This window comes from Streptomyces asoensis (assembly GCF_013085465.1).
GTDB classification, from domain to species: domain Bacteria; phylum Actinomycetota; class Actinomycetes; order Streptomycetales; family Streptomycetaceae; genus Streptomyces; species Streptomyces cacaoi_A.
Window position 1 is genome coordinate 2,279,044 of the sequence record NZ_CP049838.1, and the last position, 113,916, is coordinate 2,392,959.

Sequence of the window (113,916 nt, forward strand, 5' to 3'; positions counted from 1 at the left end):
CGCACCGCGCGGTCAGCGGCAGCTCCCCGAGCCGCTCCCCGTCCGCGTAGCCCGAGACGCCCGCCGCGGCGATCTCGACCTTCGCCGCCCGGAGCACGGTGACCTTCGGATGGTCGATGTGCGTCCCCCGGTACACCTTCGGGAACACCCGCAGCAGCGTCGTCCGGCGGCAGTCCCCGACGACCGTGACGTCGAACAGTCCGTCGGCGAGGTCGGCGCCGGGGCAGATCCGCATGCCGCCGCCGTAGGAGGATCCGTTGCCGACGGCGACGAGGGTGGCCTCGACCTCCCGGACGGCTCCGTCGTCGAGCGTGATCCGGTACGGGAACGGGCGGAACGCGGCCAGTTCGGCCAGCATCGCGAGGTCGTACCTGGCGCGTCCGGTGGGCCATCGCATGCGGTTGCCCCGGTCGTTGACGCGGGAGTCGAAGCCGGAGGCGAGGACGGTGCCGAACCAGCGGTCGCCCACCCGGCCGAGGTCGATGTCGCGGATCCGGGCGCCCTTGAGGGCCTCGGCGACCAGCCTGGCCGCGGCCGCGGGATCACGGACTGGCAGGCCGAGGGCCCGGGCGAAGTCGTTGCCGGTGCCGGCGGCGACCAGGCCGAGCGGGGTGCGGGTGCCGGCGACGGCCTGGAGCGCGAGGTGGGCCAGGCCGTCGCCGCCGACGGCGATCAGGGCACCGGTGCCGCCTGCGACGGCGGCACGCGCGCGTGCGAGGGCGTCCTCGGCGTTCACACCGAGGACCGTATGCACCGTGTAGCCGGCCGCCCGCAACGCGGAAGCGGCCGGCGGCGCTGCGTGAGCGCCCCGGCCGCGGCCCGCCGCGGGGTTGACGAAGAGGGTGATCTCGCTGGTCACGGGGATGACCTTAGGAGCTCTCCGACGCGTCTCAGGTCACGTCGTCATAACCGTTGACGCGCTCCGTGCTCGCCTGCTCGGGCAGCGCGCGGCTCGCGGTCACCGACTCGACCTCACCGATGGCCTCGGGGCTGAGGTCCAGCTCGGAGGCCTCGTCGTCGGCGGGGCCCAGGGCGTCGCGGCGGCGCCTGCGTCGGTCGTTCAACAGGGAGAAGGCGGTCGCGCCGAAGTACAGGATCCAGATCGGTCCGGCGAGCGCCAGCATCGAGATGGGATCGGTGCTGGGCGTGGCCACGGCGGCGAACACCGTGATGCCGATGATCATGGCCCGCCACCAGCCGAGCATGCGCTTGCCGGTGACCATGCCGGTGAGGTTGAGGAAGACCAGCAGCAGCGGCAGCTCGAAGGAGAGGCCGAAGACGACGACCATGCGCGTGACGAGCTGGAGCAGGTCGTCCAGCGGCAGCAGGTTGCTGACGCCGCCCGGGGTGAAGTCGATCAGCACCTTCGCGGTGGTCGGCAGCACCCGGTAGGCGAAGTAGCCGCCGCCCATGAACAGCGGGGCGCCCATGCCGACGAACGCGTACGCGTACTTGCGCTCGTGATTGTGCAGACCGGGGGCGATGAAGGCCCACAGCTGGTAGAGCCAGACCGGCGAGGCGAAGACGACCCCGGCCATCAGGGAGACCTGGAGGGCCAGCGTGAAGGGCGCGAGCAGACCGTTGATCGTGATGCTCGCGCACTTGTTCGTGGAGTCGCCGGACTTGAGCTGCCCCGCGATCTCCTCGAAGGTCTTCCCGCAGCCGACCGAGTCGAGGATCGGCTTGGTGAGGAAGTTGATGATGTCGTTGTAGAAGAAGGCGGCCACGACCGTCACGAGGACGATGGCCAGCATCGCCTTCGCGAGCCGGTTGCGGAGCTCACGAAGATGATCCGCGAGGGGCATCCGCCCCTCGGGGTCCTTCTCCTGTTTGCGGGCAGGCTTCAGCAACCCACGTTCCCATCTCGTGCGGCGGGCCGGAGGTCACCGGCCCTGCGTCAGCGCTTGGTCGTGTCCGTCGGCTCGCTGACCGGACGGGAGCTGGTCACATCGCCGGGGGAGGCCTGGATGGTGCGCTGAGCCGGGGGCTGCTCGCCGTCGTTCGGCGGGCCGGCCGGGGTGGTCGTGCTGCCGCCGTCTTCCTTCATCGCCTTCGCCTCGCTCTTGAGAATACGAGCGGACTTGCCGAGCGAGCGCGCCATGTCGGGAAGCTTCTTGGCGCCGAACAGCAGGATGACGACGACGAGGATGAGAATGATCTCGGGGGCGCCGAGCCTTCCGAACATAAGTCTTTACCTTCTCACCGAGGCTGCGGGGGTGGGTTGCCGTCCGACCGGTCGGACACCTGTCCGAACGATCGTGTTGACAGCGATCGTAACGCTCAGGGGTAAACGTGAGGCAATCCCCGTGCGTACTCCCGGTCCGCGGTCCGGGCCTCGTTCTCCGAGCCGCAGCCAGCAGCGTACCTGTCCTCTCTACCGGGGCGGGAGGGCGAAGTGGCCCAAAACGCATTCGCCGCAGGACTCACAGGACGCCCACAGCGCTACCCGAAGGTCGCCACAGCGGCCGTCACAGGGTGTCCACAGCACGGGCCGCACTCGCGGCGGCCCGTTCCAGATCCTGGGCCGCCCGGTCGATCCGGCGCGCGGACTCCGTGACCTGCCGCCCCAGAAGCCGCGCCTCCAGGAAGACCCGTACGGCGAACACCGCGAGGACGGCGAGACCTGCGAAACCCATGGCAACCGCGAACATCGGCCAGAACATGGGGCGAGCCTAGACCGTCCTAAGGCGTGTGCAGCCGCAGGGTCCTGACCCCACCGCCGGTGAGCAGTTCGACGATCCGCTCGCCGGCCGGCTTGCGCACGGCGGCCCCGCAGTCGGGGCAGGTGAAGGAGTAGAAGGTGGTCCGGCTGGAGGCGCCGATCGCCAGCCGCAGGGCACTCGCGGCCAGCTCGAACGCGCCCCGGCAGTCGGGGCACCCGGCCCGGAAGCGCACCGGACCCGCACTCCGCATGCCCGCGAACGCGGAGGCCACGGAGATGCCCCGCACACCGGACGCCGTCGACTCGCTCAAAGCCCCTGCTCCCGCCCGTCGAACTGACTTTCGCCCCGCGGTCCCGGCTGCTCGCCGTGCACCGCGGGCGGCCCGTCGGCCGCGCCCCGCGCCTCGATCCCGTCGTATGCCGCCAGCGCCTCACGGGCGGCCCGGCGGGCACTGTCGGCGAGCTCCGGCGGCGACACGATCCGGCCGTCACGGCCGAGCCGCAGCGCCAGCCGCCTGAGCGAGGCGGGTTCGGGCGTGCGCAGAGTAATACGCAATCCGCCGTCGGGAAGCTCATCGGCACTGTCGTGCGGGTAGTACTCGGCGACCCAGCGACCGCCGGGACCGACCTCGACGACGACCTCCGGGTCCTCGGCGGCCGGCTGCACGAGCCCTTCCGACAGGTCCCGGAGCTCGATCTCGGGCGGCGCGGACGGCTCGTCGAGGATCTTGATCTCGGCGACCCGGTCCAGCCGGAAGGTGCGGCGCGCCTCCGAGCGGCGGCACCAGGCCTCCACGTACGTGTGCCCGACGCTGACCAGCCGGATGGGGTCGATCTCGCGCTCCGTGACCTGGTCACGCGCGGGCGAGTAGTAACGGATCCACAGCCGGCGCCGCTCGGAGATCGCCCGGTCGACGTCCGCGAAGACCCCGCCCTCCGACTCGAACGTCACCGACAGCCGCGCGCTCGCGCCCGCCGCCTCACCGGCCGAGGCCTCCACCTTGGCCGTCGCCCGCAGCAGCGCCTGCCGGTCGCCCTCCCGCAGGCCGGGCAGCGTGGACACCGCCCGGGCCGCCACCAGCAGCGCGGTCGCCTCGTCGGCGGCCAGCCGCAGTGGCTCGGCGGCCTCCGCGCCGAGCGCGGCCGGGTTGTGCCACCAGATGCGCTCACCGTCGGTGTCGATGTCGAGGAGATCGCCGCCGCGGAAGCTGGTGCCGCACATGGGCAGCACGTCGAGGTCCGAGACCAGCTCGTCCTCGGTGATCCCGAACGCGCGCGCCACGTCCTCGATCCGCGCGCCGGGGCGCTCCCTGAGATACGTCACCAGGGAGAGCATCCGCCGCGTCTGGTCGATGGCGTTCGTCGGCCTGACCGGTTTGCCTGCCACTGTGTTGCTCGCTCCCCCTCAGCCCTTGGCCACGGCGCGTAGCCGGTCCACGACGTCCGCGCGCAGCTCGGCGGGGTCGAGGACCACCACGTCCGGCCCGAACTCCACCAGCCAGGCGTCCAGCCCGTGCCCGTACGGAATCTCCAACTCGTCCCAGCCGTCGCCGAGTTCCCGCACCGCGGTGGCCTTCGCCCGCAAGGGGTACCCGGCGTCCGTCCGCAGCCTGATCAGCGCGCTGCGGTCGGCGGTCTCCCCCGCCCAGCTCGCGACCGTCTCACGGACGGTGACGACATCGGGGACCGGCGCGGTGAAGCTCGCCCCGCGCGAGCGCACCCTGCCGGTGATCCGCGACAGCCGGAAGACCCGCTCGGCGCCCCGGTCGCGGTCGAAGCCGGCCAGGTACCAGTGGCCGCGCCAGCACTCCAGCGCCCACGGCTCGACGTCCCGGGGCTCCGGGTGCGCGGCGGTGGCCTTGCGGTAGTCGAAGATGACGGGCCGACGGTCGCGGCAGGCCAGCATCAGCGGCTCGAACGCGGCCTCGTGCACGGGGATCCGGGGCTCCAGGGCGCCGTGTGCCTCGTACGGGTCGACGTCCTCGGGGAGCCCCGCGGCGCGCAGCTTCTGGAGGGCGCCGCTCGCGGCACCCGCCAGCCGGGCCTGCTGCCACACCTTGGCGGCCAGGCCCAGCGCCGCGGCCTCCTCGGCGTCCAGGGTGATGGGCGGCAGCCGGTTGCTGTCACGGCGGGCGAGGTAGCCGATCTCGCCGTCCAGGCTCTCCACGGTCTCGATGACCAGGCCGAGCTCGCGAAGATCGTCCTTGTCCCGCTCGAACATCCGGTTGAAGGAGTCGTCCGACCCCGCCCCGCCGTTGCCCGGCCGGAAGGTCTCGACATACGCCTCGATGGAGTCGCGCAGCTCACGCTTGCTGAGCGGCCGTCGCGTCCCGAGCAGACACAGCGCCAGGTTCATCAGCCGCTCGGCCTTGGCAATGGCCATCGACGCCCTTCGCCTCCCCTATGGTGCTTACGATCGACGACCGTACCGCCCCGCGGCGCCCGGACAAAAGCCGAGGGTCCATGCCCGGGCGGGCATGGACCCCAGGTGATCAACACTGGTCGTACGACGGTCAGACCCCGAGCAGGTCCACGACGAAGATCAGCGTCTCGCCGGGCTTGATCGCCGGGGTGGGGCTCTGGTTGCCGTAGGCGAGGTGGGCCGGGATGGTCAGCTGGCGACGGCCGCCGACCTTCATGCCCTGCACACCCTGGTCCCAGCCCTTGATGACGCGTCCGCCGCCGAGCGGGAAGCGGAACGGCGTCCCACGGTTCCAGCTGGCGTCGAACTCCTCACCGGTGCTGAAGGCGACACCGACGTAGTGGACGCTGACGTTGTGGCCGGCCTGCGCGACCTCGCCGTCACCCTCCCAGATGTCCTTGATCTCGAGGTCCGCCGGGGGCTCGCCGCCGGGGAAGTCGATCTCGGGCTTGTCAATGCTCACGTCACTGGCTCCTGCATGTCTCACGGAAAGGCAACACGGACAGTCTTACACCTTCGTCGGCCTCACACCTTGGCGATGATGTCCACCGAGAAGACCATCGTGGAGTCCTTCTCGAGGCCGCTGCCACTCGGCGGGCTGTCCCCGTAACCCAGCGACGGCGGAACGACGATGACGACCCGGCTGCCCACCTTCTTGCCGGTCAGGCCCTGCGCCCAGCCCTTGACCACCTGCTGGAGCGAGAACGAGGTCAGCGAACTGCGGCTGTACGAGGAGTCGAACTCCTTGCCCGTGTCCCAGACGACGCCCTTGTACTGCACCAGCACGGTGTCGTCCGCCGCGAGCTTCGGGCCGTCTCCCTCGATCACGTAGTTCGACACCAGCTTGGTCGGCGGGTCCGACTTGGGGATCTCGATCGAGGGTGCCTTGCCGTCGGTGTTCGTACCCACCTTCGGCACCGCGGCGTCGTCCTGCGGCACGTCCTTGCCCTTGGCCGAGCTCTTCGCGTTGAACGTGTCCTGGATGTCGAAGACGAACACCAGCGTGTCGGTGCCCTTGATGCCCGTGTCCGCGTCGCCGTCCTTGCCGAAAGCCCAGGTCGGCGGCACCGAGAAGAGCACCCGGCTGCCGGTCTTCTTGCCCGTCAGCGCATAGCGCCAGCCGTCGATCGTGCCACCCTGCGCGAGCTGGGTGAACAGCGGCTTCTTGGTGTCGTAGGTGTTGAGGAGGACCTTCGCGCTGTCCCAGATCTGGCCGAGACAGTTGGCCTGGATGTAGTCGTTCTCCGCGACGGTCTTGCCGCTGCCCGCGATCACCGTCTTCACCGCCAGCTGGTCCGAGGGCTCACCGGTGCCCTTGGCGACCGTCGGCTTCTCATCGAACTTCACGCCCGCCGTGATGGCCGGCAGCGGGCCGTCGACGATCTTCGGTGGAGGCGTGGCCCCGGCGGAGGACGACGCGCTGTCGCTCGCCTTGCTCGAGTCGGACTTTTCATCGCCGCACGCGGCGAGAGTGACCAGTCCCGCGGGTACGGCGGCAAGGATGAGTGAGCGTCGGCGCACGATGAAAGCCTCGTAATCGGTCGATCTTCTGATGGCGTGCGCGCTACCTTAGCGACGTTTGTGGACATGCGAAGGGCGCCGTACGGGAACGTACGGCGCCCGTGTCGCGTTCCGCAGCGCGTGCGGAACACGTCACTCACATTCCGGCGATCAGCTTCTCCACCCGGTCGTCCACCGACCGGAACGGGTCCTTGCACAACACGGTGCGCTGTGCCTGGTCGTTGAGCTTCAGGTGCACCCAGTCCACGGTGAAGTCCCGGCGCTGTTCCTGTGCGCGACGGATGAAGTCGCCGCGCAACCGGGCCCTGGTGGTCTGCGGCGGTACCGACTTGCCCTCGAAGATCTTCAAGTCGTTGCAGATCCGGGCGGCTTGGCCCTTTCGCTCCAACAGGTAGTACAGACCACGACGACGGTGAATGTCGTGATAAGCGAGGTCTATCTGCGCCACCCGCGGATTCGACATGGTCATGTTGTGCTTGGCCCGGTACCGCTCGATGAGCTTGTACTTCATCACCCAGTCGATCTCGGTGCCGATCCGGTCGAGGTCCTCCGCCTCGATCGCGTCCAGCGTGCGGCCCCAGAGCTCCAGGACCTGGTCGACGGTGCCGGTACGCACACCCCGGCGCTCGACGAAGTCCACGGCCTTCTCGTAGTACTCCCGCTGCACCTCCAGCGCGGAGGCCTCCCGGCCGCTGGCCAGCCGCACCTTGCGCCGGCCAGTGATGTCGTGACTGACCTCACGGATCGCCCGGATCGGGTTCTCCAGCGTCAGATCCCGCATCACCGTGCCCGCCTCGATCATGCGCAGCACCAGGTCGGTCGCGCCGACCTTCAGCAGCATGGTCGTCTCGGACATGTTGGAGTCGCCGACGATGACATGCAGACGGCGGTAACGCTCGGCGTCCGCGTGCGGCTCGTCGCGCGTGTTGATGATGGGCCGCGAGCGGGTCGTCGCGGAGGAGACGCCCTCCCAGATGTGCTCGGCCCGCTGACTGACGCAGTAGACCGCCCCACGGGGCGTCTGAAGCACCTTGCCCGCGCCGCACAGCAGCTGGCGGGTCACCAGGAACGGGATCAGGATGTCCGCGAGCCGGGAGAACTCCCCGTGCCGGGCCACCAGGTAGTTCTCGTGGCAACCATAAGAGTTGCCCGCCGAGTCCGTGTTGTTCTTGAAGAGGTAGACGTCGCCCGCGATTCCTTCCTCGTGCAGGCGTCGTTCCGCGTCCACCAGGAGTCCCTCGAGAATGCGCTCGCCGGCCTTGTCGTGGGTGACCAACTCGGTCACGTTGTCACATTCCGGTGTCGCGTATTCCGGATGCGATCCCACGTCGAGATAGAGGCGGGCGCCGTTTCGCAGAAAGACATTGCTGCTTCGGCCCCATGACACGACACGGCGGAAGAGGTACCGCGCCACCTCGTCGGGAGACAGCCGGCGCTGTCCCCTGAACGTACATGTGACGCCGTACTCGTTCTCCAGCCCGAAAATGCGGCGGTCCATGAGTGAACATTACGCCCGATCCCCTGAACTGAAACGGGGTTCGGCAGCACGGTTTGGATCATTTTCCGATGAAGCCGCAACCACCCCACTTCCGGCGGGAACTGCAAGTACCCGCCCTGTGGCCAGCAAAACCACCAGCGATACGGCACCCGCGACGGCCGGCACCGTGAAGCCCCACAGCGCGCCGCCGGCCTCTACGACCGGACCCGCCAGGCCCGTTCCCACCGACGCGCCGACCGTGAACGTCGTCACCAGCCAGGAGAACGCCTCCGTCACCGTCCCGCGCGGCGCGTGCCGGTCCACGATGACGAACGCGCACGCGATGGCAGGCGCCAGGAACACGCCCGCGAGCGCCGTCAGAGCCACCATGGCCACCGCACCCGGCATCAGCGTCAAGGGCAGGTAACACACCGCCAGAAGCGCCACCAGCCCCCGCAGTCGCCGCTCCGGCGTCCCCGCCCACTGCCGCGCCCCGTACACCACGCCACCGAGCAGCGCGCCGAGCCCCAGCGCCGCCATCAGCCAGCCGTACACCGCGTCACCGCCGTGGTCGTCCGCGTACGGCACGGACGCCACCGTGATGGAACCGAGCGCGACACCGATGAACAGGAACGCGCCGAGGAGCGCCAGCAGACCGGGCGACCGCAGCGCGCCCAGCCAGTGCGCCTCACGCGGGGCCGAGCGCCACGCGCGCGAGGGCGGCGACACGACCACCGACAGCGCGCCCAGCACCCCGACCGCGTTCAGCACCAACAGGGCCCCCTGCGCCGACCACACCGACACGCACAGGGTCACCAGCAGCGGCCCGACGGTGAACATCACCTCCTGCGCCACGGCGTCCATCGCGTACGCCGTGTGCACCTGGTCCTCGCGGCGCAGCACCGCCGGCCACAGCGCCCGCAGACCGCCCTCCAGGGGCGGCGTGAAGAGTCCGGCGGCCGCCACCGCCAGGTACGCGAGCGGCAGCGGGTCCGTGCCCACGAAGGCGAAGACCGACATCGCGAGGGCCGAGACGAGCGCCGCGGGCAACTGGACCCGCGGCTGCCCGTGCACGTCGACCAGCCGTCCCAGCAACGGCTGCCCGACGGCGTTGGCGACGCCGTACACGGCGGCCAGCGCGCCCGCGAGGCTGTACGTGCCGCCCTCCGCCCGCACGAACAGCACGATCGCGATGGCGGCCGTGGCGTTGGGCAGCCGTCCGACGAGCGTGCCGGTCAGCAGCCGGGCGGCGTGCTTCGCCCGGAGGATCTCGAGGTATCCCGCGGCCAATGTCCCGCCTCCGTCAGCCGGCCCGAGGCGGGGAGCCACCTCGAGGTTTTACGTATAACGTCTCTCGTCATACGTACCATGTGCGCTGTTCGCCAGTCCAGACGAAGGAGCAGGCCCACGGTGGCACGAGGTAGCACGCGCCCGACGAGCCGTGACGTCGCCCAGGCCGCGGGGGTCTCCCAGGCCGCCGTCTCCCTCGTACTCGGCGACAAGTGGCGCGGCCGCGTCTCCGAGACCACCGCGGAACGCGTACGCGAGGCGGCCCGCGAACTCGGCTACCGGCCCAACCTCGCCGCCCGCAACCTGCGCCTCGGCCGCACCCGCACGGTCCTGCTCGTCGTCCCGGCGCTCACGACGGAGTTCTTCGCCGGCGTCTACACCGGGGCGGCGCGCGTGGCGGCCGAGCACGGCTTCGGAGTCGTCCTCTACCCCTCCCCCGAGGGCGTCGGCCCCGCCCGCGACCCCTTCGCCTCCGCCCAGGCCGCCCTCGACGGCGTCCTGGCCTCCTCCATGGCCGCCGACGCGCTGACCGCCATCCGCGGCGACCAGCTCCCCCTGGTGATGCTGGACAGCGACCCCTCCGGAAGCCTCGGCGCCGCCACCGTCAACCTCGACATCGCCGACGGCGTCCGCCAGGTCGCCGACCATCTGCTGGGCCTCGGCCACCGCCACTTCCTGCACCTCGCGGCCGACATCCCGTCCTGGACCTTCGAGGTACGCGCGCGTGAGCTCGCCGCTCGGGTCGGCGCGGCTGCGGGGACCTCGCTGCGCACCGCCCCCGCCCCGATTTCCATCGACGGCGCCCTGGCCGCCGCGGAGGCGGCGCTGAGCGCTCCGGGACCCCGCCCCACCGCCGTCGTCTGCGACGACGACAAACTCGCGGCCGGCGTCTACAAGGCCCTACGGCGCCTCGGCCTGCGCGTCCCCGACGACGTGTCCGTCACCGGCCTGGACGATCTCGCCCTGGCCACCGCCCTCGACCCCGAGCTGACGACCGTACGACTGGACGCCGAGCTGTTCGGCGAACGAGGCATGCGGGCCCTCCTTGCCGTCCTGGAGGGCCGCACGCCGGACGGCGGGGACATCCCCGTCGAACTGGTCGTACGGGCCTCCACGGCGCCGCCGAACGCCTCCTGAGACGCCCTGCGCCCCGGCCGAATCATCGACCGGGGCGCACAAGGGGTGAAACGCGGGCGGCGTTACTCCTCCTCGGAGCTCTCCGCCTCCGTGGCCGCGCCGTCCGTCTCCAGCAACCGGCCCAGCTGACGGCCCACGATCCGCTTGAACTTGCGCGACTGCGGCCGCGTGCGGTCCAGCACGGCCACCTCCAGGCGCTCGGCGGGAATCTCCCGCTCCGTACCGTTGGTGTCGCGCGACAGGGCCTGTACGGCCAGCTTCAGCGCCTCGGCCAGACTCATGCCCTCCTGGTGACGCTGGTCCAGGTAAGTGCTGATCTGCTCGGCGTTGCCACCGACCGCCACCGAACCGTGCTCGTCCACGATCGAACCGTCGTGCGGCAAGCGGTAGATCTGGTCGCCGTCCGGCGTGGCGCCGACCTCGGCCACCACCAGCTCCACCTCGTAGGGCTTCTCGCCCGCCGAGGAGAAGATCGTGCCCAGCGTCTGGGCGTACACGTTGGCCAGACCGCGGGCGGTGACGTCGTCACGGTCATAGGTGTAGCCACGGAGATCGGCGTACCGGACGCCACCGATCCGCAGGTTCTCGTACTCGTTGTACTTGCCGGCGGCCGCGAAGCCGATCCGGTCGTAGATCTCGCTGAACTTGTGCAGCGCGCGGGACGGGTTCTCACCGACGAACACGATGCCGTCGGCGTACTGGATCACAACGAGGCTGCGGCCGCGCGCGATGCCCTTGCGGGCGTACTCGGCGCGGTCGGCCATCGCCTGCTGGGGTGAGACATAGAACGGAGTCGACACCGGTTATCCGTCCCTTTCTGTCGAAGTCACTGGATCACCTGGGATGAGAACGGGCAACCGCTACAGCAGAGCGGCGCGCGGGCCGTCCGGCTGCTCCAGGCGACGCGCCAGGATCGAACGGGCGATCTCCGACGACTCCTCGTCGGTCAGCCGGCGGAAGCCGTCCTCGGTGATCACGGTGACGATGGGGTAGATCCGGCGCGCGACATCGGGACCACCGGTCGCCGAGTCGTCGTCCGCCGCGTCGTAGAGGGCCTGGACCACGAGAGTCGTGGCCTCTTCCTCGGACAGGTCGTTGCGGAAGAGCTTCTTCATCGCCCCGCGCGCGAAGATCGAGCCGGAGCCGGTGGCGGCGAAGTTGTGCTCCTCGGAGCGGCCGCCCGTGACGTCGTAGGAGAAGATCCGACCCCGGTCCCGGTCCACGTCGAACCCGGCGAAGAGGGGCACGACCGCCAGACCCTGCATGGCCATGCCCAGGTTGGAACGGATCATGGTCGACAGCCGGTTGGCCTTGCCCTCGAGCGAGAGCTGCGCCCCCTCGACCTTCTCGAAGTGCTCCAGCTCGAGCTGGAACAGCTTCACCATCTCGACGGCCAGACCGGCGGTACCGGCGATTCCGACAGCCGAGTACTCGTCAGCCGGGAAGACCTTCTCGATGTCCCGCTGCGCGATGACGTTGCCCATCGTGGCGCGACGGTCACCGGCGAGCACGACACCACCGGGGAACGTCACGGCGACGATCGTCGTGCCGTGCGGGGCCTCGATCACACCCTGCGTCGGGGGCAGCTGCCGCTTGCCGGGCAGCAGCTCCGGCTGGTGATCGGAGAGAAAGTCCATGAAGGACGAGGACCCGGGCGTCAGGAAGGCAGCCGGTAGACGCCCGGTGCTACGAGTGTTGGCTTCCATGGAGTTCCTTCCAGGTAAGCGGCTGCCCGACGAACAGCGTCGGGATCGTCTCCCAACTTGCCGATGGCCGAATTGCAGTTGAAGCACAGTACGCCACGGACCCTACCCGTCTCGTGGCAGTGATCCACATGCGCGGCAGGAGCTTTCAGGCAGATCACGCAGAGGCCCCTCTGGGCGGCCACCATGGCGTCACGTTCGGCTTCCGTCATGCCGTACTGGCGCTTCAGGTGTCCACGGCGCCCCTTGACTGCTTTGCATGCCTTGCAGCAGGTCGCAAGGCCGTCGGACGCTGTCGCGTTGCGGTGCCACTCGCTGTGCGGCTTGATCTCCTCACAGCTGCGGCAGAACTTGTGCCCCTCGGGCGTCTCCACCCGCGGCCGCACGTTCCGGCCCTTCGCGAGTTGGTGAGCCTGGTGATATGCCGCCCAACACTCCCGGCAGTAGGCCTGCAACCCGTCCTTCGCCGCCCTGTTACTGGCGAAGGCCGCCCGTGGCTTCGACTCCCTGCACCGCGAGCAGCTCTTCACCATCTCTTCGCTTGCCAAGTTCAGATCCCCCGTAGCCTTCAATTCAAAGGCTATTCGCCACCCTTCTGAACGAAACTTCGAACGAAGTCCTCGGCGTTCTCCTCGAGGACATCGTCAATCTCGTCAAGAACCGAGTCCACGTCGTCGCTCAGCTTCTCCTGGCGCTCCTTGAGGTCCTCCGAAGCCTGCGCCTCGGGCGCCTGCTCCTCGACCTCCTCCGTGGAGCGCGTCGCCTTCTGCTGGCCGCCGCCGGTGTCCTTGGTCGCCATAACCCTCACCCCGCTCTTTCGCCCGACATGGTCGACAGGTCGGCATTCCTGCCGATCGGTGATGATCAGACCCTACAAGCCGGGTCCGACATCGGCCCCGCAGTTGCCACAACGTACGGGGGCCACCTCGATGATTCCCTGACGGGAGGGTTTCCACCCCGTCGGAGAGGTTGCGTCCGGGTGGTCGTTCAGCCGCCCGAGAGCACCTTGACCAGGTCTTCTGCCGTGCGACAGCGGTCCAGGAGCGCCTTGACGTGATTTCGCGTTCCGCGAAGGGGTTCGAGGGTTGGGACGCGCTGGAGCGAATCCCGACCCGGCAGATCGAAGATCACCGAGTCCCAGGAGGCGGCGGCGACGTCGTCGGCGTACTGCTCCAGGCAGCGGCCGCGGAAGTACGCGCGGGTGTCCTCCGGGGGCTTCGTGATCGCCCGCTCGACCTCGGTCTCGTCCAGCAGGCGCTTCATGCGGCCACGGGCCGCGAGACGGTTGTAGAGGCCCTTGTCGGCCCGTACGTCGGCGTACTGGAGGTCGACGAGGTGGAGGCGGGCGGCGTCCCAGTCGAGGCTGTCACGGCGCCGGTAGCCCTCCATGAGCTCCCGCTTGGCGACCCAGTCCAGTTCGCCGGCGAGGCTCATCGGGTCGTTCTCCAGGCGGTTCAGGGTGTCCTCCCAGCGTGCGAGGACGTCCTTCGTCTGGTCGTCGGCGTCCGAGCCGTAGCGCTCCTCCACGTACTTGCGCGACAGCTCGAAGTACTCCATCTGCAACTGGACCGCGGTGAGCGTGCGGCCACTGCGCAGGGTGACCAGTCGCTTCAGGGTGGGGTCGTGGGAGACCTGGTGGAGGGTCCGGACCGGCTGGTCGACCGCCAGGTCCACCGCGATGAAGCCGTCCTCGATCATCGACAGGACCAGGGCCGTCGTGCCCAGTTTCAGATAGGTCGAGATCTCGGAGAGGTTCGCGTCGCCGATGATCACATGGAGGCGGCGGTACTTCTCCGCGTCGGCGTGCGGCTCGTCGCGCGTGTTGATGATCGGGCGCTTCAGCGTCGTCTCCAGGCCGACCTCGACCTCGAAGTAGTCGGCGCGCTGGCTGAGCTGGAAGCCGTGCTCGTGGCCGTCCTGGCCGATTCCGACGCGGCCGGCGCCGGTGACCACCTGGCGCGAGACGAAGAAGGGCGTCAGGTGGCGCACGATGTCCGAGAAGGCGGTCTCCCGCTTCATCAGGTAGTTCTCGTGCGTGCCGTAGGAGGCGCCCTTGTTGTCGGTGTTGTTCTTGTAGAGGTGGATGGGCTGCGCGCCGGGCAGTGCGGCGGCACGCTCGGCGGCCTCGGCCATGATCCGCTCGCCGGCCTTGTCCCAGAGGACGGCGTCGCGGGGATTGGTGACCTCGGGCGCGCTGTACTCGGGGTGCGCGTGGTCGACGTAGAGGCGTGCGCCGTTGGTGAGGATGACGTTGGCGAGGCCGATGTCCTCGTCGGTGAGCTGGCTGGAGTCGGCGACCTCGCGCGCGAGGTCGAAACCACGCGCGTCCCGCAGCGGGTTCTCCTCCTCGAAGTCCCAGCGGGCCCGGCGGGCCCTGTGCATCGCCGCCGCGTAGGCGTTGACGATCTGGGACGAGGTGAGCATGGCATTGGCGTTGGGGTGGCCGGGGACGGAGATGCCGTACTCCGTCTCGATGCCCATTACTCGCCGTACGGTCATGCGGCCCTCCTTGCCCGGCGGCACCCTCGGTCGTGGGCGCCGCTCAGATACCGGTGGTGCTCCGGCGCGTGTGCGGTGCCCGTCCCCGCACTGCGCGACCCGGCGGTACGGAAGAGCCTAGAACGCCTCCGCGCTGGTGGGGAGATCATTTGCGTCATTGCCTTGCTCCAGCCGTGGCCCGAAAAGCAGTCGGCTGCGGGTACCCGTGGTGGGCACCCGCAGCCGCCCTGTTCTTACAGGTACTGTCCGGTGTTCGCCACCGTGTCGATGGAGCGTCCGGTGTCCGCGCCCTGCTTTCCGGTGATGAGGGTACGGATGTAAACGATCCGTTCGCCCTTCTTTCCGGAGATCCGAGCCCAGTCGTCGGGGTTGGTGGTGTTCGGCAGGTCCTCGTTCTCCTTGAACTCGTCCACGCAGGCCTGGAGGAGGTGGGAGACCCGAAGGCCCTTCTGGTTGTGGTCGAGGAAGTCCTTGATGGCCATTTTCTTGGCACGGCCGACGATGTTCTCGATCATCGCGCCGGAGTTGAAGTCCTTGAAGTAGAGGACTTCCTTGTCGCCGTTGGCGTAGGTGACTTCCAGGAAGCGGTTTTCCTCGGATTCGGCGTACATGTGTTCCACGGCCGTCTGGATCATGCTCTGGACGGTGGTGGTCCTGTCGCCGCCGTGTTCGCCCACGTCCTCGGCATGCAGGGGAAGGCGTTCGGTGAGGTACTTCTGGAAGATGTCCTTGGCCGCTTCGGCGTCCGGACGCTCGATCTTGATCTTCACGTCGAGGCGGCCGGGGCGCAGGATCGCGGGGTCGATCATGTCCTCACGGTTGGAGGCGCCGATGACGACCACGTTCTGAAGGCCCTCGACGCCGTCGATCTCGGCGAGGAGCTGCGGGACGATGGTGTTCTCCACGTCCGAGCTCACGCCGGAGCCGCGGGTGCGGAAGAGGGACTCCATCTCGTCGAAGAAGACGATGACGGGGGTGCCCTCGGAGGCCTTCTCCCTCGCACGCTGGAAGACGAGGCGGATCTGCCGCTCGGTCTCGCCGACGTACTTGTTGAGGAGCTCGGGACCCTTGATGTTGAGGAAGAAGCTCTTGCCGGTGGCCTGACCGGTGACCTCGGCGACCTTCTTGGCCAGCGAGTTGGCGACGGCCTTGGCGATGAGCGTCTTGCCGCATCCGGGAGGTCCGTAGAGCAGGACGCCCTTGGGCGGGCGCAGCTCGTGCTCCTTGAAGAGGTCGGGGTAGAGGTACGGGAGCTCGACGGCGTCGCGGATCATCTCGATCTGTCCGCCGAGGCCACCGATCTGCTCGTAGCCGATGTCGGGGACCTCTTCGAGGACGAGTTCCTCGACCTCGCTCTTGGGAACGACCTCGTAGACATACCCGGAGCGGGGCTCGAGCAGGAGGGCGTCGCCGGGACGGATGACGACGTCGAGGAGCGGCTCGGCGAGCCGGACCACTCGTTCCTCGTCGGTGTGCCCCTGCACGAGGGCGCGCACGCCGTCCTCGAGGATCTCCTTGAGGGTGACGATGTCGCCGACGCTCTCGTACTCCATGGCCTCGACCACGTTGAGCGCTTCGTTGAGCATCACTTCCTGGCCGCGTCGGAGCTCTTCGAGCTCGACGCTCGGGCTGACGTTCACCCGGAGTTTGCGGCCTCCGGTGAAGATGTCGGCCGTGCCGTCCTCGTTCGCCGTGAGGAAGACACCGAAGCCGGCCGGCGGCTGGGCGAGCCGGTCGACTTCTTCCTTGAGGGCCACGATCTGGTCGCGGGCCTCACGGAGTGTGTTCGCGAGTCGCTCGTTCTGGGCGGACACGCCGGCCAGGTTTGTCTGTAGCTCGACGATCCGCTCTTCGAGAATCCTCGTGTGCCGCGGAGAGTCGGCGAGCTTGCGTCGCAGGACGGCGATCTCCTGCTCAAGATAGGCAATCTGCCCGGACGGGTCGTCGGACCCTCGTCCCGGGCGGATGCCGCGGTTCATGTCGTCGTCGTGGGCTGCCACGGTCCTCACCTCCTCCAAGGGGAGCTGGACGCTTCCAGACCCTACCTGGGCGGGTGTCGATTGAAACCCCTAGATCACAAAGACTGTCGGGGTGTGTCCGATCTTCACCCTTGCGCTCTCCCTCACGCCAGGGGAATACCCACCGAACACGGTCCGGAAGCCGCCGAGGGTAGGGTCGAAGTGTTCAACACCCGTCAGAGCCTGCATCGTTCCCTTGCGGCTCGACAGTAAACGGCAGGAGATATGGGCGTGCAGCAGGAGACCGGTGTCGGCAGCGAGGAGCTGGAGGTCTGGATCGACCAGGATCTCTGTACCGGCGACGGGATCTGCGCCCAGTACGCGCCCGAGGTGTTCGAGCTGGACATCGACGGCCTGGCCTATGTCAAGAGCGCCGACGACGAACTGCTCCAGGCCAAGGGCGCCACGACCCCGGTGCCGTTGCCGCTGTTGACGGACGTGGTGGACTCGGCACGGGAGTGTCCGGGCGACTGCATTCATGTGCGACGCGTTTCGGACAGCGTCGAGATCTACGGTCCGGACGCGGAGTGAGCTTTCGCACGCGGACTGTGACGCCTGTCTGATTTCTCACAGGACCGATGGCCCGGATCAGACGCTGTGGGCGCCCGCGGGAGTCGAGCGGATGAACCTGTCGTCCTTCCACTGCCACTTGGCGCTGTCCTTCACGTCGGGGCAGCAACTGGGTACGTCGGCCGTGGAGTAGCCGAGGAGCGTGGCGAGGACGGCGCCGTCGGTGACGGAGAGGCTCGTGACGGTGTTGCGGGCCTTGGGGTCGACGAGGGTCGCGACCACGCGCGCGTGCGTGCCGTCCGCGCCCTGGGTGAGGACGTAGACGCCGTCGGGCGGGGTTCCCATGGGGGCGTCGCAGTGGACCACGGCGACGGTTTCCGGGGCTCCGTCGCCGTCGAGGTCGCCGCTGGCCTTCTTGACCACGAGGGCCTGCACGGGGCCGCATTCGAGGGGGAAGTCGACACCGGTGGTGGCGGGGGCCGCGGTGGTGACGGGGGCCGGCTTGGCCTCCGGGCCGGCCGCCTGGGCGGCTGTCGCGGGTTTGGGCTGGAGAAGTGAGGAGAGGGCGACGACGCCGGCGAGAGCGGCGGCGGTCGCCACCCAGTGGATCGGCCGGGTGTGGGTGTGTGCCAGTTCCGGGAGGGCGGATTGCTGCACTGGCAGTGTCTCCTGTGGTGGCTGTGCCGGTGGGGGTGGGGGATTGGCCAGCATCGTGCCACACGTCACAGGGTGGGGGAACGGCGGGGTACGGGATATCGGACGTGGATATCGCACGTGCCACCCTTCGATGCCCAGCCGTGCCGACCACTGTCCGAGCGGTGCCGGACCGGTGCCGGGCAGGTGTCCGGTCGACGCCAACGACAAGGCGCCGCGGCCGAGTTCCGGGTCGGTCCGGGAACTCGGTCACGGCGCCTTGTCGTTGAACGCTGTGCTGGGGCGGCGTCAGCGGCCGCTGCCTCCGTCGGCGTTGGGGCCGGTGTAGTCCTCGCCGTAGGCACCCTTGGCGGGGCGGCGGCGGCGCATCGGCGGCTCGACGCCGTCGGCGAGGCGACGGGCGGTGAGCAGGAAGCCGGTGTGGCCGATCATCCGGTGGTCCGGGCGGACCGCCAGGCCCTCCACGTGCCAGTTGCGGATCATCGACTCCCAGGAGGTCGGCTCGTTGAAGGAACCGATCTCGCGGATGGACTCGACGGTGCGGGCGAGCTGGGTGGTGGTGGCCACGTAGCAGCACAGGATGCCGCCGGGCACGAGCGCCTTGGAGACGGCCTCCAGGCACTCCCAGGGGGCGAGCATGTCGAGGATGACGCGGTCGACGTCCGTGTCGGACAGGTTGTCCTGGAGGTCGCCGACGGTGAGCTGCCAGGCGGGGTGCGGGCCGCCGAAGTAGCGCTCCACGTTCTGCTGGGCGATCTCGGCGAAGTCCTCGCGGCGCTCGTAGCTGTGCAGCATGCCCTGGTCGCCGATGGCGCGCAGCAGGAAGCTGCTGAGCGAGCCGGAGCCGACGCCGGCTTCGACGACGCGGGCGCCGGGGAAGATGTCGGCGAAGGCGAGGATCTGCCCCGCGTCCTTCGGGTAGACGACGGCAGCCCCGCGGGGCATGGACAGGACGTAGTCGGGGAGCAGGGGGCGCAGCGCGAGGTAGGCGACGTTCCCGGTGGTGCGGACAACGCTGCCCTCGGGAGCACCGATCAGTTCGTCGTGGGGGAAGGAACCCTTGTGGGTGTGGAAGTTCTTCCCGGCCTCGAGCGTGAACGTGTAGTGGCGGCCCTTGGGGTCGGTCAGCTGAACCTGGTCCCCGACCTTGAAGGGCCCGCGCCTGCGGGCGGCACCGGTCGGTTCGGACATGTGAACAGCCTACCGGGGTTTGCCGGGGCCGCCGACCACGGGGACGGCCCGGCTAGGACGGCCTGGCCATGGCCTTGACGAAGGCGCGCTCGACGTCGGCCGCGGACAGGACACCGAAGATCTCGCCGGTCTCCTCGACCACGAGGTACTCGGTGGCGGGCGTGGCGCGCAGGACGTCGAGGAGGTCCTCGCCGGCCAGCTCGGCGGAGACGCGCATGCCGTCGGTGAGGTCCTGGGCGAGGCCGCTGACGGCGACCCAGGGGCGGCGGTGTTCGGGCACCCCGACGATGGCGGCCTCGCGGACGAGGGAGAGGGGTTCGCCGTGGGCGTCGACGACGACGAGTGCGCGGGCGCCGGCGTCGTTGGCGCGGCGCAGGGCCTCGGAGAGGGGGGTGTGGGTCTCGACGGGGACGGCACGCCGGGTGAGGGTGCGGGCGCGCAGTTCGGGGAGGTGTTCGCGCAGGCGGGCCATGCGCAGGCTGTTGCCGGCGCCGGTCCAGATGATCGCGGCGAGGATGGCCGCGAGGAGGGCGTCGGTGACGGTGTCCATGCCGACGCTGTCCTCGGCGCTGGAGCCGAGGGCGCCGGACTGGGTGAGCAGGGGCAGGCCGATGAGGACGGAGACCGCGAGGGCGCGGCCGACCCAGGCGGCGGCGATGGTGCCGTTCATGGGCTTGCCGGTGAGCTTCCAGACGACGGCGCGGAGCATGCGGCCGCCGTCGAGCGGGAGGCCGGGCAGGAGGTTGAAGATCGCCACGATGAGGTTGGAGATCATCAGGCCGGCCAGCAGGACGCCCGGGACGGTGCCGGGCTCCACGGGCTGCATGGCGAGGTAGAAGACGCCGGCGAGGACGAGGGAGAGCAGCGGGCCGACGAAGGCGAGCCAGAACTCCCGGCCGGGGGTCTCGGCCTCCTTCTCGATCTCGGAGACGCCGCCGAAGAACTGGAGCTGGATGCGGCGGACCGGGAGCTTGAAGCGGAGGGCGGCGATGGTGTGGGCGAGTTCGTGGATGAGTACGGAGGCGTAGAAGGCGACCGCGAAGAAGAGGGAGACGAGGTAGCGGATGGCGCCGAGTTCGGGCAGCACGCGGTCGAGCTGGTTGCCGAAGACCCAGGTGATGAGGGCGGCGACGAGGAACCAGCTGGGCGCGACGTAGACGGGGACGCCGAAGGGGCGGCCCATGAGGAGGCCGCCGCGCGGCTGCTCCGGGGGGCGCTGGGGCGGGGGGCCCTTGGGGAGGGTCGGGGCGGGGGCGGGAGGTGCCGGTTGCCCGGCCCCGGTGCCCGCCCCGGTGCCGGCACCGGCCTCGGACCGGGTCCCGGTTTCGCTCTTGCCGTCCCCGTTCGCACCGGCCGCGCTGTGGTCGTCGTCGCCGGGTGCCGAGGGACCCTGTGGAGCGTCACCGCCCTCGGCGGGAGCGGCTTCGCTCGGCGTCGGGGCCTCGGACGTGGTCGGCGCGGGTTCCGTGTCGGGCGTGGCCGGGCCGGGGGTGCCGGGGTCCGGGGTCTGCGCGAGGTCGGTGGCCGGAGACGCAGGTGTCGCGGGGTGCTCGGCCGACTGTTCGTTGTCCGGCCGCGGTCGCCCGGTCCCGCCGCTTTCCACCACGGTGTCCCCTCGTCGATGCGTCTCCCGCTCGTGCAGGGCGGAAGGGTCTCGGACCGATGGTATGCGGCGGTCGTGACGTGTTCCGCCCCGGCACCCCCCGTGTTTCCCCGGTCGTCGCCGGTGTTCGGGACGAGCCGGGGTGCGCGGGCTGGGTGACTGTCAGTGGTGGGCCGTAAGGTCTGGGGTCATGGAGAGCAGCAGCGAGGACGTCGCCCGGGTGGACGACGGCGGTGTCGTGGAGGATCCGGCGCACACGGAGGCGAGCGCCCCGGAGGCGGTCGCCCCGGAGCCGGTCGTCCCAGGGGCGGTCGTGCCCGAGGCGGTGGCGACGGCCGTCGCCGCCAAGGCGCCCGCCTCGCTCTCGCCCTCGCGGGCCGGTGACTTCATGCAGTGCCCGCTGCTGTACCGGTTCCGGGTGATCGACCGGCTGCCTGAGAAGCCCAGCCCGGCGGCCACGAAGGGCACGCTGGTGCACGCGGTCCTCGAGCGGCTCTTCGACGCGCCGGCTGCCGAGCGGACCGCGCCGCGGGCCAAGTCGCTGATCCCGGGCCAGTGGGACCGGCTGCGGGAGACCCGGCCGGAGGTCGTGGAGCTGTTCGCCGACGATCCGGAGGGCGAGCGGCTGGCCGGCTGGCTGGTGGAGGCGGAGCGGCTGGTCGAGCGCTGGTTCACGCTGGAGGATCCGACACGGCTGGAGCCCGCCGAGCGGGAGCTGTTCGTCGAGGCGGAGCTGGAGTCGGGGCTGCGGCTGCGCGGGATCATCGACCGGGTCGATGTCGCGCCCACCGGCGAGGTGCGGATCGTCGACTACAAGACCGGCAAGGCGCCCCGGCCGGAGTACGCCGAGGGCGCGCTGTTCCAGATGAAGTTCTACGCCCTGGTCGTGTGGCGGCTGAAGAACGTCGTCCCCCGGCGGCTTCAGCTCGTGTACCTGGGCAGTGGTGACGTGCTGACGTACGACCCGGTCCTGGCCGATCTGGAGCGGGTCGAGCGCAAGTTGCTCGCACTGTGGGAAGCCATCCGGCTGGCGACGGAGACGGGTGAGTGGCGGCCCCGGCCCACCAAGCTGTGCGGCTGGTGCGACCACCAGGCGCACTGCCCGGAGTTCGGCGGCACTCCCCCGCCGTATCCGCTTCCCGTGACGCTGCCGGTGAGGGCGGCGGAATCCGAGGGCGGGGCTCAGGGCAGAATGGGGCCGGGCTAAAGAAGGAGACATACGTGGCCATCCGCGTCCTACTGGTCGATGACCAGCCGCTGCTGCGTACCGGCTTCCGGATGATCCTGGAGGCCGAGCAGGATCTCGCGGTCGTCGGCGAGGCCGGAGACGGCCTCCAGGCTCTCGACCAGGTGCGGGCGTTGCAGCCCGATGTGGTGCTGATGGACATCCGCATGCCGCGGATGGACGGGGTGGAGGCGACCCGGCAGATCACCGGGCCGGGGCGGGACGGGCCGGCGAAGGTGCTGGTGCTGACCACCTTCGACCTCGACGAGTACGTGGTGGAGGCGCTGCGGGCCGGGGCGAGCGGGTTCCTGCTGAAGGACGCGCCCGCCAATGAACTGGTCCAGGCGATCCGGGTGGTGGCCTCGGGTGAGGCCATGCTGGCGCCGAGCATCACGCGTCGGCTGCTCGACAAGTACGCCACGCATCTGCCCTCCGGCGACGAGCCGGTGCCGGACACGCTGCACACGCTCACCGACCGTGAGGTGGAAGTGCTGAAGCTGGTGGCGCGCGGGCTGTCGAACGCCGAGATCGCCGCCGACCTCTTCGTCAGCGAGACCACCGTGAAGACGCACGTGGGTCACGTGCTGAACAAACTGGGGTTGCGCGACCGGGTGCAGGCCGCGGTGTACGCGTACGAGAGCGGTCTGGTGCGTCCCGGCGCGCAGTAGCGCCGAACGAGTTGGAAGAACCGGAAGAACTGGCAGCAGAAGAAGGCGCCCCCTGGTCAGGGGGCGCCTTCCTGCGTGTGGCTGTCGGGTCGTCAGCTCTTGCTGAGCTCCCAGAAGCGGAACACCGTGGAGGCGTCCAGGCAGTTCTCCAGGCCGTAGACGTTCTCGCCGACGACCGCGTACTGCTTGGCCTGCCAGAGGGGCAGGACGGGCACCTGCTCGGCGACGATGTTCTGAAGTTCGGCGTAGTCCGCGTCGGTGGCCGTGCGGTCGCTCTGCGCGGCGGTGCGCGGGATGAGCGTGCCGGTGATGGCGGTGTCGGCGTAGTTGTTGCTCAGCACATTGCCCTTGCCGAAGAAGGGCGAGGTGAAGTTGTCGGCGTCCGGGTAGTCGGGCACCCAGCCCTTGACGTAGACGCCGTACTTGCCGGCGGCGACGTCCTTCTCGTACTGGCCGTAGGCGACGGAGCGGACGTCGGCGTCGAACAGGCCGCTGGCGTTCAGCTGGGCCGCGATCGCCTTCAGTTCCTGGTCGGTGGCCGGGCCGTAGCGGGTCGGGGTGGACCAGAGGGTGAGCTTCACCTTGTCGGTGATGCCCTCGTCGGCGAGCGCGGCGGCCGCCGCGGCCCGGGAGGGACGGGCGCCGTAGCGGTCGAAGAAGGCGGTGTTGTGGCCCGCGATGCCGGCCGGGATGATCGAGTAGAGGGGGTCGGCGGTGCCCTCGTAGACGTCCTTGATCAGGGCTTCGCGGTCGACCAGGTGGGCGATGGCCTGGCGGACACCGAGCTTTCCGGCGACCGGGTCGTCCATGTTGAAGACGAGGTGCTGGACCTCGGCGCTGCTGCCCTCGACGACCTCGGCGCCCCCGTCGGCGGTGCTCTGCTGGATGTCGGAGACGTCGGCGGCGGTGAGGCCCCGGTAGGCGATGTCGATCTCGTTCGCGAGGAGGGCCTGCTTGAGGGCCTTCTGGTCGCCGCCGAAGAACTTCAGGGTGACGCCGGTGTTGTTGGCCTCGCCGGCGCTGCCCCGGTAGCTGTCGTTGACGGAGAAGACGGCCTCGTCGTCGCCGAAGGAGTCCAGCTTGTAGGGGCCGGAGCCGACGGCGGCGCCGTCCTCGCGCAGGCCGTCGGCGTCGTACTCCTTGTGGTCGACGATGGAGCCGGCGCCCGAGGCGATCTTGCTCGGGAAGGTGGCGTCGGGGACCTTGAGGCGGAAGACGACCGTCTTGGCGTCGGGTGTCTCGACCTTGTCGAGCATGGGGAACATGATGGCCGGGCCGGCCTCGTCGTCGATCTTCAGCATGCGGTCGAAGGAGAACTTGACGTCCTCGGAGGTGAGCGCGTCGCCGTTGCTGAACTCCAGTCCGTCCTTCAGCGTGCACGTGTAGACCTGGGTCCGCGTGTCCGTGAAGGAGCATTCCCGGGCCGCGTCCGGCTCGGGTTCCGTGCCGCCCTTGGGGAAGCTCAGCAGCGACTGGAAGACGTTGTTGAACAACAGCCAGGAGCCCGGGTCGTAGCCGGAGGCGGGGTCCGTGGCCAGAACGTCGTCGGACATCCCCAGGACCACGGAGGAGGCGTCACCCCCGGAGCCGCCGCTCTGGGTGCCGCAGCCGGTCAACAGGCCGGAGGCCAGTCCCGCCACGATCGGCAGGACTGGCCACTGGTTACGCATGTTCACAAAATGCCTTGTCGTCGGTTCTCTGCACACCGGGGCCGCCGTCCCGGGCCCCGGAAGGGGGGGTGCGTCAGTTGCTCACACCGCGACCGAGCTCCCACAGCTGAAGGGTCGCGGAGGAGTTCAGCACGTAGGCCGTGCCGGTGACGTCGTTGTTCGCGGCCACGTACTGCTTGCCCTGCCACAGCGGCAGGACCGGAACGTCCCTGGCGACGATGTCCTGGATCTCCGTCAGGCTCTTCGCGGCGCTGAGGCGGTCGGCCTCGCGGCGGGAGGCCGGGATCAGGTTGTCGATGATGTCCGTGTTGGAGTACGGGGACTTGAGGAAGTTGTCCTTGTCCAGGAACGGGGCGACGAAGTTGTCGGCGTCGGGGAAGTCGGGGAACCAGCCCATGCCGTAGACGGCGTACTCGCCCTTGCGCTCGGCCGGGACGAACGTGTCCCAGGGGGAGCCCTTGATGGTGACGTCGAACAGGCCGCTGTCGTTGAGCTGCTTCTGAAGCACCTCGAACTCCTGCTTGGTGGCCGGGCCGTAGTGGTCGGTCGTGTAGTTCAGCGTCAGCTTCACCGGGGCGGTGACGTCCGCGTCGGCCAGGAGGGACTTGGCCTTCGCGACGCTCGGGTCGCCGTAGGTGTTGAAGAACGAGTTGGAGTGGCCCGTGAGGGTGGCCGGGACCAGCGAGTAGAGGGGCTCGGCCTGGGAGCCGTACACCTCGGAGACGAGCGCGCTGCGGTTGACGACCTGGGCCATCGCCTGACGCACGGCCTTGGCCTTGACCGCCGGGTCGGTGGTGTCGAAGGCCAGGTAGCGGATCTCGAGGCCGTTCAGCTCGACGAGGTCGATGTCCCCGGTCGCGGCGGCGTCGGAGAGCTTCTGGATCTGCTCCGGCGACATGGTGCGGGTCATCAGGTCGATGTCGCCCTTTTCGAGGGCGGTGCCCATGGCGTCGGCGTCCTCGTAGGAGACCATGTCGACCTGGTCGTTGTTCACGTCCAGCGTCCCCTTGTAATTGGGGTTCTTGGTGAACACGGCCTTGGTCATCTCGTCGCCGTCGGTCTCGGCCTTGAGGGTGTAGGGGCCGGAGCCGTCGACCGAGAAGCCGTCGCGCAGCTTGTCCTTCTCGTAGTCGTCGGGGTTGACGATGCCGGCGACCGGAGTCGACAACTTGAAGGGGAAAGTGGCGTCGGCGGTCTTGAGATGGAAGATGACTTCGTTGTCACCCTGCGTCTCGATGGTGTCGATCGTGGACAGCAGGGCGAACACGCCGGAGTCGGCCTTGATGGTGCGGGCGCGCTCGATGGAGAACTTGACGTCCTCGGCGGTGACCGCGTCGCCGTCCGCGAACTTGAGGCCGCTGCGCAGCTTGCACGCGTAGCGCTCGTTGCCGGTGTCGGTGAAGCCGCAGCTCTGGGCCGCCTCCGGGACGGGTTCGCCCTCGCCCTTGGGCTGGATCATCAGGGTCTGCACGGTCTGGCGCAGGATGTTCCAGGTGCCGACGTCATAGGAGTACGCCGGGTCGAACGGCGCCGGGGCGTCCTTGGTGACGGTGAACCGGTCGGTGGTGCCCATGACGATGGCGTCCCCACTGCCGCTACCGCCGTCGGACCCGCCGCAGGCGGCGAGTACGGGCGCGAGCAGACTGACCACGGCCGGCAGCACCAAAGTCTTGCGGTTCATGCTCGAGTTTCTCCAGAGCTGTCGAGTCCGTGTACCCGGCATGCAGGGGTGTCGCGGCGGATCACGGGGTTAGGGCGAGGTTCTCGCGATGAGATTAGTCCGCACCAGCACGACGGTTCGCGGTCACCGGAGTTGAAACTCCATCACGCTGTGAAACCGGCTGCGAACGCACTGAACAACCGTCAGCGGAAGGATTCGTACAGCCGCCCATCAATCGGGACACAAGGACGCGCCGAAGCCCTCTCCATCAGGCCGTAATGCACACGGAGAGTCAGCTGTCGACCCCCGGACGGGTGGGGAACGTCACACGCCGTACGGGGTTCCGATGCGGTGGAATTCGGCCGCCGCCGGAGCCTTGCCGAAGATCGGAATTCCACCGCGCGCACACCCGCCGAATTCCTTGTTATCGGCGGTGCACGCTGGGTGAACGCCTATCGCATTTCCGTCATCGGCCGATCACCAATGATCGCGGTGCCGATCATCGGAGCGGCATCAGGTCGCGCAGAAATGCCAGGTCGACCTGTTCCAGCGAGGGGACGACGGTGCGTCCGCGGGACGGCGCGATCGGCGCCACGGAGGGCACCGCGACCACGTGACAGCCCGCCGCCTCGGCCGAGGCGACCCCCGTCGCGGTGTCCTCGATGACGGCGCATCTCGTCGGGTCCACGCCGAGTCCGGCGGCCGCGAACAGATAGGGGTCGGGGTACGGCTTGGTCCGCGGGACCTCGTCGCCGGCCACGCTCAGACGGAAGTGCTCGGCGCCGAGCGAGGTGAGGACGCGGTCGATGATGCGCCGGTGGGAGGCGGAGACGAGGGCCGTGGGCACCTCGTGCTCGGCCAGCTCGGCAAGGAGCCGGGCGGCGCCCGGCATCAGGGGCAGGGCGCGGGTGATGCGGTCCTCGAACCCCTCGTTGAGCAGGACGGTGAGTGCGGCGAGGTCGATGCCGGCCCCGGTCGCCTCGATCAGGAACCCGGCGCTGCGGCTCATCGGGCCACCGACCACGACATGGCGCCAGGAGTCGTCGAGGGTGTGACCCAGGCCGGCGAAGATCTCGACCTCGACGTCCCACCAGAAGCCCTCGGTGTCCACCAGGGTGCCGTCCATGTCGAGCAGCACGGCCTCCAGGGCGGAGCCCTCGGCCGTACGGGTTACTGGCGCGGGAACCGTACTGGTCATCCACATACCTCCTTGAGGGACGAGCAGGCCGGTTCCCGCTGGGGGAACCGGCCTTCGGTGGACCGACCAGTGTACGGCTTATCCGATCAGTGTGCTCAGTGGCACGTCCGCGTCACCGTGCGTTGAAGTACTTCGCCTCGGGGTGGTGGATGACGATGGCGTCCGTGGACTGCTCGGGGTGGAGCTGGAACTCCTCCGACAGGTGGACGCCGATCCGCTCGGGCTGGAGCAGCTCGGCGATCTTGGCGCGGTCCTCCAGGTCGGGGCAGGCGCCGTAGCCGAGGGAGAAGCGGGCGCCGCGGTACTTCAGGGCGAACATGTCCTCGACGTCGGCCGGGTCCTCACCGGCGAAGCCGAGTTCGGAACGCACGCGCGCGTGCCAGTACTCGGCGAGGGCCTCGGCCAGCTGCACGGACAGGCCGTGCAGTTCGAGGTAGTCACGGTAGGAGTTGGACTCGAAGAGCTTGGCGGTCTCCTCGCCGATGCGGTTGCCGACGGTGACGATCTGGAGGCCCACGACGTCCGTCTCCCCCGTCTCCTCCGGGCGGAAGAAGTCGGCCAGGCACAGACGGCGGCCGCGGCGCTGGCGCGGGAAGGTGAAGCGGGTGCGCTCGTTGCCCTGCTCGTCCAGGATGATCAGGTCGTCGTCCTTGGACACACAGGGGAAGTAGCCGTAGACGACGGCCGCCTCGAGGAGGTTGTCGGTCTGGAGCTTGTCCAGCAGGCCGCGCAGCCGGGGCCGGCCCTCGGTCTCGACGAGTTCCTCGTAGCTCGGTCCGTCCCCGGTGCGGGCCTGCTTCAGGCCCCACTGGCCCTTGAAGAGGGCGCCTTCGTCGAGCCAGGAGGCGTACTCCTTGAGCTGGATGCCCTTGATGACGCGGGAGCCCTCGAACGGCGGCTTCGGGACGGGGTTGTCGGTGGCTACGTCGGAACGGACGTGGCCCTCCTCCGGGCGTTCCTCGGCCTCGACGGCGGCGGCGCTCGGGCGGACCCGGCGCTGCTTCAGCTCCGGCAGCTGGGCCCCGGGCACCCCGCGCTTGACGCCGATCAGGGCGTCCATCAGGCGCAGGCCCTCGAAGGCGTCACGGGCGTAGCGGACCTCGCCCTGGTAGATCTCGTGCAGGTCCTGCTCGACGTAGGCCCTGGTCAGGGCGGCGCCACCGAGGATGACCGGGTAGTCCGCGGCCATCTTGCGCTGGTTCAGCTCCTCCAGGTTCTCCTTCATGATCACCGTGGACTTGACCAGCAGGCCCGACATGCCGATGACGTCGGCCCGGTGCTCCTGGGCGGCGTCCAGGATCGCGGAGACGGGCTGCTTGATGCCGAGGTTGACGACGTTGTAGCCGTTGTTGGACAGGATGATGTCGACGAGGTTCTTGCCGATGTCGTGGACGTCGCCGCGCACGGTGGCCAGCACGATGGTGCCCTTGCCCTCGGCGTCCGACTTCTCCATGTGCGGTTCGAGGTAGGCCACCGCGGTCTTCATGACCTCGGCGGACTGGAGCACGAACGGCAGCTGCATCTGGCCGGAACCGAACAGTTCGCCGACCACCTTCATGCCGTCCAGGAGCGTCTCGTTGACGATGTCGAGGGCGGGGCGGGTCTGGAGGGCCTCGGCGAGGTCGGTGTCCAGGCCGTTCTTCTCGCCGTCGATGATCCGGCGCTTGAGGCGCTCGTCCAGCGGCAGCGCGGCCAGTTCCTCGGCCTTGCCGGCCTTGAGGGACTTGGTGGTGGCGCCCTCGAACAGCGCCATCAGCTTCTGGAGCGGGTCGTAGCCCTCCGCGCGGCGGTCGTGGATCAGGTCGAGGGCGGTGTTGACCTCTTCCTCGCTGAAGCGGGCGATGGGCAGGATCTTCGACGCGTGGACGATCGCCGAGTCCAGGCCCGCCTTCACACACTCGTCGAGGAAGACCGAGTTGAGCAGGATGCGCGCGGCCGGGTTCAGGCCGAAGGAGATGTTCGACAGGCCCAGCGTGGTCTGTACGTCGGGGCGGCGGCGCTTGAGTTCGCGGATCGCCCCGATGGTGGCGATGCCGTCCTTGCGGGACTCCTCCTGGCCGGTGCAGATGGTGAAGGTCAGGGTGTCGATGAGGATGTCCGACTCCTGGATGCCCCAGTTCGTCGTCAGGTCGTCGATGAGCCGCTCGGCGATGGCGACCTTCGTCTCGACGGTACGGGCCTGGCCCTCCTCGTCGATGGTCAGCGCGATCAGCGCGGCGCCGTGCTCCCGGGCCAGCTCGGTGACCTTGGCGAAGCGGGACTCCGGACCGTCGCCGTCCTCGTAGTTCACGGAGTTGATGACCGCGCGGCCGCCGAGCCGCTCCAGGCCCGCCCGGATGACCGGGACCTCGGTGGAGTCCAGGACGATCGGCAGCGTGGAGGCGGTGGCGAAGCGGCCGGCCAGCTCGTCCATGTCGGCGACGCCGTCGCGGCCCACGTAGTCGACGCACAGGTCGAGCATGTGCGCGCCCTCCCGGATCTGGTCCCGGGCCATCTCCACGCAGTCGTCCCAGCGGCCCTCCAGCATGGCCTCGCGGAACTTCTTCGAGCCGTTGGCGTTGGTGCGCTCACCGATCGCCATGTAGGCGGTGTCCTGGCGGAACGGGACGGTCTGGTAGAGCGAGGCGGCGCCGGGCTCGGGCCGCGGCTGCCGCTCGGCGGGCGAGGCCCCCCGGACCCGCTCCACGAGCTGCCGCAGATGCTCGGGTGTCGTACCGCAGCAGCCGCCGACCAGGTTCAGCCCGTAGTCGCGTACGAAGGTGTCCTGGGCGTCGGCCAGGCCCTCGGCGTCGAGCGGGAAGTGCGCGCCGTCCTTGGTGAGGATCGGCAGACCGGCGTTGGGCATGCACAGCAGCGGGGTGCGGGAGTGGCGGGCCAGATAGCGCAGGTGCTCGCTCATCTCGGCCGGGCCCGTCGAGCAGTTCAGGCCGATCATGTCGATGCCGAGGGGCTCGAGGGCGGTCAGGGCCGCGCCGATCTCCGAGCCGAGCAGCATGGTGCCGGTCGTCTCGAACGCCATCGAGACCAGCAGGGGCACCTCGACGCCGGTCGCCTCCATGGCGCGCCGGGCGCCGAGGATGGAGGACTTGGTCTGGAGCAGGTCCTGCGTGGTCTCCACGATCAGGGCGTCCGCGCCACCGGCCAGCAGGCCCTCCGCGTTGGCCTGGAAGCCGTCGCGCAGGGTGCCGTAGGCGATGTGGCCGAGGGTGGGCAGCTTGGTGCCGGGGCCGATCGAGCCCAGCACCCAGCGGGTGCGTCCGTCGCGTCCGGCGAAGGCGTCGGCGGTCTCACGGGCGATGCGTGCGCCCGCCTCGGACAGCTCGAACACCCGCTCGGAGATGTCGTACTCGGCCATGGCCGAGTGGTTTGCGCCGAACGTGTTGGTCTCGACGCAGTCCACGCCCGCGTCGAAGTACTCCTCGTGCACGGAGCGGACGATGTCCGGCCGGGTGACGTTGAGGATCTCGTTGCAGCCCTCGAGGTTCTCGAAGTCCTCGAGGGTGGGCTCCTGGGCCTGGAGCATGGTGCCCATGGCTCCGTCGGCCACCACCACACGGGTGGCCAGGGCCTCTCGGAGCGCGGACACACGGGTCCGGCTGTCGGCGGAAGGGGTCGGCGGCACAGAGGCCATGAAAGGGCTCCCTCAGATGCGACGGCTGTCGGCTTTGCGTCACCTCAAGGATGCGGGCAGAAAGGCTTCCCGAGACGAGCGCACGCCGTCAGGGTAGCCGGGACGGAGGCCTTATGGTCAGGGGCGTCCACGGGACGGACGGGCGTCGCGGCCTTTCACAGGGCGGCCACGAGCCGGGCACGACCGGAGCACGACCGGACCACGACCGGAGCACGACCGGAGCACGAGCGGGCGACGGCCGTGTCACTCCGTGGAGACGCGCGGTGTAACACGTATCGACCGAACATTAGCGAGAGGTCGGCATGGACCGGTAGTGTTCGACATTGCCGAACGACGGCAGTAGATGCCGTGCGTGGACGGTCCAGGGGACGGAGGCAGGACGGCGATGGCACGGAACATCCAGTCGGTCGAACGTGCGGCCGCGATGCTGCGGCTGCTCGCCGGCGGCGAGCGGCGGCTGGGCCTGTCGGACATCGCCTCGTCCACGGGCCTGGCCAAGGGCACCGCCCACGGCATCCTGCGCACCCTCCAGCAGGAGGGCTTCGTCGAGCAGGACGACGCCTCCGGGCGGTATCAGCTGGGTGCGGAGCTGCTGCGCCTGGGCACCACCTACCTGGACGTGCACGAGCTACGCGCGCGTGCCCTGGTATGGACGGACGACCTGGCCCGGTCCAGCGGCGAGAGCGTGCACCTGGGGGTGCTGCACCAGCAGGGCGTGCTGATCGTGCACCACGTCTTCCGGCCCGACGACAGCCGGCAGGTGCTGGAGATCGGGGCGATGCAGCCGCTGCACTCCACGGCCCTGGGCAAGGTGCTGTCGGCCTACGACCCGGTCGCGCACAGCGAGGTCCTGGAGGCCGAGCGCAAGCCGTTCACGGACCGTACGGTCTGCGAGCCGGAGGCCTTCGAGCGGATGCTCGACCTCACCCGCGCGCGGGGATACGCGGCCGACGTCGAGGAGACCTGGGAGGGCGTCGCCTCCATCGCCGCGCCCATCCACGACCGGCGGCGCATGCCCGTGGGCGCGGTCGGCATCACCGGCGCGGTGGAGCGGCTGGGCCGGGACGGCGAGGTGCGCCCCGAGCTGATCGCCGCGGTACGGGACTGCGCCCGCGCGGTCTCGCGCGACCTGGGCGCCGGGCGCTTCTGAGAAGTACACAAGAGCAGGCCGGGACGTCCTACGACGTTCCGGCCTTTGTCATACGCCGAAATATCAGCTCGAACTGGGCAAAAAGGGCGAGAGTATGCGCACCGGCGCGAAGATCGATAACTCGCAGCGATCAATAACGATCGCACTTTCGATAACAACACTCTTGACGCACACGTAACGCCGCGGCAAGACTCCCGTCCACCGGTCGACATTGTCGAACACCTAACGGCAATACGCGCTAGAGTGTGACAACGCCAAAGGCCGGCATCGCTCTCACCCCCGAGGGCGCTCGAACCCCCGGTGGGACCCGGGGTTCGGCTTCCCTGGACGAAGGACAAAGGAGTCGCGGGTGTCCAGCTCCGACATCTTCATCGGCGAGACCATCGGTACCGCCATACTCATCCTGCTCGGCGGTGGCGTCTGCGCCGCCGTCACGCTGAAGGCCTCCAAGGCCCGTAACGCCGGCTGGCTCGCCATCACCTTCGGGTGGGGTTTCGCCGTTCTGACGGCTGTCTACACCTCGGCGCCCCTGTCGGGCGCCCATCTCAACCCGGCGGTCACGCTCGCACTCGCGATCAAGGACGACGACTGGAGCAACGTTCCGGTCTACTGGGCCGGGCAGCTGCTCGGTGCCGCCATCGGCGCCACCCTGGTCTGGGTCGCCTACTACGGCCAGTTCCACGCGCACCTCACCGACAAGGAGATCGTCGGCGAGCCGGAGGCGGAGACCGCGAAGGCCAAGTCGGTCGAGGCGCGGGAACAGGGCGCCGGCCCGGTCCTGGGCGTCTTCTCCACCGGCCCGGAGATCCGGGTCGTCTGGCAGAACCTCGCCACGGAGATCATCGGCACCATCGTGCTCGTCCTCGCCGTGCTCACGCAGGGCCTGAACGACAAGGGCAACGGCCTCGGCAACCTGGGCGCGCTGATCACCGCGCTGGTGGTCGTCTCGATCGGTCTGTCCCTCGGTGGCCCGACCGGTTACGCGATCAACCCGGCCCGTGACCTCGGTCCGCGCATCGTGCACGCTCTCCTGCCCCTGCCCAACAAGGGCGGCTCCGACTGGAGCTACGCCTGGATCCCGGTGGTCGGTCCGCTGATCGGCGGCGCGATCGCTGCGGGTATCTACAACGTCGCTTTTGCTTAAGAGCACCAGCCACACCGCGTAGTGATCAGCGCCGTACAGACAGCCCCCTCACCACGGAACCCCAGGAGCACACCGTGACCGACGCGCACACCGCCGGCCCCTTCATCGCCGCCATCGACCAGGGCACCACCTCCTCGCGCTGCATCGTCTTCGACCGGGACGGCCGTATCGTCTCCGTCGACCAGAAGGAGCACGAGCAGATCTTCCCGAAGCCGGGCTGGGTCGAGCACGACGCCAACGAGATCTGGACCAACGTCGAGGAGGTCGTCGCCTCCGCCATCGAGAAGGCCGGCATCACCCGCGACGACATCAAGGCGATCGGCATCACCAACCAGCGTGAGACCACGCTGCTGTGGGACAAGAACACCGGTCAGCCCGTCCACAACGCCATCGTCTGGCAGGACACCCGCACCGACGCGCTCTGCAAGGAGCTCGGCCGCAACGTCGGCCAGGACCGCTTCCGCCGCGAGACGGGCCTCCCGCTGGCCTCGTACTTCGCCGGTCCGAAGGCGCGCTGGCTGCTCGACAACGTCGAGGGCCTGCGCGAGCGTGCCGAGGCGGGCGACATCCTCTTCGGCACCATGGACAGCTGGGTCATCTGGAACCTGACGGGCGGTGTGAACGGCGGCAGGCACGTCACCGACGTCACCAACGCCTCCCGCACCATGCTGATGAACCTGCACACCATGGAGTGGGACGAGAAGATCGCCGAGTCCATCGGCGTCCCGCTGGCGATGCTGCCGGAGATCCGCTCCTCCGCCGAGGTGTACGGCGAGATCACCGGCGGCAAGCTGGGCGACCTGCTCGGCGGCATCCCGGTCGCCTCCGCGCTCGGCGACCAGCAGGCGGCCCTGTTCGGCCAGACCTGTTTCGCGGAGGGCGAGGCCAAGTCCACGTACGGCACCGGCACCTTCCTGCTGATGAACACCGGCGAGAAGCCGGTCAATTCCTACAACGGCCTGCTGACCACGGTCGGTTACCGCATCGGCGACCAGAAGGCGGTCTACGCCCTCGAAGGATCGATCGCCGTCACCGGTTCGCTGGTGCAGTGGATGCGCGACCAGATGGGCCTGATCTCCACCGCCGCCGAGATCGAGACCCTCGCGCTCTCGGTCGAGGACAACGGCGGCGCCTACTTCGTGCCGGCCTTCTCCGGTCTGTTCGCCCCGTACTGGCGCTCCGACGCCCGCGGTGTGATCGCCGGCCTCACCCGGTACGTCACCAAGGCGCACCTCGCGCGCGCCGTCCTGGAGGCCACGGCCTGGCAGACCCGTGAGATCACCGACGCCATGACGAAGGACTCCGGCGTCGAGCTCGCGGCGATCAAGGTCGACGGCGGCATGACCTCCAACAACCTGCTGATGCAGACGCTCTCGGACTTCGTGGACGCCCCCGTGGTGCGCCCGATGGTCGCCGAGACCACCTGCCTCGGCGCCGCCTACGCCGCCGGCCTCGCCGTCGGCTTCTGGACCAGCACCGACGATCTGCGCGCCAACTGGCGCCGGGCCGCCGAGTGGACCCCCCGCATGGACGCGGAGACCCGCGACCGTGAGTACAAGAGCTGGCTCAAGGCCGTCGAGCGGACCATGGGCTGGCTCGAGGACGAGGAGTAAGAACCCCACATGACCAGTCAGACCACCCTGAAGTCCGTGCCTGCCCTGGGGACGCACCCGGCGTCCGGCTCGAACCCGAGCCGTGCCGAGACCCGGGAGCAGCTCTCCAAGGCGTCGTTCGACCTTCTCGTCATCGGCGGCGGCATCCTGGGCATCTCCACCGCCTGGCACGCCGCGCAGTCCGGGCTCAGGGTGGCTCTGGTCGACGCCGGCGACTTCGCCGGCGCCACCTCCTCCGCCTCCTCCAAGCTCCTCCACGGCGGTCTGCGCTACCTCCAGACCGGCGCGGTGAAGCTGGTGGCGGAGAACCACTTCGAGCGCCGTGCGGTCTCCCGCCAGGTGGCCCCCCACCTGGCGAATCCGCTCACGTTCTACCTCCCCGTGTACAAGGGCGGGCCGCACGGCGCGGCGAAGCTCGGGGCGGGCGTCTTCGCCTACTCCGCGCTGTCGGCGTTCGGCGACGGCGTCGGTCACCTCCTGTCCCCGGCCAAGGCCGCGCAGGACGTGCCCGAGCTGCGCACCGACAACCTCAAGGCCGTGGCCGTGTACGGCGACGACCAGATGAACGACGCGCGCATGGCGCTGATGACGGTCCGCGCGGCCGTCGAGGCGGGTGCCGTCGTCCTCAACCACGCCGAGGTCTCCGGGCTGCGCTTCACCAAGGGCCGGGTCACGGGCGCCGAGCTGCGCGACCGGCTCTCCGGTGACGAGTTCGGCGTGAGTGCCCGGCTGGTGCTGAACGCGACCGGTCCGTGGGTCGACCACCTGCGCCGGATGGAGGACCCGAACGCGGCTCCGTCCATCCGCCTGTCCAAGGGCGCCCACCTGGTCCTGAAGCGCACCGCCCCCTGGAAGGCCGCGCTCGCGACCCCCATCGACAAGTACCGCATCACCTTCGCCCTCCCCTGGGAGGACATGCTGCTGCTCGGCACCACCGACGAGGAGTTCGAGGGCGACCCGGCGGACGTCTCGGTCACCGAGAAGGACACCGCCCAGATACTCGACGAGGCCGCGTTCTCCATCCGCGACCAGCAGCTGGACCGGGACCTGATCACGTACGCCTTCGCGGGTCTGCGGGTGCTGCCGGGCGGTCCCGGCAGCACGGCGAAGGCCAAGCGCGAGACCGTGGTGACCGAGGGCAGGGGCGGCATGCTGTCCGTCGCCGGCGGCAAGTGGACGACCTTCCGGCACATCGGCCGTACGGTCATGCAGAAGCTGGAGGCGCTGCCCGGCCACCCGCTGGGCGACGACTTCGAGCCGATCTCCTCGCTGCCGAAGAAGCTGCCGCTGCCCGGCGTCGCCAACCCGCGCGCGGTCGCCCACCGGCTGCTGGTCGACAACCCGGCGCCCGGCCCGCGCATGGCGGCCGACACCGCCAGGCACCTGGCCACCCACTACGGCTCGCTGGCCTTCGACATCGCGCGGCTGGCCAACGAGAACCCCGAGCTGGGCGCGCGCGTCCACCCGGACGCCCCCGAGATCTGGGCGCAGGTCGTCTACGCCCGCGACAACGAGTGGGCACAGACGGCGGACGACGTGCTGCGCCGCCGTACGACGCTGACGATCCGCGGTCTCGCCACGGACGACGTCCGCGGCAAGGTGCAGGACCTGCTCGACAAGAAGTAGGTCCAGCGGAAGACCTTTCGCCGGCCCACTCCCCTGACCAGGGCCGGCGTCAGGGAACGGCCCCTCCGTACCGGGGCCGGAACCACGAGACGGGGCGGCTCCACCGAGGTGGAGCCGCCCCGTTTCGTGATGCGACGCCGACGGCCGGGCGCCGGTGACGGTCGGTTCAGCCGAGCGACTCCACGACCGCCCGTACCGCCTCGATGTCCGTCAACTCCTCGCGGCGGACGATCAGTTCGCGGCCCAGCAGCAGTGCGCGCCGGGAGGCGGGCACCGGGTCCGGCAGGGTCGTCAGGTCGGTCAGATGGGCGAAGCCGATGATGCGGCGGACGATCTCCGTGCCGGCGTAGCCGACGGAGTCGGTCCAGACGCGGCGCAGGAAGCGGTCGAGATAGGCGTCGTCGAAGAAGGTGTCGACGCGGGTCGGCCACAGACGGCGGAACTCGGCCTCGAACGCCTCCCAGGAGAGGCGGAGCTGCTCGGCGTGGTCGGACGGCGCGCCCAGTGCCCGCGCCCGTTCCTCGGAGACCAGCACATTGGCCCAGTAGAGGCCGAGGTCGTAGCCGATGGGGCCGACGAAGGAGAACTCGGGGTCGAAGACCCGTACCACGGGCGCGTCTTCGCGTCTGCCGACCATCACGCTGCCGGTGTGCAGGTCGCCGTGGAGGAGGGCCTGGGCGCTGGTCATGAAGGTGTGGCGGAGGTCGGCGACCTCGGTGCGCAGCCGGGTGTCGGCGCGGAAGGCGGCGGCCAGGTCGTCGAGGCCGGGGTGCCAGTGGTTGTGTTCGTGCTCGACGTACGGCTCGGACAGCACGACGTCTTCGGTGATCTTGCACAGCTCCGGGCTGACGGAGGCGGCGATCAGCGCCTTGCGTTCGGCGGACGGCATGCCGAAGTCACTGGTGGCGAAGGAGAACTGGGCGACGAACTCGCCGATCCTCGCCGAGGTGTGCGGGCCGTAGGCCGCTCCCTCGTTGAGCAGCGTGCGCAGCACCTCGAGGTCGGACATGTCCTCCATGACGAGGGCGTAGTTCTCGGGGTCGTAGCCGTGGACCGCCGGGATCTTGTCGGGGGCGACCTTGGCGACCTGCTCGTAGGCCCGGGCCTCGGCGTCGGCGCGGTCGGGGTTCATCGGCCAGGAGGGGCCGGCGACGCGGACCCAGGGCAGAGCCTGCTTGACGGCGAGGCTGCGGGTGCCGTCGGCGGAGGAGGCCAGGAACACCCGGTTCATGTTGCCGTCCGACACCTCCCGGACCCGGATGTCCGCGAGGTCCTCCCAGTGGCCCCGCTCGCCCAGGTAGGCGGGGATGTCGTCGGTCTCCAGGATGCGGTAGCCCATGGTCGTGAACTCCCTTATGCGGTGCGGCGCTTGGACAGGGTGAAGCTGAAGACCAGGGCGAGGATCAGCACGGTGCCCTCGACGACGTCCTGCGTGTAGTACGGCAGGCCCTTGATGGTCAGGCCGGTGGTGATGATGCCGATGAGCACCGCGCCGAGGGCGGTGCCCCAGACGTTCGGCCGGCCACGGCCCAGGACGGAGGTGCCGACGAGTGCCACCGCCACCGCCTCCAGCAACTGGGAGGTACCGGCCGACACATCGCCCTGGCCGATCCTGGACGCCAGGATGAGGCCGCCCACCGAGGCGAGGACGCCGGAGATGACGTAGGCCAGGGCGCGGTAGGCGCCGACCCGGATGCCGGCCAGCCGGGAGGCCTCGGGGTTGGCGCCGATGGCGTACAGGACGCGGCCCCAGCGGGTGCGGGCGAGGAAGACCCAGGCGGCGATCGTCAGACCGCCGAAGATCAGCACGGAGATCGGGATGCCGAGGACCGTGCCGCGGTCGATCTTCAGGAAGCCGTCGGTGAACCTGCCGGGTGCGGTCGATCCGTCGGACATCGTCATGCCCGGAGTGATCGACTGGCCGTCGACGAGGATCAGCTTGCTGCCCTGGATGACGAACATCGTGCCGAGCGTGGCCAGCATGTCGGGGATCTTCAGTACGACGATCAGCAGGGCGTTGAGCAGGCCCGCGAGCGCGCCCGCCACCAGCACCGCGAGGATCGCGACCGTGCCGACCTGGTTGAAGACGACCATCGTCTGCGCGGCGACGGAGACGCCCAGTCCGGCGACGGCCCCGACGGACATGTCCATTCCGCCGACGGCCATGGTGAGCGTGACACCGAGACCGAGGATCGCGGCGACGGAGACGTACCGCAGGGTGTCGAGCAGGGTGGCCGACTCGCGGAAGGAGCCCTCGCTCAGCGCGAAGTACAGGAACAGCGCGACCGTCACGAAGATGAAGCCGTACTTGATCACGGCGTTCTGGACGCGCGCCGCGGTGCCGGTCGCCGGCCGGATCGCCGCCTTGGTGGGGACCTCGGTGCTCTGGGTGGTGGTCATGGGGTGATTCCTGGGCCTTCGTGGGGGCGGCCCGGCGTCAGACGGACGCCGAGATGGTCTGGATCACGCGGTCACGTTCCGCGTCTTCGCCGTACGCGTCGAGGTGGACCTCACCGGCCGCGAGGACGACGACCCGGTCGGCCACCTCCAGGACCTCGTCGACGTCGGCGGACAGGACGAGGACGGCCGTGCCCTCGGCGGCGAGGGCACGGGCCCGGCGGCCGATGTCGCGCCGGGCGCCGATGTCCACGCCTCGGAACGGTTCGTCCAGGATGAGGACACGCGGGGTGTGGGCGAGCCAGCGGCCGACGACGACCTTCTGCTGGTTGCCGCCGGACAGTTCCTCGACGGTGCTGTGCTCGTCGCGGGCGACGACACCGAGGGCGTCGATCGTCTCGCGGCCGAGGGCGTCCTCCTTCGGCCGGTTCATGAGACCCGCCCGGGAGAAGGACTTCAGGAACGGCAGCGAGATGTTCCGGGCGACCGACCAGCCGGGCACCAGGGCGTCGGCGTGCCGGTCCTCGGGGACGAGGTGGACGCCGGCACGGATGGCGTCGGAGGGGCGACGGGGCGCGTAGGCCGTGCCGTCCAGTTCGACGGTGCCGGTGGCGAAGGGTTCCGCGCCGAACAGGCCGCGGGCCAGCTCGGTCTTGCCCGCGCCCAGCAGGCCCACGACGCCGGTGACCTCCCCGGCGCGCAGGTCGAGGTCGAGGGGGGTACGGCCGTCGAAGAGGCGGACGCCGCGCAGCGAGAGGGCGACCTCCCCCTCGGCCCCTTCCCTGACGGGCCGGGCGGTCGTCACCTCCTGGGACTGGGCCAGCATCGCGCGCAGGGCCGCGTCCCAGTCGAAGGGCCTGGCCTGGTCCTCGGTGAGAAGACCGTCGCGCAGGACGACCAGCCGGTCGGCGAGCGCGTCGATCTCGCCGAGCCGGTGGGACACGTAGAGCACGGCGATGCCGTCCGCGCGCATCCTCTCGACGAGCGCGAACAGCCGCTGCGCCTCGGCGGCGGAGAGCGCGGAGGTCGGCTCGTCGAGGATGAGCAGGCGGGGGCGGGTCGCCAGCGCGCGGGCCAGGATCAGCAACTGCCGGTCGGAGATGCCGAGTTCGCCGACATCCTGCTTGAGCACCGGGTCGCTCCAGTCCAGGTCGAGGCCGGCCTGGATCTCGCGGGCGCGGGCGAGCGTGCCGCGGCCGCTCAGGAACGGGTTGCCGCGTTTCTGCGCGAGCTCCTCGAAGACCAGGTTCTCGGCGACCGTGAGGCCGGGCACGATGCCCTCGCCGATCCGCTGGTGCACCGTCTGGATGCCCAGCTGACGGGCGGCCAGCGGCGAGGCGAGGGCGACGGGCGTGCCGTCGACACGCACCTCTCCCCCGTGGTCCGTGTGGACGCCCGAAAGGATCTTGATCAGCGTGGACTTGCCGGCGCCGTTCGCGCCGAGCAGCGCGACGACGCTGCCCGGTGCGATGTCCAGCGTCACGGAGGCGAGCACCGTCTTGCCGCCGAAGGCCATGCTGACGTCGGTGAGACCGACCGCCGGGACGGCCCGCGAAGGGCTGGGCTCAGTGGGCGACATTCGAGATCCAGTCCGCGGTGGAGACCTGCGACAGGTTCAGCGCGGGCAGCGCCTCCCGCAGCTGGTCCATGTTCGCGATCTTCTTCTCGCGCAGGAAGTCCTGCGTGATGGCGACGGCCGGGAACTCGACGGAGGTCTTGTTCAGCTGACCGGCCAGCTCCAGCGCGGTGGTGCGTACGACGGCCGCGCCGACGGCGGAAGGGTCGGTGCCCGCCGTGGCGACCCAGGGGCTGTCGGCGGCGGTCATCTGCTGGATGTCGGCGTTGGAGACGTCGGCGCCGAAGACCTTCACCTTGTCCTGGAGCTTCTTGTTCTGCACGGCGAGCACGGTGCCCTTGGCGAGCTCGTCGTAGGGCGCGAAGACGCCGGCCACGTCGGAGTGCTGGGTGAGCGCGGCGGAGACGAGGGGAACGTTGTCGGTGGCCGTGGAGTCGGTGACCTTGCCGACCTTGAACTGCTGCTTCCAGGCCTGCGAGGTCACCGTCGACTTCCAGACGCTGTCGCGCTTGTCGAGGGCCGCGTAGCCGGCGACGTTGACGTAGCCGACCTTGGCGTTCTTGCCGACCTCCTTGGCCATCACGTCGAGGACGGCCTGGGCCATGCTCGCGTCGTCCTGCTTGGTGGAGACGACACCCGCGGTGGCGGTCTCGACGTCGTAGACGACGACCTTGATGCCCTTCTTCACGGCCTTGTCGATCTCCGGCTGGATGGTCGCCGGGAAGCCGTGGTCGATGATGATCGCCTTCGCCCCGGAGTTGATCGCCGAGGACAGGTCGGTGGCCTGCTTGGCGTTGTCGGCCTGGGCGTCGTACACGGTCAGGTCGATACCGAGCGCCTTGGCCTGGGCCTTCGCGCCGTTGCCCCACTGCTCGAAGTAGTCGCCGGCGCCGCTCTGCCGGACCAGGGCCACCTTGACCGCGCCCGCGCTGAAGGGGGCGGGCTTCTTGCCGGTGGCGGCGGAGGCCGAGGCGGCGGAGTTGCCGGTGTCCTTCGAGGCGTCCGTGGACTGCGCGCAGCCGGAGAGGACCAGGGCGGAGACGGAGGCCAGCGAGAGCGCGGCGAGAGGCAGACGGACACGGGACATGAGGGGCTCCAGGTGCGGGGTGACGCAGAGGGGTGGGGCGGAGGGGAGGCGAAGCAGGGGTGCGTGAGCCCGGAGCGAAGGACGGGAACAAGCCACCGCGCACGGCGGGGAGCGCCCCGGGAACGGGGGCGCGTCGGAGCTCCGGGAGGGGTCAGCGACAGCTGGCAGTGGTCGACCGGAGCAAGTCCACGTACAGCCGCCGCACGAGCAGCAGCGTCTTCATATGCAGATCATGAGAACGATTCCAGCCACCCGTCAAAGAAATGGACGCAGCATCTCAATATTCAAGACAACGATTACGTCACAGGCGGTGGACGTGCCGCCGGGAGTTACCATCACGGAACCGGCATCCGACCCGGCACAGCGAGGCCCCGATGACGACTCCCCCACTCTCGGCTCCGCTCGAGCGGGGGGACCCCCGCCGCGCGAACGCGCTGCGCATGCCCTGCATGCGGCGCTGTCCCGGCGCGCCGTGTCGCGGCTGAGTGACCGTCCCCGCCGCCCGCCTCTCCCTTCTCCGCCCCGTCCGATCCGTCTCGGTATCCGGACATCCCTTACAGAATCCTGGAGTTGCTTCCATGACGCTGCTGACGACCTGGTCCGAGTCCGGCCCGGAGACCCTGGTCCGCCGCACCTCCGACCCCGTCGAGATCGCCGCGGCCCTCAAGCCGCTGGGCGTGCGCTACGAACAGTGGCCGGTCCGCGCGGACGTGCCGTTCGACGCCGACAGCGAGACGGTGTTCGCGGCGTACGGCCCGGAGATCGAGAAGCTGAACGCGGAGGAGGGCTTCACCACCGTCGACGTCCTCGGTCTGCACCCGAGCGACGACCCGGAGTTCCCGGCGAAGGCGAAGGCGGCCCGCGAGAAGTTCCTCCAGGAGCACACCCACGACGACGATGACGAGGTCCGCTTCTTCGTCTCCGGCTCCGGCATCTTCTACCTGCACGTGAACGGCGAAGTGCACGCGGTCTTCTGCGAGAAGGGCGATCTGCTGGGCGTGCCGCGCGGCACCACCCACTGGTTCGACATGGGCACCGAGCCCTCGTTCACGGCGATCCGTTTCTTCCACGAGGAGGACGGCTGGATCGGCAGCTTCACCGGCTCCACCATCGCCGGCCGCTTCCCGGACTACGACACGATCGCAGCCGGCTACGAGGCCGACCGGGCCGCCGCGTGAGCGTGCGGGGCCTGACGTACGACGTGGACGCCGTGGTGCTCGACATCGAGGGCACCACGAGCGCCACGGGCTTCGTGGTGGACGTGCTGTACCCGTACTCGCGCGCCCGCTTCGCCGAGCTGCTCACCGAGCGGGCCGAGGAGCCCGTGGTGGCACGGGCGATCGAGCAGGTGCGGGAGCTGACGGGCGAGCCGGACGCCGACGCGGCCACGATCGAGAAGACGCTGAACGCCTGGCTCGACGAGGACCGCAAGGCGACCCCGCTGAAGAGCCTCCAGGGCGTCATCTGGTCCGAGGGCTTCGCGCGCGGCGACCTCGTCTCGCACTTCTACGACGACGTCGTGCCGCGGCTGCGCGCCTGGCACGCGGCGGGGCTGCGACTGTACGTGTACTCGTCGGGTTCGGTGTCCGCCCAGCGGGCGTGGTTCACCAACAGCCCGGCGGGCGACCTCACCGCGCTCCTCTCCGGGCTGTACGACACCGAGAACGCCGGCCCCAAACAGGAGCCGGAGTCGTACCGCCGTATCGCCGGGTCGACCGGCGTGCCGGCGATACGGCTGCTCTTCCTCTCCGACCGGCCGGGGGAGCTGGACGCGGCCCGCGAGGCCGGCTGGCACGCGGTCGGGATCCGGCGGCCGGGAGAACCGTATTTCCAGCAGGGCGTCGGCGACCACGCGCAGGCGGGGGCGTTCGACGAGATCACCGTCAGCAATTCCAGGAGCACCTCATGACCGCCGACCTCACCACACTCGACCTGGAGGAGGCGGGGGCGGTCCTCGCCGCCGAGTCCGCCCGGTTCGCCTCCTTCGGCTGGATGCGCGGCACCTCCGGCAACCTCTCGGTGGTCCTCGCCCGCGACCCGCTGCGGCTCGCGGTCACGGCGAGCGGCCACGACAAGGGTGAACTGACCCCCGCGGACGTGGTGCTGGTCGACGGGAACGGCGCCGCCGTGCACGAGGGCAAGCCGTCCGCCGAGGCCGAACTGCACGCGCGCGTGGCCGCGCTGACCGGTGCGGGCGCGGTCGTGCACGTGCACACGGTGGCCTCCGTGGCGCTCGGCCACCGGCACCCGGGCGGGATCGTCTTCAAGGACATCGAGATGCTCAAGGGCGTCGGCCAGCCGGCGCACGACGTCGAGGTGACCCTGCCGGTCATCGCCAACAGCCAGGACATGAAGGTCCTCGGCGACCGGCTGGAGGCGGCCCGCGAACCCCGGATGCCCGCGGTGGTCGTGGCCGGGCACGGCCTGTACGTGTGGGGCGACACCCCGCGCCAGGCCCGTCACCACACCGAGGTCGTCGAATGGCTCCTGGAGCTGGAGCTGACGCGGCGCTGACCACGCGAGACACGCGAGACACACCGAAGGCCACGGTCCCTCGACCATGGCCTTCGGTGTGTCCGGCGCAGCCGGTGTGCTCGGCGCAGCTCAGCGCAGCCGGTCCCCGGGCAACTCCCCCGCGGACACCTCCAGTACGCCCCGCTCGGTCACCAGGCCCGTCACCAGCCGGCCCGGCGTGACGTCGAACGCCGGGTTGTGGCCGCGCGACTCGGCGGGCGCCGTCCGCACCCCGCCCCACTCCAGCACCTCGTCCTCGCCGCGGAGTTCGATGTGGATGGCGGCGCCGTCCGGCGTCGAGAGATCGACCGTGGTGGTGGGCGCCGCCACCAGGAACGGGATGCCCGCGTCGGCGCAGGCGAGGGCGACCCCCACCGTGCCGACCTTGTTGGCGGTGTCGCCGTTGGCCGCGATGCGGTCGGCGCCCACGATCGCCGCGTCGACCTCGCCGCGCAGGATGGTGCCGGCGGCGGCCCCGTCCGCCTGGACGAAGTGCGGGATGCCCTCCTGGACCAGCTCCCAGGCGGTCAGGCGCGACCCCTGGAGCAGCGGACGGGTCTCGTCGGCGTAGACGACCTCGAGGCGTCCGCGCGCGTGCAGTTCGCGGATGACACCGAGAGCGGTGCCCCAGCCGGCGGTGGCCAGCGCGCCGGTGTTGCAGTGCGTCAGGATCCGCAGCGGGCGGTCCGCGTCGATCCGCTTCAACAGCCAGTCCGCGCCGAACGCGCCCATCGCGCGGTTCGCCTCGACGTCCTCGCGCTGCACCGCGGCAGCCTCCGCCAGGACCGCGTCGAGCCCGTCGTCGAAGCGGGTCATGACCCGGTCCACGCACACCATGAGGTTCACGGCGGTCGGGCGGGCCTCGCGGACGCGGGCGACGGCCTCGCGCGTCTCGCTCTCCGTCCAGCCCTCACGCGCGCCCTGGAGCAGCGCGATCGCGACACCGTACGCGCCCGCCGCGCCGATCGCGGGGGCGCCGCGTACGACCAGCCGCTGGATCGCGTCGACCAGGGTGTCCACATCGTGGACATCGACGGTCGTGGTGCGGTGCGGGAGAGCTGTCTGGTCGATCAGCGCGAGGCCGGTTCCGGTCCACTCGACGGCGCGCAGTTCCTGGGACATAGCGGGACGCTCCTGATGTTCCAATAGTGTTCGACACCGTACATGACCTCGAAGAACCCTCGAGGAACGGTGGGCGAACCACAGTTCGAGACACCCCGGCGGATGTCCGGAAACGAGTGTTAGAGTCCAGCACCTGCATCCGCAGGGCGATACCAGCATCCCGCAGAACGAGACGAAGGGGGAAGACATGCCGCTGCTCACCAGGCGCCGCTTCCTCGACTTCGGCCGCTGCGCCGGCGACGGCTGTCGCGGCTGAGTCCGTCCCCTCGGCCCTCCCCCGCGGTCTCTGCCGCACCGAGCACCGTCGCTCACCTCACCCCGCCGTGCGCGCACCTCAGCATCGTGATGCGCCTCTCGGCATACCCGGAAGGTTCCCCGATGCCCCGCAGACACCGCCGCTCCGTGCAGCTCGCCGCCCTCGCGACCGGCACCGTGCTCCTCGCCACCGCCTGCAACGCCGCCGCGAAGAAGGACGACTCCGCCACGAGCGCGAGCGGCGGCAGCGGCAAGTCCTTCACGCTCGTCACCCCCGACGCCGTCGGCCAGAACGAGTTCCTCAAGCTCGCGGTCACCGGCATCAAGAGCGCGGCCGAGCAGCACGACGGGACCCAGAAGGTCTACGAGTCCACCGACACCGCCTCCCAGCAGCAGAACGTGCAGGCCGCGGTGGACGCCAAGCCGGACGTCATCGTCCTCGTCGGCTTCGAGTTCGCCGACATCGTCGCCCAGCAGGCCGAGAAGAACCCGAGCCAGCAGTTCCTGATCATCGACGCGTGCACCACCAAGACCTTCAAGAACGTCAGCTGCGCGGTCTTCCGTGAGCACGAGGGCGTCTACCTCGCCGGCGCCGAGGCGGGCCTGCTGAGCAAGTCCGGCAAGGTCGGCGCGGTCGACGTGCTCGACACGCCCCAGTTCCGCCGCTACAGCGACCCGTTCGCGGCCGGCGCCAAGAAGGTCGCCGCCAAGACGGAGACGTCGACCCGCTTCGTCGGCGGCCAGTCCCCCTTCGACGACTCGGCCCGCGCCAAGGAGCAGGCGAACACCCTGCTCGCCAAGGGCTACGACCAGATCATGGCGGCCGCGGCGGCCGGCAACTACGGCGTCTTCGAGGCGGCGAAGGCCAAGGGCGCGTTCGCGTACGGCGTCGACGTCAACCAGTGCGCCTCGGCGCCCGGCACGGTCGTCGACAACGTGATCAAGCGCACGGACATCGCCGTCGAGAAGGGCATCGAGTCGGTCCTCGGCGGCACGACCGGCACGTCCGTCTCGTACGGCCTCAAGGAGGGCGGCATCAGCCTGACCGGCCTGGAGGACGGCGTGGACACGTCCAAGTGCGTGATCGCCGACCACAAGGACGTCCTGACGAAGGTCGAGGCGCTGCGCGACCAGATCGTGTCCGGAGAGCTGAAGGTCGATGACCCGGCCGCCAGCTGAACCCGAGAGCGGCGCGGGCGGGACCGGCGTCGCCGTCGAGCTCCGGGGAATTACCAAGCGGTTTCCCGGCACGCTCGCCAACGACGCCGTCGACCTGACCGTCCGTCACGGTGAGATCCACGCCCTGATGGGCGAGAACGGCGCGGGCAAGTCCACGCTGATGTCGGTCCTGTACGGCATGGAGCGCGCCGACGCCGGGTCGATCCGGATCGACGGGCGGGAGGTGCGTTTCACGAGCCCCGCCGACGCCATGGCCGCGGGGCTCGGCATGGTCCACCAGAGCTTCAAGCTGTTCGACTCGCTGACGGTCGCCGAGAACGTCGTCTACGCCGCCGAGCCGCGCCGCTTCGGCCTGGTGGACCGGGCGGCGGCCCGCCGCCGGGTGCGTGAACTCGCCGAGGAGCACGGGCTGGCCGTCGACCCGGACGCCCGGGTGGGCGACCTGCCGGTCGGGCTGCGTCAGCGCGTGGAGATCCTCAAGCTGCTGCACCGGGGCGCCCGTACGCTGATCCTCGACGAGCCGACGGCCGTGCTCACCCCGGCCGAGGCGGACACCCTGTTCGGCGTGCTCAAGTCGCTGACCGCGCAGGGCCGTACGGTCGTCCTCGTCACCCACAAACTGCGCGAGGTGCTGGAGGGCAGCGACCGGGTGACGGTCCTGCGGGACGGCCGGGTCGCCGCCCGGCTGGTCACCTCCGACACGACGGCCGACGAGATCGCCGCCGCGATGACCGGCCGCGCGGTGGAACTGGACCGTGTCCACGCACCGGGCACGCCCGGTGAGGCAGTGCTGCGGGTAACCGGTTTCAGCACCGATTCCGTCCACGATGTGGACCTCACCGTGTACGCCGGTGAGATCGTCGGTATCGCGGGCGTCGCCGGGAACGGCCAGAGCGAGCTGGTCGAGGCGCTGGCCGGACTGCGTCCGGTCGCCGCCGGACAGGTCACCCTCCAGGGCGACGACATCACGCACGCCTCGGCCACCGAGCGGCGCGTGAAGGGACTCGCCTACGTCCCCGAGGACCGGCACGCGGTCGGTACGGCCCCCGCCGCCTCGGTCGCGGACAACCTGGCGATGGGCCACCACCGCACCACCCTCTCGGCCCGCGGCCTGCTGCCGCCCGCGGCCGTCCGCGCGCACGCCCGGCGGCTCGTCGAGCGCTTCGGCATCAAGGCGGCGACCACCGAGGTCCCCGCCTCCGCGCTGTCCGGCGGCAACCTCCAGAAGCTGCTCATCGGCCGCGAACTCGCCCATGACGCACCGCTGTTGCTGGTCGAACAGCCGACCCGGGGCGTCGACATCGGCGCCATCCAGAACATCCACGACCAGCTGATCGCCTACCGCGACGCCGGTCACGCCGTCCTCCTCGTCTCGGCCGAGCTCAGCGAGATCCGCGGCCTCGCGGACCGTGTGCTCGTCATGTACGAGGGCCGGGTCGCGGCCTCGTACACCAAGGAAGAGGCGGACGAGCGGACGCTGGGCCTCGCGATGGCGGGCGCCCCCGTGGAGGCCACCGACATGAACCCACTGACATGACACGCATATCCGGAGCCCTGCGCTCCCCCCTCACCTTCTCGGTCCTCGCGGGCCTCGTCATCGGCGCGCTGTTCCTGCTCGGCACCGGCGCGGATCCGGTCACGGCGTACGAGGCCGTGGTGACCGGCGCGCTCGGCGCCGACGGCATCGGCTCGACCCTGACCACCGGCACCAGCGTGCTCGGTCTGGCGCTCGCGCTGGCGATCCCGCTGCGGGCCGGGCTGATCAACCTCGGCGGCGACGGGCAGATGGTGCTCGGCGGGATCACGGCCGCCGTGACCGGTCTCTACTCGCCGCTCCCCGCCCCCCTCACCGTGGCCCTGGCCCTGCTGGCCGGCCTGGCCGCGGGCGCCGGGTACGCCGTCCTGGCCGCCCTGTGCGAGAACCATCTCGGGGTCCCGCTGCTGGTCAGCAGCTTGCTGCTCAGCTATCCGGCGGTGTCGCTCGCCTCCTACCTGGCGCGCTACCCGCTCAAGGAGCCGGGCTCCAGCCTGCCCCAGACCCGTGCGCTGCCGGACGGGGTGGCACTGCCCGCCTTCGGCGACTCCACGGTCACCCTCGGGCTCGTCCTCGTCGCGCTCGCCGCTGCCGCGTACTGGTTCACCGACAAGCGCACCGCCGTCGGCTACGAGATCCGCATGACGGGCCTCAACCCCCGCTTCTCCGCCTACGCGGGCGTCGAACGCCGGGGCCTGACCCTGAAGTTGATGGCGCTCTCCGGCGGCCTCGCCGGACTCGTGGGCGCCATCGGCGTACTGAGCTTCCCCTACCGCTTCGTGGACGGCTCGCTCACCGCCCCCGGCTACACCTGGACGGGCCTCACGGCGGCCCTGCTCGCCGCCGCGGCTCCGCTGGGCACGGTGGTCGCCGCGTTGTTCTTCGCCGTCCTCCAGGTCGGCGGGCTGGCGATGGAGCGCACCACCGAGGTGCCGCGCGAACTGACCCAGGTGCTCCAGGCCATCGTGATCGTGTTCCTCGCGGCCCGGCTGCGCTTCCCCAGCCGCTGGTTCGGCCGTCGCACCCGGGAAAGCGAGGCGGTGTGATGTTCCTCGACTCCGATCTCCTCATGTCGGCGCTGCGCGCCCTCACCCCGATCCTGCTGGCGGCCCTCGGCGGCGCCCTGTGCGAGCGCGCCGGGGTCTTCAACATCGGCCTCGAGGGCATGATGCTGATGGGCTGCTTCACCTCCGTGGCGACCAGCTGGTTCACCGGCAGCCCCTGGCTCGGCGTCCTGGCGGCGGCCCTCGCGGCGGCCGCGTACTCGCTGATCCTGGCCGTGGGGGCGGTCACCCTGCGCGGGGACGCGGTGGTCCTCGGCATCGCCATGAACCTGCTGGCGGTCGGCCTGACCAGCTTCCTGCTGCGCACGGTCTTCGGCGTGCAGGGCACCTTCGACGATCCGTCCCTCGCCGGGCTGCCGCTGATCGGTGGCTTCACCCCGCTCGCGTACCTGTCGTGGGCGGCGGTCGCGGTCGCCGCCCTGCTGCTGTCGCGGCATGTGTGGGGGCTCCGGCTGCGCGGGGTCGGCGAGGCGCCCGACGCGGCGGCCACCCTCGGGGTGAGCCCGGCGAAGTACCAGTACGGCGCGATCCTGCTGTCGGGAGTGCTGTGCGGACTCGCGGGCGCCCAGCTCGCCCTCGGCAACGTCACGTTGTTCACGGAGAACATGACGGCGGGGCGTGGTTGGATCGCTGTCGTGGCCGTCATGCTGGGCCGCGCCGCGCCCCTGGGCGTCCTGCTCGCCGCGCTGCTGTTCGGGCTCGCCGAAGCGGCCGGGTTCCGCCTCCAGGGTCTCGGCCTGCCGCAGCAGGCGACCGACGCCGCGCCCTACGTCGTCACGCTCGGCGCCCTGTTCCTCACGACGGCCCGCCGCCGTCGCCGCCCCCGTACCACCGGAGCCGTCCAATGACGCAGGACCTGCTGCCCGTCACCCGCATCCCGCGCACCGGTCTCCCGGCGCACGCCGTGGTCGTCGGCGACCCGGCCCGCGCCGCGGCCGTCGCCGCGCTCCTCGACGGCGCCGAGGAGGTCTCGTACCACCGCGAGTACCGGGTGTTCAGCGGAAGCTGGAAGGGCGTGCCGGTCGTCGTCGCCTCGCACGGGGTGGGTGCGCCGGGCGCGATCCTGCTCTTCCAGGAGCTGGCGGACGCGGGCGTGCGCACCTTCCTGCGGTTCGGCACCGCGGGCGCGATGAAGCCGGGTATCGGGGACGGCGACCTGGTCATCGCGGAGGCGGCCGTCCGCGACGACGGCGTCACCCATCAGCTGCTGCCCCCGGAGTACCCGGCGGTGTCCGCGCCCGAGGCGGTCCTCGCCCTCCAGCGCGCGGCCCGCCAGGCCGGCGCCCCGCACCACCGGGGCGTCGTGTGGACCCGGGCGGCCTTCCAGCCGGGTCTGCTCCCGCTCTTCTCCTACGCCGGCGCCGGGCTCGCCGCCATCGAGATGGAACTGTCCGCGCTGCTGGTCACGGCCTCGCTGCGCGGCCTGGTCGCGGGCGGTGTGCTGGTGATCGACGGGGCGAACGCCGACGAGCTGGTCGACGAGCAGACGACCGGTGGCTACGACCCGCACCGGGAGGTCGTCGCGGCCGGCGTCGAGCGGGGCGCGGTGGTGTCCCTGGACGCGCTGCGGCTGCTGGCGGAAGGTGAGCAGGCGTGAGCATCGACCTGCTGGTGCACGGCGGCGAGGTCCTGACGATGGACGACGCCGGAACCGTCGTACGGGACGGGGCGGTCGCGGTCCATGAGGGCGGCATCCTCGCCATAGGGCCGGCCCGCGAGCTGCGCGAGCGCTACACCGCCGCCGAGGAGATCGACGCCGCCGGCTGTCTCGTCCTCCCCGGGCTGATCAACACGCACACCCACCTCGCGATGACCCTGCTGCGCGGCCGCGCCGACGACGTCACCCTCCAGGGATTCCTGGAGCGGGTCCTGAAGTGGGAGGCGGAACTGCTGGCGCCGGAGAACGTGGCGGCGGCGGTGCGGCTGGCGGTCGCGGAGAGCCTGCGGGCCGGGGTGACCTCGGCGCTGGACATGTACTGGTTCCACGAGGCGGCCGAGCGGGCGGCCCACGAGACGGGCTGGCGGCTGCACACCGGGCCCACCTTCATGGACGTGCCCGGGCCACCGGACGGCATCACGTACGAGGAGCGGCTCGGGTGGGCGCGACGCGACCTCGAGGCACGCGGGCCCGCCCGGCCCGGACACCGGCCGGTCGTCTTCGCGCACTCGACGTACACCCTCTCCCCCGGGCAGCTCACCGAAGTCTTCGCGCTGGCCCGGGAGTTCGGGGCGCTGGTGCACATCCACGCGGCCGAGAACGCCACCGAGGTCGCCACCGTCGAGGTGCAGCACGGGAAGCGGCCGGTGGAGCTGCTGGACTCCCTCGGGCTGCTCGGCCCCGATGTGCTGCTCGCGCACGCCGTCGACCTCACCGGGCCCGAGATCGCGGCGCTGGCCCGCACCCGCACCGCCGTCGCCCACTGTCCGGTGTCGAACCTGAAGCTGGGCTGCGGCATCGCACCCGTGCCGCGGCTGCTGAGCGCGGGCGTGACGGTGGGGCTGGGCACGGACGGCGCCGTCAGCTCCAACTCGCTGGACGTGCTGGGGGCCGTACGGCAGGCGGCGCTGGTGCACAAGGCGGCGGGCGATCCGACGGCGGTCGGCGCCGAGCAGGCCGTACGGATGGCGACGATCGAGGGCGCGCGGGCGCTCGGGCTCGGCGAGCAGCTCGGTTCGCTGGAGGCGGGCAAGCGGGCCGACCTGATCGTCCTCGACCTGGACGCACCGCATCTGCGGCCGCGCCACGACCCGTGGTCGACGCTGGCGTACGCGGCGCACCCGTCGGACGTGCGGGACACCGTCGTCGACGGACGGGTGCTGATGCGCGATCGTGGGCTCACCACGGTCGACGAGCGGGCGGTGATCGCAGATCTGGAGGCACTGCTCTGATCTGCCCTCATAATGGCGCTGAGACATCCGATGTCTGGATCCGATGTCTGGATCCGATGTCTGGGCGATGAACGACAGGGAGGCCGGTCATGGCAGTCACCGACGAGGCGATCGAGAAGATCAAGGGCATGATCGTCTCGGGTGCGCTGCGCCCCGGGGACCGGCTCCCCAAGGAGAGCGAGCTGGCCGCCGATCTGGGTCTGTCCCGCAACTCCCTGCGGGAGGCGGTGCGCGCCCTGTCGCTGATCCGGATCCTGGACGTGCGGCAGGGCGACGGCACCTATGTCACCAGCCTCGATCCGCAACTGCTCCTCGAGGCGCTGAGTTTCGTCGTCGACTTCCACCGCGACGACACGGTCCTGGAGTTCCTCGCCGTGCGCCGCATCCTGGAGCCGGCCGCCACCGCGATGGCCGCCCTGCGGATCAGCGAGCAGCAACTGGACGCGCTCGACGCCCAGTTGGACAAGCTCGGGGCGGAGCCCTCGGTGGAGGAACTGGTCGCCGGCGACCTGGAGTTCCACCGGGGCATCGTGCAGAGCGCCGGCAACTCGGTGCTGTGCTCGCTGCTCGACGGACTGTCCGGGCCCACCACCCGGGCCCGCATCTGGCGCGGCCTGACGCAGGAGGACGCGGTCACCGGCACGCTGCGCGAGCACCGGGCGATCCTGGCGGCCCTGCGCGACCGGGACGCGGAGGCGGCGCGGTCGTGGGCGACGGTGCACATCGCGAGCGTGGAGCAGTGGCTGCGCTCGACGCTGTGAGTCCGCGGCGCGCACCCACCCTGTGCGCCGCCTGTGAGTCGATGCCGTGAGTCGGGTCCGGCAGGGGGTGTTCGGGGGTGGCGAACGGGGCAGTGATCCGTTCACTCCCCCGTGCAAGGGGGCTGCGAGCGCCCCCGCGGAACGCCGTAAGGTTGGGTGGTCAAGCGAGGGCACGTCGGAAGGAGGCGCTGGGTGATCGAGCTCGAGGGGGTTCCCGAGCTGATCGACCCGGTCATGGTGGCCGCGTTCGAGGGCTGGAACGATGCCGGCGACGCCGCCTCCACCGCGGTCGGGCACCTGGAGCGGGAGTGGAAGGGCGAGGTGTTCGCGGCGCTGGACGCCGAGGACTACTACGACTTCCAGGTGAACCGCCCCACGGTGTGGATGGACGCCGGCGTGCGCAAGATCACGTGGCCGACGACAAGGTTGTCGGTCGTCCGGGTCGGCGGCGAGAAGCCACGCGACCTGGTGCTCGTCCGCGGCATCGAACCGTCCATGCGCTGGCGCTCGTTCTGCAACGAGCTGCTGGGCTTCGCGCACGAGTTGGGCGTGGAGCTGGTGGTCATCCTGGGCGCCCTGCTCGGTGACACCCCGCACACGCGTCCGGTTCCGATCAGCGGGACCACGTCCGACGCGGACCTGGCGCAGCGGATGGACCTGGAGGAGACCAAGTACGAGGGCCCCACGGGCATCGTCGGCGTCCTCCAGGAGGCGTGCACGCACGCGGGGGTGCCCGCGGTGAGCCTCTGGGCGGCCGTGCCGCACTACGTCTCGCAGCCGCCGAACCCGAAGGCGACGCTGGCCCTCCTCAACCGCCTGGAAGACCTGATCGACGTACGCATCCCCCTGGGCGAGCTGCCCGAGGACGCGCGTGCCTGGCAGGTGGGCGTGGACCAGCTGGCCGCCGAGGACACCGAGGTCGCCGAGTACGTGCAGACGCTGGAGGAGGCGCGGGACACCGCGGAGCTGCCGGAGGCGTCGGGCGAGGCGATCGCCCGCGAGTTCGAGCGCTATCTGCGGCGCCGGGACGGCGGCGGCCCGCCGGACCCCGGGGAGCGGACCCGGCCCCCGAAGCCGCCGAAGCCGAGCGGCGACGCCTCCGACGACAGCGATTCCTCGGAGGACTAGGACACCGGGCGGGACGGAGGACCGAGAGGGGCGGTGCGCATCTGCGCACCGCCCCTCGTCCTACCCGGTGTACGGGCGCCTTCGGCTACAGCGCCACGCCCAGCAGTGCGTCCACGGCGCGCGAGACGACACCGGGGGCGCCGATGTCCGTACCGCCGTGCTCCTGCTGGAGCGCGGCCCAGCGGTCGACGGCGGCGAGTGCGGCCGGGGCGTCGAGGTCGTTGCCGAGCGCCTCGCGGATCTCCTCGACGAGCGCCTCGGCGGGCGGCCCGTCGGGCCGGGAGACGGCGGCACGCCAGCGCCCGAGCCGGGCCTCGGCGTCCACCAGGACCTGGTCGGTCCACTCCCAGTCGGCCCGGTAGTGGTGGGCGAGGAGGGTGAGCCGGATGGCGGCGGGGTCGACGCCGTCCTGGCGCAGCTTCGAGACGAAGACCAGGTTGCCCCGGGACTTGGACATCTTCTCGCCGTCCAGGGCGACCATGCCGGCGTGGACGTACGCCTGGGCCATGGGGAACTCGCCGGTCAGCACCTGGGCGTGGGAGGCGCCCATCTCGTGGTGCGGGAAGGCGAGGTCGGAGCCGCCGCCCTGCACGTCGAAGCCCATCCCGAGGTGGTCCAGGGCGATGGCCACGCACTCGATGTGCCAGCCCGGTCGGCCGCGGCCGAGCGAGCCGCCGTCCCAGCTGGGCTCGCCCTCGCGGGCCGCCATCCAGAGCATCGGGTCGAGCGGGTTCTTCTTGCCGGGACGGTCCGGGTCGCCGCCGCGCTCGGCGGAGAGCAGCCGCATGGCGGCCGCGTCCAGGCCCGAGACCCGGCCGAAGTCCGGGTCGGACTCGACGGAGAAGTAGACGTCCCCCTCGAGCTCGTAGGCGGCGCCCGCGTCCCGCAGCCGCTCGACGAGCGGGACGATCCCGGGTATCGCCTCGACGGCGCCTATGTAGTGCCGCGGCGGCAGCATCCGCAGGGCGGTCATGTCCTCGCGGAAGAGGGCCGTCTCCTTCTCGGCGAGGGCGACCCAGTCGACGCCGTCGCGCACGGCCCGCTCCAGCAGCGGGTCGTCGACGTCGGTGACGTTCTGGACGTAGTGAACCTGCCGCTTGGTGTCGAGCCACACGCGCTGAACGAGGTCGAACGCGTTGTAGGTCGCCGCGTGACCCATGTGGGTCGCGTCGTACGGCGTGATGCCGCAGACGTAGATACGGGCGACGGGACCGGGGTCGAGGGAGACCAAGCCGCCGGTCGCGGTGTCGTGGATCCTCAGGTCGCGGCCCTGACCAGGCAGGGCGGGGACCTCGGAAGCGGGCCAGGCATGCATGTCATGAGCCTAACCGGACGGAAGTTGCGTATACGAACCGGAGCAGGCCAGATGGCCGGGAAGGCCCTCTTGTGTGATTCCGTCCGGCATGCGTGTCGGCGTGCGCGGGGCGATCAGACCGGGGGCCAGGGGATGGCCGGCCAGTCGCCGCTCGGCTCCGGGTGCTTCCCGGCCTCCAGCAGCGCGTCGGCACGCGCGCGCGTGGCGTCGACTTCGGCGGGGGTGACGAGCGCGGCCAGTGTGACCGCCAGCCGCCCGCCGGGCTCCAGGGCCCCTCTGAGGCCCTTGAGCACGTCGACGGCCTCGCCGGTCAGGGGCTCCCCCGCCCAGCCCCACAGGAGCGTACGCAGCTTGTTCTCGGCGTTGAAGGTGACCCCGTGGTCGATGCCGTACAGCCGGCCGTCGGCGGTGGGCAGCAGGTGGCCGCCCTTGCGGTCGGCGTTGTTGATCACCGCGTCGAGGACGGCGAGCCGGCGCAGCCGTTCGTCGTCGGCGTGCACGAGCAGCGCGGTCCGGCCCTCGCCGACCTCGGCGAAGCCGATCGCCCTCCAGCCCGGCTCGGGCTCCTCCGCGTCCACCAGGGCGAGCAGTTCGGCCTCCGGGGCCGTCTCGATCCACAGCTGGCACATGCCCTCGCCGTACGGCCCCTCCCGCAGCACGGTGGGCGGCACGAGGCCCCAGCCGGTCGCCTCGGAGACCTCGTAGGCGGCGACCTCGCGCTGGGCGAGGGTGCCGTCGGGGAAGTCCCACAGCGGCCGCTCCCCGGCGACGGGCTTGTAGACGCAGGCGGCCTCGCGGCCCTCGTGCGCGACGGTGCAGTACAGGGCCGCGTTCGAGGCGTCGCGGATGCGCCCGCGGACGGTGAGCTCGCCGCGCGCGAGGAGTTCGGCGGCGGCCGGGTCGGTGGTCGTCACGCCCCCCGGCGGTATCCGTTCTGGCGCGGACATACGTGTCCTTCCGGATCGAGCGGCAGGCTGCACAGCGGGCACGGCGGCCGGCCCGCGTTGACGACGTCGAGGGCGCGCTTGGCGAAGGCCCTGGCCTGCGCGCCGGTGAGCCGGACCCGCAGCATCGGGGGCCCGTTCTCCTCGTCCTGGAGGAGCTTCTCCTCGGCCTCGGCGAGGTCCTCCTCGGAGTCCGCGTCGAGCTCCACGAGGGCCTGCGCCTCGACGATCATGAGCTGTTCCTCGCCGTCCCAGGCGAGGGCCATGGTGCCGACCCGGAACTCCTCCTCGATCGGTGTGTCGAGGGGGGCCGTGTCGGTGTTCTCGGCGGGCGACATCGCGGGCACGGGGGCGCTGCCGCCGCTCCGGCGTACGACCTCGTCCAGCAGTTCGTCCATGCGCTCGGCGAGCGCGGCGACCTGGGTCTTCTCCAGGGCCACGCTGGTCACTCGGGAGCCGGCGGTGGCCTGGAGGAAGAAGGTACGGCGCCCGGGCAGTCCGACCGTACCGGCCACGAAGCGGTCCGGGGGGTCGTAGAGGAACACCTGACGGGACACGTCCTGTCTCCATGGGAATCGTGGGTCATCGTGGGCCGGGGAACGAGTGGGGGAACGTCCCTGCGGGTACGCGCGCGTTTGCGGACCGCTTCACCCTACTGCGGCCGACGATCACGGTGCGCCCGCACCACCCCCGACCGTCGCGTCCCCGGCCGGCGGCTCCTCGCGCGGGGCGAGCGACGCGAAGTCGCCGGTGTCGCCGAGGCGCACGAGAAAGGGGCGCAGCCGGGTGTAACGGATCGCGGTGACGGAACACGGTTCCACAGAGATCCGCTGGAAGAGGTCGAGATGAAGCCCGAGGGCGTCCGCCACGAGCGACTTGATGATGTCGCCGTGCGAGCACATCAGATAGACGGCGTCGGCGCCGTGGTCGCGCTCCACGCGCGCGTTCCACTCCCGCACCGCCTCGGCGGCGCGGGTCTGCATGGCCCGCATGGACTCGCCGCCGGGGAACGCGGCGGCGGAGGGGTGCGCCTGCACGACCTCCATCAGGGGCTCGTCCATCAGTTCGGCGAGCTTGCGTCCCGACCAGTCGCCGTAGTGGCACTCCCCGATCCGCTCGTCGGTGTGGGCGCGCAGCCCGGGGCGGGCGTCGAGGAGCGGCCGGATCGTCTCCTGGCAACGCTGGAGGGGGCTTGCGACGACCTCGGCGATCGGCAGCGCTTCGAGCCGCCCGGGCAGGGCGGCGGCCTGCGCGGCTCCGCGCTCGTCGAGGGCGACGCCGGGCGTCCAGCCGGCGAGCAGTCCGGAGGTGTTGGCGGTGGACCGGCCGTGCCGGACAAGGATCAACGTGGGCATGCGGCCCAGGGTAGGCGCACGCGGGCGTGCGCCGGTGAGCGCCGGAAAGGAGAATGCGCCGAGTGATCGTCGACTGCGCTGTCTATCGCGACGGGCACCGTACGGAGGGCCCGGAGGACTTCTCGGACGCCCTGGCCGAGGCACGGGCCGCGGGCGGTTTCGTGTGGATCGGGCTGCACGAGCCGACGGAGAAGGAGTTCGACCACGTCACGCACGAGTTCGGCCTGCACCCGCTCGCCGTCGAGGACGCCCTGAAAGCCCACCAGCGGCCCAAGCTGGAGATCTACGACGACTCGCTCTTCCTGGTGTTCAAACCGGTCGTCTACGAGACCGAGAGCGACGCGGTCTCCTCCGGTGAGGTGATGGTCTTCCTCGGTGACGGCTTCGTGGTGACCGTCCGGCACGGCGAGGGCTCTCCGCTGGCCGCCGTACGGCACCGTCTGGAGCACGAGCCGCAGCTGCTCGCCAAGGGCCCCACGGCGGTGGTGTACGCGATCGCCGACGCCACCGTGGACCACTACCTGGACGTGGCGACGGAACTCCAGACGGACCTGGAGGAGCTGGAGGCGGAGGTGTTCTCGCCGGACGGCGGCGGCTCACGGCACACCGCGTCGCGGATCTACCGGTTCAAGCGGCAGATCCTGGAGTTCCGCCGGGCCACCGGCCCGCTGGGGCCACCGCTGACCCGGCTGGCAGGCACCGGCATGTCCGGCGCGGGGGTGCCCTTCGTGGACGACCGGGCGCGGCCCTTCTTCCGCGACGTCAGCGACCATCTCATGCGGGTGAACGAGTCCGTGGAGGGGCTGGACCGGCTGGTCACGGACATCCTCTCGGCACATCTGGCGCAGATGAGCGTCCGGCAGAACGACGACATGCGGAAGATCTCGGCGTGGGCGGCGATGGCTGCGATCCCCACGATGATCGCGGGGATCTACGGCATGAACTTCGAGCACATGCCGGAGCTGCGGTGGGTGTGGTCGTATCCGGCGGTGATCGCGCTGATGGCCGGGCTCGAGGTGCTGCTGTACCGGTTGTTCAAGCATCGCGGATGGCTCTAGGGACGGTTCCGGGGCCGGCCCGCGCGGTCGGGGCTCAGGCGTACTCGGGAGCCGCGACCGCCGGACCGCCGAGCGCGTCGCGACGCTCGGGCATCTCCAGGGAGACCATCCGCCGCCAGCCCGCGAACCGCTCCCACGCGTACACGGCGTGGATGCCGGCCGCGAGGAACGCCGACCTGGCCCTCGGCCAGCCGAGGAGGTCTCCCATGTGGGCCATGACGGCCAGGCTCACGTCGCGGTAGATCCGGATCTCGGCGAGCGCGCACCCGCGGAGCGTCTGCTGGATGGCGCGGCCGTGCCCCGCGCGGGCGAGGCGCAGCAACTCCTCGTGGCAGTAGGCGAGGTGGTTGTCCTCGTCGTTCGAGATCATCTTCACCGCGCGGCCGAGGTCGGGGTGGTCGGCGAAGTGCCTGCGCAGCAGCTCCATCTGCTCGGAGGCGCGCTGTTCGGTGACCCGGCTGTGGGCGAGGTAGATGACGAGGTCGTGCACGGTCAGCGGGTGGTCGGCCCGGAGCCGGTCGTGCGCGAGGCCGATGCCGGCGCGCTCCAGGAGCATCGTGTAGTCGGTGTCGCGCGGGACGGGCACGGGGGCGAGCCCGCGCTTGCGCATCAGGGCGTTGAAGATCCGGCCGTGCTTGTCCTCGTCGGCGCCGTGCCGGGCGATCTTGGGAGCGAGGTGGCGTTCGCTCTGCGGGACGAGCGCGGCGATCCTGGCGTTCTCCCAGCCGCCCTGCGACTCCCCGCCGGCGGCGATGGAACAGAAGAGCGCGAAGGACTCGTCGTTGTCGATGATCTCCTGGAACAGACTCTTGGCCGAAAGCATCGTGGGGCACCTCTCCGCATCGCGCAGGATTCCGCAGCATTCCGCAAGGAACGAGTCAAATGCGGCACGGGAGGCGCTGCAACAGCTGTGTCGGACAACTCCGCCGAAAGGGGGACCCCGGGAGTCGGCCCGGGAGCGTAACCGCGCGCCGTGTGGCGCGTTGTTCCGCGTGACGGCCGTGGCGGGGAAGACCCCCGAGCCCCCACCACGGCCGCTGGAATTCCCGGAATCCCCCGTCCCGGCTAGCCCAGACCGGCGAGCTCGATGGCCTGCGCGCCGGCCCGCAGCGAGGCGAGGCGCTCGTCCAGGGTGAAGCCCGAGGGGGCGAGGGTGAGCGTGGTGACACCGGCCGCCGCGTAGGCCTTCATCCGGTCGGCGATCCGCTCCACCGAGCCCAACAGCGTGGTCCGGTCGATCAGCTCGTGCGGTACGGCGGCCGCGGCGCCCTGCTTGTCACCGGACAGGTACTTGTCCTGGATCTCGTCGGCCGCGGCCTCGTAGCCCATGCGGCGCGCGAGCTGGTTGTAGAAGTTCTGCTTGCGGCTGCCCATGCCGCCGACGTACAGGGCGGTGTAGGGGCGGAAGGTGTCGGCGAGCCGCTCGACGTCCTTGTCGTCACCGAGGGCCAGCGGCAGCGTCGGACAGACGTCGAAGCCCTCGAGGGTCTTGCCCGCCTTCTCGCGCCCGGCCCGCAGGTGCTTGATCGCGGTGTCCTCGAGGTGCTCGGCGGACGGGAAGATGAGCAGGGCGCCGTCGGCGATCTCGCCGGTCTGCTCCAGGTTCTTCGGGCCGATCGCGGCGATGTACAGCGGGATGTGCTCGCGCTCCGGGTGCACGGTCAGCTTGATCGGCTTGCCCGGGCCGCCCGGCAGCGGCAGCGTCCAGTGCTCGCCGTCGTACGACAGCCGCTCCCGCGTCATCGCCTTGCGGACGATCTCCACGTACTCGCGGGTGCGGGACAGCGGCTTGTCGAACTTGACGCCGTACCAGCCCTCGGAGACCTGCGGTCCCGAGACACCGAGGCCGAGGCGGAAACGGCCGCCGGAGAGCGAGTCGAGGGTGGCGGCGGTCATCGCGGTCATCGCCGGCTGGCGGGCCGGGATCTGGAAGATCGCCGAGCCGACGTCGATGCGCTCGGTCTGCGCGGCCACCCAGGTGAGGACGGTGGCCGCGTCGGAGCCGTAGGCCTCGGCGGCCCAGCAGACGGCGTATCCGAGGCGGTCGGCCTCCTGGGCGACGGCGAGGTTGTCGCCGTCCATTCCGGCACCCCAGTAGCCGAGGTTGATCCCGAGCTGCATGGCCGATTCCCCTTACTGATCAGTAACGACGCTGTTGCGGAGACCTTAGCGCGGGGGCCGGGGGCCGGGGAGGGCGGTGTGGCGAGGGTCGCGCCGATCGGCGCCGGGGTCCCGGCCTGCGGAACTCGGCTCCCCCTCCCGGAAATTCGGTTATCCACAGGCAACCCACTGCCCAGTTCTGGCCAGTAATCTCGGCGTTCATGGAGCAGAGGCATCTCGGCCGCACCGGCCTGCGTGTGTCCCGCATCGGGCTCGGCACCCTGACCTGGGGCCGCGACACCGACGAGCACGACGCCGCGGACGTCATGAAGACGTTCTGGGAGGCGGGCGGGACCCTCGTCGACACGGCCGACGTCTACGGCGACGGGGACGCCGAATACCTGCTCGGACGGCTGATGGAGGGCCTGGTGCCGCGCCGGGACCTGATCATCTCGACCAAGGCGGGCAGCGTCCCCGACCCGGACCGCCGCTACGACGGCTCACGGGGGCACCTCCTCGCCGCCCTCGACGCCTCACTGGCCCGGCTGGGCACGGACCACGTCGACCTGTGGCAGGTGCACGCCTTCGACCCCGACACCCCGCTGGAGGAGACCCTCCAGGCCCTCGACATCGCTGTCGCCAGCGGCCGCGCCCGCTACGCCGGGGTCTCCAACTTCTGCGGCTGGCAGCTCGCCAAGGCGGCCACCTGGCAGCTCTCCGCGCCGGGCACCCGAACCCGCCTCGCGGCGACCCAGATGGAGTACTCGCTGCTCCAGCGCGGCGTCGAGCGCGAGGTGCTGCCGGCCGCCCTGGATCTGGGCGTAGGCCTGCTGCCTTCCTCTCCGCTGGGCCGCGGCGTCCTCACCGGCAAGTACCGGGGCGACGCACTGCCGCCCGACTCGCGCGGCGCCTCGGACCACTTCGGGCTCTTCGTCGAGCCGTATCTCGACGACACCGCGAGCCGCATCGTGGACGCCGTCTCCACCGCCGCGGACGGGCTGGCGGTGACCCCGCTCCAGGTCGCCCTGGCCTGGGTCCGCGACCGGCCCGGCGTGGCCGCCCCGATCGTCGGCGCGCGCAACGCGCAGCAGCTCACGGCCGCATTGTCAGTGGAGGCCCTTAGTCTTCCTGACGAGATCTGCCGGGCCCTCGACGACGTGTCGGCGCCCGTGCACCGCTATCCCGATCACGACTGGAGCACGCTGTGAGCACGGAGTCGGTTCCCCCGGAGAGCACCGAGAACGCCGGACCGGCGACGCCGGACGCCGCCGGGGAGCCCGGGACCCCGGACGACACCGCGACGGCACAGCCCGAACCGGCGCCGGCCGACAGCGCCTCGACCGCGCGCGACACAGAGGGCGTGAGCGAGGGCGAGGAGACAGTCGCCGTAGAGACGGACGCAGCCGCAGCCGCAAACCCAGAAGCAGAAGCGGAAGCAGAGACAGAAGCGGGCAAGGCCGCCGAAGCCGCCGCGCAGCTCTCCGAGGCGCAGGCCGAGCTCGCCGCGCAGAAGCTCGAGCGGGAGCGGATCGAGCGGCGCCGGGCCGAGAAGGCGGAGCCCATCGCCAGCGGGACCAAGCTGAGCGGAAAGGCCGCCGACCTGCTGGCGGCGGTGCGTGCGGTGGAGGGCGGGGCGAAGCCCCCGGCCACCGTGTTCGCCGAGCCGGCGCCCGCCCCGCGCCGCCCCGCCCCGGAGCCGGTACGCCGTCCCCAGCCGGTGGCCGCCGTACCGGCCGCGGACGCCGCACCGGCACCCGCGGCGGAGGCCGTCGAGGGCGTGCGGCGCGTGCTCGCCGACGGCGGCGCACCCGAGACACTCGCGCCCCAGACCGCCGCCGCGCTCGGTGAGGGCGCCGAGGAACTGCTGCGTGAGGACCCGTGGCAGCTGCTGCGCGTCCCCGGTGTGCGTCCCGAGCAGGCCGACGGGTTCGCGCGGGCGCTGCTCGGCCCGGAGTGCGCCCCCGACGACGAACGGCGCGGCCGCGCGGTGACGGTCTGGCTGCTGGAACAGGCCGCCCTGGCCGGGCACACCGCCCTGGAGTTGCCGACGCTCACCGCCGCCCTCGGCCGACAGGCCGTGCCGGACGCCGAGGCGGCCGTACAGAGCGCGCTGGCCGAGGGCGAGGCCCTCGTCTTCCAGGACGCCCTGGACCCCGTGGACGCCGCCCGGTCCGGTCAGCCCGACGGGACCGCCGAGAACGGCGCGAAGGGCGTGAACGGCGAGGACGAGAGCGGGGAGGACGGCGAGGAGTCCCGGCCGGTCCGTGTCCTGGTGGGTCTGGAGCGGTACGCGCTGGCGGAGGAGAGCCTCGCCGACGCGCTGGCCCGGGTGGTCAACTCCCTGGCCAAGGAGGCCTCCGCGCGCTGGGAGTCGGTGACGGCCGGCGCGTCCGGCAGCACGGCCGAACTGCTGCGCGCCGTCGCCGGACACGGTCTGGTGCTGCACACCGGCGGCGACGCCTCCCGCGCCGAACCGGCGGCGCTGCTCACCGCGGCCCGGACCCTGGGCCTGCGCGCGGTCGCGGCCTGCCACACGCCGGACGGACGGCAGCGGTTCACGGCTCTCCTCGGCGAACAGGCAGCGGACGGCGCCGTCGTCACCGTCCCCGGGCTGCTCGCCGGCACCGAGGGTCCCGGGCGGGACACCGACGGGGCCTTCGCCCTCGACCTGCTGGTCCTGCTCGACGCGCCGCAACTGGACGTGGAGAGCGCCGCGATGCTGGCGGAGTCGCTGCCGGACGGGGCTCGGCTGGTGCTCAGCGGTGATCCGGCGGTGCTGTGGTCGGCCGGCCCGGGCCGGGTCTTCGCCGATCTGCTCGCGGCGCGCGCCTGCCCGCAGGTCGCTTCGCGCACGCCCGACCCGGGGCCGATCGGCGAACTCGTCTCCGGCGTCGGCATCGGCGAGCTGAACCAGGTCGACGCGCCCGGCAAGGAGATCGTGATCGTGCCGGTGCGGGATGCGGGCGAGGCCGTGCACCGGACCGTGCAGCTCGTCGCCGACTCGGTGCCGCGGGCCTTCGGGATCACCCCCGAGGAGACGGTGGCGATCACTCCGGGGCACGGCGGTGCGGCCGGCACGCGCGCGCTGAACGCCGCCCTCAAGGAACGGCTCAATCCCGGCCCCGGCCGCTTCGGCGGCTTCGACCCCGGCGACCGGATCGCCTACTCGCCCGCGCCGGGCCGTACGGTCCCCGGCCGGGTGGTGACGGCCGACGCGGAGGGGCTGCACCTGTCCTGCGCCGACGGCCCGGTGGTCGTACCGAGGGAACGGGTGGAGCAGGCCGTACGCCACGGGTGGGCGCTGACCGCGCACCAGGCCGTGGGCAGCCGGTGGCCCGCGGCGGTCGTGGTCCTGCCCGGGGATGCCGCGCAGGCCCTCTCGCGCCCCTGGGTGTACACGGCGTTCGGCCGGGCGGAGCGCCATCTGTCCGTGGTGCACGGCGTCGAGCAGGTCCTGCCGAAGGCCGTCGCCGAGGTTCCGGCGAAGCCCCGCACGACCCGGCTTCCGGTGCTGCTGCGCACCCAGGTCCCGGCGGCCGAGTAGCGCGAACGGCGGCGGTCCCGAGGGTCTCCCCCTCGCGACCGCCGCCGTCATGAAGACTCGGAGGCTTCCGCTTCCCGCTTGCCGTTTGCCGCTGTCGGCTGCCGGTTAGCGGTCCGCGTCCAGTCGCTCCAGTTCCTCGTCCTCGATGTCGTCCACGAGATCCTCGTCGTCGCCGTCGTCACCGTCGTCGAGCTCGTCGAAGACCGAGCTCACGTCGAAGCGGCAGATGACCCGCCCGGGGTCGGCCTGCTCGAACGGTGTCTCCAGCCACTCGCCCGGCTCGGCCGGTTCGTCTGCCGCCAGCACCCACAGCGTGGAGTCGCTCTCCTCCAGGCCGAACTCCTTGTGCCGGGAGGCGATCTCGTCCGGCTCGAACTCGCCGAACAGAATGCCCAGCGCCCCGTGCACCGTGTCCGAGACCGCCCCGCCCACTCCCTCGTCGTCCGCCGCCTCGATCCGCTGGGCCTGCGCCAGCAGCCGCTGTGGCTCCGCGACGGCGTAGTCGCGGCGGATCAGCACACTCAGCGCGTTCGGCTCCTCGGGACCCGCGTACGGCGGCAGGGAGTCCTCCGCGCCGGGGATCTCGAAGGGCGTGACCTCGTCATGGCGGTCGTAGAGCAGTTCGTCGTAGACCTCGGCGGCCGCGGCCAGCTCGTTGAACGCCTCGTAGACAGCCGGGTCGTCCTCCCCCGTCCTGCGTTCGACCGCCGCCAGGTGGCGGTCGAGCGCGGTCTTGACCGCCTCGGCGGCGGCGCGTACCTCGGCAGCGGTGGGCTGCGCAGCATCAGACATAGTGCAGACGCTATCCGTACCGGACCCCAGACCGCACAATAGATGCGATGCCGGAATACGAATTTGTCGACGTCTACGTACCGCGCGGGGTCTCCCGCAAGGACGCGACCCGACTGCTGACCGACCATGCCGAGTACGGACACTGGGAGTTGGACCGCCTGAGCCTGCTGCGTGACGGCAGCCGCAGGGTGCGGCTGCGCCGGCGGATCATCCGCCAGGTGCGGGCCACGTGGTGAGGTGAGCCGACGGATACGGAGCGGGCCCCGCCGAGGCGGGGCCCGCTCCGTCGTGGGCTCCCCGGAGGCCTACGCGGAGGGGCGCGCCTTGCGGTAGAGCACCGCTCCCGCGAGCAGCGCGCCCGCGCCGGCCGGCAGGGCGAGGCCCATCGGCAGCTCGCTGCCGGTGTGCGCGAGCTGCGCGGCGTGGGCGGCGGGCCGGTGGACGGCGGAGGCGCCGGCCGGGGTCACGTGATCCGAGGTGGACGGCACGCCCCCGGGTCGGGACGGGTTGGACTGTCCGTGCCCGCCCGGCTTGCCGGGGCCGTGCTCTCCGGGCTTGCCCGGCGTCTCGTGGCCGCGGGACGGGGGTGTGTGGGCGCCGGTACCGCTGTCGTTGGCGCAGTCGTTGCCGAAGGACGGGTTGAGGATCCCGACGACGTCGATGCTGTTGCCGCACACGTTGACCGGCACGTCGATCGGCGCCTGGACGTGGTTGCCGGAGCCGACACCGGGTGATCCGCCGGTGTGCCCGCCCGCGTGCGCGCCACCGGAGCCGCCGTGCGCGCCGGAGCCGCCATGGCTGCCGCCGTGGTTCCCGCCGCCGTGGTTTCCGCCGTGGTTTCCACCCCGGCCACCGCCGCCCTGGTGGTCGCCGTAGCCACCGCCCTGGTGGTCGCCGTGACCACCGCCGTGACCACCGCCCCGTTGGTCGCCGTAGCCGCCCGACCGCGCACCGCCGCCCTTGTTGGCGCAGGAGTTGCCGAAGGTCGGGTTGAGCGCCCCGACGACGTCGATGGTGTTGCCGCAGACGTTCACCGGAACGTTGACCGGCGCCTGCACCGAGTTGCCCGACAGGACGCCGGGCGAGTCGGTGGCGATGCCGTTCGCGCCGGAGTCGGCGTGGGCGTAGCCGCCCGCGGCGGCGATCACTCCCGTCGCCGCCGCCACGGTCATGAGGCTTTTACGGGTGACCTGTCGCATTGCTGAATCCCTGCTTTCAATCTCGTCACTCGTCCCGAATTTGCTCGCATCATGGCAGCTGTTCGATTTACTTCGGGCTCTTCGACTTCTTCGGCTTTTCCTTCGGAAAAAGACCGGTCGGCCCCGGAGCGCATGGCGCGCGCTCCGGGGCCGACGGTGTGGACGGACGACCCCTCAGCGGGTCGACGTCACTTGTTGATGCAGGTGTTGCCGAAGGCGGGGTTCAGCAGCCCGATCACCGAGATCGTGTTACCGCAGACGTTCACCGGGACGTGCACGGGCACCTGGATCACGTTGCCCGAGGCGACACCCGGGGAGTGCACGGCAGCACCCTGGGCACCGGCATCGGCAACAGCCAGACCCGCGCCCGCGAGAACCAGCCCACCAGTGGCAGCCGCAGCAGCGACGACCTTCTTGATCATTATTCCTCCTTGTTGGCAATGCGATCCCAAGCAGCGGATCGCATCACCAGTAACGAGGGGGAATTAATGAGGCTACGCGCTTATCGGCGCATTCACTCTTCCCAGTCGCGCCCGCACAGGCGGCCGATTATTCTCGCCCGGTGGAATCTCGTTTCACCGGGACAATTCAGGACGCGTCGATGAACCGGTCGAGCACGCGCACCCCGAACTGGAGCCCGTCCACCGGGACCCGCTCGTCCACGCCGTGGAACATCCCGGCGAAGTCCAGCTCCGGCGGCAGCTTCAGCGGGGCGAAGCCGAAGCCTCGGATACCGAGGTCGTCGAAGGACTTGGCATCCGTGCCGCCGGAGAGCATGTAGGGGATGGCCTTGGCGGTCGGGTCCTCGGCGAGCAGGGAGGACTGCATCGCCTCGACCAGCGGCCCGTCGAAGGAGGTCTCCAGCGCCTTGTCGGAGTGCACGTCCTCGCGGCGCACCTTCGGGCCGAGGATCCGGTCGAGGTCGGTGAGGAACTCGTCCTCGTGCCCCGGCAGGAACCGCCCGTCGACGTGCGCGGTGGCCTCCCCCGGGATGACGTTGACCTTGTAGCCGGCGCCCAGCTGGGTCGGGTTGGCGGTGTTGCTCAGGGTCGCGCCGATCAGCTTGGCGATCCCGCCCAGCCTGGCGAGGGTCGACTGCATGTCCTCGGGGTCCAGCTCGGTGCCGAGCGCGTCGCCGAGCTCGTCGAGGAAGGCGCGGGTCGTCTTGGTGACCCGCACCGGGAAGGTGTGCCGGCCGAGCCGCGCGACCGCCTCGGAGAGCTCGGTGATCGCGTTGTCCCGGTGGATCATCGAGCCGTGTCCGGCGGTGCCGGCCACGGTCAGCTTCATCCAGTGCATGCCCTTCTCGGCCGTCTGGATGAGGTAGAGCCGCCGCTCCTCGCTCACGGTGAACGAGAACCCGCCCACCTCGCTGATCGCCTCGGTGACGCCCTCGAACAGGTCCGGGTGGTTGTCGACGAGGTGACGGGCGCCGTAGGTGCCGCCCGCCTCCTCGTCGGCGAGGAACGCGAGCACGATGTCGCGGGGCGGCCTGCGCCCGGAGCGCATCCGGTCGCGGACGACCGCCAGCGTCATCGCGTCCATGTCCTTCATGTCGACCGCACCCCGCCCCCACACGCATCCGTCGGCGACCTCGCCGGAGAAGGGGTGGTGGGTCCAGTCGACCGCGTTGGCCGGTACGACGTCGAGGTGACCGTGGATGAGCAGCGCGGGCCTGGACGGGTCCTCGCCCTCGATGCGGGCCACCGTGGAGGCGCGGCCCGGGTGCGACTCGAAGATCTTCGGTTCGAGTCCCACTTCGGCGAGCTTCTCGGCGACCCATTCGGCCGCCTTGCGTTCACCCGGACCCGAGTGGTCGCCGTAGTTGCTGGTGTCGATCCGGATCAGCTCGCGGCAGAGGTCCACGACCTCGTCCTCGCCGGTGACGCTCCTGGCCGTGCCGTCGGTCGCGCTCACGCTGGTTCCTCCCGCTGTCACTGCTGGTGGGTCCCTCTCATCCTCCCTCTCCCCCGCCCCCGGCCCAAGGCCGGTCCCGGCCCGTCACACGCCGTTCACGCGGGACGCGGCATCCGCCGGGGCGACCGCCCGTGATCGGGCACCCCGGAAAGCCTGGTAATGTTTACGACGTCGCCGCGGGGGAAACCCCGCACGACAGACACCTTGTCCGGGTGGCGGAATGGCAGACGCGCTAGCTTGAGGTGCTAGTGCCCTTTATCGGGCGTGGGGGTTCAAGTCCCCCCTCGGACACAGAAGCAGAACCAGTCGGAACGTTCGTAAGATCGTCCTCGACAAGTTCACGAATTGCTGGTGAGTCACATGACTCACCAGCAATTTTTCGTTCCTGGAGCCTGCGGGCTCCCGCTCGCTGCGGCATCGACCCGGCCGTGCCGGCCCGGGCCCGTCCTGGGCCGCGCCCGCCGATCCGGTCACTGATACTGGGAAAATGGGCAAACTTGGGCAATATGTCCTAGCGAGCCGACGGGCCGACCGCGTGCCACCGAAAGGCGGGCCGCCGGAGGCCGGCCCGAAGGCCCGTCACCATTCGGCCGGCCGACGTCTGCTGTCGTTGCGGAAACCGCGCAGCGTCGCCGGTCAGGTCTTCCTGCTCCAGCTGGTGGTCGTCCTCCTGCTCATCGCCACGGCCGTGGTGGTGCTCGTGATCCAGGACCGCAACCGCGCGATCCAGGAAGCCGGCGACCGGTCACTGGTGGCGGCCGAGTCGTTCGCGAACGCCCCGGGCACCGCGGAGGCGATGAAGAGCGATGACCCGACGGCGGCACTCCAGCCACACGCCGAGGCGGTGCGCAAGAGGACCGGCGTCGACTACGTCGTGGCGCTGAGCCCCTACGGCTTCCGGTGGACCCACCCGGACCCGGACCAGATCGGGAAGCACGTCTCCACCTCCTACGGCCAGGCGCTCGAAGGCGAGCCCCACCAGACCACGTTCGACAGCAGTCTGGGGAAGGCGGTCGACTCGACGGTGGCCGTCTTCGACGAGAAGGGGACCGCGGTCGGCCTCGTCACCGTGGGAGTCACGGTGGACAAGGTGACCAGTGTGGTGCAGCACCAACTGCCGGTGATCTTCGCCGCCGGCGGTGTCGCACTGCTGCTGGCCGCGGGTGGGTCGGCACTGGTCAGCGGGCGTTTGCGGCGGCAGACCCGGGGCCTCGGGCCGGTGGAGATGACCCGCATGTACGAGCACCACGACGCGGTGCTGCACGCGGTCCGCGAAGGCGTGCTCATTCTGGACGGTGACGCAAGGCTGTTGCTGGTCAACGACGAGGCGCGCCGGCTGCTCGCACTGCCCCCGGAGGCCGAGGGCAGGCCGGTCACCGGACTCGGGCTGAGCCCGGCCCTGGCCGGACTGCTGGCATCGGGCCGGGCGGCCACGGACAAGGTCTTCCTGGCCGGGGACATCCTGCTCGCGGTCAGCGTGCGGCAGGTGGGCTCGCAGGGGGGCAGCGTGGCCACCCTGCGGGACACCACGGAGCTGCGCGCCCTCGCGGGCCGGGCGGACGTGGCGGGCGGGCGCCTCCAGCTGCTCTACGAGGCCAGCACGCGGATCGGTACCACCCTCGACATGAAGCGCACCGCCGAGGAACTGACCGAGGTGGCGGTCCCGCGCTTCGCCGACTTCGCCACCGTCGAGTTGCTGGAGCCCGTGCTGCAAGGGGGTGAACCGACGGGGGCGAGCAGGGAAATGCGCCGTATCGCAGCCGAGGGCATCCGGGACGACGTGCCCCTCTACCCCGTCGGGAGGCGTATGCGCTACGCGCCCGACAACCCCGTGGCCATCGGTATGACCACCGGCCGACCGGTCCTGGTGGCGGACCTCGCCTTGGCCGACGGATGGCGGGTCCAGAACCCGGAGCGGGCCCGGAAGGTCATCGAATTCGGTATCCACTCCATGATCTCGGTGCCGCTCCAGGCCCGAGGCCAATTGCTGGGTGTCGTGGAGTTCTGGCGTTCGGAGCAGGACCCCTTCGAGCCGGACGACCTGTCCCCCGCCGAGGAACTCGCCGCCCGGGCGGCCGTGTGCATCGACAACGCGCGGCGGTACACCCGCGAGCACACCACGGCCGTCACCCTCCAACGCAGCCTGCTGCCCGGCGCACTCCCCGAGCTGTCCGCCCTGGAGGTCGGGCACCGGTACCTGCCCGCCAAGGCGGGGGTGGGCGGCGACTGGTACGACGTCATCCCGCTGCCGGGGGCCCGGGTGGCCCTGGTGGTCGGCGACGTCGTCGGACACGGTCTGCACGCCGCCGCGACGATGGGTCGCCTGAGGACCGCGGTGCACAACTTCGCCGCCCTGGACCTGCCTCCGGACGAGCTTCTCGCGCACCTCGACGACCTGATCACCCGGATCGACCAGGACGCGGCGGCCGAGGGCAACACCGAGGCCGTCACCGGTGCCACCTGCCTGTACGCGGTCTACGATCCGGTCTCCGGGCGGTGTGTTCTCGCCCGGGCCGGTCATCCCGGTCCGGCGCTGGTCTCGCCCGACGGCTCCGTGACCTTCCCCGACATCCCCGTCGCCCCGCCACTCGGCGTGGGAGGAGGTCTGCCGGTCGAGACAGCCGTACTCCGACTGGCGGCCGACAGCCGGCTGGTCCTCTACACCGACGGCCTGGTCGAGGCCCGCGGCCGTGACATCGACACCGGGCTCGGCATGCTGAGGCAGGCGCTCGCCCATACGGACGGCACCACCCCGGACGACACCTGCCGGGCGGTGCTCGACGCGATGCTGCGCACCAGGTCGAGTGACGATGTCGCCCTGCTCGTCGCACGCACCCGGCTGCTCGACCCGGAGCAGGTCCAGGAGTGGGAGGTGCCCGACGACCCCGCGGCCGTCTCCCGGATCCGCGCCGAGGCCACCCGCAGGCTGGAATCCTGGGGGCTCGGCGAGGCCGCCTTCACGACCGAGCTGATCCTCAGCGAACTCGTCACGAACGCCATCCGGTACGGAGCGAGCCCCATCAGCCTGCGGCTGCTGCGCGACCGCGACAGTCTGATCTGCGAGGTCGCCGACGGCACCAGCACCTCCCCGCACCTGCGCCGCGCGGCCTTCACCGACGAAGGGGGTCGTGGGCTGTTCCTCGTCGCGCAGATGTCCCGCCGCTGGGGGACCCGGTACACCGACCGAGGCAAGATCATCTGGGCTGAGCAGGCACTCGACGCCGGAGCCGCCGGGGACCTGAGCGGTCTCCTGATGGCGGACCTGTGAAGTGGGACGGAAACCGGACCGCCGCTCCGGGGTGGGCGCCCGGAGCGTTCAGGAGCCGTCGCCGACCGTGAAGTACGGGATCTTGGCCGGGTCCTGGCCGAAAGCGGCCCCGAGATAGACGGCCGACAGTTTGGTGAGCGTTCCGTCGTCGATCAGCTGCCTGATGATCCGGTCCAGCTCGTCCTTGTCGGGTGACCCCTTCGGGTAAAGGGCGCCGTAACCCTGGTCGGTCCTGTACTGGCCCACGAGACGCACCTTGCCCTCCCGCTTCTGGGGATACGCCAGCAGAATCGTCGTGTCGTGGACGACCGCGTCGATTCGTCCCTCCTCCAGCGCCGTGACCATCTCCGGGTCGTTGGGGAAGGCGGTGACGGGCTTGGCGGGCTTGAGGCGCTTCTTGACGAACTCCTCGCCCGTGGTGCCCTCGGCCACTCCGATGCGGACGTCACGGATGTCGGCTTCGTCGATCTTCTCCTCGTCCCTGATCAGCACTCCCAGGGTCGAGGAGAGGTAGGGCGGGGAGAACTCGGCCACCTTGCTGCGTTCCGGGGTGATCGTGATCTGCGCCAGGGCCAGGTCGAAGTCCTTGGTCCGGCCGGACACGACCTCCGGAAAGGGGGCGTTCTCGACCTTCACCCGGTCAAGTCCGGATCGATAGGCGATGTTGGCGGCCATGCAGTACTCGTAGCCGCTCTTGATGGAGTCCGGTGTGTCGCCGTTCCACCAGCCGGGCGCGGGCAGGGTCGTTCTGACCGTGAGGGCGCCCGCCGTCTCGGGTGACAGGTGGAACTCCCCGTAATGTCCCGAGACCGGGCAGTCGCCGTAGTGGGCATTCGGCGACTGCGACCCGCCCTGGTCACAAGCCGATGTCGCGACGATGAGCGCGACGCCGACAGCCAGAGAGCCGATCGCTGCCGCGGCGCGCATCATTGCACCTCCGGTAGGGGCATACTCCTCGGTTCACCATAAATCACCACAGCCCATACGCCTGTCGGAGCCACGTCGGATCCGGTCCCGGTCCCGGTCCCGGACCAGGGGGATCGCCCGCCGAGGTGCCGGGCGGTTTGGGGTTTCGGGAGTTCCGGCCGATCGGCCGGGCCACTCTCGCTGTGTCCATCCCGTTCCCGCCCTCGGCGCCCGCACCTCAAACCGGGACATCAGGTCGACAGAGGCGCCCTTCCCGTCGATGTGGGGCAAGTCTCGCCGCAGCGCGAAGCTTGCAGGTCAGAGCGTTGTCGTTGATCTTCCACGGCACCCGGACGGCCTCCCCGGGTGGCCGGGCCCCTGCGGCGAGCCTAGCGTCGTACTAAAATTTCCGGCTTGTTACGGAGCTGGACCGGACAACCCCAGGCAGACCTGCGGGCCCGCCGGCTCCCCGGAGGCTTCCGGATCGAGACGCGAGGACCGATGGCAGCCATCGACGAGAGCAGTGCTCTCGGCCTGCTCGACGAAGAAATCCGCGCACAACTCGGCGACACCGCCCGCTTCTCCGGCGGCCCCGCCGCCTCCCCCCGCACCCTCGTCGACATCTTCGACGCGTCCGTGCGGTCGTTCCCGGACGAGCTCGCCCTGGACGACGGCAGCACGACCCTCACCTACCGCGCCCTCGCCGTCGAGGTGGAGAACCTCCGGCGCCGGCTCTCCGCCGCCGGGGTCGGACTCGGCGACCGGGTGGGCATCCGTGTCCCCTCCGGCACCAACGACCTCTACGTGGCGATCCTCGCCGTCCTCGCCGCCGGCGCGGCCTACGTCCCGGTGGACGCCGAGGACCCCGACGAGCGGGCCGAGCTGGTCTTCGGGGAGGCGGACGTCCGGGCCGTCGTCGGCACCGGGCACGAGATCACCGTCCACGGCACGCCGACGTCGGCCGCCGCCCGGCCCGGCATCGAGCACGACGCCTGGATCATCTTCACCTCCGGCTCCACCGGTAAGCCCAAGGGCGTCGCCGTCAGTCACCGCAGCGCCGCCGCCTTCGTGGACGCCGAGGCCGCGCTGTTCCTCACCGAAGAGCCGATCGGACCCGTCGACCGGGTCATGGCCGGGCTCTCCGTGGCCTTCGACGCCTCCTGCGAGGAGATGTGGCTGGCCTGGCGCTACGGGGCCTGTCTGGTGCCCGTGCCCCGCTCCCAGGTCCGCAGCGGCGCCGATCTGGGGCCCTGGCTGGTCGAGCAGGAGATCACGGTCGTCTCCACGGTGCCTACGCTGGCCGCGCTGTGGGAGCCCGAGACCCTCAACGACGTACGGCTGCTGATCTTCGGCGGTGAGGCCTGCCCGCCCGAGCTGGTGCAGCGGCTGGTGACGGAGGGGCGGGAGGTCTGGAACACGTACGGGCCGACCGAGGCCACCGTCGTCGCCTGTGCCTCGCTGATGTCCGGCGCGGAGCCGATCAGGATCGGGCTGCCGCTCAGGGGCTGGGAGCTGGCCGTCGTGGACGAGGCCGGGGAGCCCGTGCCGCTGGGCGGCAGCGGGCAGCTGGTGATCGGCGGGGTCGGGCTCGCGCGGTATCTCGACGCCGAGAAGGACGCGGAGAAGTACGCGCCGCTGAAGTCGCTGGGCTGGGAGCGGGCGTACCGCAGCGGTGACCTGGTGCGCGCCGACGCCGAGGGGCTCGTCTTCCTCGGGCGGGCCGACGAGCAGATCAAGCTCGGCGGGCGGCGGATCGAGCTGGGCGAGGTGGACGCGGCACTCCAGGCGCTGCCGGGTGTCGCGGGGGCCGCCGCCGCCGTGCGGACCGCCCGCAGCGGCAACCAGCTCCTGGTCGGGTACGTCGTGACGCAGGACGGCTGGGACCAGGCGGCGGCCGTGCAGCGGCTGCGCGCCGAGCTGCCCGCCGCCCTGGTGCCGCTGCTCGCGCCGGTGGCCGACCTGCCGACCCGCACCTCGGGCAAGGTCGACCGCAACGCCCTGCCCTGGCCCCTGGAGGGCGTGGAGACGGGCGGCCCGGCCGAGCAGCTCTACGGCACCGAGGCCTGGCTGGCGGAGCAGTGGACCGAGGTCCTCGGCATCCCCGTGGGCAGTGCCCGTGACGACTTCTTCGCGATCGGCGGCAGCAGCCTCGCCGCCGCCCAGCTGACGACACGGCTGCGCACCCGCTACCCCAGCGCGGCCGTCCTCGACATCTACCAGCAGCCCACCCTGCGCAAGCTGGCCCGGCATCTGGAGAAGTCGGCGCAGGACGACGGGGCGACGCGCGTCGTCGCCCCGGTGCCCGCGCGCGCCAAGGTGATCCAGACGCTGCTGCTCGTACCGCTGTTCACGCTGCTGGGGCTGCGCTGGACGGTGCCGCTGGCCGCTCTCGGCAACCTGCTGCCGGGGTACTCCTGGCTGCCGACCGCCCCGTGGTGGCTGGTCGTCTCCGGCGCCCTGCTGCTGTTCAGCCCGCCCGGACGGCTCGCGATCGCCGCGGGCGGGGCGCGGCTGCTGCTGCGCGGTGTGCAGCCGGGGCGCTACGCGCGCGGTGGCGGCGTCCATCTGCGCCTGTGGACGGCGGAGCGGCTGGCCGAGTTCAGCGGGGCGACCTCGCTGACCGGATCCTGGCTGGAGCGCTACGCGCGGGCCCTGGGGGCCAAGGTCGGGCCGGACGTGGACCTGCACTCGCTGCCGCCGGTGACCGGCATGCTGAAGCTGGGCCGGGGCGCGGCCGTGGAGTCCGAGGTGGATCTGTCCGGCTGGTGGCTGGACGGCGACCGGCTGGAGCTCGGGACGGTCAAGGTGGGCGCGCACGCCGTCGTCGGCACGCGCAGCATGCTCTTCCCCGGCGCCCGGGTCGGCAAGCGGGCCGAGGTGGCGCCGGGTTCGGCGGTCACCGGTCAGGTCCCCACCGGTCAGCGGTGGGCGGGCGCGCCCGCGGCCAAGCTCGGCAAGGCCAAGCGCAACTGGCCCAAGGAGCGGCCGGCGCGGGGCACGGCCTGGCGTGTGCTGTACGGCCTGTCCGGTTTCGCGCTGACCTCGTTGCCGGTGCTGGCGGCCGGGGCGGCCCTGCTGGTGGCGAGCCGCTTCGTGACCCCGGGCGGCGGGCTCGGTGAGGCCCTCCGGGGCGCCGCGCTCGCCCTGGTCCCGGCCACGCTCGCCTTCGGTCTGGCCTACGCCGTGCTGCTGCTGATCGCCGTACGGCTGCTGAGCATCGGTCTGCGCGAGGGCACGCATCCGACGCACAGCAGGATCGGCTGGCAGGCCTGGACCGTCACGCAGCTCATGGACCACTCGCGCGAGACCCTCTTCCCGCTGTACGCGGGGCTGGTCACGCCGGTGTGGCTGCGGTTGCTCGGGATGCGGATCGGCAAGGGCGCCGAGGTGTCGACCGTCCTCGCGCTGCCCAGCCTGACCACGGTCGGTGAGGGCGCGTTCCTGGCCGACGACACGCTGACCGCGCCGTACGAGCTCGGCGGCGGCTGGATGCGGATCGGGCGGGCGGAGATCGGTCGGCGGGCGTTCCTCGGCAACTCGGGGATGACCGCGCCGGGGCGGAGCGTGCCGGACGGCGGCCTGGTGGGTGTGCTGTCGGCTACGCCGAAGAAGGCGAAGAAGGGCAGCTCGTACCTGGGGCTGCCGCCGGTGAAGCTGCCGCGGAACACGACCGGCGGTGACCAGAGCCGGACGTACGAGCCGCCCGCGCGGCTGCTGTGGGCGCGTGCCCTGGTGGAGTTGTGCCGGATCGTGCCGGTGTTCTGCTCGGCGGGGCTGGCCGTGCTGACGGTGGCGGTGCTGTGCGCGCTGGGCGTCTGGGCGCCGCTGCTGTCCGGGCTCGTCCTGCTCGGGGCGGGGGGCGCGGCGGCCGTCGTCTCGATCGTCGCCAAGTGGCTGCTCGTCGGACGGCATCGCAGCGGCGAGCACCCGCTGTGGAGCGGCTTCGTGTGGCGCAACGAGCTCGCGGACACGTTCGTGGAGGTCGTGGCGGTGCCGTGGCTGGCGGGCGCCGTGCCGGGCACGCCGGTGATGACGGCGTGGCTGCGCGGGCTCGGCGCACGGATCGGCAAGGGCGTGTGGGTGGAGAGCTACTGGCTGCCCGAGTCGGACCTGGTGACGCTCGAGGACGGGGCGACGGTCAACCGTGGGTGCGTCCTCCAGACTCACCTCTTCCACGACCGGATCTTGCGGACGGATACTGTGGTCCTCCGTGAGGGTGCCACGCTGGGCCCTGGCGGGATCGTGCTGCCCGGCAGCACGATCGGGGCCCGGACGACCCTGGGTCCCGCGTCGCTCGTCATGGCCGCGGAGTCCGTCCCGGACGACACCCGCTGGCTCGGCAACCCGATCGAGGCATGGCGTCCCTGAGAAGGGGCTACTCGGAGTCGGTGGGCGGTGCACCGGCGGCGGGTGGTTCGAGCACAGGTCAGGGAGCGGACGGGGAAGTGGCAGTTCAGCAGTCGGTCGGGCCGGATCCGTATTTCCCGGCGAACGGTGACCCCCGTTACCGGGTGCACCGCTACGAGCTCACGCTGGACTACCGCCCCGGCCCCAACCGGCTGTCGGGCGCGGCACGGATCAACGCCATCGTGGGACGCTCGGCGCTGCCGGAGTTCCAGTTGAACCTGGCCGACTTCAAGATCGGCCGGGTCCGGGTGGACGGCCGGCCGACGCACTACACCCACCGCGGCGGCCGACTGCGCGTGCGGCCGGCCAAGCCGCTGCGCGCCGGGGCCGCGTTCACCGTCGAGGTGCAGTGGTCGGGCAACCCCAAGCCGGTGAACAGCCCCTGGGGCGGGATCGGCTGGGAGGAGCTGAGCGACGGGGCGCTGGTGGCGAGCCAGCCCGTCGGGGCGCCCTCCTGGTACCCGTGCAACGACCGGCCCGCGGACAAGGCGTCGTACCTGATATCGGTCACGACACCGTCGGCGTACTCGGTGGTGGCGGGCGGCCGGCTGCTGACGCGGACCACGAAGGCCTCGACGACCACGTGGGTGTACGAGCAGTCGGCGCCGACGTCGAGCTATCTGGTCGGCCTGTCGATCGGGAAGTACCAGACCGTCCTGCTGGGCGATCCGGGGCTCGGGGGCATCCCCCAGCACGGGCACCTCCCGGCGGAGCTGCTGGCGGAGTTCTCGCGGGACTTCGCACGGCAGCCCGGGATGATGCACCTCTTCCAACAGCTCTTCGGGCCCTACCCGTTCGACGAGTACGCGGTCGTGGTGACGGAGGAGGAGCTCGATGTCCCCGTCGAGGCCCAGGGGTTGTCGCTGTTCGGCGCCAACCATGTGGACGGCTCGCGGGGTTCGGAGCGGCTGGTGGCGCACGAGCTGGCGCACCAGTGGTTCGGCAACAGTGTGTCCATCGCCGACTGGCGGCACATCTGGCTGAACGAGGGGTTCGCGAAGTACGCGGAGTGGCTGTGGTCGGAGCGGTCGGGCGGGCGCAGTGCGCAGCGGCTCGCCGCGGTCGCGCACCGGTCACTGTCCTCGCTGCCACAGGATCTGCGCCTGGCCGACCCCGGCCGCAAGTCGATGTTCGACGACCGGCTCTACGAGCGCGGCGGGCTCACCGTGCACGCGTTGCGCTGCGCCCTCGGCGACGACGCGTTCTTCCGGATGCTGCGCGCCTGGCTCGGGCTGCACCGGGGCGGGTCGGTGACGACGTCGACGCTCACCGCGCACGTGGCACGGTTCGCACCGGAGCCACTGGACGAGCTGTTCGAGGCATGGGTGTACGGCACGGCGCTGCCGCCGCTGCCGGTCCCGTCGGTGGAGCGGGGCGCCGAGTCGGCGTAAGCGCTCCGCTGTGCTTGGGGTGATGAACCGGCCGGTGGTGAGTCGGCACGGTGTTCGGCCTGCGGGCGGGTGGGGGCTGATCGCGCAGTTCCCCGCGCCCTTTACGGGGCACGACGCCCCCCGACGGGCGCGATCGGTGGGGCGGGCACAATGGGGTCATGGCCCGACGTACCGCCCGCCCGCGAGAGCGTGCCTCCGCCGCCGTCCCGTCCCACTGCCCGTGCGGGCTGCCCGCGGTCTACGAGGCCTGCTGCGGTCGCTACCACTCGGGTGCCGAGGCCGCGCCCGGTGCCGAGGCGCTCATGCGGTCGCGGTACAGCGCCTTTGTGCGGGGTGACGTGGGGTATCTGCTGCGGACGTGGCATCCGCGGACGCGGCCGGAGCGGCTCGAGCTCGATCCGGGGATGCGGTGGACGGGTCTGGAGATCCTCGGGACGGCGGACGGAAGCGCCTTCCACACGACCGGGACCGTGGAGTTCCGGGCCTCCTACCGGGGCGGCGCGCTGCATGAGCGCAGCCGGTTCGAGCGGGTGGCCGGGGCCTGGGTGTACGTGGACGGGGAGTTCCCGGAGAACCCCGAGTAGCGCGCTAGGGCGCCAGGATGTCCAGTTCCTGGAGGGCGCCGACCGTGATCTCCCGGGTCAGTTGTTCCGCGCGGGCCGCGTCGCCCTCGCGGACCGCCTCCGCGACCTGGACGTGGAGGGTGACGGCGGCCGGGTCGGGGTCCTCGAACATGACCTCGTGATGGGTGCGGCCCGCCAGGACCTCCGCGACGACGTCGCCGAGGCGGGCGAACATCTCGTTGCCCGAGGCGGCGAGGATCACCCGGTGGAAGGCGACGTCGTGGACGAGGTATCCCTCCAGCCGGTGGCCGCGTGAGTTGGCCACCATGCCGAGCGCGCACTCGGTGAGCTCGGCGCACTGCTCCGCCGTGGCGTGTTTCGCCGCCAGGCCCGCCGCGACCGGCTCGATCGCCGAGCGCAGGACGGTGAGCGAGCGCAGCTGGTGCGGGCGGTCGGCGCCGGCCAGCCGCCAGCGGATGACCTGCGGATCGTAGACGTTCCACGCGGCCCGGGGGCGGACCGTCACGCCCACGCGGCGGCGGGACTCGACCAGGTGCATGGACTCCAGGACGCGGACCGCCTCGCGCATCACCGAGCGGGAGACGTCGAAGCGCTGGGCCAGTTCGTCGGTGCGCAGAACACTGCCCGGCGGGTACTCACCCGCGGTGATGGCGGGGCCCAGGGCGTCCAGTACTTGGCCGTGCAGACCCCGGCCCGGAGTGGTCATGCACTCAGAGTACGGGGTAGATCACGGAGCCAAAAAGTCAGACTTATTTGTCACACACTCTTGAATTCGTCGTACCTAATCGGTTTCAGTGTCGTCGGCGTCCGTTGGCGTCAGACGTCGAGGCAGACAGCGAGGCAGAGATGCGTACCCCCCATGTCGTCGTGGTGATGGGCGTCGCCGGCACGGGCAAGACCACCATCGGTCCCCTGCTCGCCGCCCGGTTGGGCGTTCCGTACGCCGAGGGCGACGACTTCCACCCGCAGGCCAACATCGACAAGATGTCGGCCGGCACCCCGCTCGACGACGACGACCGGTGGCCGTGGCTCGACGCCATCGGCGGCTGGGCGGACGCGCGGGCCGGACTCGGCGGGGTCGTCAGCTGCTCGGCGCTGAAGCGGTCGTACCGCGACCGGCTGCGGGCCGCGGCCCCCGGGGTCGTCTTCGTGCACCTCGCGGGCGACCGCGCGCTGATCGAGGACCGCATGGCGCACCGTCAGGGCCACTTCATGCCGACGGCGCTGCTCGACTCCCAGTTCGCCACGCTCCAGCCCCTCCAGGCGGACGAGGCCGGCGTCGTCGTCGACGTCTCCGGCAGCCCGGAGGCCATCACCGGGCGGGCCGTGACCGCGCTCGACGCGCTTCCTCAGCCTGCCTGACCAGCCAGTACCACCCCGTACCACCCCGTACCACTCCGTACGGCCCTCCCCCGTCCCCGTTACCTGCAAGGGAATCACCCGTGACCAGACTCAGTGTCGAGATGCTGGCAGCGGACACCGTCGAGCCGATCACCTCGGCCGGCCACGCGCAGCTGGGCATCGCCGTTCTGGCGGGCATCGCCGTGATCGTCCTGCTCATCACCCAGTTCAAGCTCCACGCCTTCCTGGCGCTGACCATCGGCTCGCTCGCGCTGGGCGCGTTCGCCGGGGCGCCGCTCGACAAGGCCATCGCCTCGTTCACCACCGGGCTCGGCGCCACCGTCGCCGGCGTGGGCGTGCTGATCGCGCTGGGCGCGATCCTCGGCAAGATGCTCGCGGACTCCGGCGGCGCCGACCAGATCGTGGACACGATCCTGGCCAAGGCGGGCGGCCGCTCGATGCCGTGGGCGATGGTGCTGATCGCCTCCGTCATCGGTCTGCCGCTGTTCTTCGAGGTCGGCGTGGTGCTGCTGATCCCCGTCGTGCTGATGGTCGCCAAGCGGGGCAACTACTCGCTCATGCGGATCGGCATCCCGGCGCTGGCCGGTCTGTCGGTGATGCACGGTCTCGTCCCGCCGCACCCCGGTCCACTGGTCGCGATCGACGCGGTCGGCGCCAACCTGGGCGTCACCCTGGCGCTGGGCGTGCTCGTCGCCATCCCGACGGTCGTCGTCGCGGGTCCGCTGTTCTCGCGGGTCGCCGCCCGCTGGGTCGACGTCCCCGCCCCCGACCGCATGATTCCGCAGCGGCCCTCCGAGGACCTGGAGAAGCGGCCCGGCTTCGGCGCCACGCTCGCGACCATCCTGCTGCCCGTCGTCCTCATGCTGTCCAAGGCGCTGGTCGACATCGTGGTGGACGACCCCGAGCACACCGTGCAGCGCGTCTTCGACGTCGTCGGCTCGCCGCTGATCGCCCTGCTCACCGCCGTCCTCGTCGGCATCTTCACGCTGCTGAGGCCCGCCGGGTTCGCCAAGGACCGGATCTCGGGGCTGGTCGAGAAGGGGCTCGCCCCCATCGCGGGCATCCTGCTGATCGTCGGCGCGGGCGGCGGCTTCAAGCAGACGCTGATCGACTGCGGCGTGGGTCAGATGGTCCTGGACATCTCCAAGGACTGGTCGATCCCGGCGCTGCTGCTGGCCTGGCTGATCGCGGTGACCATCCGGCTGGCGACCGGTTCGGCGACCGTGGCGACGATCTCGGCGGCCGGCCTGGTCGCGCCGCTCGCGGCCGACATGTCGACCACGCACACCGCCCTGCTGGTCCTGGCCATCGGCGCCGGTTCGCTGTTCTTCAGCCATGTCAACGACGCGGGGTTCTGGCTGGTGAAGGAGTACTTCGGGCTCACCGTCGGCCAGAACATCAAGACCTGGTCGGTCATGGAGACCATCATCTCCGTGGTCGCCGGCGGCCTGGTCCTGCTCCTCTCGCTGGTCATATAGCGGTACGGCGGGAGCGGGAAGGAGAAGGAGTACGAGCATGAGTCACCCCCTGTTCGACATCAGCGGCCGGACCGCCCTGGTCACCGGCTCCAGCCGGGGCATCGGGCTGGCCCTGGCCCGGGGCCTCGCGGAGGCCGGCTGCACGGTGGTCCTCAACGGGCGGGACGCGGACCGTCTCGAGCGGGCGGCCGCCGGACTGCCCGGCGAGGTGCACACGAGCGTGTTCGACGTCACCGACGGCTCGTCGGTGGGCGCCGGGATGGCCGAGATCGAGGACCGGGTCGGTCCGCTCGACATCCTGGTCAACAACGCGGGTGTGCAACTGCGGGCCCCGCTCCTGGAGTTCGCCGAATCCGACTGGCACCGGCTGCTGGACACCAACCTCACCAGCGCGTTCCTGGTGGGCCGGGCGGCCGCCCGCGGGATGACGGAACGCGGCCACGGAAAGATCATCAACATCTGCTCGCTCCAGAGCGAGGTGGTCCGCCCGGGCATCGCGCCCTACGCGGCCACCAAGGGCGCGCTGAAGATGCTCACCAAGGGCATGTGCGCGGACTGGGGGCCGTACGGCGTCCAGGTCAACGGGCTCGGTCCGGGCTACATCGAGACCGAGCTGACCGGGCCCCTGGTCCGGGACGAGGAGTTCAGCGCGTGGGTGCGGCGCCGTACCCCGGCCGGGCGGTGGGGTACGACCCAGGACCTGGTGGGCGGGGTGCTGTTCCTCGCCTCTCCCGCGGCGGACTTCGTCAGCGGGCAGGTGCTGTACGTCGACGGCGGTATGACGAGTGTGCTCTGAAGGGGCGTGACGAGGGATGCTCGGTTGTGTGATCCACGGTCGGGGCGACCTGCGCGTCGAGGAGCTGGCGTCGCCGGTGCCCGGACCGGGCGAGGTGCTCGTCGCCGTCCGCTACGGCGGGGTCTGCGGCTCCGACCTGCACTACTGGCGGCACGGCGGGGTCGGTGACTTCCGTCTGAAGGAGCCGATGGTGCTGGGGCACGAGGTGGTCGGGACGGTCGTCGCGTACGGCTCCCCCTCCCCCTCGGGTCCCCCTGCGGGTACGCCGGTCGCCGTGCACCCGGCCACTCCGTGCGGGGTGTGCCCGGAGTGCGCGGACGGGCGGCGCCATGTCTGCCGGGACACCCGCTACCTCGGCAGCGCGGCCCGGACGCCGCACGTGCAGGGTGGGTTCGTGGGCGAGATCGTCGTCCCCGTCGCGCAGGTGCGGTCGCTCCCGGAAGGGCTTCCGCCGCGTCGGGCCGCGCTCGCCGAGCCGCTGTCGGTGGCGTTGCACGCGGTGCGGCGGGCCGGCCCGGTGACCGGGCGGCATGTCCTGGTCACCGGCGCCGGACCGATCGGCGCTCTGGTGGTCGCGGCGGCGAAGGCGGCCGGCGCGGCCCGGGTGACCGTGACCGACCTGCTGCCCACCGCGCTCGGCCATGCCCGCGCCGTGGGCGCCGACACCGTCGTACGCGCCGACGATCCGGCGGATCCCGGGTGGCCGTCGGAGGTGGACGTGGCCGTCGAGGCGTCCGGAGTGGCCGCCGGTCTCGACAGCTGCCTGCGGCTGGTACGGCGTGGCGGGGTCGTCGTGCAGCTGGGCATGCTGCCGCCGGGGCAGAGCCCGTTCGCCGGGAACCTGGTGGTCAGCCGGGAGATCGAGCTGCGCGGGGCGTTCCGCTTCGACACGGAGTTCGACGCGGCGCTGCGCCTGCTCGCGGCCGAGCCCGCCTTCGACGCGCTGATCAGCGCGGTGGTCCCGGTGCGGGAAGCGGAGTCGGCGTTCGCGCTCGCCGCGGACCGGGACCGCTCCTGCAAGGTGCTGCTGGACTTCGGGAGTTGAGGGCCGACCGAGGAGAGCGGGTGAGGGTCCGCCTAGGGGCGCCACAGGCGGTGTTCCCGGTGGGCCCATTCCCGGCTCACCGAGCCCGTGCGCATCCCGCGGCGGGCCTCCGGATCGCCCAGGGCCATGCCGATGTGGCCGGCCAGGACGACGCCGATCGTGAGGGCGAGCCAGTCGTGGACGAAGGTCGCGCTGGTGCGCCACATGATCGGGGTGAGGTGGGTGAACCACATGAGCAGGCCGGTGCCGAGCATCACGAGGGTCGCCCCGGCGATCCAGGCCGCGTAGATCTTCTGTCCGGCGTTGAACTTGGCCGCCGGACGCGACTGCCGGCGCTTGTCCCGGCGCAGGGCGGCACCCAGCCAGCGGCGGTCGTGCGGGCCGAAGCGGTTGAGGTGGCGCAGGTCGGCGCGGAACGCGCGGGAGGCGAGGCCCGCCAGGACCGGGACGGGCAGGGCCAGGCCGGCCCACTCGTGGACGCGGACCACCAGCTCGCGGCGGCCGACGAGCTGGGCGAACTCGGGGATGTACAGGACGGCCGCGGTCACCACGCACACGCCCATCAGCAGGGCCGTGGTGCGGTGCACCCACCGTTCGGCCCGGGTGAAGCGGGGGATCTCCGTGGTCGCCGGCGGCGCCTCAGCTCGTAGGCTCATCGTCCCGTCCGTTCGAGCGGCCGACCCAGGCGTCGACGTCGTAGCCACGCTCCTCCCAGTAGCCGGGCTTCACCTTCTCGGTGACGGTGATGCCGGAGAGCCACTTGGCGGACTTGTAGAAGTACATGGGCGCCACATAGAGGCGGACGGGGCCGCCGTGGTCGTGGCCGAGGTCCTTGTCCTGCATGCGCAGCGCGACCAGGACGTCGGCGCGGCGGGCCTGGGCGAGGGTGAGGCTCTCGGTGTAGGCGCCGTCGAAGCAGGTGAAGCGGATCGCGCCGGCCTCGGCGTGGACTCCGGCCGCGTCGAGCAGGGCGGACAGCCGGACGCCCTCGAAGGGCGTGCCCGGCACCCGCCAGCCGGTGACGCACTGGACGTCCTTGACCATCCGGGTCTGGGGCAGGGCCCTGAGGTCGGCCAGCGTGTAGGTGGCGGGCCGGTCGACCAGGCCGTCCACGGTGAGGCGGTAGTTCGTGGCGTTCTTGTGCGGGACCGAGGACGTCACCGAGTAGTAGCGGAAGCCGCCGCCGTTGGGGAGCAGACCGGTGAGGCCGGTGGGGTCCTTGTCGGCGGCGCTGCCGAGGAAGGCCTCCATACCGCGCTGGAGCGGGGGCGCCGCGACGACCCCCAGGGCGCCGAGGGCGAGCGTGCCGAGGAAGACCCGCCGGCCGACGGGTGTGCCACGTTCCGCGGGCGCTGCGTCCGGACCGGCTGCCTCGGGTGTCTCGGCCGGCTCCGATGGTTCGGGGTTCACCCTTCCATTCGAGCACTCGGGGGCCCGCCGGTGCCAGGGATCCCGGGCGGCCGTCAGACTTCCGTCATCAGTTCTTACCCGGCTCTCAGACCGAGCGCGGTGGCACGGGCCGTGTGGAAGGCCTGGTGGGGGTCGCGGTCCGGGTAGGACCAGGGCTCGGGGGTGGCGTGCCGGCCGATGCGGTGGAAGAGGGCGGCGGCCTCGGCGCCCCGGCCCTCCAGGACCTTGGCGTGGGCGAGGAAGTTCAGGTCGATCAGATGGCGGGGGTGGTCGTCGTGCTCCCACTCCAGCCACCAGTCGAAGGCGGCCTTCATCACGCCCCGGGCCCGGCCGTCCCGCCAGTGCCCGGAGGCGGCGGGGTCGGTGGGCGCGAAGCCGTGGGCGGCCAGGACACGATAGCGCTCGGCGTGCGCGACGACCGGGAGGATCGCCAGCGGGGAGTCGGCGGGCGCCTGTTCGGCGGCCCAGGCGGCGAAGTCGTAGACCTCGTGCAGCGGGTCCGGGCCACCGTCCGCGCGGCGGTCGGCGAGCCGGGCGACCATGAGGTGGTGCGCGTGATGGTGGTCGCGGTGCCGGGTCCGGACCTCCTCGAAGATCCGTACGGCCTCCGCCCCGCCGCCCCGTTCCAGCTGGAGCAGGCCGAGCCAGGGGGTGGGGTCGGCGGGCGCGAGCGCGGCGGCCGAACGGCATGCGGCTCGGGCGACCGCCGCGTCCTCCTTGTCGCGCAGGGTCCGGCGGACCTGGGCCAGGGCGAGCAGGACGGCTGCGTCGGCGCTGCCGGGTTCGGCGATCAGCCACTCGTGGGCCCAGGCGACCGCGTAGGGCTCGAGGGCGAGGACCGCGGTCCGGTGTGCGCGGCGGTCCCAGTCGGCGCCCGTACGGGCCAGCAGGGCGCGGACGGGCTGCCGGCGGCCCTGGGTCAGCGCGGCGCGGGCGAGGCCGAGCTCGGTGTCGTCCAGGGCCGGGTCGGGGATCCGGGGAACGTGCTCGTGAGCACGGCCGGGAGGGGGCGGGGGTAAGGGCACCGCGGGACTTCCTCATCCTCCTCGGCGGCGGCTCTGACATCGGCCCGCGATCGGCCGATCACGCACAGCCAATCCCTAGGGAACACTCATCGTCAAGGGTCGGGGAGAGATGACGGGCGCCGACCGCTCACCGGTGGCGAAAATCCGGTGGCGGAGCGCCGCTGGTGGGACCCCCTGCCGCCGGGTGTCGCGGCGCCCGGTGTGGTGTACGCCATGGCGCGGCCCGGCCGGAGCCCACACCATGGCCGTAGGGCCGCCCCGCACCCCCGGCCCTGTTCTCGGGTGCCGCGGCCGAGTCGACCGCCCGGTTCCGGGTACTCAAGGCGCTGAGGGCGCTGGGACGCTACAGTCGGCCACTACGCACTCCCGTCCGTGGTCCGACCGGATGATCGAGGTAGGCAGCGTGTCGGTTCTGGTTCTGGTTCTCGCCGTGAGTGCCGCCTGCTGCCTGGGCTTCGGGTTCGTACTCCAGCAGAACGCGGCCCAGCGGGCGCCGCTCGGCGACTTCCTCTCACCGCGGCTGCTGCTCGACCTGATGAGGGTGCCGCGCTGGCTGGGCGGCATCGGCCTCATGGTGGCGGGCATGGCGCTGGGTGCGATCGCGCTCGGACAGGGCGAGATCTCCCTGGTGGAACCGCTGCTCGCGACCAATCTGCTGTTCGCCCTCGCGCTCTCCCGGCACCAGACGAAACAGCCCCTGGGCCGCCAGGGCTGGGCGGGCCTGGTCCTGCTCGCGGGCGGGGTGACCACCTTCATCGTGGCGGGCGAGCCGCGCGGCGGCACCGCGGTCTCGGATCCGCTGCGGCACTGGCTGATCATCGGAGTGATGATCGGACTGGCGCTGCTGCTCACCACGTACGCCAAACGCTCCCGGCTGAGTTCAGGACCGGTGCTGCTGTCCCTCGCGGCCGGCCTGCTGTACGGCGTCCAGGACGCGCTGACCAGGGTCAGCGGGCAGCGCTTCGCCGCGGGCGGCCTCGGCGAGCTGCTGACCGGCTGGCAGCCGTACGCGGTGCTCGCCCTCGGTGTGACCGGCCTCGTGCTGGTCCAGAGCGCGTTCGAGACGGCGCCCCTGCGGATGTCGCTGCCCGCGCTGACCGCGGCGCAGCCCCTTGCCGGGATCATCTGCGGGGTCGGCTTCCTCGGCGACCGGTTGCGCACCGACACCGGCGCGCTGGCCTGGGAGGCGGCGGGGCTCGCGGCGATCGTCGCGGGCATCGTGCTCCTCGGACTGCACCCGGCGATGCCGCGCGGCACGGCGCCGCGGGAACGGGTCCCGGACCTCCAGCCCCAGTAGCCGCCGGCACCGGTGGCGGGCCTGCTTGGATGGGCCCATGAGCGCTGCTGACGAGATCCTCGACATCGTCGACGAGAACGACCGGGTGGTCGGACAGTTCCCTCGCGGACAGGCATACGCCGAGGGCCTGCGGCACCGCTGCGTCTTCGTCCGGGCCAGGGACGCCGAGGGCCGGATCTTCGTCCACCGCCGCACCCCGACCAAGCTGGTCTTCCCCTCGTTGTACGACATGTTCGTCGGCGGGGTGGTCGGCGCGGGCGAGGCGTACGACGACGCCGCGCTGCGCGAGGCCGAGGAGGAACTGGGTGTGAGCGGCCTGCCCCGCCCGGAGTTCCTCTTCAAGTTCCTGTACGACGCGGGCGCCGCCGGAAGCTGGTGGTCGGCCGTCTACGAGGTCCGCTGCGATCTGCCCGTGCACCCCCAGGTGGAGGAGGTGGCCTGGCACGAGTTCCTCCCCGAGGAGGAGGTCGAGCGACGGCTGTCCGTCTGGGAGTGGGTGCCGGACGGGCTGGCGGCGTACGAGCGGCTGAAGGCGTACCGGACGACCGGCTGAGCAGGGCGGGAACCGCTCCCGCGGGCACCGGGAGCCGGGCGGACGACGGTCGGCGGGTAGGGTCCTGCGGGTGATCGCTTTCGTGCAGAACGTCCGGTTGTGGTTCGCTCCCGAGCAGGTCCGGGAGGAGGGCCGCACACCCGACTACCGGTTCTCGCTGGCGAACGAGCGCACGTTCCTGGCCTGGCTGCGCACCGCGCTCGCGCTGATCGGCGGGGGTTTCGCGGTGGACCAGTTCCTGCCGGATCTGCGCTGGGGCTGGCGGGTCGGGCTGGCGCTCGCGCTGCTGGCCGCGGGCGTGCTGTGCTCCCTGCGCGCGGTCAACCACTGGATGCGCTGCGAGCGGGCGATGCGCCGGGGCGAGGACCTGCCCGCGTCCCGCTTTCCGGCGCTGCTGGGCGTGCTGGTCGCGGTGGTGGCCCTGGCGATGGCCGTCGTGGTGCTGGTGGGGTGGGAGGGGTGAGCGAAGAGGCCCGGCCGGTGCGTGACCCCGGCCTTCAGCCCGAGCGGACCCGGCTCGCCTGGCGGCGTACGACGCTGGCGAGCACCGTGGCCGCCGTGCTCGCCGTGAAGGCGGCGCTGCACGGCGGGGTGTCGGTGTCCGGGATCGTCGCCTGCGCGCTGTGCTGCGGCCTGTGGCTGGCCTTCCTGTGGCTCGCGCACCGCCGGATCCACGCCCTCTCCGCCACGGCGAGCCCGGCGGCCCTGACCCCGCGGCACGCCACCGCGGCGGTCCTGTGCGCGGTGGCGACGGCGGTGTGCGCCGCGGCGCTGGTGGTCGTCTAGGGCCCCGCCGGCCTCACTGCTCGCCGCTCCCCCCGTTCCCGCCGTTCTCGGCGGCCTCGTCCGCCCAGTCCACCGTGACCACGATCTTGCCCCGGGTGCGGCCCTGTTCGTTCAGCCGGTAGGCGTCCGCGGCGCGCTCCAGCGGGAACGTCTCGGAGACGTGCACGGACACCACGCCCTGTTCGGCCAGTTCCGACAACCGGGTGAGGTCGTCGGCGTCGGGCCGGACCCAGAAGTACCGGCCGCCGTACCCGACGACGTCCCCGTCGGCGATCGACGCCAGGCGTCCTTCCGGGGCCAGCAGGTTGGCGGAGACCCTCAGCGTGTCGCCGCCGACCGTGTCGAAGGCCGCGTCCACCCCCTCGGGGGCCAGCCCGCGCACCCGCTCGGCCAGCCCCTCGCCGTAGGTCACGGGCTCGCCGCCCAGCGAGCGTACGAAGTCGTGGTTGGCCTCGCTCGCCGTGCCGATCACCCGGGCGCCCAGATGGCGGGCGAGCTGCACGGCGATGGAGCCGACGCCGCCCGCGGCCGCGTGGACGAGAACGGTCTCGCCCCGCTTCACCTGGAGGGCCTGGGTCAGCACCTGGTAGGCGGTGAGCCCGGTCAGCGGCAGGCCCGCGGCCTCCTCCCAGGTGAGGTTGCGCGGCTTGCGGGCGAGGGTGCGCACCGGAGCGCCGACGTACTCGGCGAAGGTGCCGCGGGAGAGGAAGTCCTCGCGGACGTAGCCGATCACCTCGTCGCCGACCGCGTACTCCGCGACGGACACCCCGAGCTGCACGACGACCCCCGCGACGTCCCACCCGGGGATCACCGGGAAGACGGCGTCGAGCATCGGGTCCAGGTAGCCCTCGCGGGCCTTCCAGTCGACGGGGTTCACGGCCGCCGCCCGGACCTTCACCAGCACCGAGTCTGGGCCGATCTTGGGCTCGCGGACGTCCCCGTACGCGAGCGTCTCGGGGCCGCCGTAGCGGGAGTAGCTGATGGCCTTCATGGGTCCGACCCTCCGGGGTACCCGGACGCCACGCAAGCCGAATGACCCGATATGCGGAGTTCGCGTGGCAGCCTGTCCGACGTCATCACCCCGCAGCTTCGAAGGTGAGCAGCATGACCACCCTCCATCTCGAGCACTCCGCCCACACCCACACGCACGGCCCGGACTGCGGGCACACCGAGGTGCGGCACGGCGACCACGTCGACTACGTCCACGACGGGCATCTGCACCGTGAGCACGGCGGCCACTGGGACGAGTGCGAGCCGCGCGGGCATGTGGCCCACGACGGGCACGAGCACCGGCACGGCGAGGACTGCGGGCACGCGCGCGTGCGGCACGGCGACCACATGGACTACCTGCACGACGGACACCGGCACGCCGAGCACGACGGGCACTGGGACGACCACTGACGCGTACGGAGGACGACGGCCCAGGCGGCCGAGAACCGCCCTTCGACAGCTCCCCGGGTACTGCCCGGGGAGCCGTCGCCCTATCGTGGCCCCGATCACGTTGGGCGTGACCACTGGACGGCATACCGACCGGTCGGCATCATGGTGCGCATGCTGATTCCCCGCCCCGTCCGTAGGAGCTGCGCATGAGCCCCGACCACCCGCCCGGACTCGACCTCGACCGGCTGCGCGCCCTGCTGGAGCGCGAGCGTCCCGGTCTGGTCGACGGCCCCCTCACCGGCCGGCTGATCGAGGGCGGACGGTCGAACCTCACCTACGCGGTCTCCGACGGCACCGCGAAGTGGGTCGTGCGGCGCCCTCCGCTCGGGCACGTCCTGGCCACCGCGCACGACATGCGGCGCGAGCACCGGGTGATCAGCGCCCTGCACCCGACGAGCGTGCCGGTGCCGCGCCCGGTGCTGCTGTGCGAGGAAGAGGAGGTGCTCGGAGCGCCCTTCTACGTCATGGAGTTCGTCGAGGGCACCCCGTACCGCACCGCCGACGAGCTCGCCCCGCTCGGTGAGCGGCGCACCCGGGACGCGGTCCTCTCGCTGGCGGACACGCTGGTGGAGCTGCACGCGGTGGACCCCGCCGCGGTGGGCCTGGCCGACTTCGGCCGGCCCGAGGGCTTCCTCGACCGGCAGCTGCGCCGTTGGGGCAAGCAGCTGGACGCCTCCCGCAGCCGCGACCTGCCGGGGATCGACGAGCTGCACGCGGCGCTCGGCCGCGGGCTGCCGCACTCCCCCGCCCCGGCGGTCGTGCACGGCGACTACCGGCTCGACAACGTCCTGATCGGGCCCGACGACACGATCCGGGCGATCCTCGACTGGGAGATGTCGACGCTCGGCGATCCGCTGACCGACCTTGGGCTGCTGGTGATGTACAGCGTGCCGCTGGAACTCCCCGGCTCGCCCATCTCCACGACCGCCTCGGCTCCCGGACACCCGTCGCCGGCCGAACTGATCGAGCGGTACGCGACCCGCTCGGGGCGTGATGTCTCGGCGGTCTCCTGGTACACGGCGTTCGCCTGGTTCAAGCTCGCCGTGATCCTGGAGGGCATCCACTACCGGTACACGCTGGGCCAGACGGTCGGGCGCGGCTTCGACCGCATCGGGGAGCTCGTCCCCGTCTTCATCGAGCACGGACTGACCACTCTCCAGGAAGGCTGACCGGCATGGACTTCGCGTTCGACGCACGCACCGAGGAGCTCCGCGCCAAGCTGCTCGCCTTCATGGACGAGTACGTGTACCCGGCCGAGCCCGTCGCCGAGGAGCAGCGCGCGCTGCTCGCCTCGCCGTGGGACACCCCGGCCGTGGTCGAGGAGCTGAAGGAGCAGGCCCGCAGCCAGGGCCTGTGGAACCTGTTCCTCCCCGACGCCGAGCACGGCGCCGGTCTGACGAACCTCCAGTACGCGCCGCTGGCCGAGATCACCGGCCGTTCCCCGCAGTTGGCGCCGACGGCCCTGAACTGCGCCGCCCCGGACACCGGGAACATGGAGGTGCTCGCCCAGTTCGGTGACGAGCGGCAGCAGAAGCAGTGGCTGGAGCCGCTGCTGGCCGGGGAGATCCGCTCGGCGTTCGCGATGACCGAGCCGGAGGTGGCCTCCTCCGACGCCACCAACATCACCACGCTCATCGAGCGGGACGGCGACGAGTACGTCATCACCGGGCGCAAGTGGTACATCTCCGGGGCGATGAACCCGGAGTGCAAGATCTTCATCGTGATGGGCAAGACGGACCCGGACGGCGCCGACATCCGCCGTCAGCAGTCCATGGTGCTGGTGCCGCGCGACACACCCGGCGTCACCGTCAAGCGCGCCATGAAGGTGTTCGGCTACGAGGACCACTCCCACGGCGGCCACGCCGAGGTGATCTTCGACCAGGCGCGGGTGCCGGTGACGAACCTGATCGGCGAGGAGGGCGGCGGCTTCGCCATCGCCCAGGCCCGGCTCGGCCCCGGCCGCATCCACCACTGCATGCGGCTGATCGGCATGGCGGAGCGGGCGATCGAGCTGATGTGCCGCCGGGCGGTCTCCCGCGACGCCTTCGGCAAGGCGCTGGCCCAGCAGGGCGTGGTCCACAACTGGATCGCGGACGCGCGCGTGACGGTCGAGCAACTGCGGCTGCTGGTCCTCAAGACCGCGTGGATGATGGACACCGTCGGCAACCGGGGCGCTCACTCGGAGATCCAGGCCATCAAGATCGCGACGCCGCGTGCGGTCGTCGACATCCTCGACCGCGCGATCCAGCTGCACGGCGCGGGCGGCGTCAGCCAGGACTTCCCCCTGGCCGAGCTGTACGCCGGCGCCCGCACCCTGATGATCGCCGACGGCCCGGACGAGGTCCACCAGCGGTCGCTGGCGCGGCGGGAGTTGAAGAAGTACCTCTAGGACACGCGGTAAGGGGCGGTCGCCATGGCGACCGCCCCTTACCTGTCGTCCCGCCCGCTCAGGGGCGCAGCGCCCGCAGCAACAGGTCCGCCAGATGGTCGGCGACCTCCTTCGGCCCCATCGAACCGTCCGGGCGGTACCAGGTCGACAGGTGGTGGACCGAGCCGAAGTGGTAGTCCACGACCAGGTCGGCCGGGGTCGCCGTGGAGAAGACGCCGGCCTCCTGGCCCTCCTCGACGAGGGCGCGGAAGCGTTCGTGGTAGCGCCGGCGCTCGGCCCGCACCTGCTTGTTCTTCTCGGGGCTCAGGTGGTGCATGGAGCGGAAGAAGATCGACGCGTCGTCGAGGTTCTCGATCGTCGTGACGACGACGTCCGCCGCCGCGCCCCGCAGCCGCTTCTCGATCGGCTCGTCGGCGTTCGCGAAAGCGTCCAGACGCTCCTGCTGAACGCGCAGCACGCGCGCGTACACCTCGTGCAGGAGGTCGTCCTTGGAGCCGAAGTAGTGGTACAGCGCACCCTTGGTGACGCCTGCCGCCTCGACGATCTCCTGCACCGAGGTGCGGTCGTAGCCCTGCTCGGCGAAGAGCCGGGTGGCGGCGGCAAGGAGCCGTTGCGGAACAGGAGCCTCTCCACCGTCCGTCGTCCTGGGCACTGCCGCCACCTGCCTTCCTCTATGCCGTATCGGCGAGCCGCACCGGCTGTCGTACTGCTGACTCGCTGCCGGCGTCCTGCTGATTGTTTCCTGCTGATTGTTACCGACTGTCCTGCGGACGGGAACGCAGCTCCCGACGGAGGATCTTGCCACTCGCCGTCTTGGGCAGGTCGGGCAGGATCTCCACCTGGCGCGGATACTTGTACGCCGCCAGCCTGTCCTTGCAGTAGGCCGCGAGCGTATCCGCATCCGCGTCGGCGCCGGGACGCAGGCTGATGTAGGCCTTGACGGTCTCCCCGCGGTAGCCGTCCGGCACCCCGACCACGGCGGCCTCGCGCACCGCCGGGTGGGTGTACAGCACGTCCTCGACCTCGCGCGGCCACACCTTGAAGCCGGACGCGTTGATCATGTCCTTCTTGCGGTCGACGACGTACAGCCAGCCCTGTTCGTCCATGAACCCGATGTCGCCGGTGCGCAGCTCGCCGTCGGGGAAGGTCTCGGCGGTGGCCTCGGGCCGGCGCCAGTACCCGGGGACCACCTGAGGACCGCGCACGACGATCTCGCCCTGCTCGCCGAAGGGCACCTCCGCGCCCTGGTCGTCGACGATGCGGACGACCGTGTCGGGCCCGGGCACGCCCACGGCGAGGGTCCCGGAGGCCGGGTCGACCGGCGCCTCGAGCTGGGGCGGCACGGAGGCGCAGGGCGCGGTGCACTCGGTGAGTCCGTAGCCGTTGCGGATGTACGGCCCGAAGCCCGCCCGGAACTTCTCCACCAGGGCGGGCGGCACCGGCGCGCCGCCGGAGGAGATGTTCACGAAGGACGCGAAGTGCTCGCGGGTGACGCCGGGGTGGGCGGCCAGCGCCATGAAGGCGGTGGACGGGCCCACCGTGTAGTGCGGCTTGTGCTCGGCGAACGCCTCCAGCACCACGCCCGGCTCGAAGCGGTAGGTCAGGACGAGCGTCCCCGCGCTGTTCAGACAGGCGCCGAGCTGGCAGACCATGCCGGTGATGTGGAAGAGCGGCGCGAGGGCGTAGTAGACGGGCGCCTCGGGCAGGCGCAGCCCGGTGCGCTGCCGCTCGGCGTTGACCATGATGTTGCGATGGGTGTTGGTGGCGCCCTTGGGGGCGCCGCTCGTGCCCGAGGTGTAGCTGATCAGGGCGATGTCGGCGGGGGCGGCCTCGCGACCCTCGGGGGCCTTGTGGCCGGCGCGGGCGACGGCGGTGAGGTCGTCGGCGTCCGGCGTCTGCGGGAGCCGTTCGAAGGTCAGCACGCGCGCGTCGCCCCGGGTCTGGAAGTCCAGCTCGCAGCCGGTGAGCACGATCCGCACCGGCGAGTCGGCGGCCGTCTCCCGCAGATACGACTCCCAGGCGCGGTCGGAGCAGATCAGCGCGGCCACCTCGCCGTCCCGCAGGACGTGGGCGACCTCGCCCGACTTGTACATCGGGTTGACGGGGACGACCGTCGCGCCCGCCTTCCAGGCGCCGAGCAGGGCGAGGACGAAGAGCGGGGAGTTCTGCAACAGCACGGCGACCCGGTCACCGGGCTCCAGGCCGCGGGCGGCGAGGTGACCGGCCACGGAGTCGCTGAGCTCGTCCACCTCCCGGTAGCTGAGCCGCCCGTCGAAGTAGGCGAGGCAGGTGCGGTCGGGGGCCTCGGCGACGGACCTGCGGAAGGCGTGCACGAGGGAGTCGGCGGGGTCGATCGGGGCGCGCTGGGCCTCGTCGAGGAGGGCCACCCAGGGCTTGGCCGCGTAACGGGAGGCGGGCGCGGTCATTCGGCGGTCTCCCACTTCTGCTGGAGGTGGTTCATGTTGGTCAGCCAGCCGTCGGGGTCCCCGGCCCGCACCTGGTAGTACCCGGCGACCTCGGGGTGCGGCAGGATCAGGAAACGGTCCTCCGCGATGCCCTTGAACAGGGCGTCCGCCACGTCCTGCGGCTCGATCGCGGTCGGCTTGAGCACCAGGTCGCCCGCGCTGCCGGTGGCGTCCAGCATGTCGGTGCGGACGCCCTGGGGACAGATCGCGTGGACCTTGATCCCCCGGTGGCGGTAGGTCAGCGACAGCCACTCGGCGAAGGCGTACGCGCCGTGCTTGGTGACGCTGTACGGGGCGGCGCCGATCATCGTGAGCAGCCCGGCGGCGGACACGGTCGAGACGAACCGGCCCCGGCCGCGCTCCAGCCAGTCCGGGAGCAGCGCGTGGGCCGCGCGGACATGGGCCATGACGTTGACGTCCCAGGCGAGCGCCCAGACGGCCTCCTCGGCCGACTCCGAGCCGCCCGAGGCGACGCCGGCGTTGGCGCAGTACACGTCGACGGTGCCGCCGAGCGCCTCCCGGGCCCGGTCGACGATCTCGGAAGCGTCGCCGGGGACCGCGATCCCGCCGATCTCGTCGGCGACGGCATGCGCCCGGTCCGCGTCCAGGTCGTTGACGACGACCCGGGCTCCCTCGGCGGCGAAGCGGCGGGCCAGCGCGGCCCCGATACCGCCTCCCGCTCCGGTCACGACCACTCCGGCATCCTGCACGGCTTCCACCATCGGTCTCCTTCGACGCGACTGCGGCACGAATCGGCTCTACCGCCAGACTAACCAGTCGGTATGTTGCGACGGAAGGGGTGCCCCGATCCCGGCCCGGGATCGGGCCGGGATCGGCTCGGACCTGTTCCGGCGGACGGGACGGGATTGCCTCTTGTACGGATGAGCCGTGACGTATGGCCAATTGCCCCTGTTCGCAGGACGATGCGCGCACCTGGCGCACCGCTTCGGGGGACGAGGGAGCCTGTCATGGCGGATCCGGCGATGAGCGTGACTCCCTACTGGGAGCTGACCTTCGACGCCGACGGGGACATCGACGGCGCACAGCGGGACCGGCTGCTGACCGGGGTGAGGCGGAGCGGTGTCCGTGACCTGATCGTCTTCTCGCACGGCTGGAACAGCGACCGCTCCGGCGCGACCCGGCTCTACAGCCGCTTCTTCGCCCCGATCCCCGCGCTCGCCCCGGCGGCGCGCATCGGCTACGTGGGCGTGGTGTGGCCGTCGATGCGGTTCTCGGACGAGCCGATCCCCGACCTCCCGCGCTCCGCGGCGGCCGCTGAGACCCGGCGCCCGGCCCTGGACGGGGAGACCCGGCACGCGCTGCTCGAGACGTTCCCCGGCCGGGCCACGGTGGTCGACCGGATCGCACGGCTGCTGGAGCAGCGGCCGCCCGAGGATGCCGAACTGGAGGAGTTCGGCCGGCTGGTGCGGCTGCTGGTGGACGTGGTGCCGCCGGGACCACAGGCTCTGTTCGGGGCGGACACGCTGGCGGAGGGTGTGCCACAGGACGAGCCGGAGATGTTCGCCTGCCCGACAGCGTTGGCCTGCGAGCAGTTCGCGCGGGCCCTGTCCGGCCTCGATTCCGCACCGGGGGCCGGGGAGTTCGCGCTGCCCGACCCGTGGGACGGGGCGCACGAGCTGCTGCGGCAGGCGACGTACTACGCGATGAAGCGGCGCGCCGGGACGGTCGGCGAGCGTGGACTCGGGCCGCTCGTCGGGCGGTTGGCGGCGGCGGTGCCGGCCGTTCGGGTGCATCTGGTGGGGCACAGCTTCGGCGGGCGGCTGGTGTCGTTCGCGCTGCGGGGGCTGCCGGACGGGGTACGCACGGTGAAGTCGGTGACGCTGCTCCAAGGGGCCTTCTCGCACTACGCGTTCGCCCCGCGAGGAGTGCTCCAGGGCCAGCAGAACCGGATCGACGGCCCCCTGGTGTGCTGCTACTCGCGGTTCGACCAGGCGCTGAGCACGATGTACCCGCTGGCCTCGCGGATGGCGGGCGACGCCCAGGGGCTCGTCGGGGAGGTGCTGGGCGCCAAGTGGGGTGCCATGGGGCACGACGGGGTGCAGGCCGTGCCGGGCACGCACGCGCGCGTGCTCGCCGACGCGCTGTCCGGGCCGCTGCCGAAGTCGGGGTGCGTGAACGTCGACGCGGCGGCGGTGGTCCGGCGGGGCGGGGCGCCGGCCGGGGCGCACAGTGACATCGTGCACCCCGAGCTGGCGCGGCTGGTGCTGGCGGCGGGCCGGATCCGCTAGGACGCGACCCGCCGTCGTGGGGACTGACGGTGTGACGTGACTACCGGTGCGAGGTGAACTCCACCACCTGCTGGAAGGTGGGCCGGTTCTGCCAGCTGATGTTGCCGTGCTTGATGCCGCCCAGGGTGCGCTGGACGATCGAGTCGGCGCACCACTGGTTGCCCGCCGCGCACAGGGCGTCGCCCGGGTAGACCTGGGCCGCGGTCTTGCCGGCCGCCGTCTTCAGGGTGCTGATGAGGATGTCCCGGCAGCTGCTGACGGTGCCGCTGCCGCAGTACTTCTGGGGCAGCGCGCCCTGCACCGACTCACCGAGCACGGCCCGGATGTCCTTGTCGACATAGCTCCACCAGCCGTACTGGAAGGAGCTTCCGGCGTGTGCCCCGGTCGGGCCGTGGGCGGCCGACGGAGCCTCGTCGATCGGCAGGTTCGCGGTGAACGCCGTGTACAGGCCGGTGCCGAGGCCGGGTTCGAACTCGGCCTTCACCAGCAGCGGCCACCAGGCGTCCAGAATGCGGATCGCGTCGGCGTCGGCGTACGTCTTGGAACCGGCCGTCGTCTCCGTCCGCTTGCCGCCCGCCGTCAGCCAGGTCTGGAGCTTGGTCACCGCGGCCGCGGCCGTGGAGTCGGTGACCGTGGAGCTGTTGATCACCTTCAGCAGGTCGGGCAGGACGTCCTCGGCGCGCAGGTCGGCGAGCGCCGCGTCCGCCATCGCCTTCGTCAGGGACGCGCGCGTGACGCCGCCGGCCGCGACCAGCTTCTTCACCCGGTCCTCCAGCAGGTTGCCGCGGTGCACGGACCCGTCGCCCCAGGAGGCCGTCGAGTAGTCCTTGGCCTGCTTGTTGTTCCAGGAGATGTAGTAGTCCTGGTCGATGGAGTTGGGATGCGCCGAAGCCGGGGTGTACTCGGCCGTGTTGGTGGCCGGCACCCAGCTCTTCCACTCGTACGCCGACTGCGCCCACACCGGGAACTCGGCGTCGACACCGCTCGCCCTTACCGGGTTGTCGCCGCTGTTGTAGTACGCGGTGTGCGTGGAGTCGGCGTAGAACCAGTTGAAGGTGTAGTTGATGTGCTGCACCGCGCTCTGGAAGGTCTGCGGGCTCTTCACGTAGTCGGGGTCGTTCAGCATCTGGAAGCCGATGATCGAGTCGGCCTCGTGCATGAAGGACGAGCGCAGGGTCGTGTAGGCGACCTTCTTGCCGCCCACGGTCGCCCGGTACTCCACGGGACCGTACTTGGTGCGGTACACGCGCATCGTGTACGAACCGGCGGCCGTCCCGTCGGCGGTGGTGGGCTTCCAGGCGTTCTTCTGCTCCACCACGTCCATGGCCGTGCAGGTGCCGTGGAAGAGGTAGTGGTAGTCGTCCTGGCAGAGTTCGACCGCGTAGGTGTCGATGATGTCCTGGCCGGAGGTCGTGGCGCTCCACGCGTAGTCCTGGCCGCGGCCCAGCTCGACGTACATGCTCAGACCCGCGAAGGAGGCACCGCGGGCGCTGATGCCCGGGCCCTGGATCTCCTGGAGCATGAGCAGCTGCGGGGCGAAGTAGCCGGTCTGCGGGCCGAAGACGGCGATCGGGTGGCCGCTCGCGGTGGCCTGACCGCTGACGACGAGGGCGTTGGACATGCCGCGCCTGGCCGAGCTGAGGGCGGTCGCGGTCGCCGTGGCGGAGGTGGCGGTCGCCGTGGCGTCGCCCCCGGTGCCCGTGGCGTCGTAGATCAGCGGCTGCGAGGTCACCGAGCCGGTGTCGGGCAGTGCCGCGCCCTGCGGGCTCGCGGGCTTCGTGGCGTAGGGGAAGCTCTGGCCGTTGTGGACGGTGAGCACGGCCTCGGGGTCGTTGCGCTCGCGGAACGCCTCCCAGACCTGGGTGCCCTGCTCCACCCCGTACTTCTCCTGCGCGGCGAGCAGCGACACCGCGTTGTTGACCTCGCCGCCGCCGCCCGAGCCGAAGAGCGCGCCGATGACCGAGGCCAGCGCCACCAGGTCGGTGATCTTGAAGTGGTCGATGGTGCCCGCGTTGGTGATTGAGTCCTTGTGCCCGGTCAGAACGTATTCACCGGGGAAGTAGCGGCCGCTGTCGGAGGCGTCGATGTAGGCGTTGACGCCGGCCAGGTAGGCGTTGGCGTCGGCGAGTGCCTGCTGGCCGCGGGTGCCGTTGTTCGCCACGGCGTTGTCGATCTGGGCCTGGAGGTCTGCCTCGGTGTACGGAGCGTTGCGCCAGAACTGCTGTTCAAGACCCTGGTTGGAGGGGTCGCCGCCCGCGAAGGCGGTGAGCTGGCCACGGCCGACGTGCCGGAAGACGTCCATGAGCCACAGCCGGTCCTGGGCTGCCGCATACCCGGCGCCGAACTCGGTGCCGTATCTGGTGGTACCGGTGATGTGCGGCACACCCGTCTTCTTGTCGCGGACGATCGTCACGTCGCTGCGGCCCGCGGGACTCAGGGTGGAGGCGACTTGATCGGAAGCGACACCGAACGACGCGTCGTTGAAGAACGTGTTGATCGTGGCGTTGGTGAGCGTGGGGTAGCCCTTGGCCAGGTTGGCGTAGGGGCCGAGCTGGTCCTCGGCGTGGTCGGGCTGGGTGCCGAAAGCCTGGTTGAGGAGGATCTGCGCCAGGGTGGCGTTGCCGTTCTCGCCGGGCGGCAGGATGTCGGAACACTGGCCGCCGCAGTAGTCGTTCGCCGCCGTGACCTCGGCGGCTGCCGCCACTTGGGAAAGCGGCGACAAAAGACCGGCAATCAGGGCGCATACGGAGGCTGTCTTCAGGAACCCGGGGAATCTGCCGGGAGTTCTCAGTCTGTCGAGAGTGAAGCGGGGGGTTCGCCGTGGCATCGGCTGCTCCTAGCGACGGGGGGGTCGGCGGAAGGTTACCGCCGGTATCCCCGGGATTGAAGATGAACATGCGTCAAGTTTTCGACAGGTGGAGGTCCTCGGAAATCGGATGGAGCCGAATCGCATGTCGATACGTCTATTCGACGACGTCCGTACGACGACGCCGAAGTGACCGAAGTGCAGATGCAGATGTGACGGAGGTGCAAGGCGATGGCCGGTTTCCGGAGTCTGGCGAGACAGGTGCGAGACCCCCGGTGCGATCTGGCACTGCGGCGGTACTCACTGCGCAAGTGCCTTGAACGGTTCGCCCCCTACGGACACCGCGCGACCTGGGACCACCTGTGCTCCCGGGCCGGGTTCGGTCCTGAGGACCGCTCCCCCGATCCGGCGCGGCTCGTGGCCGCGTTGGACGAGCTGGAGGAGGCGCGGGCGGTGTGGCTGGCCTACGAGGGCGAGTTCGCCGAGCGCCGCAGGAAGGAGAAGCACGACGGGCTGCGCAGGCCCGGCAGTGTGGACGACTGGCACCGGCTGACCTGGGGCGGTTTCGGTGTCGCCTGGTGCGACGACCCGCGGCTCCACCCCCGTGAGCCGCTGGCCGACGTGCTGCGCAAGCTGATCGCCGCGCTGGAGCGCGCACCGGGTTCCGGCTGCCCGGTGTGCGGCGGCGAGCGGCTGCCGTGGAAGTACGACCTGGATCACGAACCGTCGGCCGGCCCGGTCTGCGCGGACTGCGGAATTCTCGTACCGCGCCCCGTGCTCACGCCCGAGGCCCTGGCGTACGCCAGGAGCGGACGACTGCTGCTGTCGGCCTGACACGGCCCGAGTTCTGCCAAGGTCGGCCCGCGGCCGGCCTGAGAGCACGGCGGGGGTGCGCCGGGGATGCCGCACCCCCAGTTATGCCGGTACAGCCGACCGACGGCGTTGTCAGTGGCGGGTGTCACCATCGAGGCATGGTGCAGGTCTGTCTCAACGGAGCGCGCGGCGCCGCGGACGGTGCGATCGTGCCGCTGACGCCCGAGGCGATGGCGGACGCCGCGGCCGAGGCCGTCGCGGCGGGGGCCACGGATGTCCATGTCCATCCCAAGACACCGTGCGGCCTGGACACGATGTCGCCGCGGGTCGTCGCGGCGACCCTCGACGCGATACGGGCGCGGGTCTCGGTGCCGGTCGGTGTGACGACGGGTGCCTGGGCGCACCCGGACCCGGCCGCCCGGCTCACCCGGGTGCGCGACTGGACGGTGCTGCCCGACCACGCCTCCGTCAACTGGCACGAACCGGGCGCGGAGGAACTGGCCGCCGTCCTCCTCCGGAGAGGCGTGGGCGTGGAGGCCGGCATCTGGTCCGGTACGGACGGGGCGGCGCGGTTCGCCCGCTCACCCCTCGGCCCCAAGGTGCTGCGGGTGCTCGCGGAGGTGACGGACACCACCCCGGACACCGCCGAGTCGTCCGCGCACGCTCTCCTGACCGAGCTCGGCACCGCGTTCGGCCGTCCGATTCTGCTGCACGGGGAGGACGGCGGCGCGTGGCCGGTACTGCGGCTGGCGGCGCGGCTGGGCCTGTCGACCCGAGTGGGCCTGGAGGACACGCTGAGCCTGCCGGACGGCGAACGGGCCCTGTCCAACGCTCAGTTGGTGACCGAGGCGCTGACCCGGCACGGGTGAACCCACCGCTCGGGGGAGTGACGCTACCAGCCGCTAATCGGGTCGCTCCATTCCTTTCCGGCGGGGAGAGTTGGGGGCGATGAAACCCAACCGAGCCACGCCTCGAAGGCCTTGAAGGAGCCCCTCATGTCGACGCTGCGCGTCACCGCCGAAGTGCTGACCGTCCACGAACACCCCAACGCCGACGCCCTCGAACTGGCCCAGGTCGGCCTGTACCGGGCCGTCGTCGCCAAGGGCGCGTACCGCACCGGCGAGGCCGCCCTGTACATCCCCGAGCAGTCGGTGCTCCCCACCGGGCTGGTCGAGGAGCTGGGGCTGACCGGGCGGCTGGCGGGCAGCAGGTCGGACCGGGTGAAGGCGGTGCGGCTGCGGGGCGAGCTGTCGCAGGGGATCGTGTGCCGGCCCGAGGCGCTGGCGGACGTCGATCTGGCGCTGGCCGCCGCGCAGGGCACCGACTTCGCGGAGCGGCTGGGCATCGTCAAGTGGGTGCCGCCGATCCCGCCGACGATGAGCGGCGACGTCGAAGCGGCGCCGGATCTGCTGCCCTGGGTCGACATCGAGAACATCCAGCGCTACCCCGGCATCTTCGAACCCGGCGAGCCGGTGATCCTGACCGAGAAACTGCACGGCTCGGCGTGCCTGCTCACGTATGTCGCGGACGAGGAGCGGGTGTACGTCTCCTCGAAGGGCTTCGGCTCGAAGTCCCTCGCCCTGACGGAGGATCCGAGGAACCTGTACTGGCGGGCCGTACGCGGCCATGGCGTCCCCGAGGCGGCCGCCCGTCTCGCCGAGCGGCTGGGCGCGCGCCGGATCGGTGTCTTCGGGGAGGTGTACGGAGCGGGCGTGCAGGACCTGACGTACGGCGCGGACGGCCGACGCGACACCCTCGGCTACGCGGTGTTCGACGTGTCCGCGGAGATCGACGGCGTGGTGCGCTGGCTGGACGCGGCGGAGCTGCTGGACGGCGAACTGCCGCTCGTTCCCCGCCTGTTCGAGGGCCAGTACGACAGCGAGCGGGTCCTGGAGATCGCCACCGGCCGCGAGACGGTGTCCGGACGCGGGCTGCACCTGCGCGAGGGGGTGGTGATCCGGCCGGCCGTCGAGCGGTACAGCCCGGTGACGGGGGGTCGGGCGATCGCCAAGGCGGTGAGCGGCGCGTATCTGACCCGCAAGGGCGGAACCGAGTACGAGTGAGGAACCGGGTGGGAGAGGAGACGGCGGGGCGCGGCCGGGCCGGGAGCGAGGGGGGTGTTCCGGACGACGCCGGAGCACGGGACGCGCCGGATGCACGGGATGCGCCGGGTCATCCGCCCGGCCCTGCTCAGCAGCAGCCGGCCGCCTTCTCCTCCTCCCGCTGCTCGCCCGCCCGCTGTTCGTCCGCCCGTTTCTCGCCTGCCCTCTTCTCCACCAGCAGCCGTGAGCCGGAACCCCGTTCACCGAAGGCGTCGTCCGGGTTGGACAGGACGCAGGTGGCGAGGGACAGGCAGCCGCAGCCGATGCAGTCGGTGAGGTGGTCGCGGAGTCGGTTGAGCTGCTTGATGCGTTCGTCCAGCTCCGCGCGCCACGCCGCCGAGAGACGGGCCCAGTCCTCACGGGTCGGGGTGCGTTCCTCGGGGAGCTCGGCGAGGGCCTCGCGGATCGTGGCCAGCGGGATGCCGACGCGTTGCGCCGCGCGGACGAAGGCGACGCGACGCAGCGTGTCGCGGTGGTAGCGGCGCTGGTTGCCCGCCGTACGACGGCTGCTGATCAGCCCCTTCGTCTCGTAGAAGTGCAGGGCGGAGACGGCGGCACCGCTGCGCGCGGCGAGCTGGCCGACCGTGAGCTCGTGGATCTTCTCGGGAATCTGGGGCACCCCTCGAAGCCTACCCATCGCCTCGTCCACGGGTCCGTTGACATCGGCCCGGCACCCGACCATGCTAAGCAGTCGCTTAGACCTATGGCACGGTGACATGGGCAGCTGGTGACGCGAGAGGACCGCAGACATGGCAGAGCCGAAGATCTTCACGTCCGCCGACGACCTGAAGGCGGCGGTGGGTGAGCAGTTGGGGTACACCGACTGGCTGGAGGTCGACCAGAAGCGGATCGACCTCTTCGCGGAGGCCACCGGAGACCACCAGTGGATCCATGTCGACCCCGAGAAGGCCGCCGCCGGCCCCTTCGGCACCACCATCGCGCACGGCTATCTCACGCTCTCCCTGCTGCCGCTCTTCGGCCCGCAGCTGATCAAGGTCGAGAACGTGAAGATGGGCGTCAACTACGGGACGAACAAGGTCCGTTTCCCCGCCCCGGTACCCGTCGGCTCGCGCGTGCGCGCCACCGCGACGATCACCGGCGTCGAGGACGTCACCGGCGGCGTCCAGGTGGCCGTCGCCTTCACCGTGGAGCGCGAGGGCGGGGACAAGCCCGTGTGCGTGGCGGAGTCGGTGTCCCGCTACTACCTGTAGCCCCTACCAGCCGTACGCGCTACTCCCGGCAGGCGCTACTTCGCCGCGCCCACCATCCGCAGCACGAGGTCGGCGTACAGCGCGCCGACCTCGTCGGGGGTGCGGGGGCCGTCCACGTTGAACCAGCGGGCCACGTCGATGCAGAGGGACAGCACGGCGAGGGTCGTACCCTGCACGTCCAGCACGGTGAACTCGCCGCTCGCCACGCCGTCCTCGATGATCCCGCGCACCTCGGCGTCGACCTGCCGGCGCAGGTCGAGGATCTCGGCGCGGGCGTCGGGGCCGAGCGCGTCCAGTTCGTACTGGACGACCCGTGCCGTGGTGCGCCGCCCGGCGTGCCAGCGGACGAAGGAGCTCACGGCGTCCGCGAGCCGCCCGGTGGCGTCGCCCCCACCAGCGGCCGCCGTGCGCAGAATGTCCAGCGCGCGGTCGTGGCCGATCCGGCTGATGCGGTGGAGCAGCTCTTCCTTGGTCTTGTAGTGGATGTACAGGGCGGCCGGGCTCATACCCGCGCGGCCCGCGATGTCGCGGGTCGTCGTCGCGTGGTAGCCGCGCTCGGCGAAGGCCTCCACGGCGGCGACCAGCAGTCGCCGGGCCGCGTCAGGGGTGACCTCTTCCCACGGCTCGATCTCGCCGCCGGCCGTCTCCTCCGCCGTACTCATCGCTCGTTCGCCCCTCTCGGTACAGGAGCTACACCATACCGCCGAAGGTGAGCGGCCGCTTAGAGTGCCTGCTCAGATCTTCTCGAAGGGATCATGGTCGGCGAGGAGCTTCTCCAGGCGGGCCTGGTCCACCCGGCTCACGATCTGCCCGGCCTCCTGACGGTCGCGGATCACCTTCGCCAGCGTGAAGGCCGAGGTCACCAGATACAGGACGGCGATCGCCAGAAAGCCGCGCACCCAGGCGTCGGTGTGGAGGTTGTAGATGCCGATGGCGGTGGCCCCGATGGCGATACCGAAGGAGGCGACGGCCTGTCCGTAGAACGCCGCCGTGCTCTGCTGCTTGACCGGTGTGTCACTCATGGGGACAAGCTTCGGCGGATGCGGCCGCCGGCACATCCGTCCACCTACTCAGACCCGTACTCAGGTGCTCCGGCTCAGAACGCCGAAACCCCCGTCAGCGCCCGCCCGATGAGCAGCTTCTGGATCTGGCTGGTGCCCTCGTAGAGGGTCATCACACGGGCGTCGCGCAGGAGCTTGCCCGCCGGGTACTCGTCGATGTAGCCGTAGCCGCCGAAGACCTGGAGGGCGTTGTTGGCGGCGCGGACGGCGGCCTCCGAGGCGAAGAGCTTGGCCTTGGAGGACTCGGTGGCGAAGGGCAGGCCCCGGTCGATCAGGTCGGCGACCCGCCAGGTCAGCAGCCGGGCCGCGTCCACGTCGACCGCGATGTCGCTGATCAGTTCCTGGACCAGCTGGTGGTGGGCGATGGTCTTCCCGAACTGCTCACGCTCGCCCGCGTACCGCACCGCCGCGTCCAGGGCGGCCTGCGCTATGCCGACACAGCCGGCCGCGACCGACATCCGGCCCTTGGCCAGCGCCGACATCGCGACGGAGAAGCCCTTGCCCTCGGGCGCCAGCATCGCGGAGGCGGGGACCCGGACGTCGTCCAGGACCAGTTCGGCGGTCGCCTGGCCGCGCAGGCCGAGCTTGCCGTGGATCGCGCGGCGGCTCAGGCCCGGGGTGTCGGTGGGGACGAGGAACGCGGAGACGCCCTTGTGGCCCGGCGCGTCCGTCGAGCGGGCGAAGAGCAGCACCACGTCGGCCCAGGTGCCGTTGGTGATGAACATCTTGGTGCCGTTGATGACGTACGAGTCGCCGTCGCGGACCGCGCGGGTGCCGAGGTTGCCGGCGTCCGAGCCGGTGCCGGGCTCGGTGAGGCCGAAGCAGCCGACGTACTCGCCTGACGTCAGTCCCGGCAGCCAGCGCCGCTTCTGCTCCTCGCTCCCCCAGGCCGCGACGGTCTTCGCGACCAGCCCGAGCGAGACGGACACGATCCCGCGCACGGACGAGTCCCCGCGGCCCAACTCCTCCGTGACCAGGCAGTACGCGAGGTGGTCGCCGCCCGAGCCGCCGTACTCCTCGTCGATGGTCAGACCGAGGAAGCCGACCTCGCCGAGCTTCTTGACCAGGGACCGGTCGATGTCCTCGGCACGGTCCCAGGCCACGACATGCGGGGCGACCTCGCGGTCCACGAAGTCCTTGGCGAGCCGCCGGACGGCCTCCTGCTCCTCGCTGAGCGCCAGATTCACCACGAGATCACCTCACAGAGGAAAGGCCTTCAGAACTGCTTCACGATTGCCCATTAAATTAGCACTGCTAGTTTTTGCTGTGCAGCCCTACTATGTGCGCCATGGCCCGACCGCGCAAGCCCCTTCTCAGCACCGACCGGATCGTCGAGACCGCACGGACGCTCGTGGACGCGGAGGGCCTGCCGGCCGTCTCCACGCGGCGGCTCGCCGCCGAGCTGGGGGTGAGCGGCCCCTCGCTGTACAACCACTTCCGCACGAAGGACGAGATCCTGGAGGCCGTCGCCGACTCGGTGAGCGCGCAGGTCGACCTGTCGATGTTCGAGGACGGCCGGGAGTGGCGGACCGCGCTGCACGACTGGGCCGTCTCCTACCGCGCCGCCCTGCGCGACCACCCGAACATCGTCCCGGTGCTCGCCCAGGGCCCCGGCCGCCGGCCCGCCGGGCTGCGGCTCGCCGACGCGGTGTACGGCGCGATGGTCCGCGCCGGGTGGCCGCCCGCGCAGGCCACCTCCATCGGCGCGCTGATGCGGTACTTCGTCATGGGCTCCGCGCTCGGCTCGTTCGCCGGCGGTTTCGTCGACGACGTGAGCGCCTACGACCCCGCCGACTACCCGCACCTCGGACAGGCCCACCTCCTCGCCGAGCAGCAGGAGAAGATCGACGAGCGGGCGTTCGAGACCGGGCTGACCGCGCTGCTGGACGGGCTCTCCCAGCAGTTCGAGCAGCTTCCCTAGCACGGTTCGGCGGCCACCGAAGTGTCCGTCGCGCATGCTGGACCACGTGAGCATCACGGACACCGGGAACGACAGGGACGTACGGGCGCCGGGGCTGGCCGCCCTCGCCGGACTCGTCGCCGACGAGACACGGGCCGTCTGTCTGCTGGCGCTGCTCGACGGGCGGGCGTGGACCGCCGGTGAGCTGGCCCGGCACGCGGGCGTGGCCCCGTCGACGCTGAGCGAGCACCTGGGCAAGCTGGTCGCGGGCGGGCTGCTGGCCGAGGAACGTCAGGGGCGGCACCGGTACGTACGGCTCGCCGACACCCGGGTCGCCCAGCTCGTGGAGGACCTGGCCGGCCAGGTCGCCCCGCACCCCGCCCACCGGCCGCGCACCTTGCGCGCCGCGAGCGCCGGATCGGCGATGGCCCGGGGCCGGACCTGCTACGACCACCTCGCCGGCCGGCTCGGCATCGCCGTCACCGACGCCCTCACCGCCCACGGGCTGCTGAGCGCGGCGAGCGAGCCGGACGGGCGGACCGACGGGGCGGAGGCGGGGCCGAGCGCGAGCGGTCCTACGAAACCGGCGTCCAGGGAACGGGCCACCGGGTTCCTGCTGACCGAGGCCGGGCTGCGGTGGTTCGAGGGCAGTGGCATCGTGCTCGACCGCGCGACCCGCCGACCGCTCGCCCGCGCCTGCCTCGACTGGACCGAGCGGCGCCCGCACCTGGCGGGTGCGGCGGGCGCGGCCCTGTGCCGGCACGCCCTCGACGCGGGATGGTGCGTGCGGATCGGCTCCGAGCGGGCCGTGAAGGTGACGGCGGCGGGCGAACGGGCACTGGCCGAGCTGCTGGGCATCGAGGCGGGGTCGCTGCGCTGACCGCCCTCGCTGACCGCACGGTGCCGCCGCAAGGCCCCGACCGGGACGACACCGGCCCCCTCCCGGCCTCTCGTCCGAAATCCGCGAGCTTTCGATCTGCGTTTTTTCCTAGCCTGAGGAACATGATGAACAGCCCCCGGCGTACCGAACGTCGTACAGAGTTGCTCGCCGCCGGTGCGGCCGCTGTGACCGTCGTGCTGTGGGCCTCGGCCTTCGTGTCGATCCGCAGTGCGGGCGACGCGTACTCGCCGGGGGCGCTGGCACTCGGGCGGCTGGCCTCCGGGGCGCTGGTGCTGGGGGTCATCTGCGCCGTCCGGCGCGCGGGGTGGCCGCCGAGGGCCGCCTGGCGCGGGATCGCCGTGTCGGGCGTGCTGTGGTTCGGCTTCTACATGGTGGTGCTCAACTGGGGTGAGCAGCAGGTGGACGCGGGGACGGCGGCTCTGGTGGTGAACATCGGGCCGATCCTCATCGCCCTGCTCGGCGCCCGGCTGCTCGGGGACGTGATGCCGCCGCGGCTGCTGGCGGGGATGGCCGTGTCGTTCGCGGGCGCGGTCGCGGTGGGGCTGTCGATGTCGGGCGAGGGCGGATCGTCGGTGCTCGGGGTGGTGCTGTGTCTGCTCGCCGCCTTCGGTTACGCGGGCGGGGTCGTCGCACAGAAGCCCGCCCTGGGCCGGGCGACCGCGCTCCAGGTGACGACGTTCGGATGCGTCATCGGCACGGTGGTGTGTCTGCCGTTCGCGGGTCGGCTGGTCCACGAGGCGGCCGACGCGCCGGTCTCCGCGACGCTCAACATGGTCTACCTGGGCGTCTTCCCGACCGCGCTCGCCTTCACCACGTGGGCGTACGCGCTGGCCCGGACGACCGCGAGTCGCATGGGCGCGACCACGTACGCGGTGCCCGCACTGGTCGTCCTGATGTCGTGGCTGGCGCTGGGCGAGGTGCCGGGGCTGCTCACTCTGGCCGGTGGAGTGCTGTGTCTGGCGGGTGTGGCCGTGTCGCGGTCGAGGCCGCGCACGCCCCGCACGCCGCAGGCGCAGGGGGCGGAGGCGACGCAGGGGGCGGAAGCGGCGCGGGAGGCGGAGGCGGCGCACGCTGACGCTCCGGCGCCGGGGCCCGACCGGGAGGTCGGGCCCCGGACGGGCTGAGGCCGCCGGAGCGGGGCCACCGTCAGAACACCACCAGCGCCCGCCCACCCTTGCCCGCCAGCATGTTGTCGAAGGCCCCCGGGATGTCCTCCAGGGCGATGCGCTCCGTCACCAGGGCGCTCAGGTCGAGCCGGCCCGCCCGGACGTGGTCGGCGAGGACCGGGAGGTCCTTCGCCGGGTCGCAGTTGCCGTAGACGCAGCCGGCGAGGGTGCGGCCCCAGTGGAAGAGTTCCAGGGCGTTGAAGGTGACCTGCTGGTCCTTGCCGCCGATGCCGACGACCGTGGTGCGGCCGCCGCGCCGGGTCGACTCCCAGGCCGTCCGGATGGTGACCGCGCGGCCCACGCACTCGACGGCCACGTCGACCCCCTGCTTGCCGGTGAGGGCGCGGATCTCGCGGGCGGTCCGCTCGGAGGCGACCACGTACTCCGTGGCGCCCGCCGCCCGCGCCAGTTCCTCCTTCTCCGGGGAGACGTCGACGGCGACGATCGTCGAGGCGCCGGCGATCCGGGCCGCCTGGAGGGTGGCGAGGCCGACTCCGCCGACGCCGAAGACGGCGACCGTCTCGCCGGGGCGGACCCGTGCGGAGTGGTGGATGGCGCCGTAGCCGGTGAGGACGGCGCAGCCGAGGAGGGCCGCGTCGGTGAGGGGGATGCCGTCCGGCAGCGGCAGCACGCAGGAGGCCGGGACGACGGTCTCCTCGGCGAAGGCGGCGACGTTCAGCCCGGGGTGGAGGTCCCTGCCGTCCGTGGTGCGGGCGTACACCTCCGCGGCCCCGTTGAGGGCGTTCACGCACAGCCACACCTCGCCGAGCGTGCAGGGGTGGCAACTTCCGCAGGAAGGCGCCCAGTTGAGGATGACGCCGGCGCCGGGCGCCAGGTGTTCGACGCCCTCGCCGACGGCGACGACCGTGCCCGCGCCCTCGTGCCCCAGGACGGCGGGGACCGGCACCCGCATGGTGCCGTCGGACAGGGACAGGTCGGAGTGGCAGACCCCGGCGGCGGCGAGCCGGATGCGGACCCGGCCGGGGCCGGGGTCCGGAAGGTCGATCTCCGTGATCTCCAACGGAGCGCCGATGGCGGGGAGTACGGCGGCGCGGACAGCCATGTTCGGTTGACTCCCTTAGAACTGGAGGGACTTGGTCTGGAGGTACTCGGCGAGTCCGTGGGCGCCGAGCTCGCGGCCGACGCCCGACTGCTTGTAGCCGCCGAACGGCGCGAGCGGGTTGAAGCGGCCGCCGTTGATGTCGACCTGGCCGGTGTCCATCCGGCGGGCGAAGGCCACCGCCTCCGCCTCGTCGCCGGCCCAGACGGCGCCCGCGAGCCCGTAGACCGTGCCGTTGGCGATCCGCAGGGCGTCCTCCTCGTCCTCGTAGCGCAGGACGGACAGGACGGGGCCGAAGATCTCCTCCTGGGCGATGGCCATGTCGGGGGTGACGTCGGCAAAGACCGTGGGGCTGACGAAGTAGCCCTGTTCGTGCGGGGATTCGAGGCCGCCCGCGACCAGCCGCGCCCCCTCGGCCACGCCCTTCTCGATGTACCCCCGCACCCGGGCCCGCTGTTCGGCGTTGACGACGGGGCCGATGCGGTCGGCGTACTTGGCGGCCGCCGCCGCGGCGAGCTCGACCGCCTCGTCGTACCGGTCGCGGTGGACGAGCATCCGGGTCCAGGCGCTGCACGTCTGGCCCGAGTTGGACATCACGTTGGCGACCCCGACGTTGACCGCCCTGGCGAGGTCGGCGCTCGGCAGGATGACGTTGGCGGACTTGCCGCCGAGCTCCAGGGCCACCTTCTTGACGGCCGCGCCCGCCGTCGCCGCGATCCGCCTGCCCACGGCCGTGGAGCCGGTGAAGGACACCAGGTCGACGCCGGGGTGCTCGACGAGGGCCTGGCCGGCGACCGGGCCGAGGCCGGTGACGAGGTTGAGGACGCCGGCCGGGACGCCCGCCTCGTGGACCGCCTCGGCGAAGAGCTGGGCGGTCAGCGGGGTGTCCTCGGCGGGCTTCAGGACCACCGTGCAGCCCGCGGCGAGGGCCGGGGCGACCTTGGCGACGATCTGGTGCAGCGGGTAGTTCCAGGGGGTGATGGCGCCGACCACACCGATCGGCTCGTGGAACACGGTCGAGTTGCCGACCTTCTCCTCGAAGGGGTGGGTCGCGGCCAGTTCGGCGTAGGAGCCCGCGACCGCGATCGGCACCGCCGCGTGGACGGCCTGGGAGAAGGCCAGGGGCGAGCCGAGTTCGGCGGTGATCGTCTCGGCGATCTCGTCCTTGCGGGCCGCCAGGACGTCCCGGAGCGCGGTCAGCCGGGCCGCGCGCTCGGCGGGCGGGGTCGCGGCCCAGCCCGGCAGGGCGGCGCGGGCCGCCCGTACGGCGGCGTCGACGTCGACGGCGTCGCCCGCCGGGACCCGGGCGATCACCTGCTCGTCCACCGGGTCGACGACCTCGATCACATCCCGGCCCGCGGCCGGGCGCCAGGCGCCGTCGAGGTAGATGCCGTCATGTGCCTTCATCGCGTTCCCTTCGGGCGGGCCTCGTCGTCCGCGACCTAAACTAGCGTTGATAGTTTTCTGGCACCAGAGGACAACGGGTGAAGGACGCAGAACGCGCGGGACACCGGACCGAGGACACCTCGGGACGCCTCCTCACTCGTCGAGGTCCGGCAGCCGGGCCGGAGCCGGGCTGATGCGCTCGCCGTGCTGGTCGAAGACGAAGAGATGGGCGATGTCGACGAGGAGCGGGACCTGCATCCCGTGACGGAGGTCGAAGTCGGGGGTGGTGCGCACGACCAGGTCGCCGAGGGGACGGGCCTCCGGGGACGCGAGCGGCCCCTCCTGCGCCGACGGCCCGTCCAGTACGTCGACCGCGCCGGTCCGCAGGCCGCCCGCGCCCTTCCGCAGCCGGTCCAGGACCCCGCCCTCGCGGCGGCGCCGCCGGGGCGGCCGCTGTACGGGGCGGGGCGCCTCCAGTTCCGGCACGACCGCGAGCCGGGAGCCGGTGTTGAAGTGGACGAGCACCTCGTGCCCCTGGAACTCCACGTGCTCCACCAGGCCGGTGATGTGTGTCTCGCCGGGCCGGGCGTCGGCGGGCGTGGCGATGCGGACGGCCTCCGAGCGCAGTCCGACGATCACCTCCCGGCCCTGCTGCACGCGCAGCAGCTTGTGGTCCAGGGAGTGGGGTTCGGGCAGCCGCAGCGCCTGCTTGCCGAGGCTGATCGTCATGGCTCCGTCGAGCGGGGCGCGGACCAGGCCGCGCAGGAGGTTGATCCGCGGGGTGCCGATGAAGGCGGCGACGAAGATGTTGTGCGGCAGGGCGTAGACCGACCGCGGGGTGCCCACCTGCTGGAGGACTCCACCGCGCAGCACGGCGACCCGGTCGCCGAGCGACATGGCCTCGGCCTGGTCGTGCGTGACGTAGACCGTGGTGACGCCCAGCTGCCGGGTCAGCTTGGCTATCTCTGCCCGCAGATGGTTGCGCAGCTTGGCGTCGAGGTTGGACAGCGGCTCGTCCATCAGGAAGGCGGAGGGGTGCCGGGCGATGGCCCGGCCCATGGCGACGCGCTGGCGTTCGCCGCCGGAGAGCTGGCCCGGGAAGCGGTCGAGCAGGTCCTCGATGCCGAGCATCCGGGCGGTGGCGTCCACCCGGGGGCCCGGGTCGGCGCCGGGGGCCTCGATGCGCAGCGGGAAGCCGATGTTGTCGCGGCCGGTCATGTTCGGGTAGAGCGCGAAGTTCTGGAAGACCATCGCGATGTCCCGGCCCGAGGGCGCCAGGTCGTTGGCATACTCGCCGTCGAGCCGTAACTCGCCCTCCGTGATGTGCTCCAGGCCGGCGATCATGCGGAGCACGGTGGACTTGCCGCAGCCGGAGGGTCCCAGCAGGACCAGGAACTCGCCGGGCGCGATGTCCAGCGACAGCCGGTCCACGACCCGGACGCCTCGGGTGTGGACCTTGCTGACGTCGTGCAACGAGATGGCGCGTGTCATGAGAAGTGTCCCCGGGGACTCGTGTGCCGGGCCGGCCCGGCCGGTGCTCCGCTGTCCGATCCGCCCCGTGCGGCTCGAACGGGGCTTGTGAGTCACGGAAGTTAACGGACTGTGTGCACCCGGGGGAAGAGACTGGCCCGGATCGGACGCCACCGTCCGACAGGTGAGAAACCGGACTGCCTGATTCAGTGGGCGTCGGCCCCGTGGCCGCGGACACCGGCGCGGCCACGACGGCGGGTCAGCGGGTCGCCGTCAGATGGGCGAAGACGACGACGTTGCTGGTGTATCCGGTCGCATGCCGGAAGAGGCCCCCGCAGGTGAGGACGCGCAGCTCGGGGCGGCGGGTCGGGCCGTACACCTCCTTGTCGGGGAAGGTGGCCTTGTCGAAGACGCGCACCCGGTCCACGGTGTAGACGGCCGTGCGGCCGTCGGCGCGCCGGGCCTCGATCCGGGCACCCCGGGCCACGCGCGCGAGGCCGGCGAAAACCGCCGGGCCGGTCTTGGTGTCGCGGTGGCCCACGGCGATGGCGGTGCCCCGCTCCCCCGGTGTGGGGCCGCCCGCGTACCAGCCGACCAGTTTGGGCCGGTCGAGCGGTGGTGTCCCGAGGTGCCGGTCCGGGCCGAGCCGGAGCGGGACGATCGGCACGTCGATGCCCAGGGAGGGCACGCGCAGGGTGGTCGCCGGGGACCGGGGCAGCGGGCGGGGAGGGGGGCCCTGGCTCTCGGACGCCTTCTTCCCCGCCGTCCGGCCCTCCTGGTCGGCTTCGCCCCCGGGGGCCGGGGCGGCCTGCGCCGTGCCGGACGCCGCCTCCCCGGCCCGGGCCGCCGTGGCCGGGCCGTCGTGCCCTCCGCACCGGACTCCGACCGTCACCAGGACGACCGCGAGCACGGCCGTCCTGGTGAGGCGATAGGCGCGGGTCCGGTGCCAGGGCCTGCGTACGCGCCTACGCGGCACCATGGGTGCGCCGGCGGATCAGTCGGAAGTAGGCGACTCCGCCGACGGCCACCAGGCCGACGGCCGCGGCTCCGGCCAGCGGGGTGAAGGCCTGCGAGGTGTCGGCGAGGCCGCCGCCGCCCGCGTGCACGCCACCCGCCGGGCCGCCCTTCTCGCCGCTCCAGGCGGAGCCGCCCTGAGTACCGCCTTCCCGCCCGCCGGCACCCTGCGT

The 113,916-nt window shown here is 71.3% G+C and carries 104 protein-coding genes and 1 tRNA gene (2 of these 105 cut by a window edge); 47 read left to right on the plus strand and 58 right to left on the minus strand.

The genetic code is table 11. The annotated features are described in order from the left end of the window. The 11 genes from G9272_RS10140 to G9272_RS10190 form a co-directional block, all read right to left on the minus strand. A protein-coding gene (locus G9272_RS10140; protein WP_171396240.1) for a diacylglycerol kinase crosses the window boundary here: on the minus strand, positions 1-859 show its 5' portion. The gene continues 32 nt to the left of window position 1, outside the view; 859 of the gene's 891 nt are visible here — the first part of the coding sequence; its start codon is at positions 857-859; its stop codon lies off the left edge, out of view. Between the two features lie 31 nt (positions 860-890). Continuing rightward, positions 891-1,850, minus strand: a complete 960-nt coding sequence (gene tatC, locus G9272_RS10145; protein WP_171396241.1) for a twin-arginine translocase subunit TatC — start codon at positions 1,848-1,850, stop codon at positions 891-893. Between the two features lie 47 nt (positions 1,851-1,897). After that, complete coding sequence (gene tatA, locus G9272_RS10150; protein ID WP_171396242.1) at positions 1,898-2,185, minus strand: Sec-independent protein translocase subunit TatA; 288 nt, start codon at positions 2,183-2,185, stop codon at positions 1,898-1,900. A 283-nt stretch (positions 2,186-2,468) separates the two neighbouring features. Further along, a complete protein-coding gene (locus G9272_RS10155; protein ID WP_171396243.1) occupies positions 2,469-2,663 on the minus strand; it encodes a hypothetical protein in 195 nt (64 codons plus the stop codon). A 19-nt stretch (positions 2,664-2,682) separates the two neighbouring features. Further along, positions 2,683-2,973 carry a hypothetical protein gene (locus tag G9272_RS10160; RefSeq protein ID WP_062646924.1) on the minus strand — a complete coding sequence of 97 codons (291 nt, stop codon included), beginning with the start codon at positions 2,971-2,973 and terminating at the stop codon, positions 2,683-2,685. Continuing rightward, positions 2,970-4,049: a helix-turn-helix transcriptional regulator gene (locus G9272_RS10165; RefSeq protein WP_171396244.1), complete on the minus strand. Its 1,080-nt coding sequence runs from the start codon at positions 4,047-4,049 to the stop codon at positions 2,970-2,972. The genes G9272_RS10160 and G9272_RS10165 overlap by 4 nt, the downstream gene beginning before the upstream one ends. Before the next feature lie 18 nt (positions 4,050-4,067). Beyond that, on the minus strand, positions 4,068-5,045 hold the full coding sequence (locus G9272_RS10170) for a helix-turn-helix transcriptional regulator (protein WP_171396245.1): 978 nt from the start codon (positions 5,043-5,045) through the stop codon (positions 4,068-4,070). 130 nt (positions 5,046-5,175) lie between these two features. After that, positions 5,176-5,547 carry an FKBP-type peptidyl-prolyl cis-trans isomerase gene (locus tag G9272_RS10175; RefSeq protein WP_020128331.1) on the minus strand — a complete coding sequence of 124 codons (372 nt, stop codon included), beginning with the start codon at positions 5,545-5,547 and terminating at the stop codon, positions 5,176-5,178. Between the two features lie 62 nt (positions 5,548-5,609). Beyond that, the gene (locus tag G9272_RS10180; RefSeq protein WP_171396246.1) at positions 5,610-6,605 is read right to left on the minus strand and encodes an FKBP-type peptidyl-prolyl cis-trans isomerase; all 996 of its coding nucleotides are present in this window, start codon (positions 6,603-6,605) and stop codon (positions 5,610-5,612) included. 136 nt (positions 6,606-6,741) lie between these two features. Beyond that, entirely contained in the window at positions 6,742-8,103 is a 1,362-nt protein-coding gene (gene pafA, locus G9272_RS10185) for a Pup--protein ligase (protein ID WP_020128329.1), read from the minus strand. A gap of 9 nt (positions 8,104-8,112) precedes the next feature. Continuing rightward, positions 8,113-9,372 (minus strand): MFS transporter, encoded by a 1,260-nt coding sequence (locus G9272_RS10190; RefSeq protein ID WP_171396247.1) that lies wholly within the window; start codon positions 9,370-9,372, stop codon positions 8,113-8,115. Positions 9,373-9,492: 120 nt separating this feature from the next. Between G9272_RS10190 and G9272_RS10195 the strand changes: the two genes are divergently transcribed. Then, positions 9,493-10,509: a LacI family DNA-binding transcriptional regulator gene (locus G9272_RS10195; RefSeq protein ID WP_171396248.1), complete on the plus strand. Its 1,017-nt coding sequence runs from the start codon at positions 9,493-9,495 to the stop codon at positions 10,507-10,509. 62 nt (positions 10,510-10,571) lie between these two features. Here the strand turns inward: G9272_RS10195 and prcA are convergent, their stop codons facing one another. The 6 genes from prcA to arc form a co-directional block, all read right to left on the minus strand. Beyond that, positions 10,572-11,309, minus strand: coding sequence for a proteasome subunit alpha (gene prcA / locus G9272_RS10200; RefSeq protein ID WP_171396249.1), 738 nt, complete (start codon positions 11,307-11,309; stop codon positions 10,572-10,574). Positions 11,310-11,369: 60 nt separating this feature from the next. Continuing rightward, entirely contained in the window at positions 11,370-12,215 is an 846-nt protein-coding gene (prcB, locus tag G9272_RS10205; protein ID WP_171396250.1) for a proteasome subunit beta, read from the minus strand. After that, on the minus strand, positions 12,167-12,745 hold the full coding sequence (locus G9272_RS10210) for an endonuclease VII domain-containing protein (protein ID WP_171401935.1): 579 nt from the start codon (positions 12,743-12,745) through the stop codon (positions 12,167-12,169). Before G9272_RS10210 ends, prcB begins: the two co-directional genes overlap by 49 nt. Before the next feature lie 47 nt (positions 12,746-12,792). Continuing rightward, positions 12,793-13,011: a ubiquitin-like protein Pup gene (locus G9272_RS10215; protein ID WP_020128324.1), complete on the minus strand. Its 219-nt coding sequence runs from the start codon at positions 13,009-13,011 to the stop codon at positions 12,793-12,795. A 188-nt stretch (positions 13,012-13,199) separates the two neighbouring features. Next, positions 13,200-14,711: a depupylase/deamidase Dop gene (dop, locus tag G9272_RS10220; protein WP_171396251.1), complete on the minus strand. Its 1,512-nt coding sequence runs from the start codon at positions 14,709-14,711 to the stop codon at positions 13,200-13,202. 233 nt (positions 14,712-14,944) lie between these two features. Next, positions 14,945-16,711 carry a proteasome ATPase gene (gene arc / locus G9272_RS10225; protein WP_020665692.1) on the minus strand — a complete coding sequence of 589 codons (1,767 nt, stop codon included), beginning with the start codon at positions 16,709-16,711 and terminating at the stop codon, positions 14,945-14,947. Positions 16,712-16,954: 243 nt separating this feature from the next. Here arc and G9272_RS10230 point away from each other — a divergent pair, with 243 nt between their 5' ends. Then, positions 16,955-17,260 (plus strand): ferredoxin, encoded by a 306-nt coding sequence (locus G9272_RS10230; protein ID WP_171396252.1) that lies wholly within the window; start codon positions 16,955-16,957, stop codon positions 17,258-17,260. A 57-nt stretch (positions 17,261-17,317) separates the two neighbouring features. On the opposite strand, the gene G9272_RS10235 is transcribed toward G9272_RS10230, so the two are convergent. From G9272_RS10235 to G9272_RS10245, 3 genes are all read right to left on the minus strand, one after another. Beyond that, the gene (locus G9272_RS10235; RefSeq protein WP_171396253.1) at positions 17,318-17,896 is read right to left on the minus strand and encodes a hypothetical protein; all 579 of its coding nucleotides are present in this window, start codon (positions 17,894-17,896) and stop codon (positions 17,318-17,320) included. 285 nt (positions 17,897-18,181) lie between these two features. Then, positions 18,182-19,084 (minus strand): tRNA (adenine-N1)-methyltransferase, encoded by a 903-nt coding sequence (locus G9272_RS10240; RefSeq protein ID WP_046261810.1) that lies wholly within the window; start codon positions 19,082-19,084, stop codon positions 18,182-18,184. Between the two features lie 52 nt (positions 19,085-19,136). Further along, on the minus strand, positions 19,137-20,690 hold the full coding sequence (locus G9272_RS10245; RefSeq protein ID WP_171396254.1) for a site-2 protease family protein: 1,554 nt from the start codon (positions 20,688-20,690) through the stop codon (positions 19,137-19,139). A gap of 187 nt (positions 20,691-20,877) precedes the next feature. On the opposite strand from G9272_RS10245, the gene G9272_RS10250 reads away from it, so the two are divergent. Next, a complete protein-coding gene (locus G9272_RS10250) occupies positions 20,878-21,894 on the plus strand; it encodes a RecB family exonuclease (protein ID WP_171396255.1) in 1,017 nt (338 codons plus the stop codon). Between the two features lie 14 nt (positions 21,895-21,908). After that, complete coding sequence (locus G9272_RS10255) at positions 21,909-22,580, plus strand: response regulator (RefSeq protein WP_020128315.1); 672 nt, start codon at positions 21,909-21,911, stop codon at positions 22,578-22,580. A 92-nt stretch (positions 22,581-22,672) separates the two neighbouring features. On the opposite strand, the gene G9272_RS10260 is transcribed toward G9272_RS10255, so the two are convergent. The 4 genes from G9272_RS10260 to metH form a co-directional block, all read right to left on the minus strand. Next, on the minus strand, positions 22,673-24,256 hold the full coding sequence (locus G9272_RS10260) for an ABC transporter substrate-binding protein (protein ID WP_171396256.1): 1,584 nt from the start codon (positions 24,254-24,256) through the stop codon (positions 22,673-22,675). 67 nt (positions 24,257-24,323) lie between these two features. Then, the gene (locus G9272_RS10265; protein ID WP_171396257.1) at positions 24,324-25,931 is read right to left on the minus strand and encodes an ABC transporter substrate-binding protein; all 1,608 of its coding nucleotides are present in this window, start codon (positions 25,929-25,931) and stop codon (positions 24,324-24,326) included. Between the two features lie 478 nt (positions 25,932-26,409). Continuing rightward, on the minus strand, positions 26,410-27,108 hold the full coding sequence (locus G9272_RS10270; protein WP_171396258.1) for an HAD family hydrolase: 699 nt from the start codon (positions 27,106-27,108) through the stop codon (positions 26,410-26,412). Between the two features lie 112 nt (positions 27,109-27,220). Continuing rightward, a complete protein-coding gene (metH, locus tag G9272_RS10275; RefSeq protein ID WP_171396259.1) occupies positions 27,221-30,739 on the minus strand; it encodes a methionine synthase in 3,519 nt (1,172 codons plus the stop codon). Positions 30,740-31,124: 385 nt separating this feature from the next. On the opposite strand from metH, the gene G9272_RS10280 reads away from it, so the two are divergent. From G9272_RS10280 to G9272_RS10295, 4 genes are all read left to right on the plus strand, one after another. Next, complete coding sequence (locus G9272_RS10280; protein WP_171396260.1) at positions 31,125-31,889, plus strand: IclR family transcriptional regulator; 765 nt, start codon at positions 31,125-31,127, stop codon at positions 31,887-31,889. Between the two features lie 349 nt (positions 31,890-32,238). Beyond that, positions 32,239-33,033: an MIP/aquaporin family protein gene (locus tag G9272_RS10285; protein ID WP_171396261.1), complete on the plus strand. Its 795-nt coding sequence runs from the start codon at positions 32,239-32,241 to the stop codon at positions 33,031-33,033. A gap of 74 nt (positions 33,034-33,107) precedes the next feature. After that, on the plus strand, positions 33,108-34,646 hold the full coding sequence (gene glpK / locus G9272_RS10290) for a glycerol kinase GlpK (RefSeq protein ID WP_171396262.1): 1,539 nt from the start codon (positions 33,108-33,110) through the stop codon (positions 34,644-34,646). Positions 34,647-34,655: 9 nt separating this feature from the next. Continuing rightward, positions 34,656-36,272 (plus strand): glycerol-3-phosphate dehydrogenase/oxidase, encoded by a 1,617-nt coding sequence (locus tag G9272_RS10295; RefSeq protein ID WP_020128307.1) that lies wholly within the window; start codon positions 34,656-34,658, stop codon positions 36,270-36,272. Positions 36,273-36,438: 166 nt separating this feature from the next. Here G9272_RS10295 and mtnK read toward each other — a convergent pair whose 3' ends face one another. From mtnK to G9272_RS10315, 4 genes are read right to left on the minus strand one after another with little or no spacing between them, the layout of a single operon-like run. Further along, complete coding sequence (gene mtnK, locus G9272_RS10300; protein WP_171396263.1) at positions 36,439-37,611, minus strand: S-methyl-5-thioribose kinase; 1,173 nt, start codon at positions 37,609-37,611, stop codon at positions 36,439-36,441. Positions 37,612-37,625: 14 nt separating this feature from the next. Next, positions 37,626-38,672, minus strand: a complete 1,047-nt coding sequence (locus tag G9272_RS10305; protein ID WP_171396264.1) for an ABC transporter permease — start codon at positions 38,670-38,672, stop codon at positions 37,626-37,628. A 37-nt stretch (positions 38,673-38,709) separates the two neighbouring features. After that, entirely contained in the window at positions 38,710-40,248 is a 1,539-nt protein-coding gene (locus G9272_RS10310; protein WP_171396265.1) for a sugar ABC transporter ATP-binding protein, read from the minus strand. Further along, a complete protein-coding gene (locus G9272_RS10315) occupies positions 40,235-41,332 on the minus strand; it encodes a substrate-binding domain-containing protein (protein ID WP_171396266.1) in 1,098 nt (365 codons plus the stop codon). Before G9272_RS10315 ends, G9272_RS10310 begins: the two co-directional genes overlap by 14 nt. 578 nt (positions 41,333-41,910) lie before the next feature. Here G9272_RS10315 and G9272_RS10320 point away from each other — a divergent pair. Genes G9272_RS10320 through mtnB form a run of 3 tightly spaced genes read left to right on the plus strand, consistent with a single transcriptional unit; the run spans position 41,911 to position 43,846 of the window. Further along, positions 41,911-42,510 (plus strand): 1,2-dihydroxy-3-keto-5-methylthiopentene dioxygenase, encoded by a 600-nt coding sequence (locus G9272_RS10320; RefSeq protein WP_171396267.1) that lies wholly within the window; start codon positions 41,911-41,913, stop codon positions 42,508-42,510. Then, complete coding sequence (gene mtnC, locus G9272_RS10325; RefSeq protein WP_171396268.1) at positions 42,507-43,241, plus strand: acireductone synthase; 735 nt, start codon at positions 42,507-42,509, stop codon at positions 43,239-43,241. Before G9272_RS10320 ends, mtnC begins: the two co-directional genes overlap by 4 nt. Next, positions 43,238-43,846, plus strand: a complete 609-nt coding sequence (gene mtnB, locus G9272_RS10330; protein ID WP_171396269.1) for a methylthioribulose 1-phosphate dehydratase — start codon at positions 43,238-43,240, stop codon at positions 43,844-43,846. Before mtnC ends, mtnB begins: the two co-directional genes overlap by 4 nt. A gap of 90 nt (positions 43,847-43,936) precedes the next feature. Here the strand turns inward: mtnB and mtnA are convergent, their stop codons facing one another. Beyond that, on the minus strand, positions 43,937-44,968 hold the full coding sequence (gene mtnA, locus G9272_RS10335; RefSeq protein WP_171396270.1) for an S-methyl-5-thioribose-1-phosphate isomerase: 1,032 nt from the start codon (positions 44,966-44,968) through the stop codon (positions 43,937-43,939). Between the two features lie 378 nt (positions 44,969-45,346). On the opposite strand from mtnA, the gene G9272_RS10340 reads away from it, so the two are divergent. The 8 genes from G9272_RS10340 to G9272_RS10375 all read left to right on the plus strand — a co-directional run bounded on the left by G9272_RS10340 (position 45,347) and on the right by G9272_RS10375 (position 53,778). Further along, complete coding sequence (locus G9272_RS10340) at positions 45,347-46,402, plus strand: BMP family ABC transporter substrate-binding protein (RefSeq protein ID WP_171396271.1); 1,056 nt, start codon at positions 45,347-45,349, stop codon at positions 46,400-46,402. Next, a complete protein-coding gene (locus tag G9272_RS10345) occupies positions 46,383-47,939 on the plus strand; it encodes an ABC transporter ATP-binding protein (protein ID WP_171396272.1) in 1,557 nt (518 codons plus the stop codon). The genes G9272_RS10340 and G9272_RS10345 overlap by 20 nt, the downstream gene beginning before the upstream one ends. Then, a complete protein-coding gene (locus G9272_RS10350) occupies positions 47,936-48,982 on the plus strand; it encodes an ABC transporter permease (RefSeq protein ID WP_171396273.1) in 1,047 nt (348 codons plus the stop codon). Before G9272_RS10345 ends, G9272_RS10350 begins: the two co-directional genes overlap by 4 nt. Beyond that, positions 48,982-49,848 carry an ABC transporter permease gene (locus G9272_RS10355; RefSeq protein WP_082412605.1) on the plus strand — a complete coding sequence of 289 codons (867 nt, stop codon included), beginning with the start codon at positions 48,982-48,984 and terminating at the stop codon, positions 49,846-49,848. Before G9272_RS10350 ends, G9272_RS10355 begins: the two co-directional genes overlap by 1 nt. Beyond that, entirely contained in the window at positions 49,845-50,597 is a 753-nt protein-coding gene (locus G9272_RS10360) for a nucleoside phosphorylase (RefSeq protein WP_171396274.1), read from the plus strand. Before G9272_RS10355 ends, G9272_RS10360 begins: the two co-directional genes overlap by 4 nt. After that, positions 50,594-51,889 carry an amidohydrolase gene (locus tag G9272_RS10365; protein WP_171396275.1) on the plus strand — a complete coding sequence of 432 codons (1,296 nt, stop codon included), beginning with the start codon at positions 50,594-50,596 and terminating at the stop codon, positions 51,887-51,889. Before G9272_RS10360 ends, G9272_RS10365 begins: the two co-directional genes overlap by 4 nt. A gap of 89 nt (positions 51,890-51,978) precedes the next feature. Next, a complete protein-coding gene (locus tag G9272_RS10370; RefSeq protein WP_171396276.1) occupies positions 51,979-52,650 on the plus strand; it encodes a FadR/GntR family transcriptional regulator in 672 nt (223 codons plus the stop codon). A gap of 192 nt (positions 52,651-52,842) precedes the next feature. Then, positions 52,843-53,778 carry a PAC2 family protein gene (locus tag G9272_RS10375; RefSeq protein ID WP_171396277.1) on the plus strand — a complete coding sequence of 312 codons (936 nt, stop codon included), beginning with the start codon at positions 52,843-52,845 and terminating at the stop codon, positions 53,776-53,778. Between the two features lie 85 nt (positions 53,779-53,863). Here G9272_RS10375 and mshC read toward each other — a convergent pair whose 3' ends face one another. From mshC to G9272_RS10395, 4 genes are all read right to left on the minus strand, one after another. Then, complete coding sequence (mshC, locus tag G9272_RS10380) at positions 53,864-55,093, minus strand: cysteine--1-D-myo-inosityl 2-amino-2-deoxy-alpha-D-glucopyranoside ligase (RefSeq protein WP_171396278.1); 1,230 nt, start codon at positions 55,091-55,093, stop codon at positions 53,864-53,866. 113 nt (positions 55,094-55,206) lie between these two features. Next, the gene (locus G9272_RS10385; RefSeq protein WP_171396279.1) at positions 55,207-56,040 is read right to left on the minus strand and encodes an SCO1664 family protein; all 834 of its coding nucleotides are present in this window, start codon (positions 56,038-56,040) and stop codon (positions 55,207-55,209) included. Further along, positions 56,004-56,594: a DUF3090 domain-containing protein gene (locus G9272_RS10390; protein WP_171396280.1), complete on the minus strand. Its 591-nt coding sequence runs from the start codon at positions 56,592-56,594 to the stop codon at positions 56,004-56,006. The genes G9272_RS10385 and G9272_RS10390 overlap by 37 nt, the downstream gene beginning before the upstream one ends. A gap of 111 nt (positions 56,595-56,705) precedes the next feature. Further along, a complete protein-coding gene (locus tag G9272_RS10395; protein WP_171396281.1) occupies positions 56,706-57,392 on the minus strand; it encodes a histidine phosphatase family protein in 687 nt (228 codons plus the stop codon). 62 nt (positions 57,393-57,454) lie between these two features. Between G9272_RS10395 and corA the strand changes: the two genes are divergently transcribed. Further along, a complete protein-coding gene (gene corA, locus G9272_RS10400) occupies positions 57,455-58,450 on the plus strand; it encodes a magnesium/cobalt transporter CorA (protein ID WP_171401936.1) in 996 nt (331 codons plus the stop codon). Between the two features lie 34 nt (positions 58,451-58,484). On the opposite strand, the gene G9272_RS10405 is transcribed toward corA, so the two are convergent. After that, the gene (locus G9272_RS10405; protein WP_171396282.1) at positions 58,485-59,273 is read right to left on the minus strand and encodes a ferritin-like domain-containing protein; all 789 of its coding nucleotides are present in this window, start codon (positions 59,271-59,273) and stop codon (positions 58,485-58,487) included. 242 nt (positions 59,274-59,515) lie between these two features. After that, on the minus strand, positions 59,516-60,571 hold the full coding sequence (locus tag G9272_RS10410; protein WP_171396283.1) for an LLM class F420-dependent oxidoreductase: 1,056 nt from the start codon (positions 60,569-60,571) through the stop codon (positions 59,516-59,518). A 200-nt stretch (positions 60,572-60,771) separates the two neighbouring features. Here G9272_RS10410 and G9272_RS10415 point away from each other — a divergent pair, with 200 nt between their 5' ends. Then, positions 60,772-61,758, plus strand: coding sequence for an aldo/keto reductase (locus tag G9272_RS10415; RefSeq protein ID WP_171396284.1), 987 nt, complete (start codon positions 60,772-60,774; stop codon positions 61,756-61,758). Continuing rightward, on the plus strand, positions 61,755-64,094 hold the full coding sequence (locus G9272_RS10420) for a helix-hairpin-helix domain-containing protein (RefSeq protein WP_171396285.1): 2,340 nt from the start codon (positions 61,755-61,757) through the stop codon (positions 64,092-64,094). The genes G9272_RS10415 and G9272_RS10420 overlap by 4 nt, the downstream gene beginning before the upstream one ends. Before the next feature lie 105 nt (positions 64,095-64,199). On the opposite strand, the gene G9272_RS10425 is transcribed toward G9272_RS10420, so the two are convergent. Then, positions 64,200-64,886 carry a hypothetical protein gene (locus G9272_RS10425; RefSeq protein WP_171396286.1) on the minus strand — a complete coding sequence of 229 codons (687 nt, stop codon included), beginning with the start codon at positions 64,884-64,886 and terminating at the stop codon, positions 64,200-64,202. Between the two features lie 47 nt (positions 64,887-64,933). Between G9272_RS10425 and G9272_RS10430 the strand changes: the two genes are divergently transcribed. After that, a complete protein-coding gene (locus tag G9272_RS10430; protein ID WP_005485166.1) occupies positions 64,934-65,122 on the plus strand; it encodes a DUF5703 family protein in 189 nt (62 codons plus the stop codon). A gap of 69 nt (positions 65,123-65,191) precedes the next feature. Here the strand turns inward: G9272_RS10430 and G9272_RS10435 are convergent, their stop codons facing one another. From G9272_RS10435 to G9272_RS10445, 3 genes are all read right to left on the minus strand, one after another. Further along, on the minus strand, positions 65,192-66,085 hold the full coding sequence (locus tag G9272_RS10435) for a chaplin (protein ID WP_171396287.1): 894 nt from the start codon (positions 66,083-66,085) through the stop codon (positions 65,192-65,194). Positions 66,086-66,273: 188 nt separating this feature from the next. Continuing rightward, entirely contained in the window at positions 66,274-66,507 is a 234-nt protein-coding gene (gene chpH, locus G9272_RS10440) for a chaplin ChpH (RefSeq protein WP_028806602.1), read from the minus strand. 166 nt (positions 66,508-66,673) lie between these two features. After that, the gene (locus G9272_RS10445; protein WP_171396288.1) at positions 66,674-68,002 is read right to left on the minus strand and encodes a M20/M25/M40 family metallo-hydrolase; all 1,329 of its coding nucleotides are present in this window, start codon (positions 68,000-68,002) and stop codon (positions 66,674-66,676) included. 206 nt (positions 68,003-68,208) lie between these two features. On the opposite strand from G9272_RS10445, the gene G9272_RS10450 reads away from it, so the two are divergent. Together G9272_RS10450 and G9272_RS10455 are read left to right on the plus strand one after the other, a co-directional pair. Continuing rightward, positions 68,209-68,293, plus strand: a tRNA-Leu gene (locus G9272_RS10450). 196 nt (positions 68,294-68,489) lie between these two features. Further along, a complete protein-coding gene (locus G9272_RS10455) occupies positions 68,490-71,270 on the plus strand; it encodes a SpoIIE family protein phosphatase (RefSeq protein ID WP_253267768.1) in 2,781 nt (926 codons plus the stop codon). Positions 71,271-71,318: 48 nt separating this feature from the next. Here the strand turns inward: G9272_RS10455 and G9272_RS10460 are convergent, their stop codons facing one another. Next, on the minus strand, positions 71,319-72,197 hold the full coding sequence (locus G9272_RS10460; RefSeq protein WP_253267769.1) for an ABC transporter substrate-binding protein: 879 nt from the start codon (positions 72,195-72,197) through the stop codon (positions 71,319-71,321). 480 nt (positions 72,198-72,677) lie between these two features. On the opposite strand from G9272_RS10460, the gene G9272_RS10465 reads away from it, so the two are divergent. From G9272_RS10465 to G9272_RS10475, 3 genes are all read left to right on the plus strand, one after another. Then, complete coding sequence (locus G9272_RS10465) at positions 72,678-76,544, plus strand: Pls/PosA family non-ribosomal peptide synthetase (RefSeq protein ID WP_171396291.1); 3,867 nt, start codon at positions 72,678-72,680, stop codon at positions 76,542-76,544. 77 nt (positions 76,545-76,621) lie between these two features. Further along, complete coding sequence (locus tag G9272_RS10470) at positions 76,622-77,974, plus strand: M1 family metallopeptidase (protein ID WP_171396292.1); 1,353 nt, start codon at positions 76,622-76,624, stop codon at positions 77,972-77,974. 158 nt (positions 77,975-78,132) lie between these two features. Further along, complete coding sequence (locus G9272_RS10475) at positions 78,133-78,558, plus strand: YchJ family protein (RefSeq protein WP_171396293.1); 426 nt, start codon at positions 78,133-78,135, stop codon at positions 78,556-78,558. Positions 78,559-78,562: 4 nt separating this feature from the next. On the opposite strand, the gene G9272_RS10480 is transcribed toward G9272_RS10475, so the two are convergent. After that, positions 78,563-79,264: a FadR/GntR family transcriptional regulator gene (locus G9272_RS10480; protein WP_171396294.1), complete on the minus strand. Its 702-nt coding sequence runs from the start codon at positions 79,262-79,264 to the stop codon at positions 78,563-78,565. A gap of 140 nt (positions 79,265-79,404) precedes the next feature. Between G9272_RS10480 and G9272_RS10485 the strand changes: the two genes are divergently transcribed. The 4 genes from G9272_RS10485 (at position 79,405) to G9272_RS10500 (ending at position 83,239) form a co-directional block, all read left to right on the plus strand. Beyond that, positions 79,405-79,920 (plus strand): gluconokinase, encoded by a 516-nt coding sequence (locus G9272_RS10485; RefSeq protein WP_171396295.1) that lies wholly within the window; start codon positions 79,405-79,407, stop codon positions 79,918-79,920. An 80-nt stretch (positions 79,921-80,000) separates the two neighbouring features. Beyond that, on the plus strand, positions 80,001-81,398 hold the full coding sequence (locus G9272_RS10490; RefSeq protein ID WP_171396296.1) for a GntT/GntP/DsdX family permease: 1,398 nt from the start codon (positions 80,001-80,003) through the stop codon (positions 81,396-81,398). A 37-nt stretch (positions 81,399-81,435) separates the two neighbouring features. Then, entirely contained in the window at positions 81,436-82,194 is a 759-nt protein-coding gene (locus tag G9272_RS10495) for an SDR family oxidoreductase (RefSeq protein ID WP_171396297.1), read from the plus strand. A gap of 16 nt (positions 82,195-82,210) precedes the next feature. Continuing rightward, complete coding sequence (locus G9272_RS10500; protein ID WP_171396298.1) at positions 82,211-83,239, plus strand: L-idonate 5-dehydrogenase; 1,029 nt, start codon at positions 82,211-82,213, stop codon at positions 83,237-83,239. Between the two features lie 32 nt (positions 83,240-83,271). On the opposite strand, the gene G9272_RS10505 is transcribed toward G9272_RS10500, so the two are convergent. The 3 genes from G9272_RS10505 to G9272_RS10515 all read right to left on the minus strand — a co-directional run bounded on the left by G9272_RS10505 (position 83,272) and on the right by G9272_RS10515 (position 85,674). Continuing rightward, positions 83,272-83,895, minus strand: coding sequence for a cytochrome b/b6 domain-containing protein (locus G9272_RS10505; protein ID WP_171396299.1), 624 nt, complete (start codon positions 83,893-83,895; stop codon positions 83,272-83,274). Beyond that, entirely contained in the window at positions 83,879-84,649 is a 771-nt protein-coding gene (locus tag G9272_RS10510) for a molybdopterin-dependent oxidoreductase (RefSeq protein ID WP_171396300.1), read from the minus strand. The genes G9272_RS10505 and G9272_RS10510 overlap by 17 nt, the downstream gene beginning before the upstream one ends. A 74-nt stretch (positions 84,650-84,723) precedes the next feature. Further along, a complete protein-coding gene (locus tag G9272_RS10515; protein WP_171396301.1) occupies positions 84,724-85,674 on the minus strand; it encodes a hypothetical protein in 951 nt (316 codons plus the stop codon). 403 nt (positions 85,675-86,077) lie between these two features. Between G9272_RS10515 and G9272_RS10520 the strand changes: the two genes are divergently transcribed. The 4 genes from G9272_RS10520 to G9272_RS10535 all read left to right on the plus strand — a co-directional run bounded on the left by G9272_RS10520 (position 86,078) and on the right by G9272_RS10535 (position 88,310). Next, positions 86,078-86,971, plus strand: a complete 894-nt coding sequence (locus tag G9272_RS10520) for a DMT family transporter (protein ID WP_171396302.1) — start codon at positions 86,078-86,080, stop codon at positions 86,969-86,971. A gap of 37 nt (positions 86,972-87,008) precedes the next feature. Next, the gene (locus G9272_RS10525) at positions 87,009-87,524 is read left to right on the plus strand and encodes an NUDIX hydrolase (RefSeq protein ID WP_171396303.1); all 516 of its coding nucleotides are present in this window, start codon (positions 87,009-87,011) and stop codon (positions 87,522-87,524) included. 70 nt (positions 87,525-87,594) lie between these two features. Continuing rightward, positions 87,595-87,987 carry a YidH family protein gene (locus tag G9272_RS10530; RefSeq protein WP_171396304.1) on the plus strand — a complete coding sequence of 131 codons (393 nt, stop codon included), beginning with the start codon at positions 87,595-87,597 and terminating at the stop codon, positions 87,985-87,987. Continuing rightward, a complete protein-coding gene (locus tag G9272_RS10535) occupies positions 87,984-88,310 on the plus strand; it encodes a DUF202 domain-containing protein (RefSeq protein WP_171396305.1) in 327 nt (108 codons plus the stop codon). Before G9272_RS10530 ends, G9272_RS10535 begins: the two co-directional genes overlap by 4 nt. Before the next feature lie 13 nt (positions 88,311-88,323). On the opposite strand, the gene G9272_RS10540 is transcribed toward G9272_RS10535, so the two are convergent. Continuing rightward, positions 88,324-89,301, minus strand: coding sequence for an NADP-dependent oxidoreductase (locus G9272_RS10540; protein ID WP_171396306.1), 978 nt, complete (start codon positions 89,299-89,301; stop codon positions 88,324-88,326). 113 nt (positions 89,302-89,414) lie between these two features. Here G9272_RS10540 and G9272_RS10545 point away from each other — a divergent pair, with 113 nt between their 5' ends. The 3 genes from G9272_RS10545 (at position 89,415) to G9272_RS10555 (ending at position 92,139) form a co-directional block, all read left to right on the plus strand. Beyond that, positions 89,415-89,711 carry a hypothetical protein gene (locus G9272_RS10545; protein WP_171396307.1) on the plus strand — a complete coding sequence of 99 codons (297 nt, stop codon included), beginning with the start codon at positions 89,415-89,417 and terminating at the stop codon, positions 89,709-89,711. A gap of 185 nt (positions 89,712-89,896) precedes the next feature. Beyond that, positions 89,897-90,919 (plus strand): phosphotransferase family protein, encoded by a 1,023-nt coding sequence (locus G9272_RS10550; RefSeq protein ID WP_171396308.1) that lies wholly within the window; start codon positions 89,897-89,899, stop codon positions 90,917-90,919. Between the two features lie 5 nt (positions 90,920-90,924). Further along, entirely contained in the window at positions 90,925-92,139 is a 1,215-nt protein-coding gene (locus G9272_RS10555) for an acyl-CoA dehydrogenase family protein (RefSeq protein WP_171396309.1), read from the plus strand. 58 nt (positions 92,140-92,197) lie between these two features. Here the strand turns inward: G9272_RS10555 and G9272_RS10560 are convergent, their stop codons facing one another. The 3 genes from G9272_RS10560 to G9272_RS10570 all read right to left on the minus strand — a co-directional run bounded on the left by G9272_RS10560 (position 92,198) and on the right by G9272_RS10570 (position 95,326). Continuing rightward, positions 92,198-92,791 (minus strand): TetR/AcrR family transcriptional regulator, encoded by a 594-nt coding sequence (locus G9272_RS10560; protein WP_171396310.1) that lies wholly within the window; start codon positions 92,789-92,791, stop codon positions 92,198-92,200. A gap of 100 nt (positions 92,792-92,891) precedes the next feature. Next, on the minus strand, positions 92,892-94,565 hold the full coding sequence (locus G9272_RS10565; RefSeq protein WP_171396311.1) for a class I adenylate-forming enzyme family protein: 1,674 nt from the start codon (positions 94,563-94,565) through the stop codon (positions 92,892-92,894). Then, positions 94,562-95,326, minus strand: coding sequence for an SDR family oxidoreductase (locus tag G9272_RS10570; protein WP_171396312.1), 765 nt, complete (start codon positions 95,324-95,326; stop codon positions 94,562-94,564). The genes G9272_RS10565 and G9272_RS10570 overlap by 4 nt, the downstream gene beginning before the upstream one ends. Positions 95,327-95,572: 246 nt before the next feature. Between G9272_RS10570 and G9272_RS10575 the strand changes: the two genes are divergently transcribed. Continuing rightward, on the plus strand, positions 95,573-96,853 hold the full coding sequence (locus G9272_RS10575) for a serine-threonine protein kinase (RefSeq protein ID WP_171396313.1): 1,281 nt from the start codon (positions 95,573-95,575) through the stop codon (positions 96,851-96,853). A gap of 40 nt (positions 96,854-96,893) precedes the next feature. On the opposite strand, the gene G9272_RS10580 is transcribed toward G9272_RS10575, so the two are convergent. Next, positions 96,894-99,680: a penicillin acylase family protein gene (locus tag G9272_RS10580; RefSeq protein ID WP_171396314.1), complete on the minus strand. Its 2,787-nt coding sequence runs from the start codon at positions 99,678-99,680 to the stop codon at positions 96,894-96,896. Between the two features lie 210 nt (positions 99,681-99,890). Between G9272_RS10580 and G9272_RS10585 the strand changes: the two genes are divergently transcribed. From G9272_RS10585 to G9272_RS10595, 3 genes are all read left to right on the plus strand, one after another. Continuing rightward, on the plus strand, positions 99,891-100,493 hold the full coding sequence (locus tag G9272_RS10585; protein WP_171396315.1) for a hypothetical protein: 603 nt from the start codon (positions 99,891-99,893) through the stop codon (positions 100,491-100,493). 137 nt (positions 100,494-100,630) lie between these two features. Beyond that, on the plus strand, positions 100,631-101,341 hold the full coding sequence (locus G9272_RS10590) for a 3-keto-5-aminohexanoate cleavage protein (protein WP_171396316.1): 711 nt from the start codon (positions 100,631-100,633) through the stop codon (positions 101,339-101,341). Positions 101,342-101,467: 126 nt separating this feature from the next. Then, positions 101,468-102,535 carry an RNA ligase (ATP) gene (locus tag G9272_RS10595; RefSeq protein ID WP_171396317.1) on the plus strand — a complete coding sequence of 356 codons (1,068 nt, stop codon included), beginning with the start codon at positions 101,468-101,470 and terminating at the stop codon, positions 102,533-102,535. Positions 102,536-102,662: 127 nt separating this feature from the next. Here G9272_RS10595 and soxR read toward each other — a convergent pair whose 3' ends face one another. After that, entirely contained in the window at positions 102,663-103,193 is a 531-nt protein-coding gene (soxR, locus tag G9272_RS10600) for a redox-sensitive transcriptional activator SoxR (protein ID WP_171396318.1), read from the minus strand. Between the two features lie 130 nt (positions 103,194-103,323). Between soxR and G9272_RS10605 the strand changes: the two genes are divergently transcribed. Beyond that, positions 103,324-103,785 carry a MaoC family dehydratase gene (locus G9272_RS10605; RefSeq protein ID WP_020128243.1) on the plus strand — a complete coding sequence of 154 codons (462 nt, stop codon included), beginning with the start codon at positions 103,324-103,326 and terminating at the stop codon, positions 103,783-103,785. A gap of 35 nt (positions 103,786-103,820) precedes the next feature. On the opposite strand, the gene G9272_RS10610 is transcribed toward G9272_RS10605, so the two are convergent. The 3 genes from G9272_RS10610 to G9272_RS10620 form a co-directional block, all read right to left on the minus strand. Continuing rightward, the gene (locus G9272_RS10610; RefSeq protein WP_171396319.1) at positions 103,821-104,447 is read right to left on the minus strand and encodes a TetR/AcrR family transcriptional regulator; all 627 of its coding nucleotides are present in this window, start codon (positions 104,445-104,447) and stop codon (positions 103,821-103,823) included. Positions 104,448-104,519: 72 nt separating this feature from the next. Further along, entirely contained in the window at positions 104,520-104,807 is a 288-nt protein-coding gene (locus tag G9272_RS10615) for a YiaA/YiaB family inner membrane protein (protein WP_171396320.1), read from the minus strand. Positions 104,808-104,881: 74 nt separating this feature from the next. Next, entirely contained in the window at positions 104,882-106,033 is a 1,152-nt protein-coding gene (locus tag G9272_RS10620) for an acyl-CoA dehydrogenase family protein (RefSeq protein WP_171401937.1), read from the minus strand. 92 nt (positions 106,034-106,125) lie between these two features. Between G9272_RS10620 and G9272_RS10625 the strand changes: the two genes are divergently transcribed. The 3 genes from G9272_RS10625 to G9272_RS10635 all read left to right on the plus strand — a co-directional run bounded on the left by G9272_RS10625 (position 106,126) and on the right by G9272_RS10635 (position 108,771). Next, a complete protein-coding gene (locus G9272_RS10625; RefSeq protein WP_171396321.1) occupies positions 106,126-106,767 on the plus strand; it encodes a TetR/AcrR family transcriptional regulator in 642 nt (213 codons plus the stop codon). Positions 106,768-106,801: 34 nt separating this feature from the next. Continuing rightward, positions 106,802-107,626 carry an ArsR/SmtB family transcription factor gene (locus G9272_RS10630; RefSeq protein ID WP_171396322.1) on the plus strand — a complete coding sequence of 275 codons (825 nt, stop codon included), beginning with the start codon at positions 106,802-106,804 and terminating at the stop codon, positions 107,624-107,626. A gap of 122 nt (positions 107,627-107,748) precedes the next feature. After that, complete coding sequence (locus G9272_RS10635; protein ID WP_171396323.1) at positions 107,749-108,771, plus strand: DMT family transporter; 1,023 nt, start codon at positions 107,749-107,751, stop codon at positions 108,769-108,771. Between the two features lie 22 nt (positions 108,772-108,793). Here G9272_RS10635 and G9272_RS10640 read toward each other — a convergent pair whose 3' ends face one another. The 5 genes from G9272_RS10640 to G9272_RS10660 all read right to left on the minus strand — a co-directional run. Further along, positions 108,794-109,876, minus strand: a complete 1,083-nt coding sequence (locus G9272_RS10640) for a Zn-dependent alcohol dehydrogenase (RefSeq protein ID WP_171396324.1) — start codon at positions 109,874-109,876, stop codon at positions 108,794-108,796. A 15-nt stretch (positions 109,877-109,891) separates the two neighbouring features. Then, positions 109,892-111,280, minus strand: coding sequence for an aldehyde dehydrogenase family protein (locus G9272_RS10645; protein WP_171396325.1), 1,389 nt, complete (start codon positions 111,278-111,280; stop codon positions 109,892-109,894). Between the two features lie 132 nt (positions 111,281-111,412). After that, a complete protein-coding gene (locus G9272_RS10650) occupies positions 111,413-112,750 on the minus strand; it encodes an ABC transporter ATP-binding protein (protein WP_171396326.1) in 1,338 nt (445 codons plus the stop codon). A gap of 238 nt (positions 112,751-112,988) precedes the next feature. Next, on the minus strand, positions 112,989-113,708 hold the full coding sequence (locus G9272_RS10655; protein WP_171396327.1) for a class F sortase: 720 nt from the start codon (positions 113,706-113,708) through the stop codon (positions 112,989-112,991). Then, on the minus strand, positions 113,695-113,916 hold the 3' portion of the coding sequence (locus G9272_RS10660; protein ID WP_171396328.1) for a hypothetical protein. It continues 576 nt past the right edge of the window; only the last 222 of its 798 coding nucleotides appear in the window; its start codon lies off the right edge, out of view; its stop codon occupies positions 113,695-113,697. The genes G9272_RS10655 and G9272_RS10660 overlap by 14 nt, the downstream gene beginning before the upstream one ends.

Coding starts and splice junctions, on each gene's coding strand:
- tatA (WP_171396242.1), bottom strand. CDS start 2,185: ATGTTCGGAAGGCTCGGCGCCCCCGAGATCATTCTCATCCTCGTCGTC.
- G9272_RS10155 (WP_171396243.1), bottom strand. CDS start 2,663: ATGTTCTGGCCGATGTTCGCGGTTGCCATGGGTTTCGCAGGTCTCGCC.
- G9272_RS10170 (WP_171396245.1), bottom strand. CDS start 5,045: ATGGCCATTGCCAAGGCCGAGCGGCTGATGAACCTGGCGCTGTGTCTG.
- pafA (WP_020128329.1), bottom strand. CDS start 8,103: ATGGACCGCCGCATTTTCGGGCTGGAGAACGAGTACGGCGTCACATGT.
- prcB (WP_171396250.1), bottom strand. CDS start 12,215: ATGGAAGCCAACACTCGTAGCACCGGGCGTCTACCGGCTGCCTTCCTG.
- G9272_RS10210 (WP_171401935.1), bottom strand. CDS start 12,745: ATGGTGAAGAGCTGCTCGCGGTGCAGGGAGTCGAAGCCACGGGCGGCC.
- G9272_RS10215 (WP_020128324.1), bottom strand. CDS start 13,011: ATGGCGACCAAGGACACCGGCGGCGGCCAGCAGAAGGCGACGCGCTCC.
- dop (WP_171396251.1), bottom strand. CDS start 14,711: ATGACCGTACGGCGAGTAATGGGCATCGAGACGGAGTACGGCATCTCC.
- G9272_RS10230 (WP_171396252.1), top strand. CDS start 16,955: ATGGGCGTGCAGCAGGAGACCGGTGTCGGCAGCGAGGAGCTGGAGGTC.
- G9272_RS10240 (WP_046261810.1), bottom strand. CDS start 19,084: ATGTCCGAACCGACCGGTGCCGCCCGCAGGCGCGGGCCCTTCAAGGTC.
- G9272_RS10250 (WP_171396255.1), top strand. CDS start 20,878: ATGGAGAGCAGCAGCGAGGACGTCGCCCGGGTGGACGACGGCGGTGTC.
- G9272_RS10265 (WP_171396257.1), bottom strand. CDS start 25,931: ATGAACCGCAAGACTTTGGTGCTGCCGGCCGTGGTCAGTCTGCTCGCG.
- G9272_RS10270 (WP_171396258.1), bottom strand. CDS start 27,108: ATGACCAGTACGGTTCCCGCGCCAGTAACCCGTACGGCCGAGGGCTCC.
- metH (WP_171396259.1), bottom strand. CDS start 30,739: ATGGCCTCTGTGCCGCCGACCCCTTCCGCCGACAGCCGGACCCGTGTG.
- G9272_RS10280 (WP_171396260.1), top strand. CDS start 31,125: ATGGCACGGAACATCCAGTCGGTCGAACGTGCGGCCGCGATGCTGCGG.
- G9272_RS10295 (WP_020128307.1), top strand. CDS start 34,656: ATGACCAGTCAGACCACCCTGAAGTCCGTGCCTGCCCTGGGGACGCAC.
- mtnK (WP_171396263.1), bottom strand. CDS start 37,611: ATGGGCTACCGCATCCTGGAGACCGACGACATCCCCGCCTACCTGGGC.
- G9272_RS10305 (WP_171396264.1), bottom strand. CDS start 38,672: ATGACCACCACCCAGAGCACCGAGGTCCCCACCAAGGCGGCGATCCGG.
- G9272_RS10310 (WP_171396265.1), bottom strand. CDS start 40,248: ATGTCGCCCACTGAGCCCAGCCCTTCGCGGGCCGTCCCGGCGGTCGGT.
- G9272_RS10315 (WP_171396266.1), bottom strand. CDS start 41,332: ATGTCCCGTGTCCGTCTGCCTCTCGCCGCGCTCTCGCTGGCCTCCGTC.
- G9272_RS10320 (WP_171396267.1), top strand. CDS start 41,911: ATGACGCTGCTGACGACCTGGTCCGAGTCCGGCCCGGAGACCCTGGTC.
- mtnB (WP_171396269.1), top strand. CDS start 43,238: ATGACCGCCGACCTCACCACACTCGACCTGGAGGAGGCGGGGGCGGTC.
- mtnA (WP_171396270.1), bottom strand. CDS start 44,968: ATGTCCCAGGAACTGCGCGCCGTCGAGTGGACCGGAACCGGCCTCGCG.
- G9272_RS10340 (WP_171396271.1), top strand. CDS start 45,347: ATGCCCCGCAGACACCGCCGCTCCGTGCAGCTCGCCGCCCTCGCGACC.
- G9272_RS10345 (WP_171396272.1), top strand. CDS start 46,383: ATGACCCGGCCGCCAGCTGAACCCGAGAGCGGCGCGGGCGGGACCGGC.
- G9272_RS10350 (WP_171396273.1), top strand. CDS start 47,936: ATGACACGCATATCCGGAGCCCTGCGCTCCCCCCTCACCTTCTCGGTC.
- G9272_RS10355 (WP_082412605.1), top strand. CDS start 48,982: ATGTTCCTCGACTCCGATCTCCTCATGTCGGCGCTGCGCGCCCTCACC.
- G9272_RS10360 (WP_171396274.1), top strand. CDS start 49,845: ATGACGCAGGACCTGCTGCCCGTCACCCGCATCCCGCGCACCGGTCTC.
- G9272_RS10370 (WP_171396276.1), top strand. CDS start 51,979: ATGGCAGTCACCGACGAGGCGATCGAGAAGATCAAGGGCATGATCGTC.
- mshC (WP_171396278.1), bottom strand. CDS start 55,093: ATGCATGCCTGGCCCGCTTCCGAGGTCCCCGCCCTGCCTGGTCAGGGC.
- G9272_RS10385 (WP_171396279.1), bottom strand. CDS start 56,040: ATGTCCGCGCCAGAACGGATACCGCCGGGGGGCGTGACGACCACCGAC.
- G9272_RS10395 (WP_171396281.1), bottom strand. CDS start 57,392: ATGCCCACGTTGATCCTTGTCCGGCACGGCCGGTCCACCGCCAACACC.
- G9272_RS10405 (WP_171396282.1), bottom strand. CDS start 59,273: ATGCTTTCGGCCAAGAGTCTGTTCCAGGAGATCATCGACAACGACGAG.
- G9272_RS10410 (WP_171396283.1), bottom strand. CDS start 60,571: ATGCAGCTCGGGATCAACCTCGGCTACTGGGGTGCCGGAATGGACGGC.
- G9272_RS10415 (WP_171396284.1), top strand. CDS start 60,772: ATGGAGCAGAGGCATCTCGGCCGCACCGGCCTGCGTGTGTCCCGCATC.
- G9272_RS10425 (WP_171396286.1), bottom strand. CDS start 64,886: ATGTCTGATGCTGCGCAGCCCACCGCTGCCGAGGTACGCGCCGCCGCC.
- G9272_RS10430 (WP_005485166.1), top strand. CDS start 64,934: ATGCCGGAATACGAATTTGTCGACGTCTACGTACCGCGCGGGGTCTCC.
- G9272_RS10435 (WP_171396287.1), bottom strand. CDS start 66,085: ATGCGACAGGTCACCCGTAAAAGCCTCATGACCGTGGCGGCGGCGACG.
- chpH (WP_028806602.1), bottom strand. CDS start 66,507: ATGATCAAGAAGGTCGTCGCTGCTGCGGCTGCCACTGGTGGGCTGGTT.
- G9272_RS10455 (WP_253267768.1), top strand. CDS start 68,490: ATGGGCAAACTTGGGCAATATGTCCTAGCGAGCCGACGGGCCGACCGC.
- G9272_RS10460 (WP_253267769.1), bottom strand. CDS start 72,197: ATGCGCGCCGCGGCAGCGATCGGCTCTCTGGCTGTCGGCGTCGCGCTC.
- G9272_RS10465 (WP_171396291.1), top strand. CDS start 72,678: ATGGCAGCCATCGACGAGAGCAGTGCTCTCGGCCTGCTCGACGAAGAA.
- G9272_RS10475 (WP_171396293.1), top strand. CDS start 78,133: ATGGCCCGACGTACCGCCCGCCCGCGAGAGCGTGCCTCCGCCGCCGTC.
- G9272_RS10480 (WP_171396294.1), bottom strand. CDS start 79,264: ATGACCACTCCGGGCCGGGGTCTGCACGGCCAAGTACTGGACGCCCTG.
- G9272_RS10485 (WP_171396295.1), top strand. CDS start 79,405: ATGCGTACCCCCCATGTCGTCGTGGTGATGGGCGTCGCCGGCACGGGC.
- G9272_RS10495 (WP_171396297.1), top strand. CDS start 81,436: ATGAGTCACCCCCTGTTCGACATCAGCGGCCGGACCGCCCTGGTCACC.
- G9272_RS10500 (WP_171396298.1), top strand. CDS start 82,211: ATGCTCGGTTGTGTGATCCACGGTCGGGGCGACCTGCGCGTCGAGGAG.
- G9272_RS10505 (WP_171396299.1), bottom strand. CDS start 83,895: ATGAGCCTACGAGCTGAGGCGCCGCCGGCGACCACGGAGATCCCCCGC.
- G9272_RS10525 (WP_171396303.1), top strand. CDS start 87,009: ATGAGCGCTGCTGACGAGATCCTCGACATCGTCGACGAGAACGACCGG.
- G9272_RS10540 (WP_171396306.1), bottom strand. CDS start 89,301: ATGAAGGCCATCAGCTACTCCCGCTACGGCGGCCCCGAGACGCTCGCG.
- G9272_RS10545 (WP_171396307.1), top strand. CDS start 89,415: ATGACCACCCTCCATCTCGAGCACTCCGCCCACACCCACACGCACGGC.
- G9272_RS10550 (WP_171396308.1), top strand. CDS start 89,897: ATGAGCCCCGACCACCCGCCCGGACTCGACCTCGACCGGCTGCGCGCC.
- G9272_RS10555 (WP_171396309.1), top strand. CDS start 90,925: ATGGACTTCGCGTTCGACGCACGCACCGAGGAGCTCCGCGCCAAGCTG.
- G9272_RS10565 (WP_171396311.1), bottom strand. CDS start 94,565: ATGACCGCGCCCGCCTCCCGTTACGCGGCCAAGCCCTGGGTGGCCCTC.
- G9272_RS10570 (WP_171396312.1), bottom strand. CDS start 95,326: ATGGTGGAAGCCGTGCAGGATGCCGGAGTGGTCGTGACCGGAGCGGGA.
- G9272_RS10575 (WP_171396313.1), top strand. CDS start 95,573: ATGGCGGATCCGGCGATGAGCGTGACTCCCTACTGGGAGCTGACCTTC.
- G9272_RS10580 (WP_171396314.1), bottom strand. CDS start 99,680: ATGCCACGGCGAACCCCCCGCTTCACTCTCGACAGACTGAGAACTCCC.
- G9272_RS10585 (WP_171396315.1), top strand. CDS start 99,891: ATGGCCGGTTTCCGGAGTCTGGCGAGACAGGTGCGAGACCCCCGGTGC.
- G9272_RS10590 (WP_171396316.1), top strand. CDS start 100,631: ATGGTGCAGGTCTGTCTCAACGGAGCGCGCGGCGCCGCGGACGGTGCG.
- G9272_RS10595 (WP_171396317.1), top strand. CDS start 101,468: ATGTCGACGCTGCGCGTCACCGCCGAAGTGCTGACCGTCCACGAACAC.
- G9272_RS10605 (WP_020128243.1), top strand. CDS start 103,324: ATGGCAGAGCCGAAGATCTTCACGTCCGCCGACGACCTGAAGGCGGCG.
- G9272_RS10610 (WP_171396319.1), bottom strand. CDS start 104,447: ATGAGTACGGCGGAGGAGACGGCCGGCGGCGAGATCGAGCCGTGGGAA.
- G9272_RS10615 (WP_171396320.1), bottom strand. CDS start 104,807: ATGAGTGACACACCGGTCAAGCAGCAGAGCACGGCGGCGTTCTACGGA.
- G9272_RS10625 (WP_171396321.1), top strand. CDS start 106,126: ATGTGCGCCATGGCCCGACCGCGCAAGCCCCTTCTCAGCACCGACCGG.
- G9272_RS10630 (WP_171396322.1), top strand. CDS start 106,802: ATGCTGGACCACGTGAGCATCACGGACACCGGGAACGACAGGGACGTA.
- G9272_RS10635 (WP_171396323.1), top strand. CDS start 107,749: ATGATGAACAGCCCCCGGCGTACCGAACGTCGTACAGAGTTGCTCGCC.
- G9272_RS10640 (WP_171396324.1), bottom strand. CDS start 109,876: ATGGCTGTCCGCGCCGCCGTACTCCCCGCCATCGGCGCTCCGTTGGAG.
- G9272_RS10645 (WP_171396325.1), bottom strand. CDS start 111,280: ATGAAGGCACATGACGGCATCTACCTCGACGGCGCCTGGCGCCCGGCC.
- G9272_RS10650 (WP_171396326.1), bottom strand. CDS start 112,750: ATGACACGCGCCATCTCGTTGCACGACGTCAGCAAGGTCCACACCCGA.
- G9272_RS10655 (WP_171396327.1), bottom strand. CDS start 113,708: ATGGTGCCGCGTAGGCGCGTACGCAGGCCCTGGCACCGGACCCGCGCC.